This window comes from uncultured Sphaerotilus sp. (assembly GCF_963924895.1).
In the GTDB taxonomy this organism is placed as follows: domain Bacteria; phylum Pseudomonadota; class Gammaproteobacteria; order Burkholderiales; family Burkholderiaceae_C; genus Sphaerotilus.
Genome location: NZ_CAWURG010000052.1, coordinates 1 through 86,063 on the forward strand (window position 1 = coordinate 1; position 86,063 = coordinate 86,063).

Here is an 86,063-nt window from a genome sequence, read left to right on the forward strand (position 1 = left end):
TGGCCGCACAGGCCCACGCCGAGCACACCCTCGCCGCCGAGCGCGCCCGCCTCGACGCCCTCGCCAGCGAACTCGACGCCCAGCGCCTGGCCCACGCCGCCCAGCACGCCAGCCTCACCGAGCGCCTGCACGCCCTCGGCCTCCACGCCCAGGCCAGCGCCGACGCCCTCGCCGACGCCCGCCAGCGCCACGCCGCCGAACTCGCCGACGCCGCCCAGCGCGTCACCCACGCCGAGCGCCGCGCCAGCGCCGACATGGACCGCGAACGCCAGGCCCGCCTCCTCGCCGAGCAGTTCGCCCGCGACGCCCGCGCCGACTTCGACCGCGCCCTCGCCGACGAGCGCGCTCGCAGCCAGGCGCAGTTCCTCAGCCAGGTGCAGGCCGCCAGTCGGCTGGAGGCCCGCGCGCTTGCGCTGCAGGAGCGGCTGGATCGGGTCGAGGCGGAGCGGCTCAGGGTCAGGATCCGCGAGCGCCGCGGGGTGGCCTCGGGGGTGGGTTCCCGCTTTCGCGGGAATGACGGGAAGTAGCACCGTCATCCTCGCGAACGCGAGGACCCACCCGCTGAGCCCACATGGCGTGGGTGCGCGGCGTGGGTTCCCGCGTTCGCTGGAATGACGGGGGGGATGGTGGGCGCGGGAATGACCGGCGGTATCACCCCCCACTGATCTCCCCCCACAGATCCCGCCACCCCGGATTCCCCGCCTCGATCAACGCCACCTTCCACCCCCGCCGCCAGTGCTTGAGCGCCTTCTCCCGCGCGATCGCCGCCGGCATCGTCTCGTGCAGCTCGAACCAGACCAGCCGCTTCACCCCGTACCGCGCAGTGAACCCGTCCGCCAGCCCTTCCCGGTGCTGCCAGACGCGCTGCACGAGGTTCGACGTGACGCCGATGTACAGCGTGCCCAGACGCTGGCTGGCCAGGAGGTACACGGCGGGCTGGGCGTCTGCAGGCATGCCCTGCAGTGGAGCGCGGATCTCGGAAAAACGCTGTCCCGCTGAAGGGGGATACGGCGGGGGCCGAGGGCGACCGAATCAGCGAGCGGGCGGCAACTCCGGCTCGATCCGCAGCCATGGCCAGCGTGCACGGTAGGACGCAGCCTTGCGTTCGAACAGATCACGGTGCGGCGTCAGCGGGTTCATGGTCAGCAACCCGTCGTAGAGCAGCGCGAGGCCGTTGGGGGCGTAGCACTCGCCCGGTCGAACACCGACGCAAGTGGCCGGCACCAGAAACCGGTCGATGCCGTCCCGCGCGCTGCGCAGCTCCCTGTACAGCTGGCCGAAATACGACTCGTACCAGAGGTGGACACGCGCCTGGTTGGCCACCTCGATGACCACACCCAGGTCGCCCAGCACTGCGTCGACATGCGCCTGCCGGTCGCGTTCACCCGCCTCGCTGGTGTCCGTCGCGTCGAAATAGAACAGGTCGTAATCCTTGATGTCTGCGGCCGGGTCACGACCTGCCTGCAGGTTCCACACCGTCTGGAACAGGCAGCCCGCAACCAGCCAGCCGTCCGGAAGCGCCAATGCGCTCCAGCGGTCAAGGATCGCGCGGTTGTGGCGGTTCTGGAGAATGTCGGAGAGAAAGCGGTCCTGCATGGCGACATCATCTTTGCTGAGCGAGCAGGCCGCCGAGACGCTCTACCTGTCCAGCGTGACGCGAGATAATACGAGGCAGTCGGTTCGGACTGGTCTGAACAAATATCCTCGGGGGACATCATGCGGAAATGGACAGGGTCGATCCTGGTCGCGGCACTTGTTGGCTGCGCCGGCGTTCAAGAAGGCAGCTGGGAGCGTGGAGCGGGCCTGTTCGGGGACGGGACTGGGTATCAGCCGCTGGTCATGGTCACCATGCCGACGAGTACATGCGACCTTCCAGCATTCGTTCTGGGCTTCAAGGACTCGTATGTGCTGCACTGGAATCAGCAGGTCAGCACAAAGATCGCGCAACACTCCGCCGACATGCTGAAGCCCAGTCCAGAGGGGGCGGCCCAGAACAGTCCGTCCACTTATCAGGCGCTCCTGATCGGTGCTTCGCCCGCCGGAGGCCAGACGACATTCCCGAACCGATGCCGGTCGCAAAGTTACGTCAACGGGCAGGCCGCGGGGGTGAAGAAAGCCGAAGTGAACTTCAATCTCCTGCCGGCGCAACCAACGCGTTGAACAACGACGGCGCGCTCATGGAGCGCCGCCAGCCTCACTCCAGCAGCCACATCGCCCGCCGAAACCCGTCCGGCCAATGCCGCTTGTCCGGCGCCAGCCGCCCGCGCTGCTGCAACGCCTCCAGCGCCTGCAAGCCGCGCTCCAGCAGGGCACGCCGCTCGGACTTCGGCAGCACACGGCTGTCCAGCTGGGCCAGATTCCAGAACGCCGCCGCGGCCTCGGTCTGCAATTCGGCATTGTCCGGATCGTGCTCGGCCAGCACGCGGCAGATGTCCAGCGCTGCCTGCAAGCTCTTCAGCGCCCCGGCCACATCGCCCTGCAGGCTCTGCAATCCACCGATCTTGTTGAGGCTGACCGAGAGGTCCCGCTGCCACTCGGCATTGCCCGGATCGCGCCCGGCCAACGCCTGCGCGATCACCAGACCTGCCCGGTAGCTCTTTAGCGCTGCGCCCAACTCACCTTGCGCACGTTGCACGTCCCCGACCAGATCGTGGCTCACCGACAGTCCGCGCAACCAGGCCGAGTCCCCCGGTGCAACCAGCAACCGCGCCTGCACCACCCCCAGCGCCCGCTGGTAAACCTGTAGCGCCCGCGCCAGATTCCCCTCGGCCATCGCCGCTTCACCCAACTCGATCAGCCCTTCGTACACCTGCGCTGCCACCGCCTCGGGCGACGCCTGAGGGCGTTCGACCTGACCCTCAACCCGGTCAAGGGCGTGCGGCAACGCGTTCAGGACAGTCGCCTGCGCCACGAATGACAGACCGGCAACCGAAATGACCAGCATCCGTGGCAGGGTCAACCACACCCCGGATCTGGCTGCGCCGAAGCGCCGGGACAGTCCATGCAGTTCGGCTGTGACCATGTGTTACTCCATGAAGCCAACTTCTAATGTATAGCGATTTTCGGCGCGTGAAGGGGTGACAAATGTCCTGGTGACACCCCTGCAAAAGGCCCTCTCGGGCGCTGTCAACAGGCGGCAATCGACGTGCACGCGACCGTCTCCAGTGTGAGCGGCCAGGCATAGGAACATCGGTGTAATCACCATCCTCTGGGGCAGAGAGGAACCATCAGACCGTGCGACGACGCCTACCGGGGGCTTCGGTTTGGCCGCCGTCGCCAGCGGCTTGATCGCCGTGACGTTGCCCTGCGCACCACTGACTGCAGCGACCGCGAGCGGGCCCACGCCCGGGCTTCGCGCACGTTTGCGCGGCCTTCTCGGCCCAGCCCAGCAGGGCTTCACCCTGGTCGACTACGTGCTGACCGCCACAGGCCAGTCCGGCACCATCGCGTCCAGCATCTGGTCGGGCCTCAACTCGCGCAACACGCGGTGCACCTGCCGGGACTGCACGGCACCCGGCAGCAGCACCTTCACCTCGACCAGCACCGCCTGCCCGACCAACACCAAGGCATTCTGAATCAACCCAGCCCGAACAGCCGCGTCGCGTTGTCGCCCGTCACCCGAGCGACCTCCTCCACGTCGAGCCCCTTGATCCGCGCCAGCTCTGCGGCCACCAGCGGCACCAGGGCGGGCGTGTTCAGCTTGCCCCGGTGCGGCGCGGGCGCCAGATAGGGGCTGTCGGTCTCGATCAGGCAGCGCTCCAGCGGCACCTCGCGGGCCACCTCGCGCAGCTCCACCGCGTTCTTGAAGGTCAGGATGCCCGAGAACGAGATGTGGAAACCCATCGCCAGCGCACCACGCGCCACCTCCGCGGTCTCGGTGAAGCAGTGGAAGACACCGCCCACCGCATCCGCGCCCTCCTCGCGCAGCACGGCCAGCGTGTCCGCCGAGCTGCTGCGGGTGTGGATCACCAGCGGCTTGCCCAGCGCCCGCGCGGCACGCACATGCACGCGCAGCCGCTCGCGCTGCCACTCCATGTCGGCCACGGTGCGCTCGCCCAGGCGGTAGTAGTCCAGCCCGCACTCGCCCACGGCGACCACCTTGTCACGCTGGCCCAGTGCGACCAGTTCGGCCACGTCCGGCTCGTGGACGTCCTCGTTGTCCGGGTGGACACCCACGGTGCACCACAGCTGCGGGTGCGCGCTGGCCAGCGCATGGACGGTGTCGAACTCCTCGATCGTGGTGCAGATGGCGATGGCGCGTGTCACCTGGGCAGCGGCCATGTCCAGCTGGATCTGGGGCCAGCGGGCCTGCAGTTCGGGGAAGGTCAGGTGGCAGTGGGTGTCGATGTACATGCGGGCTTGGCGCTCGGGTTCAGATGGTCTGCGTCGGCTTGGACGACTGGATGGAGGTGCCCAGCAGCTCCTCGATGCGCACGCGCAGGATCCGCGTCTTCTCGTCCACCGGGAAGCGCACGCCCACACCTTGCGTGCGGCCGCCCGAGGCATTCGGCGGCGTGATCCAGGCCACGCGCCCGGGCACGGGGTAGCGCTGCGGGTCGTCCGGCAGCGTGAGCAGCAGGTAGATGTCGTCGCCGAGCCGGTATTCGCGGCTGGTCGGCACGAACAGTCCGCCCTCGGCGAACAGCGGGATGTAGGCAGCGTAGAGCGCGCCCTTTTCCTTGAAGACGAGCTGGATGACGCTGGGCCGCGGCGCGCCGGTGGTGGTCGGCTGGCCCGGAGCGGCCGCGCTGTTCAGCGGCATGGCGCCGGAGAGACCGGTGCGGGAGGTGGGACTGGATTCGCTCATGGCATGGAGGCGTGGTCGGTCGGGAGATCAGGGGCCGGGCATGAGCCGCGCACGGGTGCCCTGCACCAGGGCTTCGGTGGCGAGTGCGGCGCTCCAGGGGTGGTCGGCGTGGCGGGTCTGTGCGCGCAGCCAAGCGGCGGCTTCGGTCAATCGGTCCAGGCCCGCACCCAGGGCTGGTCGGCCAAGGTCGGCGAAGTAGCGGCCAGGTGCGCCCAGCGTGGCCAGCGCGTGGTCGTGGCAGAGCTTCTGCAGCGCGTCCAGCAGCACCGGCAGCGGCCAGCTGGCCACGGCGGCGCTGTCACCGCGGGCGATCCATTGCGGAAACTGGCGCCACGCCGCCGCGTCCAGCCCGGCGCGCTGCAGCTCCAGCGCCCGCAGGGGCTGGCCGCCGCAGGCGTCGAGCAGCGGCTCGGGCTCGGTCACGCCCTGCCCGCGCAGCCAGGCCAGCGCTTCGTCGCGCGCCGGGGCCACCAGCGCCACGGGCTGGCAGCGGCTGCGGATGGTGGGCAGCAGCGCCTGCGCATCGCCGCTGGCCAGCACGAAGCGCATCGCCCCGGGCGGCTCCTCCAGCGTCTTGAGCAGCGCATTGGCGGCGATCGGGTTGAGCGCCTCGGCCGGGTAGACGATGACGACCTTGTGCGCCCCGCGCGCGGCGGTGAGCGCGCTGAAGTCCAGCGCGGCGCGGATCTGGTCGATCAGGATCGCGCGGCTGGGCTTGCGGGTCTTCTTGCTGCCGCCGCCGCTGTCCTCGGTCGCGGCGCTGTCCTCGGGCAGGCCGGCCTCGGCGCGCTGCGCTTCGGGCACGATCAGGCGCAGGTCCGGGTGGCTGCGCTCGTCGACCAGGTGGCAGCTACGGCACTGCCCGCAGGCCAGACCACCCCGCTGCGCCGCCGGGTGTTCACACAGCCAGGCCCGCGCCAGCTCCAGCGCGAACACCAGTTGCCCGACCCCCGCCGGACCATGCACCAGCAGCGCATGGTGGGCCCGCGCATTGGCCAGCGTGCGCGCCAGCGGAGCCTCCAGCCAGGGCAGCGCGGCGCTCACCATCCGCGCGCCTGCAGCACGGCATCGATCTGCGCGGCCACGGCCTCCGGCGGCTGTTCCGCGTCCAGCTGCGCCACACGGGCGCCGGCCTGAGCGAAGCGCTGCGCGTAACCGGCACGAACGGCTTCGAAGAACGCCAGCTGCTCGGCCTCGAAGCGGTCAGGGGCGCGGGCACCCGCGCGTCGGCGAGCGGCTTCCTCCGGGCGCAGGTCGAACCACAGCGTCAGGTCTGGCTGGCGACCGGCTTGGACCCAGGTTTCGAGCTGGGCGAGCGTGGCCAGGTCAAAGCCGCGGCCACCGCCCTGGTAGGCGAAGGTCGCGTCCGTGTAGCGGTCACACAGCACCACGGCGCCGCGGGCCAGCGCCGGCTCGATCACCGTGCGCAGGTGGTCGCGCCGGGCGGCGAAGACCAGCAGTGCTTCGGTGAGCGGGTCCATGTCGCGCGACAGGAGCAACTCGCGCAGGGCTTCGGCCAGCGGTGTGCCGCCCGGTTCGCGGGTGCGCACGACTTCGTGGCCCGCCTCCCGCCAACGGGCGGCAATGCGGTCGATCTGGGTGGTCTTGCCCGCACCGTCGATGCCTTCGGTGGTGATGAAACAGCCGGCGGGACTGGGGAGATGGTGAACTTCGCTCAACGTGCGGCCTTGCGCTGGTATTTGTCGACCGCCCGATTATGGTCGGCCAGCGTCTCGCTGAACTGGCTGGTGCCATCCCCGCGCGCGACGAAGTACAAGGCCTTGCTGCTGGCGGGCCGGACTGCGGCCATCAGCGAATCACGTCCCGGCATCGCGATCGGCGTGGGCGGCAACCCGGCGCGGGTGTAGGTGTTGTAGGGCGTGTCCGCCAGCAGGTCCTTGCGGCGCAGGTTGCCGTCGAAGCGTTCACCCAGCCCGTAGATCACGGTCGGATCGGTCTGCAGCGGCATGCGCACGCGCAGCCGGTTGACGAACACGCTGGCCACCATCGGCCGGTCCTCGGCGCGGCCGGTTTCCTTCTCGACGATGGAGGCCAGTGTGAGCAGCTCGTCCGCGGACTTCAGCGGGCTGTCCGCCTCGCGCTGGCTCCAGGCGGCATCGACCCGCTTGCGCATCGCGGCGTGGGCACGGCGCAGCACGGCCAGATCGCTGCTGCCCTTGGCATAGGCGTAGGTATCCGGAAAGAAGCGCCCTTCCGGCAGCAGCCCGGGCGAGCCGATGGCCGCCATGAGTTCCGTGTCGGACAGGGTCGCGGACTCGGCCCGCAGGGTCGTCATGCGGGCCAGCTCCGCGCGGACCTGGCGGAAGGTCCAGCCTTCGATCAGGCGCAGGCGGGCGAGCGACTGGTCGCCGTCGACGAGCTTGCGCAGCAGTTGTGCCGGTGAGGTGCCGGGCTGGATCTCGTAGCTGCCGGCGCGGATCTGCCGCGACTGGCCGGACCAGCGGAACCACTGGTAGAGCATCCAAGGCGACACCGCCATGCCGGCGTCCGCAGTGGCCTGTGCCACCTGCCGGGCGGATTCGCCGGACTCCACCTCGAGATCCACTGACGTTTCGGGACCGCCCATCGGATGCTGGATCCACCAGTAGCAGCCCGCCAGCAGCGAGGCCAGCAGCAGCAGGCCAGTGCCCAGCCAGAGCGTGGCCCGACCTGGGGTGGAGCGACGACCCGAGGCCATCAGAGCGTGAAGTCACAAGAGTGCATGGTGCTGATGATAATGAGCGGATGGACACCACCACTGCATTTCCTGCTCAATCCGCGGAACTCCGTTCCAGCGGCGCCTGCGTATTGCCGGACTGGGGCGTCATTCGCGCCGTCGGGGCGGACGCAGCGACCTTCCTCCACGGACAGCTCAGCAACGACGTCAGCCGACTCGATCTGGCGCATGCCCGCCTGGGCGCCTACTGCACGCCGCAGGGCCGCATGCTCGCCAGCTTCGTCTACACCCGCGCGGGTGCCGAGGAGTACTGGCTGGCCTGCAGCGCCGACGTGCTGGCGCCCACGCTCAAGCGGCTGTCGATGTTCGTGATGCGCGCCAAGGCCCGCCTGTCGGATGCCAGCGCCGAGCTGACGGTGCTCGGTCTGGTCGGTGCACCGGCAGCGACCTGGCTCGGCGCGGACGCGCCGGCGCGCGCCTGGGACAAGCTGGACCGGGACGGCGCCGCCGTGGTCCGCCTGCCCGACAGCGGCCTGGGCGGCGCGACGATCGACCGCTGGCTGTGGATCGGCCCTGCCGCGCAAGCGCAAGCCGTGCTCGCCGCCCTGCCCGCGCTGGACGTGGCGCAGTGGCAGCGGCTGGAAGTGCGTTCGGGCGTGGTCCCGGTCGTGGCCGCGACCTCCGGCCAGTTCGTGCCGCAGATGCTCAACTACGAGCTGGTCGGTGGTGTCGATTTCAAGAAGGGCTGCTACCCGGGCCAGGAGATCGTCGCGCGCAGCCACTATCTGGGCAAGCTGAAGCGGCGGGCCTTCCTGCTGGCGGGCGATGCCGCCATGGCGCCCGCACAGGAAGTGTTCTGGAGCGAGGACCCGAGCCAGCCCGCCGGCGTACTGGCCCGCACCGCCGTGGATGGCGCGCGCCATCTGGCACTGGCCGAGCTGAAGATCGCCGTGACCCGCAGCGGCGAGTTGCACCTTGGTCAGCCGGACGGCCCGCTGCTCCAGGTGCTGCCGTTGCCCTACGCCCTGCCGCACGACGCCGAAGCCGCGTGACCATGGCTGAGTCCGGCGGCGAGCTGTACGTCTACTACCGCGTCCCGCGCGCGGACAGCGCGCAGGCGCAGACGGAAATGGCCGCCGTGCACGAGACGCTGCGACAGCGGTTTCCGGCGCTGGAGAGTCAATGGCTCCAGCGCCTGGAGAATCGTGATGAAATGCTCACCTGGATGGAAATCCATCGCCAGCCTGGGGGACTCGACGCGTCCACTGTGGCCCATATTTGTGAGACGTTGTTGCCGTGGCCGAGCGTGCGTGTGGGACCTCGGCATGTCGAAGTCTTTGCCTCGCTGCCTGCCCGCGGTGTCCTCTGATGTGCCTTGCAGCCCTTGCCCTCGATCACAGCCGCCGCTTCCCGCTGGTCCTCGCCGCCAACCGCGACGAGTTCTTCGAGCGGTCCACGGCGCGCCTGGGCTGGTGGACGCGCCCAGGCAGCGACACGGAAATCCTCTCCGGGCGTGACCTGAGCGCCGGAGGCACCTGGTTCGGTCTGACCGCCGCGGGCCGGCTCGGGCTGCTCACCAACATCCGTGATCCGTCGCGCATGGACCCGCAGGCCCCCACGCGCGGCGCCATCATCCCCGACTGGCTGACCACCACCGCCAGTCCCGACCGCTTCTGGGTGCGCACCGCGCTCACGGGCCACAACGGCTTCAACCTGATCGCCGCCGATTTTGCCCACGGCGACTGCTGGTGGCTCAGCAGCGCGCGGGCGTCACCCACCCGGCTGGAAAGCGGCGTGTTCGCACTCTCCAACGGGTACCTGGATGAACCCTGGCCCAAGGTCCGCCACCTGAAGCAGCAACTCAGCGACGCCGTCCTGCAAGCCACGGCGACCGCCACCGCAGCACCCGGCGCCGACGCCCTCGCCCAGACCCTGCTCAACGCCCTGACCGACACCACGCAGGCCCGCGACGAAGAACTGCCTTCGACCGGCGTGTCCCACGATCTGGAGCGCGTGCTCTCGCCCGCCTTCATCCGCACGCCGGATGGTCGCTACGGCACACGCTGCTCCACCGTGCTCATCACCGAGCGCATCGGCCGGCACCTGATCACCCAGGTCTACGAGCGCAGCTACCCCGCCGGACCCGGCCTGGCCCTGATGCGCCGGGCCACGCTGAAGGACTGGCCGCCGCGCTACCAGACCGAGCCGGTGCTGGCCAACGACCACCGCGGCCGCGTGTCGCTGGGCAGCGTGGCCTCGCCGGTGTCCGACATGGCGCTGGACGAGCACGACAGCGGCATCGACGCCGTCGGCACCTCGCCCCGCGTCATCCAGCCACGGGTGCGCAGCCTGCTCAAGCCGGCACGGCCGCGGGCGCCGAAGGGCTGAGCGCACGCACCATCTCGACGTGCCCGATGCCGGCTTCCTCGAAGTGCGGCCCGTGTTCGACGAAGCCGAAGCGCCGGTAGAAATTCGCCGCCGACAGCTGCGCATGCAGCACCACCGAGTGATCGCCCCGCGCAGCCGCCGCGTCCAGCAGCGCCTCCAGCACCCGCCGCCCGACCGAGCTGCCCCGCATCGGCGCGATCACCGCCATGCGGCCGAGCCGCGCGACGCCGGGTGCGTGATGAAGCAGCCGCCCGGTCGCCAGCGGCATGCCCATCCGGTTGAGCGCCAGGGCGTGCACGGCGCTGTGGTCGGCCTCGTCGAGTTCCAGGTCGAGCGGGATGCCCTGCTCCCGCACGAACACCTCCGCGCGCACGTCCTGCGCCGACACGCCCAGTTCGTCCCAGTGGCCGACCTGCACGTCCAGCATCTCCGCGCCGGCCTCGAAATCCAGCAACATCTCGCGCAGCTCGGCGGGTATCGGCCGGCTGGATTGCGTGGCGGGGTCCGCGAACACATAGACCAGCTCGCCCGTCACCAGCAGCTTCTCGGCGCGGAACACCGCGCAGCGCAGGCGCAGCGAGGTGTTGCCGATGTGCTCGCAGTGGATCGCCACGTCGATCAGGTCGTCGTAGCGAGCACTGCCCAGGTAGTCGAGCGTGGCCTTGCGCACATAGAGGTCGCCACCCAGCCGCGCCATCGTCGCCTGGTAGGGCAAGGCCAATGCACGCCAGTACTCCGAGACCGCGGTGTCGAAGTAGTTCAGGTAGTGCCCGTTGAAGACGATCTGCTGCAGATCGACCTCGGACCAGCGCACCCGGAGCCGGTGTGAAAAACGGTAATTGCGGCGCAGAGCCATGTCCTGATCCTTGTAGGTTTCACCGGAATCTCAGCCGACCTTAAGGATACAGCGCCGCGCGCAATGCATCGGCGATCGCCTGCTGCGCCAGTGCCGCTTCGGGAATCACCCGACCCAGCTTGATGAAGTCGTGGGTCACGCCCTTGTACAGCTCCAGCTCGACCGGCACACCCGCCATGCGCAGCGCATCGGCGTAGGCCACACCCTCGTCGACCAGCGGATCACATTCAGCCAACCCGATCCAGGCCGGCGCGAGCCCGGCGTGGTCGTCCGCCAGCAGCGGTGCGAAACGCCAGTCGGTGCGGTGGGCGTGGTCGATGTACTGGTCGAAGAACCAGTCGATGCCCGCTTTTTCCAGCAGGAACCCCTCGGCATAGCGAGCGTGCGATGCGGTATCGGCGTGTGCCGTGGTGCCGGGCGTGATGAGCACTTGCAGGGCGAGCGGCAGGGCTGCATCGCGGGCCATCAAGGCGATCACCGCTGCCAGCGTGCCACCGGCGCTGTCGCCACCGACGGCCATCCGGGCGCCATCGAGTCCGAGTACGTCCCCGTGGTTGGCCAGCCACTGCAAGGCCCCCCAGCAATCCTCGACCGCGGCAGGAAACCGGTGCTCCGGCGCCAGCCGGTAGTCGAGTGCCACCACGGCCACACCGCTGCGCAGCGCAAGCTGGCGACACAGGCTGTCGTGCGTCTCCAGGCTGCCGACCGTGAACCCGCCGCCGTGCAGGTACAGCAGCACCGGCAACACGCCGGCGTCGCCGGGCGGTGGTGCATAGAGCCGTGCGGGGCGCTCGATGCCCGGGCCGACCGGCAATGCCATCGTCTCGACACGCGGCAAAGGCGCGCGCGGTGGCTCCAGCACCTCTGCGGCCAATTCGTAAAGCCGCCGTGCCTCGACCGCGCCGAGCGTGTGCATCGGCGGACGATTCAACTTGCGGATGCGGTGCAGCAGATCGCGCATCGCTGGCGTGAGTCGATGGACGCCCATCAGGTGTTCTCCAGGGGGATGACCGGGTCGAGCGGGCAGCCATCCTGCAGCCACTGCGCGAATTCGTCCGCCAGACGCTGGCTCTCGGCGACCGCGCGGGTCCAGGCTTGCATGCGCCCGGCGTGGTCCTCGCCCCAGGACTTGAAGTCACCGCGGTCGGGGATCTTGCCGCGCGGCAGTGTGGCGATCCATGCCGGCGTCGGAGCCAACACGATCAGGTTGTCGAGCCACGGCGTCGGGCGGTGCCGGCGGCGCAGGCCCTTGTCGAGCCAGCCCGGCACCAGCCGCGGCTGGAAGTGGGGATAGAGCACCAGCCCGCCGGAGTCGGGCGTGGCCGCGATCTCGCGCCAGGGCCAGTGCAGGTGGTAGTCGGTGATGCCGCCGTCCCAGTAGGCGCCGCGCGGCGCGCCAGGAATGTCGTGCACGGCGTCGAGCCAGAACGGGATCGAGCCCGACCCGAGGATGCTCGGCAGCAGGTTGTCGGTCGTCAGCGCCACATGGCGGGTGGGCAGGTCGTCCAGCGACAGCGGCAGCGCCTCGCGGGCATCGGAAAACACCACCCGCTCCAGCCAGCCGCCCAGCAACCGCCGGCTGACCGCGTTGCTGAGGAAGGCGCCCAGGTAGCCCGGCGCGGTCGTCAAACGCCGCTCGCGGCGCAGGATGTGCCGGCCCCGGCTGGTCACGACGTGGAGCCGGAACCGCGGATGCGCCAGCACCTGCGCCTGCTGCCCGGCGATCTGCGCGTCCAGCAGCTCGGCAAAACGCCGGCTGATGTTGCGCGCCGACTGCCGCTCGCCGCGGGGCGGTGCGTAGCTTTCGGCGATGTAGTCGCTGGCCAGTTGCGCCAGCGCGGCGTCCGGGTCCGGCAGCGCGGCACACGCCATGCGCCACGCGCCGATGCTGGCGCCGACCAGATGCACGGGCAGACCGTCCCCGCGCAGCCAGTGGCCGAACAGGAAGCGGTCGATCGGCGTCAGCACCAGCCCCTTCGGGCCACCCGCCGCCGCCGCCACGGCCCGCACATCGGCCGGACGCAGCCCGTGCGCAGCCAGATGCGCGCGGGCGCGGGGGCCCGCGAGAATCTGCAGACTGCGCATCCGGTCAGCGTCCTTGGTGCGTCAGCGCTTGGTGGCCTCGATGACGCCGCAAGCGATGCGCGCGCCCGAGTTGCCGGTCGGCTGGGTCTTGAAGTCATCCGGACCCGCATGGACGATCAGCCCGCGACCCGCCAGATCGGTCGGGCCGCCATCCCCCAGCGTTACGCCGGTCAGGTGGAAGCGGGCCTCGGCCTTGCCCTCGACGTCGGCCTTCAGCGACGGCATGTCACCGGCGTGGTGGTCGGCGTCCTGCGCGCCGTGCGGCTTGCCGTTCGGATTGAAGTGGCCGCCGGTGCCCATGCCGTCGCCGCTGCTGCAGTCGCCCTTGTCGTGGACATGGAAACCGTGTTCACCGAACGGCTTCAGGCCGCTGAGGCGGGCGTGCACCATCACGTGGTCGCCATGCTGCTTGAAGGTGACGGTGCCGCTGGCCGCGTTGCCCGTGGTGGCTGCGAGCTTGGCCGAGGCACTGGGGCCGTCGCCCATCATGCGGTCATGCATGGAGCCCATGCCGTCCTTCATCGCGCCCATGCCGTCCTTCATGGAAGAACAGCCAGACAGCGCCAGAACAGCGGCCGACAGGGCCAGCAGGGTGCGAACGGGGGTCTTGGTCATCGTGGATCTCCTTGCACGCCGACATGGCGGTGTGTGCATTTTGTCCGAATCTGCGGGCTTCAACGCCCACCCTTCAGCTTGGCAAATGCTGCCGCCATCGCACTGCCACCGGCCGGTGCAGAAGCCGGTGCGCCGCGTGCGGGACGCTGTTCCCCGCGACCCGCCGGCCGGAAGCTGTTGTCCGCCTTGGCCGCGCCCTTCGCCTGCACCGGCGCGTCCAGCTTCATCGTCAGCGCGATCCGCTTGCGCGCCAGATCGACCTCCACCACGCGCACCTTGACGATGTCGCCGGTCTTGACGATCTCGCGGGCATCGGTGACGAACTTGTTGCTCAACTGGCTGACGTGGACCAGCCCGTCCTGATGCACGCCCAGATCAACGAAGGCGCCGAACTGCGCGACGTTGCTCACCGTGCCTTCGAGGACCATGCCTTCGACGAGGTCCTTGATGTCCTCGACGCCGTCGTTGAAGCGCGCGACCTTGAAGTCCGGCCGCGGATCGCGCCCCGGCTTTTCCAGCTCGACGAGGATGTCCTGGACCGTGATGGCGCCGAACTTCTCGTTGGCGAACAGCTCGGGCTTCAGCGCCTTCAGCACGTCGCTGCGGCCCATCAGCTCGGCAATCGGCCGCCCGGTCTTCGCGATCATCTGCTCGACCACCGGGTAGGTTTCCGGGTGGACGCCGGTGACATCGAGCGGGTTATCGCCGCCGCGGATGCGCAGGAAACCGGCCGCCTGCTCGAAGGTTTTCGGGCCGAGGCCGGTCACATCCAGCAACTGCTTGCGGGTGCGAAACGCGCCGTTCGCATCCCGCCAGCGCACGATGCTCGCCGCCACCGACGCGCTCAGCCCCGACACGCGCGACAGCAGCGGCGCCGACGCGGTGTTCAGGTCCACGCCGACCGCGTTCACGCAGTCCTCGACCACGGTGACCAGCGTGCGCGCGAGTTCGCTCTGGTTCACGTCGTGCTGGTACTGGCCGACGCCGATGCTCTTCGGGTCGATCTTGACCAGTTCGGCCAGCGGATCCTGCAAGCGCCGCGCGATCGACACCGCGCCGCGCAGGCTCACGTCCAGATCCGGCAGTTCCTTCGACGCGAACTCCGACGCCGAGTAGACGGAAGCGCCCGCCTCGGACACCACGACCTTGTCGATCTGGCGGTCGGGCGCGAGCTGCTGCAGGCGCTTGATCAGGTCGGCGGCGAGCTTGTCGGTCTCGCGGCTGGCGGTGCCGTTGCCGATGGCGATGAGGTTCACACCGTGGGCCGCGCAGAGCTTGGCCAGCGTGTGGAGAGAACCTTCCCAGTCGCGGCGCGGCTCGTGCGGGTAGACGGTGGACGTGTCCAGCACCTTGCCCGTGTCGCTCACCACCGCCACCTTCACGCCGGTGCGGATGCCGGGGTCCAGCCCCATCACGACGCGCTTGCCCGCAGGTGCCGCCAGCAGCAGGTCGCGCAGGTTCTCGCTGAACACCTTGATCGCCACGCCCTCGGCGCTCTCGCGCAGGCGGGTGAACAGGTCGCGCTCCAGGCTCAGGCTGAGCTTGACCTTCCACGTCCAGGCGATCGTCTTGCGGATCAGGTCGTCGCTCGGGCGCTTGGCGTGGCTCCAGCCGAGGTGGATGGCGATCTTGCCTTCGGCGAGCGACGGCTGGCCCGGCTGCGGCTCCTCCGCCAGCGCGAGCTTCACGTCCAGCATGTCGAGGCCACGACCGCGGAACACCGCCAGCGCCCGGTGCGAGGGCACGCGGCTGATCGGCTCGTCGTAGTCGAAGTAGTCGCGGAACTTGGAGACGTCCGGGTGGTGTTCGTCCTTGCCGTCCATGCGTTTGGACTTGAACAACCCTTCCGCCCACAGCCACTCGCGCAACTGCTTGACCAGCACGGCGTCCTCGGCCCAGCGCTCGCTCAGCAGGTCGCGCACGCCGTCCATCACCGCCAGCGCGTCGGCAAAACCGGCCTCGGGGTTGAGGAACGCGGCGGCTTCGGCCTTCGGGTCAAGCGACGGATCGGCGAACAGCTTGTCGGCCAGCGGCTCCAGCCCGGCCTCGCGGGCGATCAAGCCCTTGGTGCGCCGCTTGACCTTGTACGGCAGGTAGAGGTCTTCCAGCTCCTGCTTGGTCGGCGCGGCCTCGATGGCGCTGCGCAGCGCGGGCGTCAGCTTGCCCTGCTCGTCGATGCTCTTGAGGACGGCCTCGCGCCGGTCCTCCAGCTCGCGCAGGTAGCCGAGCCGGCTTTCGAGTTCGCGCAACTGGATGTCGTCCAGCCCGTCGGTGACTTCCTTGCGGTAGCGGGCGATGAAGGGCACCGTAGCGCCGCTGTCCAGCAGGTCGATCGCCGCCTTGACCTGGGCGGGGCGGACCTTCAGTTCGGCCGCGATCTGCTGGAGGATCTTGTGAGCGTGTTGTGCGTGTTCCAAACCGGTAAAAAGGGCAGTTGGAGAGGCGGCGGAGTTTGCCACAGGCCCTCCGCCTCAGCCGGCCACCGCCGCCGTCGCACTGCGCTCCACCTGCGTCAGCCGCCCGTCGTCGAGGTGGCAGACCGTGTCGAAGCCCGCGATCATCCGGTGGTCGTGGGTGACGGCGATCACGGCCGAGCGGCGCTCGCGGGCGATCTTGCGCAGCATGGCCATCACCTTGGTGCCGCGCTCGGTGTCGAGCGCCGCGGTGGGCTCGTCCGCCAGGATCAGCGCCGGCTCGTTGGCCAGCGCCCGCCCGATCGCCACGCGCTGCTGCTCGCCGCCCGACATCTGCGCCGGCAGCGAATCGGCGCGGTGCGCGATCTCTAGGTAGCCGAGCACCTCCATCGCCCGCCGGTTCGACTCGCGCCGGCCCACCCCGTTGAGCTGCAGCATCAGCGCGACGTTTTCCAGCGCGGTCAGGAAGGGGATCAGGTTGTGCTGCTGGAAGATGAAGCCGATCTTCTGCCGGCGGAAGGCCCGCACGTCGATGCCGGTCGGGCCATCGTCGTACAGCACCTGGCCGTCGATGGTGATGCGGCCGGTGGTCGGCGGCTGGATCAGGCTGATCGCCAGCAGCAGCGTGCTCTTGCCCGAACCACTGGGCCCGAGCAGCGCGACCAGTTCGCCCGCCTCGATGGACAGGCTGGTCGGCTTGAGCGCCTGCACCGCCAGCTCGCCGTGACCGAAGGTCTGCGACACGTTCTGGAGTTCGACGACGGCCATCTCAGCCTCCCAGGGCAAGTTGGGCCGGGGTGCGCAGCGCATGCCACACGGCCATCAGGCTGGCCAGCACCCCGCCAAGCAGCATCACCCCGAAGGTGACCGCCGTTTCCTGCCCGACAAAGGCCAGCGTGCGCGGAAACCCCGGTGCGATCAGGTCGCGCAGCAGGTAGGCCAGCGCAAAGCTCGCCAGCGTCAGCAGCATCGACTGCGTCATGATCAGCCGCACGATCAGGCCGTTCGGCGCACCGATCAGCTTGAGCGTGGCGATCGACTTGATCTTCTCGATCGTCAGCACGTAGACGATGAGCGCGATGATCACGATCGACACCAGGATCAGCAGCGTGCGGAACAGGCCCAGCACGGCCGACATCTTGCTCAGCTTGCCGTCCAGCATCAGGGTGCGTTCCTCGGTAGTGGTGTAGACGTTCAGATACAGCCAGTCGCGCAGGTGCTGTGCCACCGCCTCGCCATCCGCACCGGGCGCCAGCGTCACCAGCACCGCGTTGATGCTGCTGGTGCCGGAGGACAGCAGCGGCAGCAGCCGGCTGGCCTGCTCGCCGCTGTAGCCCGCACGCTCCAGCCGCTGCAGGTTGGCGGCCCGGGCGGCGTCGAGTGCCCGCTTGTCCTGTTCGAACTGCACCTTCTGCGCGTCGGCGAGTGCCATGTAGATCAGCGGACTGCCGCCCGAATCGACTGCGCCGCGCGTGACGCCGACGACCGTGTAGCGGTCGGTGCCCAGCGGCACGTGGTCGCCGAGCTGCAGGCCGAGCTTGCGGTCCACGACCATTTCGTAGTGTGGCGCGGTGATGGTGCGGCCCTGCACCAGCCCGTTCGGCCCCCCGGCGCCGCTGACGATGTCGTAGCCGACGAGGGTGAACTGCTGGTCACGGCCCAGGATCTCCCGCTGCGCCGAATACAGCACCAGCGGGCTGGCGCGCGCCACACCCGGCGTCGCGGCCACGCTCTTGTAGCTGTCCAGCGGGATGCGCGAAGCTTCGTTGAACGGACCGCCACGGCCGCGTTCCACCACCCACAGGTCCGTCCTGGTGTTGTCGATGAGCCAGACGCCGTCCTGGATGTTGCCCTGGTAGATGCCGTTCATCACCAGCACGATCGCCAGCAGCATCGCCACGCCCACGATGGTGGCGAGGAACTTGCCGAGGTGGCGGCGGATGTCCTTGAGTGCGAGTTCCATGGCCGGTCCTCAGCGCACCCGCACATTGGCGGTCAGCCCGGCGGCCGTGGCGGCGACCGTGTCTCCCGCCGCCAAGCCTTGGCGGATCAGCACCTGCTGGGCATCGGCGCCACCCGTCTCCACCGGCTGGAAGCGGGTACGGCCGTCCGAAATGACCAGCACGCCCTGCCGCCCGGTCTTGTCACGGGTCAGCGCGGCCAGCGGCACGAGCAGGCCGCGGTCGGCGCCCACGTCGATGCGCACCTCGGCCTCCTGGTCGATGGCGAAGCGCTCGGGCACGGTGTCGAAGGCGACATGCACCTCCAGTTCCCGCGTCGCCGCGTCGGACTGCCGGGCGATGCGCGCCACCTTGCCGGGCAGCACCTCGCCGCTGCGCAGCCGGATGCTGGCCACCTGCCCGGGCCGCACGCGACCGACCACCGCCTCGTCCACCCGGGTGGCGACCCACAGCGAGCGCGGGTCCACCAGCTTGAACAGGGCCGAGCCAGGCGCCGTGGTGCTGCCGACTTCGGCCATGCGCTGGACCACGACGGCGGCCATTGGTGCCGCGATGCGCGTGTTCGAGAGCACCACGTCCGAGTAGCGCGCCTCCTGCGACAGCGTGCGCGCATCGGCCTCGCGGGCGGCCAGCGTGGCGCGGGCGATGTCCACCCCGGCCGCCGCGCTGCCCAGCGCCGCATTCGACGCGTCCAGCACCGCCGCCGAGACATAGCCCTGGGCGAGCAGTTCGGCATCGCGACGCTGCTTGCTGCGGGCGAGGTCGAGATCGGCCTGCGCCTTGACCAGCGCGGCGCGGGCGCCTTCGGTGTTGCGCTGCAGTGACTCCTGCTGGCCGGTGACGACGCCGCGGCGGGCGCTCAGGTCACGGTCGTCCAGGCGGGCCAGCAGTTGCCCCGGCTGCACGGTGTCGCCGACATCGGCCAGCACCTGCACCACCGTCGAGCTGACCCGGGCGCTGACCGTGACAGGCACACGCGCCTGCACGGTGCCCGGCCCGACCACCCGGGCCGCCACCGAGCCCTGCGCGGCCACGGCCACCGGTATGTCGACTGCCCGGCCGAAGCGCCAGTACGCGGCGGCGCCGACGCCCAGCAGCGTCGCTGCAGCCAAAGCGGCAAGGAGATATCGTCTGGCAAGGCGCATGGTCGGGGAGATCCTCTGGTCGAACATACCCTAAAGGGTATAAATCCACCACCATTAAACTCCACCTCCCGGCGGTGTGCCCTGACCGCGCCCCGACCGACACACCGATTCACCCACCGATTGACGAATGTCAATCGAAGTTCTGACAACGCTTCGACGCCATGGACCATTCCAGCGACCCCCACGATCTGCCGAACCTCGACCCGGCCCTGTTCGACCGCCCGACCGGCGCACGCTTCCACGGCGCCGGCAGCTCGACCCACCCGCCGCGCTTCCTGCTGCTGTACGGCTCGCTGCGCGAACGCTCGTTCAGCAAGCTGCTGACGCTAGAAGCCGCCCGCCTGCTGCAGGCCATGGGCGCGGAAACCCGCGTCTTCGACCCGACCGGCCTGCCCCTGCCCGACGGTGCGCCCGACACCCACCCCAAGGTGGCTGAGCTGCGCGAAGCCGCCGCCTGGTCCGAAGGCATGGTCTGGACCTCGCCGGAACGCCACGGCGCCATGACCGGCATCCTGAAGGCGCAGATCGACTGGATTCCGCTGTCGGTCGGTGCCGTGCGCCCGACGCAGGGCAAGACGCTGGCGGTGATGGAGGTGTCGGGCGGCTCGCAGTCCTTCAACGCGGTCAACCAGATGCGCGTCCTGGGCCGCTGGATGCGCATGATCACCATCCCCAACCAGTCCTCGGTCGCCAAGGCCTTCATGGAGTTCGACGAGGCCGGGCGCATGAAGCCGTCCGCCTACTACGAGCGCGTCGTCGACGTGATGGAGGAGCTGGTCAAGTTCACGCTGCTGACCCGCGACGTGGCGACGTATCTGGTCGACCGCTACAGCGAGCGGCGCGAGAGCGCGGCCGAGCTGTCGAAGCGCGTGAACCAGCGCGCAATCTGACGCAGAGGCGCTGCACCTATGATCGGCCGCAGGAGAACCCGCGCATGAGTGCAGCCCATCACCACGACCATCCAGGTCCCCACCATGGACACGACCACGGTCATGGTCACGGTCATGGCCACAGCCACGCCCCAGCGAATTTCAACACCGCGTTCGCCATCGGCATCGGACTGAACATTGCCTTCGTGGCGATCGAAAGCTTTTACGGCTGGAAGATCAATTCGCTGGCGCTGCTGGCGGACGCCGGCCACAACCTGAGCGACGTCATCGGCCTGGTGCTGGCCTGGGTGGGCGCGCTGGCGGGTCGGCTCCAGCCAGACGCGCGCCACACCTACGGCTGGAAACGCGCCAGCATCCTCGCGGCCTTCGTCAACGCCGTGCTGCTGCTGGTGGCGATGGGCTCGCTGACCTGGGAAGCCGTGCTGCGGCTGCAGGCGCCAGAGGCCACCGAGGGACTCACCGTGATGGCCGTGGCCGGCGTCGGCATCGTCATCAACACGGCGACGGCGCTGCTCTTCATGCGCGGCCGGGACAGCGACCTCAACATCCGCGGCGCCTTCCTGCACATGGCCGCCGACGCGCTGGTGTCGGCCGGCGTGGTGGTGGCCGGCTGGCTGGCGCTGAACTACGGCTGGGTCTGGCTCGACCCGGTCGTCAGCCTGCTGATCGCGGCGGTGATCGTGGTCGGCACCTGGAGCCTGTTCCGGCAGTCGCTGCACCTGCTGTTCGACGGCGTGCCCGAGGGTATCGATCTGCATGCCGTGCACAGCCTGCTGGAAGAGCTGCCCGGCGTGGCGCGGGTCCACGACCTGCACGTCTGGGCGATGGGCACGTCCGAGATCGCCCTGACCGCCCACCTCGCCATGCCCGAGACCACGGCCGATGACGCCTTCCTGCAGCACGCCACCACGCTGCTGCACGACCGATTCGGGATCGAGCATGTGACCTTGCAGGCGATGCGAGTGCCGTTCACCCGGCCCTGTGGCGGTCCGGCCATGCAGCCCGCTGCCGATCACAGCCACGGTCACGCCCACACGGACCACGACCACGGTCATCAACATTGACGCAGGTCAATCGAAACAAGGCCCGGCAGCCTACGATCAAGACGTTCCTTCCCACCCTTCAGGAGTACGCCATGACCGCCATCCGCACCCTTCTTGCCGCTTGTGCTGCCGTGCTGCTCACCGCTTGCGCCAGCCCGGGCAGCAACACCGCCGACCCCCATGCCGCGCACCGGGCGGAAGCCGCTGCCGCCGCTGCACAGGACAGCACGCCCGATCCCCGGATGCAGGCCATGAAGGACATGCACCAGAAGATGATGGAGGCGAAAACGCCCGAGGAGCGCCAGGCGCTGATGGCCGAACACATGAAAGCCATGCAGGGCGGCATGGCGATGATGAAGGACAAGTCCGCCATGCCCGCCGACATGGCCGGGCGGCACCAGATGATGATGCAGCGCATGGACATGATGCAGTCCATGATGGAAATGATGATGCAGCGCATGCCGCCCGCCACCGCCAAGCCCTGACCGCGGAACGGCACCCGGAACTGTTCAGGCAGGAGGCATCAAGGTCGCCAGCCGGTCCCGGCAGCGTTCCTTCGTGCCCGTTGGCACCTTGCCGGTGATCGCCGCCGACACCGGCGCCGCCAACATGCGCTCGAACTGCAGGCGCACCGCGTCGGCGTCGATCGACGCGATCCGCTCCATCCACTCGCCCGAGGGACGCACGCGGCCGAACACGAACAGGTCCTGCGCCGCGCCTTCCAGCCGGCGCTGCGAACGCTCCCGGGCCCGCACGCTGCGCACCGCCAGCTGGTTGCGGGCACGCTCCAGATGCACCGGGTCGATGGACGTGGCGTGGGCACACAGCAGCGTGCTGACTTCCTCGAACAGCGCGTCGAGGTGCTCCGGTGTCGTGGACGCCTCGATGACAAACTGCCCGGCCAGATCCGACACGTCCGCCGAGCAGCCGGCGTAATAGACCAGCCCCAGCCGCTCGCGCACCCGGTCCAGCAGCGGCGAACTCATGCCCTCGCCGAACACGGTCGCGGCCATCACGGCCACCGGCATGTCGGGGTCGCACTGCGTCGGCACCGGAAACCCGAGCACGACATGGGTCTGGCTGGAGCCGCTCATGCGCTTCGTGCGCAGGCCGCCGAGGTAGGCCGGCGCAGCCACCAGGTTCGGCGCGCCAGCCGGCATGGCGCCGAAGACGGCCTCGGCCTGCGCCGCCATCGTCTGCGGATCCACGGGGCCGCAGACCGCCACGATGACGTTCGCGCCCGTGTACTGGCGCTGTACATAGCCCATCAGCTCGTCGCGGCTGAAGCGCTCGATGTTGCGGCGCTTGCCGATCACCGGCTGCGCCAGCGCGTGGCGGCCGTAGCAGGCTTCATCGAAGAGCTTGAACGCGGTGGACAGCGCGTCGTCCTCGTCTTCCAGGTACTCCTGCAGGATCACCTGCCGCTCGCGCTCCAGCTCCGACTCGGGGAACTGGCTCTCCAGCACGATGTCGCCAAGCATGCGGATGAACTGGCCTGCGTGCTGCGCCAGGCCGCGCAGGTGGTAGGCGGTGTGGTCCTTGTCGGTGTGGGCGTTGGCCTCGGCGCCGAGCTGTTCGGCGTCGAGGTTGATGCGCTGGCAGTCGCGGGTGCGGGTGCCCTTGAAGGCCATGTGCTCGACGACGTGGCTGATGCCGTTGAGCCGCGGGCTCTCGTGGCGGCTGCCAGTGCGCACATAGACGCTGACGCAGGCGCTTTCCAGGTGCGGCTGCACGATGGTCAGCACGCGCACGCCGTTGGCGAGGGTGTGGACGTGGGTGTCGGGGTCGGAGGGGCGTTCGGAACGAAATGCGGTCATGCGGCATTGTGACGGGGGACGGCCGTCCCCGCGTCCGTGCTCACCCGCGCAACGCCGCCCGCAGCTTGTCCCCCAGGTCCGGCCGGTCCTTGAACGGATCGGTCGGGTTGCGCCCCTGCAGCACATCCTCCAGCCGCGTGCCGACCAGCCCGATCGCCTTCGGGTGGCTGTAGATGTAGAACTGCCCGGCCAGCACCGCGTCCACCACCTTCTGCGCCACCTCGGCCGCAGTGACCTTGCCGCTGGTCACCGCCTTGTCGCCCATGGCCTTGCCGATGAGCTGGCTCTGCGTGGGCTGAACGGGGAGCAGATCGGCGGGCCGGTTGCGGTCGCTCTGGTGGATGCCGGTCGGCACGAAGTACGGGCACAGCACGCTGGCGCTGATCTGCGACGTGACCAGCGACAGGTCCTGGTACAGCGTTTCCGAGAGGCTGACGACCGCGTGCTTGGTGACGTTGTAGATGCCCATGTTCGGCGCGTTCAGCAGGCCGGCCATCGAGGCGGTGTTGACGATGTGGCCTTCCCAGTCCGGGTCGGCCTTCGCCGCGGCCAGCATCATCGGCGTGAAGACGCGCACGCCATGCGCCACGCCCATCAGATTCACGCCGACGACCCACTCCCAGTCCGCCAGCGAGTTCTCCCAGATCAAGCCGCCAGCGCCAACCCCGGCGTTGTTGAACACCAGATGCGGCGCGCCGAAACGCGCCAGCGTCGCCGCGCCCAGCGCCTCCACCTGGTCCGCCTTGGACACGTCGAGCCGGAACGCCAGCACCTCCGCGCCATTCGGTGCACCCAGCGCCGTGACCTCAGCAACGGCGCGGTCGAGCGCGTCCTGCTGCACATCGGCCATGACGATCTTCATGCCCTGCGCCGCACACAGCCGCGCCAGTTCCAGCCCGAAGCCGGAGGCCGCGCCCGTCAGCACGGCGGTCTTGCCTATCAGTGATCGCATTGCGCTGCCCTCCTCAGACCAGCTTGACAAGCTGCTTGCCGAAATTCTTGCCCTTCAGCAAACCAAGGAACGCTTCCGGTGCACTGGCAATGCCCTGCGCCACGGACTCGCGGAACTTGATCTGACCGGTCGCCACGCCCGCACCGAGTTCCTTCAGCGCCTGCGGCCAGACGTCCATGTGCTCGCTGACGATGAAGCCCTCGATCTTCATGCGGTTGACGAGGATCAGCGCCGGGTTGGCCATGACCATCGGTTCGCCGTTGTAGCCGGCGATCATTCCGCACATCGCGATGCGGCTGAAGGCATTGGCGCGCAGCATCACGGCGTCCAGGATCACGCCGCCGACGTTCTCGAAGTAGCCGTCGATGCCCTTCGGACACGCCGCCTTCAGCGCACCGGACAGTGACTTCAGGTCCGGAAACTGGCGGTAGTCGATGCAGGCGTCGAAGCCGAGTTCGTCCGTCACATAGGCGCACTTGTCAGGACCGCCCGCCAGACCGACGACACGGCAGCCGCGCGCCTTGGCAAGTTGGCCGACGACCGAGCCGACCGCGCCACTGGCGGCGCTGACCACGACCGTCTCGCCCTCCTTCGGATCGATGATCTTCACCAGCCCGTACCAGCCGGTGACGCCCGGCATCCCGACCGCGCCGAGATAGGCCGACAGCGGAATGTGGCGCGTGTCCACCTTCTGCAGCACGCCGCGCTGGGTCGCATCGACCACGGCGTATTCCTGCCAGCCACCCATGCCGACGACGTGGTCGCCGACGTTGAAGTTGCCGTTGCGCGAGGCGACCACCTCACCCACCGTGCCGCCGATCATCACCGCGTCCAGCGGCTGCGGCTGGGCGTAGCTCTTGCCATCGTTCATCCGGCCGCGCATGTACGGGTCGAGGCTCAGGAAGTGGTGGCGCACCAGCACCTGGCCGTCCGCCAGCTCGGGCACCGGCGTTTCGACGAGGCGGAAGTTGTCGGCGGTCGCCTCGCCCTGGGGGCGGGAGGCGAGGAGGATCTGGTGGTTGGTCAGGGACATGGGGACTGCCTTTCAGGGAGAATCCAGAGACACAAGGAGATCTGCATGGGACACGCCGTACGCCATACCGCCATGACACCTGACGAGTTCCTCGCCTGGGAGATCGCCCAGGCCGAGCGCCACGAGTTTGTCGATGGCGAGGTGTACGCGATGGCCGGCGGCGATGACCGCCATGCGCGGGTGACGCTCAATCTGGCCGGTGCGATGAACCTGCACCTGCGGGGTTCGGCCTGCCGGGTCTACAGCACGGACATGCGGCTCAACGTGGAGTCGCTCGGGAGCTACTTCTATCCCGATGTGATGGTCAGTTGCAGCCAGGCCGATCGGGCACGTCGTCAGGCCAAATCCGAACCCACGCTGGTCGTGGAAGTGCTCTCGCCCGGGACGTCCAGCTACGACCGCGGCGCCAAGAGCTTCCACTACCGCCAGATCCCGACGATGCGGGAGATCGTGCTGATCGACGCCAGCAGCCGCACCACCGAGGTCTACCGGCGCCATGACGAGTCGCACTGGACGCTGGCGCAACACGCCCCCGGCCAGAGCGTGACCTTCGAGAGCATCGGACTGACACTCGCCGCCGACGAGATGTTTGCGGACGTCGATGAAGATGAGGCGGAGAGCGCGTTCACGGCTCCACCTGACGCTGCAGCGCCTTGACCTCACGCCCCGCCGTGGGCAGACGCTTCACATACTTGAACGTCGCCGTCGCATGGGCGCAGAGCTGCCCGTCACCGCCGTAGACATGCCCCTCGGTGAAGGCCATCGTCACCGAGCGATGCAGCAGCTTGCCGACCGCCCGCAAGCGTCCTTCGCCTGGGCGGAAGAACGAGGTCTTCATCTCGATCGTCACGACGCCGCTCTCGTGCTGGACGCTGCGCGCGGCGTGCGCCATCACCACATCCAGCAGCGTCATCGACAGCCCGCCGTGCGCGACAAGGAAGGAGTTCAGCAGCTCGGGTTTCAGCTCGACCTGGATTTCGGCCTCGCCGCCTTCAAAGCGGATCAGCTCGAAACCAAGGAGTTCGACAAAGGGAATGGCAACGGGAAATTGCATGGGGCGAGGTGATCACAGGTCAGCCGCCGTGGACGGCACTGACGCCGCCGTCCACCGCCAGGATCTGCCCGGTGATGTGCTTGCCTGCCGCGCTGGCGAAGAGCACAGCGGCGCCCTTGAGGTCGTCATCATCGCCCAGCCGGTTCAGCGGCGCCTTCGCGGCCAGCGTCTCCTCGCCGAAATGGGCCAGCGTGCCACGGGTCATCTTGCTCGGGAAGAAGCCCGGCGCGAGCGCGTTGACCGTGATGCCGTGGCGGCCCCACTCGCCCGCCAGCGCCCGCGTGAAGTTAACCACCGCGCCCTTGCTGGTGTTGTAGGCGATGGTGGTCATGATTCCGCTGTTGCCCGACAGGCCCGCAATCGACGCCACGTTGATGATCCGCCCGGCGCGGCGCGGGATCATGCAGCGCTTGCCCACCGCCTGGCTGATCAGGAACACGGCGCGCACGTTCAGGTCCATCACCTTGTCCCACGCCTCGACCGGGTGATCCTCGGCCGGCGCACCCCAGGTGGCCCCCGCGTTGTTGACGAGGATGTCGATGTCGCCGAGGCGCTCGACCGTGTCGTCCACGATCTTGGCCACGCCGTCGACCGTGCTCGCATCGGCGGCGACCCAGCGGGCGTCGATGCCGCGCGCCTGCAACTGCGCGACGGCGGCTTCGAGTTCGCCGGCCTTGCGGGCGGTGAGCATGACCTTGGCGCCCGCGTCGCCGAGGGCTTCGGCGATCTGCAGGCCTAGCCCACGCGAACCGCCAGTGACCAGCGCGACGCGGCCCGTCAGGTCGAAGAGTTGCGAAATCGGGGTGCCCATGGGGTTTCCTTGCTCAGAACCAGTCGTCCTGCATCGTGCGGCAGGTGTCATCGCGTGTACGGACCACGGCTAGCCACGCATCAATGCGCGGCAGTTCGTGGCGGAAGAAATATCGGCCGGCAGCGAGGCGCCCTTGCCCAGCGGGCGTGGCCGGATCGACCGACAGCGCCACATCGAGCCAGATCCACGCCAGCACGACATGCCCGAAGGCCTGCAGATACGGCACGGCGTTCGCCAGCGCCTCCTCCGGCACGCCCGTAGACCACGCCGCCTTGGTCGCCGCGCCGATCTGCTGCAGCGCCGCGGCCAGCGCCGTCGCCTGCGGGTGCAAATCGGCGTGCTGCGAGGCGCGTTCGATGGTGCCGTTGATGCGCTGCGCCAAGGCGAGCAGGCCCGCCCCGCCGTCCATCACCACCTTGCGCCCCAGCAGGTCCAGCGCCTGGATGCCGTGCGTGCCCTCGTGGATCATGTTCAGGCGGTTGTCGCGCCAGTACTGCTCCACCGGGTAATCGCGGGTGTAGCCATAGCCGCCGTGGACCTGGATCGCCAGGCTGTTTGCCTCCAGACACCACTCGCTCGGCCAGCTCTTGGCGATCGGCGTGAGCATCTCCAGCAGCAGCGCGGCGTCCTTCGCGGACTGCGCATCGCCGGTGTGCTGCTCGTCGACCAGCCGCGCGCAATACAGCGCGAGCGCCAGTCCACCTTCGGCATAGCTCTTCTGCGCGAGCAGCATCCGCTTCACGTCAGCGTGGCGAATGATCGGGATCTGCGGCTGGCTCGGATCCTTGCCGCCGGGGCCGATCGGGCGCCCTTGCGGACGGCCGCGGGCGTAGTCGAGGCTGGCCTCGTAGCCGGCATAGCCAAGCATCACCGCGCCGAGGCCGACCGCGATCCGCGCCTCGTTCATCATGTGGAACATGCAGCGCAGGCCCTCGCCCGGCTTGCCCACCAGATAGCCGATGGCGCCGGCCGCGCCGCGCACCGGGTACTTGCCCTCGCCGAAGTTCAGCAGCGTGTTCGGAATGCCGCGGTAACCGAGCTTGTGGTTCAGCCCGGCCAACGCCACATCATTGCGCTCACCAGTCAAATCACCGTCAAGATCGACCAATCGTTTCGGAACAATGAACAGCGAGATGCCGCGGGCGCCGGGAACCAGCTTGCCGTCCGCGCCGGGGATCTTGGCCAGCACGAGGTGGACGATGTTCTCGGCCAGTTCATGCTCACCATTGCTGATCCACATCTTGTTGCCGCGCAGGCGGAAACGCGGGCCGAGCGGGTCGCTGGCGCTGTCGTCGCCGTCCGGCTCGGCGCGCGTCAGGATGTCTGAGAGGCTCGACCCCGCCTGCGGCTCGCTCAGGCACATGGTCCCAAAGAAGCGCCCGGCGAACTCCTGGTGCGCGAAGACCCGCTGCTGCGCCTCGGTGCCATGCGCCATCAGCAAGTTGGCGTTGCCGCTGGTCAGCATGTGGCCGCCGAGGCCGATGCCTGCTTTCGAGAAGAAGCTGTTCGCCGCCATCTCGATGACACAGGGAAGCTGCATCCCGCCGAGGTCGTAGTCCTGCGCCGCGGCCAGCATGCCGGAGTCGACGTAGGCGTCGCTGGCCTCCTTGGTGCTCGCTGGCAAGTGGACGCGCTCGCCGTCGAAGTGCGGCTCCTGGACATCGGCGGTGCGGTTGGCCGGCGCGAATTTTTCGCGGGCGATGCGCTCGCAGGTGTCGAACACGGCGGCGAAGGTCTCGCGGCTGTGGTCGGCGAAGCGCGGGCGCTGCGTCAGCGACTCGACGCCGAGCCAGTCGTGCAGCAGGAAATCAAGGGTCGGACGCAGCCCGCTCATCGCATCGTTCTCACAGCACTTCGAAGACGCCCGCCGCGCCCATGCCGCCGCCAATGCACATCGTCACGCAGACGTACTTGGCGCCGCGCCGCTTGCCTTCGATCAGCGCGTGGCCGGTCAGGCGCTGGCCGCTCATGCCGTAGGGATGGCCGACCGCGATGGCGCCGCCGTTGACGTTCAGCCGGTCCATCGGGATGCCGAGCTTGTCGGCGCAGTACAGCACCTGCACGGCAAAGGCCTCGTTCAGCTCCCACAGGCCGATGTCGTCCACCGTCAGGCCGAGCCGCGCCAGCACTTTCGGCACGGCATAGACCGGGCCGATGCCCATTTCGTCCGGCTCGCAGCCACCGACCGCGAAACCGAGGAAACGCCCCAGCGGCTTCAGGCCATGGCGCTCGGCGTAGCGCTCGTCCACCACCACGCAGGCACCCGCGCCGTCGCTGAACTGGCTGGCATTGCCGGCAGTGACCACACCGCCGGGCATGGCCGAGCGGATACCGCTGACGGAGGCATAGGTCGTGCCTTCGCGCAGGCCCTCGTCGGCGCTGACGGTGACCTGCTTCGTGCGCAGGCCCAGCACCTTGTCGGCCACACCCGCGGTCACGGTGATCGGCACGATCTCGTCGTCGAACTTGCCGGCGGCTTGTGCGGCACAGGCCTTCTGCTGGCTCTCGGCGCCGAACTGGTCCATGCGCTCGCGGCTCATGCCGTAGCGCTTGGCCACGTTCTCGGCGGTCTGCAGCATCGGCCAGTAGATCTCCGGCTTGTGCTCCTTCAGCCAGGAGTCGACGAACATGTGCTGGTTCATCTCCTGCTGCACGCAGGAAATGCTCTCCACGCCGCCGGCCACGTAGACCTCGCCCTCGCCCGCGATGATGCGCTGGGCGGCCAGCGCGATCGTCTGCAGGCCGCTGGAGCAGAAGCGGTTGACGGTCATGCCCGACACGCCGATGGGCAGGCCGGCGCGCAGGCCGATCTGGCGGGCGATGTTCCAGCCCGTGGCGCCTTCGGGGTTGGCACAGCCCATGATCACGTCCTCGATCACGCCGGGGTCGATGCCCGCGCGCTGGACGGCCGCCGCGACGGCGTGGCCGCCGAGCGTGGCGCCATGGGTCATGTTGAACGCGCCCTTCCAGCTCTTGGCCAGCGGGGTGCGTGCGGTGGAAACGATCACGGCATTGGTCATGGGGGCAGGCTCCTGGGTGCGTCAGTTCGCACGCAGTCTAGGTCGATCGCCCGATGGCGGCCTGTCGTTTCGGAGACAGGGAGGCAGGGGCACAATTGTCGGCATGACCAGCACCGACCTGCTCCCTCGCCGCAAGCTGCCGATCGGCATGCAGACCTTTGCCACGCTGCGTGGCGAGGCTTGTTACTACGTGGACAAGACCGGCATGGCGATCGATCTGATCGAGGCGGGCTCTGCGTATTTCCTGAGCCGCCCGCGTCGTTTCGGCAAGAGCTTGCTGGTCGACACGTTCAAGGAGCTGTTCGAGGGTAACCGGGCGCTGTTCGAAGGGCTGGCCGCCGAGACGCGCTGGGACTGGTCGCGGCCGTATCCGGTCATCCGCATCAGCTTTGCGGGTGGCGAGGTGCACAGCCGTGCGGAGCTAGACCAGCGCATTGACGAACTGGTCAATGAACACACGGAGCGGCTGGGAGTGACGCTGCGCAACCAGAGCACGAGCGGGCGTTTCGAGGAATTGATCCGCCGTGCGCATGTCCAGTCCGGCGAGCGCGTGGTGGTGCTGATCGACGAATACGACAAGCCGATTCTCGACAACATCACCGACCGGGACATGGCGGCCGCGATGCGCGAGGGACTGCGCGACCTGTATTCGGTGCTCAAGGGTGCGGACGAGCATCTGAAATTCGTCTTCCTGACGGGCGTTTCCAAATTCAGCAAGGTCAGCCTGTTCTCGGGGCTGAACCATTTGCGTGACCTGACACTGGACCCGCGATACAGCGCGCTGTGCGGCTACACCGACAAGGACGTGGACACGGTGTTCGCGCCCGAGCTGCCGGGGCTGGACCGGGAAGAAATCCGCCGCTGGTACAACGGCTACAACTGGCTCGGAACGGGCGTCTACAACCCCTTCGACCTGCTGCTGCTGTTCGACCGCCGGCAGTTCAAGCCGTACTGGTTCGAGACCGGCACGCCGACCTTCCTGGTCAAGCTGCTCGCCGAACAGCAGTTCTTCACGCCGGATCTCAGCAAGCTGCAGAGTGACGAAACACTGCTGTCGGTGTTCGACGTGGAGCACATCGGCGCGGAGGCGCTGCTGTTCCAGACAGGGTATCTGACGGTGCACGGCGTCGAGGAAGTGATGCTGGGCAACTGGGTCTACACGCTCGGCTATCCGAACCGGGAAGTGGAGTCGAGCCTGAACGCTGCGCTGCTGCCGGGTTACGGGGTGCCGGAGCGAGCGTCGCTCAACGCACGCTTGCGGCTGGTCCCGATGCTCAAGACCGGGGATCTGTCCGCGATGGAGGCGTCCTTGCGGGCGCTGTTCGCCAGCATTCCGCACGACTGGTACCGCAACAATCCGCTGGCGGGATTCGAGGGCCATTACGCCAGCGTGTTCTACAGCCACTTTGCGGCGCTGGGGCTGGACATCCGGGTGGAGGACGCGACGAACCACGGGCGCATCGACATGGTCGTGCTGGCCTATCAGCGGGTGTTTGTCTTCGAGTTCAAGGTGGTGGAGCAAGCACAAGCAGCCAAGGGCGAGGCGCTGCGGCAGATCAAGGCGCTCGGGTATGCCGAGAAGTATCGGGACCGGGGGGAGCCGGTTCACCTGATTGGGGTGGAGTTCAGCCGGGTGGATCGCAACATCGTCGGTTTCGAGGTCGAATCGGCCTGACTCACACCCCCAAAACACCCACCATGTCCGTCTTCCTGTTCGTCTACGGCACCCTGAATAGACGCCTTCGAGGAGGTCGGCCTGCCCACCGGCTACCTGCGTGTCGAGATCGAACTCGACGCTGGTCCCGGACACACCGCGCCTCTGCGCGCGCAGGCGTACATGAAGGCCGCTGACCAGCTGCCCACGTGCCTGAAACGCGAAGGGCCGTTTCCCACGTACACGCTGGCGCTGGCGGCCGGCTATTCCCTCGCGACAGCCGGCCAGCCCGCCCCATCGCCATGAGCGCACCCTCCACCTTCCGCGGCAACAAGGCCGCGCTGCCCAGCAAGCTCTGCGTGGCCTGTGGCCGCGTCATGACCTGGCGCCGCCACTGGGCCAAGAACTGGGCCGAGGTGAAGTACTGCAGCGACGCCTGCCGGCGCCAGAAGACGCCGGGTGGCTGAGCGGACGCTCAGCTAAAGGTGTTGCCTTCCGCCACCAGCCGCGCCAGCAGCGGCGCCGGCTGCCAGAACTCGGCGTCGTCGTGCGGATTGCGGGCGAAGCGCTTCATGTCCTCGACCACGTTGAACAGCCCCTGCGTGTCGGCGTAGCACATCGGCCCGCCGCGGTGCAGCGGGAAGCCGTAGCCGGTCAGGTAGACCATGTCGATGTCGCTGGCCTTGCTGGCGATGCCCTCTTCCAGGATCTTCGCCGCCTCGTTGACCAGCGAATACACCAGCCGGTGGACGATTTCCTCGTCGCTGATCTTGCGCGGCGTGATGCCCAGCGCGGTGCGGTGGTCGGCGATCATCTGCTCGACCAGCGCGCTCGGGATCGCGTTGCGCTGGCCCGGCACGTAGTCATACCAGCCCGCGCCCGTCTTCTGCCCGTAGCGGCCGAGTTCGCACAGCAGGTCGGCCGTCTTGCTGTAACGCATGTTCGGCTTCTCCTGGTAGCGGCGCTTGCGGATGAACCAGCCGATGTCGTTGCCGGCCAGATCGCCCATGCGGAACGGCCCCATCGCGAAGCCGAACTTCTCGACCGCCCGGTCCACCTGCTGCGGCGTGCAGCCCTCTTCCAGCAGGAAGCCGGCCTGGCGGCTGTACTGCTCGATCATCCGGTTGCCGATGAAGCCATCGCACACGCCCGAGACCACGCAGGTCTTCTTGATCTTCTTGCCCAGCGCCATCACGGTCGCCAGCACGTCCTTGGCCGTGGCCGCGCCGCGCACGACTTCGAGCAGCTTCATCACGTTGGCGGGGCTGAAGAAGTGCGTGCCGATCACGTCCTGCGGGCGCTTGGTGAAACTGGCGATCTTGTCCACGTCCAGCGTCGAGGTGTTGGACGCCAGGATCGCGCCCGGCTTCATTACCGCGTCGAGCTGCTCGAAGACAGCGCGCTTGACCTCGATGTCCTCGAACACCGCCTCGATCACCATGTCCGCGTCGCCGATCTCGGCGTAGTGCAGCGTGGTGGTCAGCAGGGCCATGCGCTGCTCGTACTTGTCCTGCTTCAACTTGCCCTTCTTGACCTGGGCCTCGTAGTTCTTGCGGATGGTGGCGACGCCGCGGTCCAGCGCCTCCTGCTTCATCTCCAGCATCACCACTGGGATGCCGGCGTTGAGGAAGTTCATGCTGATGCCGCCGCCCATCGTGCCGGCGCCGATCACGGCGATCTTCGCGATTGGCCGCTGCGGCGTGTTCTCGGGCACATCGGGGATCTTGCTGGCGGCGCGTTCGGCGAAGAAGGCGTGGCGCAGCGCCTTGCACTCGGGCGTCATCATCAGCGCGACGAAGGCTTCGCGCTCGTAGACCATGCCGGCGTCGAACTTGGCCTTGACCGCCTGCTCGACACAGTCGACACAGCGGGCGGGCGCGGGGAAGTTCTTCGCCATCGCCTTGGCGGTGTTGCGGGCGAACTGGAAGTAGGCGTCGGATTCGGGGTGGGTCGCCTTGAGGTTGCGCACCAGCGGCAGCGGGCGCACGGCGGCGACTTCCTCGGCGAAGGCCAGCGCGCCGGCCAGCAGGTCGCCGTCGATCATGCGGTCGATCAGCTTCTGCCCGGGCACCTGGGCCAGGACTTCGCTCTTCACCGGGTCGCCGGAGACGATCATGTTCAGCGCGGTTTCCACGCCGAGCGCACGCGGCAGGCGCTGCGTGCCGCCCGCGCCGGGGACGAGGCCGATCTTCACTTCCGGCAGCGCGATGCTGGCGCCCGGTGCGGCGACGCGGTAATGGCAGCCCAGCGACAGCTCCAGCCCGCCGCCCATGCAGACGCTGTGGATCGCAGCGACGACGGGCTTGGAGCAGCTCTCCAGCAGGCGGATCAGGCTGAGCAGGTTCGGCTCGGCGATGGCCTTCGGCGAGCCGAACTCCTTGATGTCGGCGCCGCCGGAAAACGCCTTGCCGGCGCCGGTGATGACGATGGCGGTGACGGCCGGATCGGCGTCCGCCGCCTGCACATGGGCGGCGAAGGCGCGGCGCGTGTCGTAGCCGAGGCCGTTGACGGGCGGGTTGTCCAGCGTGATGACGGCGACGGCGCCGTGGCGGGTGGATGTGGCAGTCATGGGGTTCGGATCTCCTGCGCTAGCGGGCGGCCCGACCGGGGGGAGCGAGTGCGCCGGGCCATGCGGCGCAGTCTAGGAGAGGCGGGAGGTGTGGTCCTGTCTTTTTGGAGACAAGCTGCGGGGAACTCCGTAGAGGGGGTTTGGTGTCGCCTGCAGGGTTGGGCGCCCTACACTTCGGCGCATATGCAGCACCCCACGCCGCCCCTGCCCCGCCGCCGTCTGCCGATCGGCATCCAGACCTTCGCCGATCTGCGCGACACGGGCTGCTATTACGTGGACAAGACGGGGCTGGCGATCGACCTGATCGAGTCGTCGGGCAAGGCGTTTTTCCTGAGCCGGCCGCGGCGCTTTGGCAAGAGCCTGCTGGTGGACACGTTCAAGGAGCTGTTCGAGGGCAACCGGGCGTTGTTCGACGGGCTGGCGGCCGAGACGCGCTGGGACTGGTCGAAGCGGCATCCGGTGATCCGCATCAGCTTCGGTGGCGGTGTGCTGCGCAAAGGGGGCGATCTGGACCAGCACATCGCCGAACTGATCGACGAGCACGCCAACCGGCTGGGTCTGACGCTGCACAACCAGAGCCTGAGCGGGCGCTTCAAGGATCTGATCCGACTCGCGCACGAGCAAGCAGGCGCCAGCGTCGTCGTGCTGGTCGATGAATACGACAAGCCGATCCTCGACAACCTGACCGAGCCGGCCATTGCCCGCGAGATGCGCGACGGGCTGCGCAACCTGTACTCGGTGCTCAAGGACATGGACGCGCACCTGCGGTTCGTGTTCCTCACCGGGGTGTCGAAGTTCAGCAAGGTCAGCCTGTTCTCCGGGCTGAACCACCTCGTGGACATCACGCTCGACCCGCCCTTCAGCGCGCTGTGCGGCTACACGGACGAGGACATGGACACGGTGTTTGCGCCGGAGTTGCCGGGGCTGGACCGGGAGGAAATCCGGCGCTGGTACAACGGCTACAACTGGGGCGGGACCAGCGTCTACAACCCGTTCGACGCGCTGCTGCTGTTCCGGAACCGGCGCTTCAAGCCGTACTGGTTCGAGACGGGCACCCCCACCTTCCTGGTCGATCTGCTGGCCGAGCGGCGCATGTTCACGCCGGACCTGGGGCGACTGGTGACGAGCGAAACGCTGCTGTCCACCTTCGACGTGGACGCGATGACGGCGGAGGCGCTGCTGTTCCAGACCGGCTACCTGACCATCGCCGAGACGCACGAGATTCCGGGGCGCACCGAGTACACGCTGAAATACCCGAACATGGAGGTGCAGGCGAGCCTGAACGACAGCCTGCTCAAGCGGTTTGTGGGCGATCTTTCGGCGCCGGAGCCGCAGATCAGCCGGTTATGGCGCGTGTTGCAGGCGGGTGATCCGCTGGCGCTGAAAGACCTGTTCCACGCCTTTTTTGCGAGCATCCCGAACGACTGGTACCGCAACAACCCGATCGCGCAGTTCGAGGGTTACTGGGCCAGCATCTTCTACAGCCACTTCGCCGCGCTCGGGCTGGACATCCGGGTCGAGGACACAACGAACAAGGGGCGCATCGACATGGCGGTGCTGGCCTGCGGGGTGGTGTGGCTGTTCGAGTTCAAGGTGGTGGAACTCGTGCCGCAGGGGCGGGCGTTGCAGCAACTGAAGGAGCGGGGGTATGGGGAGAAGTACGCGGGGCGGGGAGAGCCGGTGTATCTGATTGGGGTGGAGTTCAGTCGGGGGGACAGGAACATCGTCGGGTTCGAGGTCGAGACGTTCAAAGCTGAACGTTGACTGAGCATTGCATAAGTCCCATTTCGGGACTAGCATTCCGGCATGCGTGTCATCGCCATCAAGTCGCTGCGGGAATTCTGGATCAGGCACCCTGATGCGGAACAGTCGCTCAAAGCGTGGTTCGACGAAGCCACCAAGGCACGCTGGAAAACGCCTCAGGACATCAAGCGCAGGTTTGCCACGGCCAGCTTTCTGGCCAATCGTCGCGTGGTGTTCAACATCAAGGGCAACGATTACCGCCTCATCGTGTCGGTGGCCTACCAGTTCGAGGCGGTCTACATCAAATTCGTGGGCACACACGCCGAGTACGACGCGATCGACGCCACCACGGTCAGCCAGGAGTGAACCCGATCATGGACATCCATCCGATCCGCACGGAAAGCGACTACCTCGCCGCGCTGAAGACCGTCGAGCCCTACTTCGACACCGAGCCTGATCCTGCCAGTGAAGCGGGCGAGCATTTCGAGATCCTGCTGGCGCTGATTCAGGCTTACGAAGCGCGGCATCACCAGATTGATCCGCCCGATCCGATCGAAGCGATCAAATTCCGCATGGAGCAGCAGGGGCTGACGCCCAAGGATCTTGCGCCAATGATCGGCCGACCGAACCGGGTGTACGAAGTGCTATCACGGCGCCGGCCGCTGACGTTGGCGATGATCCGCAAACTGCACGCGCAGTTGGGGATTCCGGCTGAGAGCTTGATCGGTCCGACTGTGGCGAGTCGGCTAACCTGATCTGGCCTGCGAGGTGGTGTGGCTGTTCGAGTTCCAAGTGGCGGAACTCGTGCCGCAGGGGCGGGCGTTGCAGCAACTGAAGGAGCGGGGTATGGGGAGAAATACGCAGGAAGGGGGGAGCCGGTGTATCTGATTGGGGTGGAGTTCAGTCGGGAGGATCGGATCCTCGTCGGGTTCGAGATGGAACCGAAGTCGGCGTTAATTATTCACGCACAGGATTGAATTTTGAATTCATTTCTGCAATCTATTAGTAAAATGAAAATGACTTTATTCTTGCAATTGACAGTCAAAATAGGCAATATAAATGGCAAATGAAAGAGTAACACGAATTCTGAGATCAAAAAGCAAATTCTCTCCAGAGCAGATTTCTGAATTGTCAGACGCGCAAGGCTGGGATTGGATCTATGCAAATGCAAAACCAAGAAAGGAAAAACTAAGTCAAATTTGTTTTACAGGGTTCAGCATCACGGAAAAGGAAGAACTCTCAGTTCTTGCAAGATCAACCAACCTAGAAGTGGTTGGTTCAGTAACAAAGAGCCTGGCTTTTTTATGCGCAGGCGAAAATGCCGGTCCAGCAAAGTTAAAAAAAGCAATCGACCAAGGTAATTCAATACTCACGAAAAATCAGTTTATCCAATTAATCGAGACTGGAGAGATTCAAAAATGAAAGAACTAAATATTTTGAGATCAATGTTTGCCCCTCGCCCAAAAAGAACAACTGAATTAATCGTACCCAGAGTTACTTTTCACGCAGGAAAAGGCTCGTTAAATAACGAACATTGGGCTTTCTCGGTTCCTTATCATTTTACAGATGCCCTTGACATAAAATATGAAGAGCGACAAAAAGATAAACAAAAATACATGCTCTGGACTCAAGGGCCTAGCATAAATTTTCGGGCGCATGACGTAATTCACTCACGCGACAATAAAATAACGCTACAAGTCCGCTCCGCGAGTCCTGTTCGCTGGGATCCAAGCAAAAATGAAATGAATGAAGGCTATGTGACATTTATCCTCCACGAGGAAATCGGAGAAAGCTTGGATCTCAACCCTCGCATAGAAATAATTTACACACAGTTGGAATTTTTGAAACTACTGATTGACGGGTCAAATAAAACTACAGAGTCAACCAACAAGCATTAGAGCCACCTACATTTAAATACCCAGATCACCTTTCAATTTAAGGCAAACTCGAAACCACTGAATTTCGTCCTTCGCCGCGATCGAGCCAAGTCCGTATAGGAATTTGCCTTCATTTTCACGGACTCCCCCTAGAAAAAATTCGCCGGTGCCCCATCAGCGGGCAGCGCTGCGACATCTCCACTGCGATCGTTAATCAGCCGTCACAGATTGCCGAACGCAACCCCAAGTGCTCGACAAACGGCTCAAAATCCCGATCACTGAACAGCAACGCATAATCGCTTTCAATGCACCGCGTCGCAATCAGGGTGTCGATGGTTTTCCTGATCGTCACACCCCGCGCACGCAATGTCCGGAAATTGCGCGCCGCCTGAATGGCGATCTCCGGCCCGCCCAGCGTCACCACGTCCAGCGCCGTCAGCAGTTTTCGGGCTTGATTGAAATCCCGCTCACTGCTGAAGCCCTGCAAGACTTCCGCCAGGATCAGATCCCCCACGACTAGCAACTCGCTGCTCAGCAAGGCATCCAGCCGCTCCGTCTGTGGCGTGACCGTCCCGCGGAAGAAATCGATCCAGACGCTCGAATCGACCAGGATCACTTGTCGGTCCTCATCGCGTTCAGGTCACCTTCCCAGGCGAGCTTGCCCCGAAAACGCCGAATCTCTTCCTGCTGACGCAAGCGCAGCAACTGCCGCAAGCCCAGCTCGACCGCCTCCCGCTTGGTCTTGACGCCCGTCAGACGCAGAACGTCCTTCATCAACTGGTCGTCGATCTCGATGTTGGTGCGCATGGCATGTGTACCGAAAGTTTAATCTGTACACATTCTAGCGCCCGTCAAACCGCCAGGAGAAAGGCACAATTGCCCCATGATCCCGAACGACCTCCTGCTCCTGCTCCGCCAAGGCGAGAACTCCGGCGTCGAATTCAAGCGCGATGACCTGCGGGCCGAGCAACTGGCCCGCGAGGTGGTGGCACTCGCCAACTTCCAGGGCGGGCGCGTGATCGTCGGGGTCGAGGACGACGGCCAGATCAGCGGCATCCAGCGGCCCGACCTCGAACGCTGGGTCATGGACACCGTGTTCGGTCGATTCATCCACCCGCAACTGTTGCCCTACTACGAGGAAATCACGCTCGACACCGGCCAGCGCGTGGCCGTCATCACCGTGCTGACCGGCACCGCCAAGCCCTACGTGCTCCGCCACAACCAGCGCGAAGACATCTACGTGCGTGTCGGTAGCACCTCGCAACTGGCGACACGGGAACAGCAGGCCGCCCTGTTCGCTTCGGGCGGGTTGCTGCATGCCGAGGTGCTGCCCGTGTCCGGCTCCGGACTGGCCGATCTGGACCGGGCACGGCTGACGGACTACCTCGGCCGCGTGCTCGACGATGAGGTGCCCGCGACGGACGGCGACTGGCACAGCCGGCTCTGCGGTCTGGGGTTCATGACGGAACGGGCGGACGGCCCGCCGGTCTGCACCATCGCCGGCACGGTGCTGTTCGCGCACCGACCACGCCGGCTGCTGCGCCAGGCAGGGGTACGGTGGATGGCGTTCGCGGGGAACGACCTCGACTATCAGGCGCTTGATGACATCGTGCTGGATGGGCCGCTGGTCGGGCTGTGGTCTCGGTCGACACAGGGGCAGGTGTTCCGCGCACAGCACGGTCTGGTCGAGCAACTGCTGGAGCGCGCCACGCCGTTCCTGTCAACGGAGTCGGCTGAACTCGCTGAAAACCTGCGCCGGGAACGCCACTGGCACTACCCGCCCGACGCCCTGCGGGAGGCGCTGCTGAATGCCTTTGTCCACCGCGACTGGACGCGCCCCGGCGAGGTCGAACTGGTCCGCTTCGGCGACCGGCTGACCCTCACCAGCCCCGGCGCCATGCAGAACTCGATGACCGTGGCCAAGATGCTGGCGGGTCAGCGCTCAGCCCGAAACCCGATCCTGGTCGAGGTGATGCGCGACTACGGGTATGTCGAGGCCCGGGGCATGGGCGTGCGGCGCAAGATCGTGCCGCAGGTGCGGACGCTGGCTGGACGGGATGCTGAATTCGAGGCGACGCAGGACCATGTGCGCTTGACGCTGCCGGCGGCGGCACCTCGGTGAGCCAGGCCGGCGGGGCTCAAACCTCCAGCCACTCCTTGCGGATATAAGCATTCGCCTTCAGTTCCGCCGGCGTCCCCTCGAACACGATCTGCCCGTGCCCCATCAGCAGGCAGCGCTGCGACACCTCCAGCGCGATCGTCAGTTTCTGCTCCACCAGCAGCACGCTGATCCCCCGCCGCTGCAGTTCCCGCAGGTACTCGCCCACCAGTTCGACGATCTTCGGCGCGAGGCCTTCGGTCGGTTCGTCGATCATGATCAGGTCCGGGTCGCCCATCAGCGTGCGGCACAGCGTGAGCATCTGCTGTTCGCCGCCCGAGAGCACGCCGGCCTCGGTGTGCTGGCGTTCCTTGAGCCGCGGGAACATGCCGTACATGTCGTCGAAGGACCAGCGCCCCGACTTGCCCGCCACCTTCTGCCCCAGCATCAGGTTCTGGTGCACCGTGAGCTTGGGGAAGATGTCGCGGTTCTCGGGCACGTAGCCGATGCCGCGGTGGGCGATCTCGTAGGCCTTGCGCCCCAGGAGTTCCTCGCCCTTCCAGCGGATCGAGCCTTGCCCGTCCACCAGCCCCATGACCGTCTTGACCGTGGTCGAGCGGCCCGAGCCGTTGCGGCCGAGCAGCGCGACGATCTCGCCGGGTTCGATGCGCAGCGACACGCCGTGCAGGACGTGGCTCTTGCCGTAGTAGGCGTGGAGGTTGTCGAGTTCGAGCATCTTGTCTGTCGTCAATGTCCCTGGGCGAGCACGGAGCCGAGGTACGCCTCCTGCACCCGCGGATTGGCGCGCACCGCCTCCGGCGTGTCGAAGGCGATCACCTCGCCATACACCAGCACCGCGATCCGGTCCGCCAGCCCGAAGACCACGCCCATGTCGTGTTCCACCGTCAGCAGCGTGCGGCCCTCGGTCACCTCGCGGATGAGCTGGATGAAGCGCGTCGTCTCGCCGCGGCTCATGCCGGCGGTCGGCTCGTCCAGCAGCACCACCTGCGAGCCGCCGGCGATCGTCAGCCCGATCTCCAGCGCCCGCTGCTCCGCATAGGTCAGGTTCATCGCCAGCACGTCGCGGCGCTTGTCGAGGTGGAGCTGGTGCAGCAGCGCATCCGTGCGGTCGTTGGCGTCCTTCAGCTCGGACAGGAACTTCCAGAACGCATACCGGTAGCCCAGGCTCCACAGCACCGCGCAGCGGATGTTCTCGAACACGCTCAGCTTCGGGAACAGGTTACTGACCTGGAAACTGCGCGCCAGCCCCTTGCGGTTGATCTCGTAGGGCGCCTTGCCCTCGATGCGCTCTCCGAACAGGCGGATCTGGCCGCTGGTCGGGGCGAGCCGGCCGCTGATCAGGTTGAACAGCGTCGACTTGCCGGCGCCGTTCGGCCCGATGATCGCCACCCGCTCGCCCTGGCGGACCTGCAGCTGCGCGCCGCGGATGATCTGCGTCTTGCCGAAGGACTTGTGGACGTTGTCGAGTTCGACAGCAAAGGGTGCCGTAGCGGCAGCAGGGGTGGCGGTGCTCACAGGGCCTCCCGGCGTTTGATTTCCTTCTCGATCTCGCCCTGGGTGTCACCCCACTGGCGAGCGAACTCGCGCCGCGTCAGCTCGAACAGCCCGACGCCGACCAGCATCACGAACACCGCGCCCACCCAGGTGTTCACGCTCTCGGTGTTCAGCGTGGCGCCCAGGTAGCGCAGCTCGGGGCCGAGCGCGGCGTTGAGCTGGCGGTGGTAGACCATCTCCACCATCGCGCCGATGCCGACCAGCGCGGCAGCGCCCGTGCCGAACAGGCCGAGGTAGGCCGTCCACAGCCGGCGCAGCTTGCCAAACGCCGCCACCCGCAGGTTCATCATGATCAGGCTGGCCAGCCCGCCCGGCGCATACATCACCATGAACAGGAAGACCAGGCCCAGGTAGAGCAGCCACGCCGTCGTCAGCTCCGACAGCAACACCAGCGCGATCACCATCAGGATGGCGCCGAGGATGGGGCCGAAGAAGAAGGTCGCGCCGCCAAGGAAGACGAACAGCAGGTAGGCGCCCGAGCGGTGCGCGCCGACGACTTCCGCGGTCACAATCTCGAAGTTCAGCGCGCCCAGCCCGCCGCCGATGCCGGCGAAGAAGCCCGCGATCATGAAGGCGATGTAGCGGATGCGCTGCGTGCTGTAGCCGATGAACTCGACCCGCTCGGGGTTGTCGCGCACGGCGTTGAGCATCCGGCCCAGCGGCGTCCGCGTGAAGGCGTACATCAGCGCGGTGCAGACGAAGCAGTAGACCGCGATCAGATAGTAGAGCTGGACCTGCGGGCCGAAGGTGATGCCCAGCACTGGCTGGCCGACCACGCGGTTCGACGACACGCCGCCCTCACCGCCAAAGAACTCCGGCAGCATCAGCGACATCGACCAGACCAGCTCGCCGACGCCCATGGTGATCATCGCGAAGGTCGTGCCCGCCTTCTTGGTGGACACATAGCCCAGCAGCGCGGCAAACGCCAGCCCGCCCAGCCCGCCCACCAGCGGCACCAGGCTCACTGGCAGGCCCAGCGTGCCGGCGCCGACCTGGTTGAGCGTGTGGATCGCCAGGTAAGCGCCGAGACCGGCGTAGACCGCATGGCCGAAGCTGAGCATCCCGCCCTGCCCCAGCAGCATGTTGTAGGACAGGCAGATGATGATCGCCACGCCCATCTGCGACAGCATGGTCATCGCGAAGCCGGAGGTCCACAGTTTCGGCGCCAGCAGCAGGACCAGCGCGAAGCCGCCCCAGATGATCCAGCGCCCGATGTTCCATGGCTTGAAATGGAATTCGGAAGGTTTGGACTGGTTCGATGCCATGCTTCAGCCCTCCCGCGTGCCGAGCAGCCCCTTCGGGCGGAAGATGAGGATGAGCACAAGCAGCAGGTAAGGAAGGATGGGCGCGGCCTGCGCCATCGTGATGCGCAGCAGCGGCCAGCCCGGGGTGGATGGGCCGATGCCGGCGCCGAAGAGTTGATTGAGCAGGGTGGCGAGCGAGCCGTCCACCGTCAGCGGCAGCGTCTGCAGCAGCCCGACCAGGATCGAGCCGACAAAGGCCCCCGCCAGCGAGCCGATGCCGCCGACCACGACCACCACGAAGATGATCGAGCCGACCACCGCCGCCATCGACGGCTCGGTGATGAAGGTGATGCCGCCGATCACGCCCGCCAGCCCGGCCAGCGCGCAGCCGCTGCCGAACACCAGCATCAGCACCCGCGGCACGTTGTGGCCCAGCGCCTCGGCCATCTCGGGGTGGGTCAGCGCCGCCTGGATGACGAGGCCGATCCGGGTGCGCGTCAGCAAGGCCCACAGCGCCACCAGCATCAGCAGCGCCACACCCATCATGAACACCCGCGTCATCGGGAACCGCGAGCAGTTCAAGAGGACGCTGGCCGTGTTCTGGCACATCTCGGCCGGCGCCTGGCCCCAGACCAGCCGCATTCCCTCGACCGAGGACTGCACCAGCGTGAAGGCCGAGCCCTGCAGCTGCGTCGGCGGCGAGAACGGCACCGAGGTGCGGCCCCAGATGAGCTGCACCACTTCGAGCAGCACGTAGGACAGCCCGAAGGTGATCAGCAGCTCCGGCACATGGCCGAACTTGTGCACCCGCCGCAGCGCGCCGCGCTCGAACAGGGCGCCCAACGCGCCCACCACAAGCGGCGCGAGCACCAGCGCCGGCCAGAAGCCGACCACGCCGGTGAGCGCATAGCCGATGTAGGCGCCGACCATGTAGAAGCTGGCGTGCGCGAAGTTCAGAACGCCCATCATGCTGAAGATCAGCGTCAGGCCCGAACTGAGCATGAACAGCAGCAGCCCGGAGCTGAAACCGTTCAGGAGATTGATGATGAGCTGATCCACGGCCGACGCGTCCCCTGCTGCTGAACCGGACTCAGCCCGGACGCTTCATCTGACAGGACGTCGGCGTACTGGCGATATAGGCCTCGTACTGCGCCACCGGAGCGAGCGTGTAGCCGGTCTTCTCGATCGAGTACGGGTACTTCGCGTCCGCCTTCTGCCAGCGGGTGATGAACAGCATCTGCTGCAGCTGGTGGTCGGCCTTGCGCATCTCGACGTCGCCGTTGAAGCTCTTGAACTTCAGGCCTTCCAGCGCCGCGGCCACCTTGACCGGGTCGGTCGACTTGGCCTTGGCCATGGCCTCGCCCAGCCCGGAGTAGATGTGGATCACGCTGCCGGTGTAGAAGTCGGCATCGAACTTCTTGTTGAACTCGTCGCGCCACTTGGCGATCTGCCCGGGGATGTGGTAGTGGTTGTAGGACACCTGGAACACGCGGCCATCGCCTTGGGCGCCAAGCGCAGTGGGCGTGCCGGTGACGCCGGTGTAGTAGGTGAAGAACTTGGCGGTCAGGCCCGCTTCGTTGGCCGCTTTCAGCAGCAGCGAGAGGTCGGAGCCCCAGTTGCCGGTGATGACCGTGTCGGCGCCACTGGCCTTGATCTTGGCAATGTAGGGCGCGAAGTCGCGCACCTGGGCCAGCGGGTGCAGGTCCTCGCCGACGAACTGCACATCCGGCCGCTTGCGCGCCATGATCTCCTTGGCGAATTTGGCGACCTGGTGGCCGTGGGCGTAGTTCTGGTTCAGCAGGTAGACCTTCTGGACATCCTTCTGGTCCTTCATGAACGTGGTCAGCGCCTCCATCTTCATGGAGGTGTCGGCGTCCATGCGGAAGTGCCAGTAGCTGCACTTGCTGTTGGTCAGGTCCGGGTCCACCGCCGAGTGGTTCAGGTAGATGACTTCCTTGCCGGGATTGCGTTCGTTGTGCTTGTTGACCGCGTCGATCAGCGCGGCCGCAGCGCCCGAGCCGTTGCCCTGGGTGACGTAGCGGATGCCTTGGTCGATCGCTGCCTTCAGCGCCGTCAGCGATTCGGCCGGGCTGAGCTTGTTGTCGAAGGGGACGACCTCAAAATTGACGCCCGCCGGGTTGCCCGCGCCGCTGAACTTCTCGGCGAAGAAGCGGAAGCTGTTGACCTGGTTCTGGCCGACGGGGCCCATCAGGCCGGTCAGCGGGTCGATCCAGGCGATCTTGACCGTCTCGCCCTTCTGGGCGAGCGCGGCCGAAGCGAACATCGTCATCGCCGCCAGGGCGCCGGCCTTGAGTACCAGGCCCATCGGCTGAACACGGTTGTGAACGCGGGTCGTCATGTCGAAGTTTCCTTGCTGTTCGCCGGTGGATCCGGCTGGGTGGCGAGATAGTGCGGCAAGCCCATCGGCTCCGCGTCAGGGACTACCACTAACGCCTGTCGCGGTCGGGACAAGACCGCGACAGGTCGGGTCAGGGGCTCAGATCGTCGGCAGCACGTAATGCTTGAACAGTTCGCGCAGCTTGAGTTTCTGGATCTTGCCGGTGGCGGTGTGGGGCAGCTCGTCGACGAACACCACGTCGTCCGGGATCTGCCACTTGGCAATGCGGCCGTCGTAGAAGGCCAGCAGCTCGTCCCGCGTCACCGACTGCCCGGCCTTGCGCACGACCACCAGCAGCGGGCGCTCGTCCCACTTCGGGTGGTGGCAGGAGATCGCGGCGGCCTCCATCACCGCCGGGTGGGCCATGGCGACGTTCTCCAGATCGATCGAGCTGATCCACTCGCCGCCGGACTTGATGACGTCCTTGCTGCGGTCGGTGATCTGCATGAAGCCGTCGGCGTCGATGGAGGCGACGTCACCGGTGGGGAACCAGTCCTGGCCGTTGATCTGCTGCAACGGCGATTCCGGGCGCCCCATGTAGCCGTTGACGACCCACTGGCCACGCACCACCAGGTCGCCCGTGGTCTTGCCGTCCCAGGGCTGCTCGGTGCCGTCGTCGCCGACGATGGCCATGTCGATGCCGTAGATGACGCGGCCCTGCTTCTCCAGCAGGCGGTGCTGCGCCTCGGCGGGCAGGTTCTTGTGCTTGGCCTTGAGCTTGGAGAGCGTGCCCAGCGGCGACAGCTCGGTCATGCCCCAGGCGTGGATCACCTCCAGCCCGAAATCGTCTTCCAGCGTGCGCATCATCGACGGTGGGCAGGCGGAGCCACCGATGACCGTGCGCTTCAGGCTGGTGACCTTCAGGTTGTTGGCCTTCATGTAGTTGATCGCGCCCAGCCACACGGTCGGCACCCCCGCGCTGAAGGTGACCTGCTCGGACTCGAACAGCTCGTACAGCGACTTGCCATCCAGGTGCGGCCCCGGGAACACCAGCTTGGCACCCACCATCGCGGCGCTGTAGGGCAGGCCCCAGGCGTTGACGTGGAACATCGGCACGACAGGCAGGATCACGTCGCTGGAGGAGCAGTCCATCGCATCCGGCATGGTCGACGCGAAGGCGTGGAGGATGGTCGAGCGGTGGCTGTAGACGGCGCCCTTGGGGTTGCCGGTGGTGCCCGAGGTGTAGCAGATGCTGGACGCCGACATCTCGTCGAACACCGGCCAGGCGTAGTCACCGTTTTCGGCCTCGACCAGCTCCTCGTAGCACAGCAGGTTCGGGATGGCGGACTGCGCCGGCATGTGCGCACGGTCGGTCATCAGCACGAAATGCTGCACCGTCGGCATGTGCGCCGCCAGCTTTTCGACCAGCGGCAGGAAGGTCAGGTCGAAGCACAGCACGCGGTCCGCTGCATCGCTGACGATCCAGGCGATCTGCTCGGGGAACAGGCGCGGGTTGATGGTGTGACAGACCAGTTGCGAGCCGGAGACGCCGTAGTAGATCTCGAAGTGCCGGTAGCCGTTCCAGGCCAGCGTGCCGACGCGGTCGCCGACCACGCAGCCGAGCCGAGCCATCGCCTGCGCCACCTTGCGGCTGCGCAGTTCGGCCTCGCGGTAGGTGGTGCGGTGCAGATCGCCTTCGACGCGCTTGGAGACGATCTCGGTGTCGGCGGCATGCCGGGCGGCATGCACCAGCAGCGACGAGATCATCAGCGGCATCGTCATCATCTGGCCCATCAGGGTGCTCATGGTCGGGGTTCCTTGTTGTGGAGAGTCTGGTGAAGGTGCGAGGGTGCGACAGTGAGGACTGTAGGTCGATCCGTACGACTATAGAAAATCTACCCACGGCACGCGCTAGCGTTTAACCCTCGCCAAATGTCGCCCGGATGACTTCGGGGCAGGCTCAGGGAAGTCCCTGCCACGCTCGCCACCCGGGGCCGCTGGCTACACTGCCGCCATGAACGCTGCGCTGCCCCTGGAACGCCTCACCTTCGACCCCGCACACCTGCACTGGGTCAACCGCTATGCCCGGCTCGGCATGCCGTTTGCCCACCGCCAGCCGGGCCATGCGCTGCCTGCGCCGCGCTGGGTCGCCACCAGCGACGCCGCAGCCGCCGATCTGGGCTGGCCCGCCGACTGGTGGCAGCGCGAAGGCGCCCTCGCCGCCTTCAGCGCCGGCACGCCGTGGCCGGGCATGGAAACCGCCTCGACGGTCTACAGCGGCCACCAGTTCGGCGTCTGGGCCGGCCAGCTGGGCGACGGCCGTGCGCTGCTGCTCGGCGAGGTCGAGACCCCCGACGGTGCGCGCGAGCTGCAGCTCAAGGGCAGCGGCATGACGCCCTACTCCCGGCGCGCCGATGGCCGCGCGGTGCTGCGCTCGTCGATCCGCGAATTCCTGTGTTCCGAGGCCATGCACGCCCTCGGCATCCCCACGACCCGCGCGCTGGCGCTGACCGCGTCCGACCTGCCCGTGCGCCGTGAACGCGCCGAAACCGCGGCCGTGGTCACGCGGGTCGCGCCGAGCTTCCTGCGCTTCGGCCACTTCGAGCACTTCTGCCACCACGTGCGCGACGGTGACTACACCGCGCTGCGCCGTCTGACCGACTTCGTCATCGACCACCATTACCCGGCATGCCGAGACGTCGCACAGCCGGTGGCCGCCCTGCTGACCGAGGTCGCGCGCCGCACGGCGGGCATGGTCGCAGACTGGCAGGCGGTCGGCTTCTGCCACGGCGTGATGAACACGGACAACCTGTCCATCCTCGGCCTGACGATCGACTACGGCCCCTTCGGCTTCCTCGACGGCTTCGATCCGATGCACATCTGCAACCACTCGGACGAACAGGGCCGCTACGCCTACGCCCGCCAGCCGCAGGTCGCCTACTGGAACCTGCACGCGCTGGCGCAGGCGCTGGTGCCGCTGATCGAGGGCGACACCGAACAAGTCACCGCCCTCCTGACCGAAGCGCTCTCGCACTACCCCGACGAGTTCGCCCACCAGCTCGGCCAGCGCATGCGCGCCAAGCTTGGCCTGAGCACCGAGCAGGACGGCGACCAGGCGCTGGTCGACGACCTCATGCGCCTGATGGCCCGGCACCAGATCGACTACACGCTGACCTGGCGCCTGCTGGGCGACCACCGCGTCGGTGCCGTCGGCGCGCTGGCGCCAGAACCGGTGCGCGACCTGTTCCTGGACGCCGACGCGTTCGACGCCTGGACCGTCCGCTACGACGAGCGCCTGCGCGCCGAAAGTAGCGTGGACGCCGAGCGGCGCGCGCGCATGCACGCGGTCAACCCGCGCTACATCCTGCGCAACCACCTGGCCGAAACGGCGATCCGGCTGGCCGAGGCCGGTGATTACAGCGAGGTGCAGCGCCTGCACCTGGTCCTGAGCCGGCCGTTCGACGAGCAGCCGGAACACGCCGCCTACGCCGAGCTGCCGCCCGCCTGGGCCAGCTCGCTCGAAATCTCCTGCTCGTCCTGACGCCGCCCTGATTCCCGGAGACCTTCCATGACCTACCCGATTGCCAAGACCGATGCCGAATGGCGGGCGCAGCTCGACGCCACCCAGTTCGCCGTCACCCGCCAGTCCGCCACCGAGCGCGCCTTCAGCGGCAAGTACTGGAACCACTGGGCCGACGGCAGCTACCGCTGCGTCTGCTGCGACGCGCTGCTGTTCGACGCGGACACCAAGTTCGACGCTGGCTGCGGCTGGCCGAGCTTCAGCGCCGAGATCGAGAAAGGCCGGATCGAGCGCGTGGTGGACCAGAGCCACGGCATGGTGCGGGTGGAGGTCAGATGCCAACAATGTGGCGCCCACCTCGGTCATGTCTTCGATGATGGGCCCGAACCCTCAGGCGAGCGGTACTGCATCAATTCCGCTTCGATAGACTTCAGGCCCGACACACCCTGACCCTGGCGCTGTAGCTGCTGCTCCCGATGAAAATATTCCTCGACTTCCTGCCCATCGTCCTGTTCTTCCTGACCTACAACCAGGCAGAGAAACGGGCCGACGAGGCCGCCGCCCTCGCCACCGACTGGTTCGGTTTCATGGTCGCCGGTGGCGCGGTCGGGGCCAAGGAGGCGCCGGTGCTGCTGGCCACCGTGGTGGTGATCCTGGCCACCTTCGCCCAGGTGCTCTACCTCAAGCTGCGCGGCCAGAAGGTCGACACCATGCTGTGGATCAGCCTCGGTCTGGTGACGGTCATGGGTGGTGCCACCATCTACTTCCACAACGACACCTTCATCAAGTGGAAGCCGAGCGTGCTGTACTGGGTGATGGCCGCGTCCTTCTGGCTCAGTCCGATCCTGGCCAACAAGAACCTGCTCAAGCTCATGATGGGCGACCAGGTCGATCTGCCCGAGTTCGCGTGGCGCAACCTGAACCTGGCGTGGATCGCCTTCTTCAGCTTCATGGGCGTGCTCAATCTCTGGGTCGCCTACAACTACGACACCAGCACCTGGGTCTCCTTCAAGTCCTTCGGCGGCATGGGCCTGATGTTCGTGTTCATGGTCGCTCAAGGTTTCTACCTGACCCGCCACCTAAAGTCGCCGGACGGAGAGTGAGCATGAGCGCCAACCACACACCGGGCGTCTCGGCCCTCGCCATCGAGCAGGCGCTGCAGCAGCGTCTGAACCCCATCGGGCTGGAGGTGATCGACGAAAGTCACCTCCACGCCGGGCATGTCGGAGCGGCTTCCGGAAGGCATTTCCGGGTCCGTATCCGCTCGGACCGGTTCGCCGGTCTGACCCGGATTGCCCGGCATCGGCTTGTGTATGATGCCGTCGCCGAGTTGATTCCCCAGGGCATCCATGCGTTGGCCATCGAAGCCGAAATCGCCTGAATGTCTTCCCACTGACGCTAAAAGGTTCCTTAATCCATGAAGAAGCTCTCGTTCGCCGTGTCCGCCGTCGCCCTCGCGGCTGCTCTGCTGCCGGCGCTGGCCTCGGCCCAGAACATCGCCATCGTCAATGGCAAGGCGGTGCCCAAGGCGCGCTTCGAATCGTTCATGACCCAGGTCACCAAGCAGGGCAACCAGCCCCGCACGCCGGAGCTGGAGCAGCAGGTCAAGGACGAACTCGTGCTGCGCGAAATCTTCGTGCAGGAAGCCGAAGCCCGCGGTCTGCAGCGCGGCGAGGAATACCGCAGCCAGATGGACGTCGCGCGCCAGAGCCTGCTGATCCGCGAGCTGTTCAATGAGTACCAGAAGAAGAACGCCGTCAGCGACGCCGAAGTCAAGGCCGAGTACGACAAGCTCAAGGGCACCGGCGGCGGCACCGAATACCGCGCCCGCCACATCCTGGTCGAGAAGGAAGACGAGGCCAAGGCCCTGATCGCCCAGCTCAAGGCCGGCGCCAAGTTCGAGGACCTGGCCAAGGCCAACTCGAAGGACCCGGGTTCGGCACCGAACGGTGGCGATCTGGACTGGGCGGCTCCGGGCAACTTCGTCCCCGAGTTCTCGCAGGCCATGGTGAAGCTCGAAAAGGGCAAGTTCACCGAAACCGCGGTGAAGAGCCAGTTCGGCTACCACATCATCCAGCTCGAAGACTCGCGCGCCGCGACCTTCCCGAGCCTGGAAGAAGTCAAGCCGCAGCTCTCGCAGCGTCTGCAGCAGGCCAAGATGACCAAGTTCCGCGAGGACCTGAAGAACAAGGCCAAGACCGACTACAAGTTCGGCGCACAGTAAGTCCAGGCCAGCACCAGCCCGAGCAGCACCGGCTGGTGCACCATGTAGTAACTCAGCGACCACCGCCCGAGCCGCGCCAGCGGCTGCAGCACCGCCGGCAGGCGGCCCTGCAACACCCCCGGGCGGTGTGTCAGCAGCCACTGTCCGGCGCCCAGCCCGACGGCCACCACCCCCAGCCACGGCAGCAGCGGCACATAGTCCTCCGTGATCGGCTTGTGGGTGACCAGCCCGACCCAGTTGGTCCAGCGGGTATCGAACACCGGATGCGCGACACCGGACGCCAGCCCGATCGCCGCCACCCCCAGCAGCAGCCAGCCCCAACCCGGCAGACGCACGAAGCGCACCACCAGCAGCGACACCGCCACCGCGTGCAGCACGCCGAAGCTGATCCAGCTGTGCGGAAACATCAGCGCTGATCCGGCGCTCACCAGCAGCGCACACCCCGCCACCCGCAGCCAGCGTCGCCAGAAACGTTCCGTCGGCGTCCCCTGGGCCTGCGCCACCGCCTGCGAGAGACCGACACAGCCCAGGAACAGCGTGACGATGCACAGGCGCTGCCAGGTCCAGAACGGATCGGCGTAGAAATTCTGGCGCGGGATGAGCCGGAACTGGTTCAGGTCGAAGCTGAAATGGAACACGGTCATCCAGACCATGGCGAGGCCGCGCAGGGCGTCCAGCCGGTCATATCGAGCAGGGAGCGTCATGCACGTGACGATAGCGCAGACCCATGGCCCGCTACCATCCCGGGCACCATGCCGCACACCGCCCACCCCCACCAGCCTCCCCGCCGCCGCAGCGCCGAAGAACAAGCCCGCCTCCACCAGGCCATCACCGAACTCTGGGAACAGCGCATCACCTTCAACACCGTGCTCGGGCTGAAGGTCGAGTCGCTGGACCCCGCCTCCCCGCGCCTGCGCTTCGACATGCGACCGGAACTGGTTGGCCATTTCCTCTACGGACGGCTGCACGGCGGCGTGATCTCCGCCGCGCTGGACGCCATGGGCGGCTTCGCGCTCACCACCGCCATCGGCGAAAAACACCCCGACGAAACCGCCGACCAGGTCATGCACCGCTTCGGCCGCATGGGCACGATCGACCTGCGCATCGACTACCTGCGCCAAGGCATCGGCACGCATTTCATCGCCAGCGCCGAGGTGACGCGGCTGGGCGGCCGGGTCGGCTCCACCCAGATGCGCCTGCACAACGACGAGGGCGTGCTGATCGCCACCGGCGCCGCGGCCTACATCGTGAGCTGAAATGAAGAACATCTGCATCATCGGCGCCGGCTCGATCGGCGGCTTCATCGGCACGCGGCTCGCCGCCACCGGCCAGACCGCCGTGAGCGCTATCGCACGCGGCGCCACGCTGGACGCGCTGCGCACCCACGGCTGGCGGCTGCGTCAAGGCGACCAGTTGCTGCAGGCACCCGTCGCCGTGGCCTCGGCGCATGCCGCCGATCTGGGCGTGCAGGATCTGGTCATCGTCGCCGTCAAGGGACCGGCGCTGACGCAGGTCGCGCGCGACATCGCGCCACTGCTCGGCCCGCACACCGTGGTGCTGCCCGCCATGAATGGCGTGCCGTGGTGGTTCATCGAGGGCCGGTCTGGTCTGGGCGACGCGCCGCTGGACAGCGTGGATCCGGGTGGCTTCATCCGCGCCGCCATTCCGCTGCGCCACGTGCTGGGGTGTGTCGTGCACGCCAGCACCGCGTCGCCGGAGCCCGGGCTGGTGCAGCACCGCATGGGGCGAGGGCTGATCGTCGGCGAGCCGCTCGGCGGACAGTCAGAGCGGTCCGCACGGGTCGCGGCGCTGCTCGCGGCGGCCGGTTTCGAGGTCACGGACTCGGCCGACGTGCGGGCTGACATCTGGTACAAGCTCTGGGGCAATCTGACGATGAACCCCATCTCGGCCCTCACCGGCGCCACCATCGACCGCGTGTTGGCCGACCCGCTGACCCGCCAGTTCTGCACCGATGCCATGGCCGAAGCCGCGTTGATCGGTGAGCGCATCGGCTGCCACATCGCGCAGCGCCCCGAGGACCGGCACCTGGTCACCGCCAAGCTCGGCGCGTTCAAGACCTCGATGCTCCAGGACGTGGAGGCCGGCCGGCCGATCGAGCTGGACGCCATCGTCACCGCCGTGCGGGAAATCGGGCAGCGTGTCGGCCTGCCGACGCCGCAGATCGACGTGCTGCTCGGCCTGACCCGGCTGTTCGCACGCGTCCGCGGCCTGTATCCGGAGGCCGCCGGACCGACCTGACCCCCTTTGTTCAGGCGCCCGTGCTGCCCGAGACACGGGAGCAACATTCGCATGTCAAAACAGTATCCTTGTGTAACTACTGAGTTTGTATGCGAATCTCTATCCTCATCAACAACTTCAATTACGCCCGGTTCCTCGGCGACGCGATCGACAGCGCGCTCGCCCAGGCCGGTTCGGACGTGGAAGTGATCGTCTGCGACGACGCTTCCACGGACCACTCGTGGGAAGTGATCGAGGGATACGGCGCACGCATCCGGTCCTGGCGCAGCCCGCACAACCTCGGACAGGCCTCCGCCATGAACGCGGGGATGTCGATGAGTTCCGGCGAGTGGGTGCTCTTCCTGGACGCCGACGACCGGCTCGACCCGGATGCGCTGGCGGTCTGCCGGACGCTGATGGCCGAGGACGTCGCCAAGATCCAGTTCCAGCTCCAGTGCATCACCGAGGATGGCCGCCCCATGGGCCGCCAGATTCCCTACCTGCTGCACGAAGGCGACGTCCGGCCGCTGATCCAGCGCTTCGGCACCTACGGTGGACCGCCGTCGAGTGGCAATCTGTACCGGCGCTCGGCCATCGCGCGTTATTTCCCGCTCGAGGCCTCCGCCTGGCGCCGGGCTGCGGACACCCCGCCGTTCCTGCTGAGCGCCTTCAACGGGCGCGTCGTCAACGCGCCCCGCCCGCTCGGCTGCTACCGCATCCACTCGTCCGCCAACCGGGCGCGCGGCTGCTTCGGCAACATCTCTGCCCGCCACGGCGACATGCTGCGCATCGAGGCCCACCGGCGCAGCACCACGCTGGCGCTGCTGGCCCGCCACGACGGCATCGTGCTCGACGACCCGCCGTTGCACGCTCCGTGGAATCTGCGCAGCCGCGCGCTGTCCTTGCGCACAGAACCCGAACGCCACCCCTATCCAGAAGACACCCTGGGCTCGCTCATGCGGATGCAGGCGGAGTCCCTGGCCGCGTGTCCCGGCTACACCTGGTCCGAACGCCGCGCCGCGCAACTCTGGCTGCTGGTGGTGCTGCTGGCGCCGACGTCCTGGACGCCCCGCATCGCCATCTCCAACACCTCCGGCCGGATCCGGCGCTGGTTCCGGCAACTGCGCACCCACGTGGTCTGACCCGGCCAGCGCATGGCCCGCCCGCTCGCTGCACCGCTCCGGCACGCTGCGGCCCTGCTGCCGTCGCGGGCCCGCCATTTCCTGTCCCGTCTGCTCGGCATCCGCCGACCCGATCTGCTGCTGGCACGTCGCCTGGGCGCACTGCTGTCGGACCGGCACTACCTCGCCATCGGCTATCGGCTCTATTTCGGGGAATGGCCGGACTACGACCACCCGAGCACGATCAACGAGCACATCCACGCCTACATGCTGCGCTGCCGCTCGCCGCTGCTGCACATCGCTGCCGACAAGGCCCTGACGCGCGACCACGTCGCCCGCACCATCGGCCCGCAGTACCTCGTCCCGATGCTCGGACTCTGGCCGGACGCCGCCCGGGTCCCGATCGAGTCCCTGCCCCGTCCCTGCGTGCTCAAGCCAACGGTGGGCAGCGGTCAGGTGCTGTTCCTGCGTGCCGGTGAACCGCTCAACCTGTGCCAGACGCGCCTGACCCTGCAGCGCTGGCTGGACACCGAGTACAGCCGCATGAACCGCGAGTGGTGCTACGACCGCCTGCGCGGCCAGGTCATCGCCGAGGCCCTGCTCTCGGATGAACACGGTGACGTGCCGGCCGACTACAAGCTGTATGTGATCGGCGGCGCGGTGCGCTTCATCCAGGTCGACCGGGGCCGCTTCTGCCACCACACGCGCAACCTCTACGACACCGACTGGCAACTGCTAGCAGCGCGCCTGTCACTGGAGAACCACGCGCCCGATCCGCGGCCGGACTGTCTGGCCGAGATGATCGGCATCACGCTGCGGCTGGCGCAGTGCTTCGAGTTCCTGCGGGTGGACTGCTACGTCGTCGGCGGCCGGCTCTATGTGGGCGAGCTGACCAACTACCCCGGCGCCGGCTTCGAGCGCTTCATTCCCCACGCGTTCGCGCTGGAACTCGGCGCCCACTGGCAGCGGTAACGGTGCAGCCGTTCAGCCGTACCGGCGCTCAACGGCCGGAGGGCCGTGCAAACTCCGACTCGACCCACGCCAGCGCAGACACTCCGTTCAGCTTGAACGCCGGCGACACCCGCACCCGGGCCAGCTCGCCGCCATCGGCATCGAAGGCGCTGAGCGTGGCGTTCGGCTCGAACTCGTCCGGCACGATGTCCAGCGTCACCAGCACCCGACCGTGGTCCGTCGAGACATAGGCGCTCTTGTGCAGCTGGGCGTGGAGTTGCTGCTCGTGGCGGCGCAGCACCTCGGACGCGGTCTTCACCCAGGTGTTGAACGCCGCCATGTCCAGCGGCTTCGGGTTCTTCTTGTCGCGGCCCATGGTCCACGGGGCGACGAGCGCCGGCTCGGACTCGCCGTGGCGCGTCATCGACACCGCCCAGCCTTCGTCGCCTTCGTTCTTGATGACCTTGGCGGTCCAGACCTCGTCGCGCCACAGGCGCGGGGACTGGACCGGGGCAAACGGGTCTTCTTCGACTTCCGGAGCGTCGCTCATGCCTCAGACGCGCTCGGCGACCCAGCCGCGCACGCTGGCCAGCGCACCCGCCAGCTTGCTCGCGTCGGTGCCACCAGCCATCGCCATGTCCGGCTTGCCGCCGCCCTTGCCGCCGACCTGCTGCGCGACGAAGTTGACCAGCTCGCCGGCCTTGACCTTGCCAATCGAATCCGCCGTGACGCCGGCCGCGATCTGCACCTTCGTGCCATCGACCGCCGCCAGCACGATCGCCGCTGTCTTCAGCTTGTTCTTGAGCTGGTCCATGGTCGTGCGCAGCGTGGCCGCGTCCGCGCCTTCCAGCACGGCGGCCAGCACCTTCAGCCCGTTCAGGTCGATCGCCTGCGCGACCAGCGCGTCACCCTGGTTCGACGCCAGCTTGCCCTTGAGCGCGATGACTTCCTTCTCCAGCGCGCGCAGCTGCTCCTGCAGGCTGCCGATGCGGTGGGTGATCTCGGCGGGTGCCGCCTTGAGGGCGCCGGCCACGCCGTTCACCGTCGCTTCCAGCGATTGCAGATACGCCAGCGCGCCGTCGCCCGTCACCGCCTCGACGCGGCGGATGCCGGCCGCGACGCCCGACTCGGCCACGATCTTGAACACGCCGATGTCGCCCGTGCGGCGCACGTGGACACCACCGCAGAGTTCCTTGCTGGAGCCGATCGTCTGCACGCGCACGGTCTCGCCGTACTTCTCGCCGAACAGCATCATCGCGCCGGACTTCTGCGCGTCATCCAGCGCCATGACCTCGGCGTTCGCCGCGGCGTTGGCGAGGATTTCGGCGTTGACGAGCGCTTCGACCTGCCGGATTTCCGCGTCGGTCATCGGCGCGTTGTGCGCGAAGTCGAAGCGGGTGCGGTCGGCGGTGACCTGCGAGCCCTTCTGCTGGACGTGGGCGCCGAGCACTTCGCGCAGCGCCTTGTGCATCAGGTGGGTCGCGCTGTGGTTGCGCACGATCTTCACGCGCAGCTCGGCGTCCACCTTGGCCGCGAAGGTGTCGCCGACCTTGACCGCGCCTTCGGCGATGCGGCCGTGGTGGCCGAACACGTCGGCCTGGATCTTGAACGTGTCTTCGACGACGAAGCGGGTCGTGCCGTTGCGCAGCTCGCCGGTGTCGCCCGCCTGACCACCGCTTTCGGCGTAGAACGGGGTGTGATCGAGCACGATCACGGCGTCATCGCCGGCGTTGGCCTGTTCGACCTGGCTGCCGTCCACATAGACCGCGACCACCTTCGAGGTGTCGCAGTTCAGGTGCTCGTAGCCGTGGAACGCGGTCGGCACGCCGCTGTACGACAGGCCGGCCGCCATCTTGAACTTGCCGGCGGCACGGGCCTGGTCGCGCTGGCGGTTCATCGCGGCTTCGAAACCGGCCTGGTCCACCGTCACGCCACGCTCGCGGCACACGTCGGCGGTCAGGTCGACCGGGAAGCCGTAGGTGTCGTGCAGCTTGAACGCCGTGTCGCCGTCGATCTGCTTGGTGCCCGAGGCTTCCACCGCGGCCAGCGCGCTGTCCAGGATCTCCATGCCGTTGGCGATGGTCTGGAAGAAGCGCTCTTCCTCCTGCTTCAGCACGCTGAAGATGCGGTCGGCGTTCTGGCGCAGTTCTGGGTAGGCGTCGCCCATCTGCACGGCCAGCGGATGCACCAGCGTGTGGAAGAACGGCGCGCGCGCACCGAGCTTGTAGCCGTGGCGGATCGCGCGGCGGGCGATGCGGCGCAGCACGAAGCCGCGGCCAGCGTTGCCCGGAATCACGCCATCGGCCACCGTGAACGAGCAGGCGCGGATGTGGTCAGCGATGACCTTCAGGCTCGGGCTCGCGGCGTCGCAGCCGGCGCCACCATCGGTCACGCCCGCGGCGAAGTCCACCGCGTTCTTGGCCGCAGCCAGCAGCGCGACGAACAGGTCGATCTCGTAGTTCGAATGCACGTGCTGCAGCACCGCGGTGATGCGCTCCAGGCCCATGCCGGTGTCCACCGAGGGCTTGGGCAGCTTGTGCATCACACCGTCTTCGGTGCGGTTGTACTGCATGAAGACGTTGTTCCAGATCTCGATGTAGCGGTCACCGTCTTCGTTCGGGCTGCCCGGAGGACCACCCGCCACGTCTTCCCCGTGGTCAAAGAAGATCTCGGTGCAGGGGCCGCACGGGCCCGTGTCGCCCATCATCCAGAAGTTGTCGGACATGTAGCGTCCGCCCTTGTTGTCGCCGATGCGCACGATGCGCTCCGCAGGGACCCCAACGACCTTGTTCCAGATCTCGTAAGCCTCGTCGTCCTCGGAATACACCGTGACCCAGAGCTTGTCCTTGGGCAGCTTGAACTGCTCGGTCAGCAGCTCCCATGCGAAGCTGATCGCGTCGTGCTTGAAGTAGTCGCCGAAGCTGAAGTTGCCCAGCATCTCGAAGAACGTGTGGTGGCGCGCGGTGTAGCCGACGTTGTCGAGGTCGTTGTGCTTGCCGCCGGCGCGGATGCACTTCTGGCTGGTCGTGGCGCGGCTGTACGGGCGCTTGTCGAAGCCCAGGAACACGTCCTTGAACTGGTTCATGCCCGCGTTCGTGAACAGCAGTGTCGGATCGTCCCCGGGCACGACCGGCGACGAGGCCACGATCTGGTGCCCCTTGGACTCGAAGAAGTTCAGGAAGGTGGAGCGGATTTCTGAGGCTTTCATTCCGTGGCTTTCGACCCTGAGGGCTCTAAGTGCTTGATGTGGCAAAGCTTTTGATTATAGAAGCGTGCGGATGCGCTGATCGAGGAAGGCGAACAGCCGCTCGTCCCCGCAGTAGGCAACGTTGAAGCGCATCCACCCCGTCGGCGCCATGTCGGCGGTGAACAGGTGGCCGGGGCCGAGCATGATGTCGCTCTCTGCTGCCTGGTTGGACAGCTCGGCCGCGTCCGGCAGCGCCGGGTGGCGCGCCCACAGGAACATGCCCGCCTTGGGCTCGGTGAACAGCTCGAAACCGAGCTTGGCCAGCCGCCCCGCCACGCGCTGGTGCGCCTCGGCCAGCCGCTCGCGCAGGGCCTTCAGGTGCTTGCGCCAGCGGCCTTCGGTCAGGGCGCCGAAGACCAGGCGCTCGCTGAACTCCGACGAGGTCAGCCCGGAAATCATCTTGAGCTGCGCCAGGTCTTCGAGCAGGTCCGGGTGCGCGACAAGGTAGCCCACGCGCAGGTTCGGCGAGATCGTCTTGGAGTAGCTGCCGACATAGACCACCCGCGACAGCTGGTCGAGGCTGGCCAGCGAGGGGCGCGGCTCCGGGTCCAGATCGACGTAGAGGTCGTTCTCGACGACGAGGAAATCGTGTTTCTCGGCCAGTTGCAGCACGCGGTGCAGGTGGGCGAGCTGTGCGGTGGAGCCGGTCGGGCTTTGCAGGCGCGGCTGGGTGAAGAAGACCTTGGGCCGGTGCTCGATGATGAGCCGCTCCAGCGCCGGGAGGTCGTAGCCCTGCGGGGTGCGGGGCACGCCGACGAGCTGCGCGCCAGCAAAGCGCAGCGAGAACAGCAGGTTGGCGTAACCCGGATCGTCGACAAGCACCGCGTCGCCCGCGCGGATCAGGCGCCGTGCCACGAGGTCCAGCGCCTGGCTGGAGCCCTGCGTCAGCAGCACCTGCTCGGCGGCGATGGCGATTTCCTGCTCGGCCATCGCGTCACGGATGAACTCGCGCAGCGGCGGGAAGCCCTTCGGATCGCCATAGCCGCCCAGGTCGACGTGGTCCGCGGCCAGCGCCCGCAGCGAGCGGCGCACGCCGTCCTCGAACAGCCAGTCGCTGGGCAGCCAGCCGCAGCCAGCCTTCATCGTCAGGTGGCGGTTCTCGAAGATCTTGCGCAGGTACCAGGCCGAGTCGAAGCGGTAGCCAGCGCGGGCCGCGCCGGCCGGCTCGCGGTTCTCGACCGCTGCGCGCTTGCGCACGAAAAAGCCCGAATGCGGGCGCGACACGAGGTAGCCGAGTGCCACCAGCCGGTCGAAGGCTTCGACCACGGTGAAGACGCTGACCTCGTGGGCGTGGGCGAACTGGCGGATCGACGGTACCTTGGTTCCGGCGCGCAGGGCACCTTCGTCGATCAGGCGGCGCAGGCCCTCCACGATCTGCGTGACCAGTGGGACGGCGGACTGGGATTGGAGCGTGAGCATGTTGCGGCGAGTCTAGCGCCGGCCGCGCGCCGTCTGTACCGGGCAGCCGCCCTGCACAGTGCACCGAGGTGTTCCGTGCGCTGTACATGGTCGACACCGGGAGCGAGGCCTAGAGTCCGGCCATCCACAGCAGGAGCCCCGAATGCACCGCGAACCCCAGATCACCGAGACCACCAACGCGTCCCTGATGGCGCGCCGCCGCGCCGCCCTGCCCGTCGGGCTGGGCCAGTCGCACGAGATCTTCGTCGACCGCGCCGAAAACGCCGAGGTGTGGGACGTCGAGGGCCGCCGCCTGATCGACTTCGCCGGCGGCATCGCCGTGCTGAACACCGGTCACCGCCACCCGGCGCTGGTCAAGGCGGTGCAGGAACAGCTCGACCGCTACACGCACACCTGCTTCCAGGTACTGGCGTATGAGCCCTACATCGAAGTCGCCGAGCGCCTGAACGCCAAGGCGCCGGGCAACTTCCCGAAGAAGAGTTTCCTGCTGACCACGGGCGTCGAGGCGGTCGAAAACGCGATCAAGGTCGCGCGGGCCTACACCAAGCGCTCGGCCGTGATCGCCTTCGGTGGTGGCTTCCATGGCCGCACGATGATGGGCATGGCGCTGACCGGCAAGGTCGCGCCCTACAAGATCGGTTTCGGCCCCTTCCCTGCCGAGGTCTACCACGCCAAGTTCCCCTGCGCGCTGCACGGCGTGAGCGTGGAAGACGCGATGGCCTCGATCGAGGCGCTGTTCAAGTACGACGTCGAAGCCTCGCGGGTGGCGGCGATCATCATCGAGCCGGTGCAGGGCGAAGGCGGCTTCTATGTGGCGCCGATCGAGTTCGTGAAAGCACTGCGCGCGCTGTGCGACCAGCACGGCATCCTGCTGATCGTCGATGAAGTGCAGACCGGCGCCGGGCGCACGGGCACCTGGCTGGCGTGCGAACAGTGGTTCGAACAGGCGGGTGTGGCGCCGGACATCATCACGATGGCCAAGTCGCTGGCGGGTGGTTTTCCGCTGTCGGCGGTGATCGGGCGCGCCGAGGTGATGGACGCCGCGGCGCCAGGTGGACTCGGCGGCACCTATGCCGGCAGCCCGCTGGCCTGTGCGGCGGCGCTGGCGGTGATGGACATCTTCGAGAACGAAGGTCTGATGGCGCGTGGTCGTGAAGTCGGCGCGCGTCTGGTTGCTGGCCTGCAGGACATCGCCAGCCGCAACGCCTCGATTGGCGACGTGCGCGGTCTGGGTGCGATGGTGGCGATCGAGCTGTTCAAGAACGGTGACCTGCACCAGCCGGATGCGGACCGCGTCAAGCGCGTCGTCACGGAGGCGGCGCAGCGCGGGCTGGTGCTGCTGTCGTGCGGGGTGTATGGCAACGTGATCCGCATCCTGGTGCCGCTCACGGCATCGGACGCCCTGCTGGACGAAGGGCTGGCCATCCTGTCGGCCAGCTTCGACGCCACGGCCTGAGCTTCGCTTTGATTTGTTCTAGACCTCCGGCTCGCCGGGGGTCTGACTTGTGGAGGTTGTGTTGGGCTGGTGTGCGGGATAACTTACCGGGATCGGATCATCAATGCTTTGCCGTTAGTATCTAAAACAGGATCGAGCTGGATCTTGATCCAGCGCCAATGTCGGAAGTGGTACCGATGCAACATCGTGGCGCGCCGTCCAGGATTTCATCCGCGTGAAATCAGGCGCTCTGGCCGCTTCGGGCTGGCATGTTTCTTCACGCGCCGCGCCGAATGGCCCGTCGCGCCGGCTGGCAGGCGGTTTCTGCCTCGATTCGGCGCACGCGGCGCACCAGTCACAAACACAGCGCACCACACTTGAACAGAGGGTCTCTCTGTACATGGAAAGCCACCTGCACAGTGCACAAATGCACGCTAGTGTCTGTACATGTTGCCGCGGGTTGCCCCCTCCTACAGTCCGGGCGTCTTGCACCGCAAGCCCTTGCCAATCCTCGACATTCCCTGGACACACCGCACGATGAGCAGCCTCCCCCTGGTTCAATTCAAAGGCGTACAGAAGACCTACGACGGCCTGAGCCTGGTGGTGCGCGCGCTCGACCTGGACATCCAGCGCGGCGAGTTCCTGTCGCTGCTAGGCCCCTCCGGCTCCGGCAAGACGACCACGCTGATGATGCTGGCCGGCTTCGAGTCGCCGACCGCGGGCGAGATCCTGCTGGAGGGCAAGCCCATCACGCGCACCCCGCCGCACAAGCGCCACTTCGGCATGGTGTTCCAGAACTACGCGCTGTTCCCGCACATGACGGTCGGTGACAACGTGGCCTACCCGCTGACGGTGCGCAAGGTGCCCAAGGACGAGATCGCCCGCCGCACCGCCAAGGCGCTCGACATGGTGCAGCTCGGCGGCAAGGGCGACCGCTACCCCGCGCAGCTCTCCGGCGGCCAGCAGCAGCGCGTGGCGCTGGCCCGCGCCCTCGTGTTCGAGCCGCAGCTCGTGCTGATGGACGAGCCGCTGGGCGCGCTGGACAAGCAGCTGCGCGAGCACATGCAGCTGGAGCTGAAGGAGCTGCACCGCCAGCTCGGCATCACCTTCGTCTACGTGACCCACGACCAGGGCGAGGCGCTGACGATGAGCGACCGCGTCGCCGTGTTCAACGACGGCCTCATCCAGCAGATCGACGCCGTCGGCAAGCTCTACGAGACGCCGGCCAACCGCTTCGTCGCCGGCTTCGTGGGCGACAGCACGGTGCTGGACGGCACGCTCGGCGCCGACGACCACGGCCGCTGCGAGCTGGTGCTGCCGACCGGCGAGCGCCTGACCGGCCTGAACGTCAACCACGCCGTGCCGGGCGCCAAGGTGGCCGCCTCCGTGCGTCCGGAGCGCATCGAGGCCCATCTGACAGCGCCAGCAGCGCCAGCCGACCTTGGCAACGTGGTGCAGGCCGCCATCAATGACGTCATCTACTACGGCGACCACCTGCGCCTGCGCTGCGCCATCGCCGGCCAGGCCCAGGCCACCGTCAAGGTGCCGCTGGGCGCCGTGGCGCCGCAGGCCGGCCAGCCGGTGTGGCTGCGCTTTCCGCCCGAATTCCTGCGCGTCTATGCCTGATTTCCGCGCAGGCCCGAATCCCTTCCACCCCGCCGGCAACGGCTCTTCGCACTGGAGTTTCTCCACCATGAACATCGCTTCCGTCTCCCTGGCTGTGGCCGTTGCCGCCACGCTCGCCGCCGGCTCGGCCTTCGCCGAAGGCCAGCTCACCGTCGTGAACTTCGGCGGCGCCAATGGCAACGCGCAGAAGAAGGCCTATGTCGAGCCCTTCGAGAAGGCCACGGGCGCCAAGATCGTCGGCGTCGAATACAACGGCGAGCAGGCCAAGATCAAGGCCATGGTCGAGACCAAGAAGGTCACCTGGGACGTGGTGGAAGTGGAAAGCCCGGACGTGGCCCGCGGCTGCGACGAAGGGCTGTTCGAGAAGATCGACTGGGCCAAGGTCGCCCCGAAGGCCGACTTCCAGCCCGCCGCCGTGCACGAATGCGGCGTCGGCATCTTCATCTGGTCGACCGTGATGGCCTACAACGGCGACAAGATGAAGGACGGCCCCAAGACCTGGGCCGACTTCTGGGACACCAAGAAGACCCCCGGCAAGCGTGGCCTGCGCAAGGGCGCCCGCTACAACCTCGAATTCGCACTGATGGCCGATGGCGTCAAGAGCGGCGACGTCTACAAGGTGCTGGCCACCAAGGACGGCGCGGACCGCGCGTTCAAGAAGATGACCGAGCTGAAGCCGAGCATCCAGTGGTGGGAAGCCGGCGCGCAGCCGCCGCAGTTCCTGGTCGCCGGTGACGTGGTGATGGCCACCGCCTACAACGGCCGCATCGACGCCGCCCAGCGCGAAGGCAAGAACCTGAAGATCTCCTGGACCGGCGGCATCTATGACCTGGACTACTGGGTGATGCCCAAGGGCGGTGCCAACAAGGACCTGGCCATGAAGTTCATCGCCGCGGCCTCGCAGCCGGACGCGCAGGCCGAGTACGCCAAGCTGATCTCCTACGGCCCGACCAACAACAAGGCCCTGGCCAAGCTGGACGCCAAGACCCTGGGCCTGCTGCCGACCTCGCCGGCCAACAGCGCCGATGCGCTGAAGTTCAACATCACCTTCTGGGCCGACCAGGGGGAGGAACTGGAAAAGCGTTTCGCCGCCTGGGCCGCGCAGTAAGTCCATGAGCGCCGCCGCCATCGCCCCCATCGGCTCGGCCGATCTCGCCCGTTCGCTGCAACGCGCCGAACGACGCCGCAAGCAGATGGCGGTGGCGCTCACCCTGCCGCTGCTGGTGTTCCTGCTGCTGACCTTCCTGGTGCCGATCGGCGCGCTGCTCAAGCGCGCGGTCGAGAACCCGGAGGTCGCCGACGTGCTCGTCCACACCGGACAGGCGCTCGCCCAGTGGGACCGCCAGAGCGCGCCGCCAGCGCCAGCATTCGCCGCGCTTGCGCAGGACCTGGGCGCCCTGCCCGAGTCCGCGCAGGCCGGCACGCTGGCCCGGCGGCTCAACACCGAAGTGGCCGGCGCCCGCTCGCTGGTCATGGGCACCTACCGGGCGCTGCCGCTCGCTCCCGCCGGTGAACGCCTGACCCCGGAGCAGGTGCGCGAGAAGCTGCTCGCCGTCGATCCCCGCTGGTCCGAAACCAAGTACTGGCAGGCCATCGCCAAGAATTCGAGCCGCTGGACGCCCGACTACCTGCTCGCCTCGGTCGACCACCGCCGCAGCGCGGCCGGCGACATCGAGCCCATGCCCGCCGACCAGGCCGTGTTCGGCAAGATCCTGCTGCGCACCTTCAACATCAGCGCGGTCGTCACGCTGTGCTGTCTGCTGCTGGCCTATCCGCTGGCCTACTGGCTCTCGACCCTGTCGGCGCGCCACGCCAACGTGCTGATGATCCTGGTGCTGGTGCCGTTCTGGACCTCGATCCTCGTGCGCGTGGCCGCCTGGATCGTGCTGCTGCAGCGCGAGGGGCTGGTCAACACCGCGCTGATGGGCATCGGCCTGACCAGCGAGCCGATCGCGCTGCTGTTCAACCGCACCGGCGTCGTGATCGCGATGGTGCACATCCTGCTGCCCTTCATGATCCTGCCGCTCTACAGCGTGATGAAGTCGGTGCCGCCGACCTATCTGCGCGCGGCGATCAGCCTGGGCAGTGCGCCGCTGGCCGCCTTCTTCCGCGTCTACGTGCCGCAGACCTACCCGGGCATCGGCGCGGGCGCGCTGCTGGTGTTCATCCTGTGCATCGGCTATTACGTGACACCGGCGCTGCTGGGCGGCGCGGACGACCAGATGCTGTCCTACTACATCGCCCAGTACACCAACGTCGAGGTGAACTGGGGCATGGCCTGCGCGCTGGGCGCCGTGCTGCTGGCGGCGACGCTGGTGCTCTATGCGGTGTACCGCCGCATCGTCAAATCCGAACTGAGCCTGGGCTGAGGAACGCACCCGATGAACGCCATCCTGTCTGCCCTGCGCCCGCAGTTTCCCGCCTATGCGACGTTCACCGACAAGCTCGGCTGGTGGGCGCTGCGCGGCCTGTGCGTGGCGCTGCTGGTCTTCCTGCTGCTGCCGATCCTGGTGATCGTGCCGCTGTCGTTCTCGTCGAGTTCCTTCCTGGCGTATCCCATGCCGGGCTGGTCGATGCGGTGGTACGAGAACCTCTTCAACGCGCCCGAGTGGGGCCGCGCCGCGAAGAACAGTTTCATCGTCGCCCCGGCCGCGACGCTGCTGGCCACCGTGCTGGGCACCCTCGCCGCGGTGGGGCTGGCGCGGGCCGACTTTCCCGGCAAGGGCCTGCTGATGAGCATCCTGATCGCGCCGATGGTGGTGCCGATCGTGGTGGTGGGCGTGGCCTGCTACCTGTTCTTCGCGAAGATCGGGCTGGCTGACACCTACTTCGGCCTGATCGTCGTCCATGCGGCGCTCGGTGCCCCCTTCGTGCTGACCACCGTGCTGGCCACGCTGCAGGGCTTCAACCAGAACCTCGTGCGCGCCTCGCTGAGCCTGGGCGCCGGGCAGGTCGAGACCTTCTTCCGCGTCACGCTGCCGGTGATCGCGCCGGGGGTGATCTCGGGCGCGCTGTTCGCCTTCGCCACGTCCTTCGACGAGGTGGTGGTGACGCTGTTCATCGCCGGGCCGGACCAGGTGACGCTGCCGCGCCAGATGTTCACCGGCATCCGCGAGAACATCAGCCCGACGATTGCCGCCGTCGCCACGCTGCTGACGATCTTCACGACCGCGCTGATGCTCGCACTCGAATGGGTGCGGGGCCGTCGCCGCTGAGCAAGGCCAGCCATGAACCGCGTTCTGAACCAGCCGCTCGGCGGCAACACCATGCCGCGCTTCGGCGGCATCGCCACGATGATGCGGCTGCCGGTGGCCGGCAGCGCCGCCGGGCTGGACGCCGCCTTCATCGGCGTGCCGCTCGACATCGGCACCTCGCACCGGCCCGGCGCCCGCTTCGGCCCCCGCCAGATCCGGGCCGAGTCCGCGCTGATCCGGCCGTACAACATGGCCACCGGTGCGGCGCCGTTCGACGCGCTGCAGGTGGCCGATCTGGGCGATGTGCCGATCAACACCTACTCGCTGGAAAAGTCGCTGCCGATCATCACGGCCTTCTACCGCGAGGTGCTGTCACACGGCTGCCGGCCGCTGACGCTGGGCGGCGACCACACGATCGCGCTGCCCATCCTGCGGGCGCTGGCCGAGCGGCACGGGCCGGTGGCGATGGTGCATGTGGACGCCCATGCGGACGTCAACGACGACATGTTCGGCGAGCGCATCGCCCACGGCACGCCCTTCCGCCGTGCGGTGGAAGAAGGCCTGCTGCAAGGCGACAAGGTCTGGCAGATCGGCCTGCGCGGCACCGGCTACGCGGCCGACGACTTCGACTGGCCGCGCCAGCAGGGCTTCACCGTCATCCCGGCGCACGAGGTCTGGTGGCAGTCGCTGGCCCCGGTGATGGACCAGGTCCGCGCGGTCGTCGGGGACACGCCCTGCTACCTCAGCTTTGACATCGACGGCATCGACCCGTCCTACGCGGGCGGCACCGGCACGCCCGAGATCGGCGGGCTGACCGTGCCGCAGGCGCTGGAGATCATCCGCGGCTGCCGCGGGCTGAACCTCGTCGGCTGCGATCTGGTGGAGGTGTCGCCGCCCTATGACCCGTCGGGCAACACGGCGCTCTTGGGGGCGAATCTGCTGTACGAGATGCTGTGTGTGTTGCCGGGGGTGCCGGTGCGGTAGCCGCTGGAGCCTGCGTCGTACACTCGATTGCATGGACTCCCCGCCCACCCTGCCCCCGCGCCGCAAGCTGCCGATCGGCATCCAGAACCTGGCCAAGCTGCGCAGCGAAGGCTGCTACTACGTGGACAAGTCAGGTCTGGCGGCAGACATGGTCGCGACAGGCTCGTACTTCTTCCTGAGCCGCCCGCGCCGCTTCGGCAAGAGCCTGCTCGTGGACACGCTCAAGGAGTTGTTCGAGGGCAACCGCGCGCTGTTCACCGGGCTGGCGGCCGAGACACGCTGGGACTGGTCACGCCAACACCCGGTCATCCGGCTGAGTTTTTCCGGCGGCGTGGCGCGTGGCACGCAACTGGCGCAGCGCATCCGCGAGAACCTGCGCGTCAACCGCGAGGCGCTGGGGCTGCCGGCGCCGGTCGGGCTGGACGAGGCCGATCTGTCGGGCAATTTCGCCGACCTGATCCGGCAGGCGCACCTGAGCCGGGGCGAGCGGGCGGTGGTGCTGATCGACGAATACGACAAGCCGATGCTGGACAACCTGTCCGATCCGGTGGTCGCCACCGCGATGCGCGACGGGCTGCGCGATCTGTACGCGACGCTCAAGGACAGTGACGCGCACCTGCGCTTCGTCTTCCTCACGGGGGTGTCGAAGTTCAGCAAGGTGAGCCTGTTCTCGGGGCTGAACAACCTGCAGGACATCACGCTCGATGCGCGCTGGAGCAGCCTGTGCGGCTACACCGACGAGGACCTCGACACCGTGTTCGCGCCCGAGTTGCCGGGGCTGGACCGGGACGAGATCCGCCGCTGGTACAACGGCTACAACTGGGGCGGCACGGCGGTCTACAACCCGTTCGATGCGCTGCTGTTGTTTGATACGCGGGAGTTCCGGCCGTATTGGTTCGAGACGGGGACACCGACTTTTCTAGTGCGGCTATTGGCCGAGCGCGAGTTTTTTACGCCACGGCTGAGCCGCTTGCAGACCAGTCTGGCGCTGCTGTCGAGTTTCGATCTGGAGCGGATCGCGCCCGAGGCACTGTTGTTCCAGGCCGGTTATCTGACGATCCACGAGATCCGCCAGCCGGTGCCGGGCAAGTGGCTGTACACGCTGGGTTATCCGAACCGGGAGGTCGAGTCCAGTCTGAACGAGGCGCTGCTGCCGGAATATGGGGTGCCGGCGGAAGCGACGGTGCAGGTGCAGGACCGGCTGGGCGAGATCCTGCGCGCCGGGGATGTGGCCGCGCTGGAGCCGCTGTTCAGGGCGCTGTTTGCCAGCATCCCGAGCGACTGGTATCGGCGCAATCCGCTGGCGGGGTTCGAGGGGCATTACGCCAGCGTCTTCTACAGCCACTTCGCGGCGCTGGGACTGGACATCCGGGTCGAGGACGCGACGAACCACGGGCGCATCGACATGGCGGTGCTGTTCGCGCAGCAGGTGTTCGTGTTCGAGTTCAAGGTGGTCGAGCAGGCGGCGCGGGGCGAGGCGCTGCGGCAGATACGGGAGCGCGGTTATGCGGACAAGTATCGGGACCGCGGCGAGCCGGTTCATCTGATCGGGGTGGAATTCGGACGGGGCGAGAGAAATATCGTCGGGTTCGAATTCGAGATGGTGGGCTGAGTCAGCGCGGCGTGTAGCACAAATTACTTTCCCGCTCACAAGGAATTCCGTTCCCGGGGCCGCTGCCGCCACGGCTGCCGTCCATCTTGACACCCGGACAGTTCGCCAGAAAATACTTCGCCTCTTCGCATGAGGTCATCTGGGAACAGCGCGTGCGCCCGTCGCAATTGAATGACCTGCCGGGCACAGCGGCGGGCGCGGCATTGGGCGGACTACCCACCGGACTCGTGTACGGCATCTGCTGACCCGATGGCGCGGGCGCTTTTGCCGGACTTTCGCTGGCTTGACGCTCGCGCTTCAGTTTTTCTGCGGCGTTCAACTGATCGATTGTGGGCCGTTTACCGGACGGGCCGGATGGGCACGAGACGCTCTGGTAGGAAACTGTGCCGTTGATGGTGCATTTGAAGACTTGCGTCCCTGTTACTTTCGACATCAACCCCGTCAATACCAAGAAAACCATGAAAGAAGTAGAACGTCTGACCATGGAAAATTAATTCTGCGAAGCAATAATTTCACTATATTTATCAAACATAATGCGATCCAAATAACCGCCAGATATACCACAAGGGTCACAAACTTTTTTAATTATTTCCGACTCCAATGATTTGTACTTTACTTTATTTTCAGCAATATCAGGCGGAAGGTCAATTCCAACAAAACCAAGTACCCCCATGACCCTTAAATCAAAAGCAATGGCATTTTGAACAAGGCCAAGTCCAATCAGCAAATCTCGTGCACCTTTGTTCTTTATGTATGAAAGTTCATCGCCCACGACAGCAATCCTCCAAGCCTCGACTGGAATTTCTGAGACCGCCTGAAAATATTTTCGCGGACCTCCATAGGCCTGCAATAATTCAAAATTTAAAGCAGCAGCAGGCGTCTTTCTGCATCTACGCAAGTCAGCAGACACATAACGCACCCCAGATTTTCGCAGGCATTCATGTATTTTTTTCTGCCTCGCCTTTTGACTCATCGAAGTCAACCCAATATACCAAGATTGCTCTTGCCCTTCAAGTTGGCGGCTGAGAGATATACCTGACACCGCACTCCCGACAACAGCTATTTGACCCAGAACTGCAGCCCAAAGCTGCCCATCATCTTTTGTTTTCCAATTATCTTTAACAGGACTTTCAACTTCATTTTTATACCGATCAACTAAAGCGATTAGTTTTTTGACCGCAGCCGCACGAATCATCATATTTTCACCACCTCAAAATCAGCACAAATATTCCGTCAAATTACCAAAAAACTATACCGGGAGTGGTTTAATAATTTACCACCATCTTATCTGCACAGCATATCCGGGCGACTATTTTTCATTCGTGATTTTTTCACAAAAAATTGAGTTCAGCCAATTGAGCTACCACCTGTACCGGCCCACCCCCCTACACAGTACAGCCCCATCCTGTCCCAGATGTGCCTGTGCCACCCGCGCCCTCAAGCGTACAGTCAGCGCCAACCATTCCCGCCCCCATCCACCCGACCGACAACCGCCCATGACGACCACCCCGACCTCACCCCTCGCCCTGCTCGCCGACCCGTCGCTGCTCAAGACCGATGCCCTGCTCAATGGCGAGTGGGTCGCCGGCCGCGACCGCTTCGATGTGACCGACCCGGCCACGGGCGAGAAGCTGGTCGATGTCGCGCTGCTGGGCGCCGCCGAGGCGGAAGCCGCCATCGCCGCCGCGAACGCCGCCTGGCCCGCCTGGCGCAGCAAGACCGCCAAGGAGCGCGGCGCGATCCTGATGAAGTGGTACGCCCTGCTGGTCCAGCACGCCGACGACCTCGCCCGGATCATGACCGCCGAGCAGGGCAAGCCGCTGGCCGAAGCGCGCGGGGAAGTGGTCTACGGCGCGAGCTTCGTCGAGTGGTTCGCCGAGGAAGCCAAGCGCATCTACGGCGAGACCATCCCCTCGACCGACAACAACAAGCGCTTCGTCATCCTGAAGCAGCCCATCGGTGTCTGCGCCGCCATCACGCCGTGGAACTTCCCCATCGCGATGATCACGCGCAAGGTCGCCCCGGCCCTGGCCGCCGGCTGCACCGTCATCATCAAGCCGGCCGAGCAGACGCCGCTGTCCGCGCTGGCCTGCGCCGAACTCGCCCAGCGCGCCGGCATGCCGCCCGGCGTGCTCAACATCCTCACCGGCGACGCGGACTCGTCCATCGCCATCGGCAACGTGCTGTGCGCCTCCGACACCGTGCGCCACCTGAGCTTCACCGGATCGACCGAAGTCGGCCGCATCCTGATGAAGCAGTGCGCGCCGACCATCAAGAAGCTCTCGCTCGAACTCGGCGGCAACGCGCCCTTCATCGTGTTCGACGACGCCGACATCGACTCGGCCGTCGAGGGCGCGATGATCTCCAAGTACCGCAACGCCGGCCAGACCTGCGTCTGCGCGAACCGCATCTACGTGCAGGAAGGCGTGTACGACCAGTTCGTCCACAAGCTCGCGGCCAAGGCCGTGGCCATCAAGGTCGGCAACGGCTTCGAGGCCGGTGTGAACCAGGGCCCGATGATCGACGCGCAGGCCATCACCAAGGTCGAATCCCATGTGGCCGACGCGCTGGCCAAGGGCGCCCGCGTCGTGGTCGGCGGCACCCGCATCGGCGAGCGCTTCTACACCCCGACCGTGCTGGCCGATGTCACCAGCGACATGCTGTGCTCGCGCGAGGAAACCTTCGGCCCGGTCGCCCCGGTGTTCCGCTTCAAGACCGAAGCCGAGGTGGTCGAGCTGGCCAACGCCACCGAGTTCGGGCTGGCGAGCTACTTCTACAGCCGCGACATCGGCCGCATCTTCCGCGTCGGCGAGGCGCTGGAGTACGGCATGGTCGGCATCAACACCGGGCTGATCTCGGTGGCCGAGGTGCCCTTCGGCGGGGTGAAGCAGTCGGGCCTGGGGCGTGAAGGATCGCACCAGGGCATCGAGGACTACGTCGAGACGAAGTACCTCTGCATCGGCGACATCCTGCGCTGAACGCGCGACAGAACCCAGTTCGAGCGATCGCGGGCGCATGCGGCGTTTAGACTGCCGCATGCGCAGAAATTTCCTCTCCTGGATGGGTGGCTCCACCCTCGGTGCCCTGCTGGGCGGCGGTCTCGCGGCCCCCGCCCATGCACAAAAGGCCGTTCGCACGCTGACCTTCGGCATCGTGCCGCAGCAGTCCGCCAGCGAACTGGCGCGGGTGTGGATCCCGGTGCTCGGCGCGCTAAGCGAACGCGCGGGCCTGTCGCTGCGTTTCGCGACAGCGCCGGACATCCCGGCCTTCGAGAAACGCCTGGCCGCCGGCGCCTACGACGTGGCCTACATGAACCCCTACCACTACAGCGTCTTCGCCCAGAAGCCGGGGTATGTGGCCTTCGCCAAGGAAAAGGGCCGCCGCCTGCGCGGCCTGGTCGTCGTGCGCAAGGATTCGACGCTCAAGGACATGAAGGAACTCGCCGGCCAGCAGATCGCCTTCCCGGCACCAGCCGCGTTTGCCGCCACCGTGCTGGTGCGCGCTGAATTCGAGCGCATGGGCGTGCCGATCACGCCGGTGTTCGTGAAGTCGCACGAGTCGGTCTACCTCAACGTCGCGCAGCGCCAGATCGAGGCCGGTGGCGGCATCACGCGCACCCTGCAGACCATGGACGCCCCCGTCCGCGACGAGCTGCGCGTGCTGTGGCAGACCAAGGACTACACGCCGCATGCCTTCGCCGCCCACCCGCGGGTACCGGCGGCCGACCTGCAGGCCCTGCGCGCCGCCATGCTGACGGCGGACAGCGACCCCAAGCTGCGCTCGGCGCTGGAAGGCATCGGCTTCAAGGGCTTCGACGCCGCGCAGGACGCCGAATGGAACGATGTGCGCGCACTGGGCATCAGCACGCTGGCCGCGCTGCTCAAGGAATGAGCTGGAGTTTTCGAGTCAAGACCATCGTCGGTGTGGCGCTCATCGAGGCGGTGCTGCTGGCGATCCTGGTGGTTTCGGGCGTTCGCTACCTCTCGGACACCGCCGAATCGGAGTTCGAACAGCGCTCGCAGGCGACGATCAAGGCCTTCTCGGTGGTCGCCAAGGAAGCGCTGATCTCCAGCGATCTGGCGGCCCTGAACGCGCTCACCCGGGAAATGCTCACCTACCCCGGCGTCACCTACGCCCGCGTGCGCGACGAGAACCGGCAGGTGCTGGCCCAGGCCGGTGAAGCGCAGAAGCTGCTGATGCCATCGGACACGCAGGCCCGACTGGCAGATGTCACGGACGGCATCTACCGCGTCACCCACGACGTGAAGGTGGACGGCCAGTCGTTCGGGCGGGTCGAGATCGGACTCTCGGCGACCCAGGTGCAGCATCTGAAATCGACGGCCACCCGCTTCGGTCTCGGACTGGCCGGACTCGAGATGCTGCTGGTCGCCCTGTTCTCGTGGGCACTGGGCGCCTACCTAACGCGGCAGCTGGGCGACCTGTCCGACGCTGCCAAGCAGATCGCAGACGGTGATCTCGGCTACCAGGTCAAGGTCCGCGGACAGGACGAGCTGGCCGAGACCGCGCAGGCCTTCAACCGCATGTCGCTGCGCCTCAGCGAGGGCTATACCGAACTGCAGCGCAGCGAGCAGGGCCTGCGCCGCGTGCTGGAAAACATCCTCGACGGCATCCTGACGCTGGACCGCAATCTGCGCGTGCTGTCGATGAGCCCTGCCGCCGAGCGCATCCTGCAGCGCCACTCGTCGCAGGCGGCGAACCGCTCGCTGGCCGAATGTTTCACCCCCCCCGCCTGGTCGCAGCTGTGCGACACGCTGTCGCTGGAGGATCCCAGCCTGCTCGGTGAGCCCCTGGTCATCGACGGCGTGCTGCCCGATGGCCGGCTGGTGCCGCTGGAAGTCCGCCTGACCCGCATCGAAGCCACCGGCCCCGCGACGCTGCTGGTGGTGGTGCGCGACGTGAGCGAGCGGCTGGAGGCCGAGCGGGCATTGCGCCTGCGGGGACGCATCATCGACTCGATCGGCGTGGGCGTGGTCATCGCCGACGCCCGCAAGGCGGACCAGCCGATCATCTACACCAACGTGGCCTTCGAACGCATGACGGGCTGGCGCTTCGACGAGGTGGTGGGCCAGAACTGCCGCTTCCTGCAGGGCGCGGGCACCGACCGCACGGAAATCGACCGGCTGCGCCGCGCCATCAGCGAGGGCCGTGACATCGAGGTCCTGCTGCTGAACTACACCAAGACCGGCCAGCCCTTCTGGAACGAGCTGCGGGTCATGGCGATCCACAACGCGGAGGGCCGCCTGACGCACTACGTCGCGCTGCAGAACGATGTGACCGCCCGGAACGAGACCCAGCAGCAGATCGCGCGCAGCGAGGAGCAACTGCGCCGCGTGCTGAACGCGACCCACGACGGCATCGTCGTGATCGACGAGACCGGCAGCATCGAGACCTTCAACGTCGGTGCCGAGAAGATGTTCGGCTACAGCGCGGACGAGGTCATCGGCCGCAATGTGTCGGTGATCGTGCCGGAGCTGCACCGCAGCCAGCACGACGGCTACATCGCCCGCTACCTGTCCAGCGGGCAGAGCGGCATCATGGGCAACGAGCGCGAGTTCGAGGCCCGGCGCAAGGACGGCGAGGTGGTCTGGATCGCCCTGCGCGTCGGACTGCTCGACGAGACCGGCACCGCACCGGCACCGGCCCCGGCCGACGGCCGCCGCCGCTTCATCGGCGTCATCCACGACATCACCGACCGCAAGCGCGCCGAGATCGAGCTGCGCCACGCCAAGGAAGCCGCCGAGGACGCCGCGAGCGCCAAGTCCGAGTTCCTCGCCAACATGAGCCACGAGATCCGCACGCCGATGCACGGCGTGCTCGGGGCGATCGAGATGCTGCAGGACACGCCCATGAGCGGCCAGCAGGAGCGCTTCCTGAACACGGCCCGCACCTCGGCCTCGCTGCTGCTGGGCGTGATCGACGAGATCCTGGACTTCTCGCGCCTGGAGGCCGGCAAGCTGCGCATCGAGGCGCTGGACTTCGACCTGCGCCGCACGGTGGAAGACGTCACCGCGATGCTGGCGCAGCGGGCACATGCCAAGAAGCTGGAGCTGGCCTGCTACATCGCCCCCGGTGTGCCGGAGATGGTGCGCAGCGACCCGATCCGCGTGCGCCAGGTGCTGGTGAACCTCGTCGGCAACGCCATCAAGTTCACCGAGCGCGGCGAAGTCGTCGTCAGCGTGGGACTGGTGGCGGGCGAAGGCGGCGTGTCGATGCTGCGCTTCGAGGTGCGCGACACCGGCATCGGCATTGCCCGCGACAAGCAGAGCACGCTGTTCCAGCCCTTCACCCAGGCCGACAGTTCGACCAGCCGGCGTTTCGGCGGCAGCGGCCTCGGGCTGAGCATCGCCAAGCGGCTGGTGGAGCTGATGAACGGCCACATCGACATCGACAGCCAGGAGGGCCAGGGCTCGCGCTTCTGGTTCACGCTGCCGATGATGATGTCCGGCCAGGCCCTGCACCGGAACCCGAACCGCAACTTCCCCGGCACCCGCGTGCTGGTGGTGGACGACAACGCCACCAACCGCATCATCCTGCACCGCTACCTGACCTCGTGGAGCAGCCAGTCCAGCAGCGCATCCAGTGGCGACGAAGCCCTGGCCAAGCTGCAGGACGCGGCCATTTCCGGCCGGCCCTACGAGGTGGCCCTGCTCGACCTGAACATGCCCGGCATGGACGGCTACGCGCTGGTGCGCCAGATCCAGTCCGACCCGGCGCTGGCGGCGATGCCGCTGATCATGCTCAGCTCCGCCGCGCAGGACCCCGTGCGCATGAAGGGCCTGCGGGTCGACATCTGGCTCGACAAGCCCGTGCGCCAGTCGGACCTGCACGACGCGATCTCGACGGTGCTGCACCGGCACATCCCGGCCCCGGAAGCGCCGACGCGGCGGGCGGGCGCCCATTTCAGCGGCGAGCAGGTGCTGCTGGTCGAGGACAACCCGATCACGCGCGAGGTCGGCGCGCAGATGCTGCGCAAGCGCGGTCTGGAGGTGTCGCTGGCCGAGGATGGGCTCCAGGCCGTGCGGGCGATCCAGGAGCATGCCTATGACATCGTGCTGATGGACATCCAGATGCCGGGCCTGGACGGCTATGACGCCACGCGGGCGGTGCGGGAGTGGGAGCTGACGAGCGGGCGCGAGCGGGTGCCGATCATCGCGCTGACCGCGCACGCCCTGCCCGCGGACCGCCAGAAGTGTCTGGCCGCCGGCATGGACGACTACGTCGTCAAGCCCTACAGCACCGAAACCGTGAGCACCGTCATCGCCCGCTGGCTCATGCCGCCGGGCAAGGCGGCACCGGCCGGCCAGGTGGTGGAGATCATCGAGGAGCCGGCAACGGCCGTGATCGACCTCGACCGCTATGAACAGGTGCGCGCCATCATGGGCGATGCCATGGGACCGCTGCTCGAGAAGGTGCTGGAGACGCTGGACAGTGAGATCATGCAGATGCAGGCGGCCGCGGCAGAAGGTCGACTCGACACCATGCGCGAACTGCTGCACCGACTCAAGAACACAGCTGGCGACATTGGCGCGATGCGACTGCACGAACTGGCTGCACAATTCGAACGAGACATCACAAGGGAGAACGCATCCATGCCGGACATCGGCCCGTTGGAACTGGCCTGCACCGCCGCGCTGGCGGCCGTGCGCCAGTTGATCCTTGAACTACCGTCGCCCCGCAGTCCATGAGCTTTCCCTTTCCCGCGCACACCGCCGTCCCCGGCGCCAGTGGCACCAGTGGCGCCCGCATCCTCATCGTCGATGACGAGGGCGTGACGCGGATGATGATCCGCCGCGTGCTGGAGGATTACGGCTACCGCGTGCTCGAAGCCCAGGACGGCCAGACCGCCACCCGCCTGTGCGACAGCGAATCCCCGGACCTCGTGCTGATGGACGTGCGCATGCCGGTGATGAACGGCTTCGACGCCTGCCGGAACATCCGCCGCTCCCTGCGCAGCGGCCACACGCCCGTGCTGATGCTGACCGCGCTCGACGACGTCATGGCCGTGACGCTCGCCTTCGAGGCGGGCGCCACCGACTTCGTCACCAAGCCCATCAACTGGGCCCTGCTGGCGCAACGTGTCCGATACGCCCTGCGCACCAGCCTGACCGAGCGGGAGCTGCGCGAGAGCCAGCTGGCACTCGCTCGGGCGCAGAAGATCGCGCGCCTCGGCCAGTGGCGCCTCGATTTCGACACCGGCCAGATCCACTGCTCGCGCGAGTTGCGCGACATGCTGGGCCTGGCGGTGCCGGAGGCACTGTCGGTGCAGGACATCCTCGACAACGTCTCGCCGGAGGACCGCGCGCGGCTGCTTCGCTTCACGCGCGATCTGCGGCGGACGCAGCGCGAGCGCGAGGTCGAGATCCGCGTGATCGGCCCGAACGCGCCGGCGAAGTACCTGTTCCTGTCGGGCGACGTGATGCTCGACGAGTCGGGCAAGTCCTGCGCGATCTTCGGGGTGGCCCAGGACGTGTCCGAGCGCCGCCATGCCGAGGCACGCCTGAGCTACTACGCCCACTTCGACGAGCTGACCGGGCTGCCCAACCGGGTCCTGTTCCGCGACCGGGTGAGCACCGCCGTGACCGCTGCGCAGCGGGGTGGCCGCTCGTTTGCCGTGATGAACATCGAGGTCGACCTGCTGCAACGCACGCAGGCCTCGGTGGGTCAGGCGGCGAGCGACCGCATCCTCAAGGCCGTCGCGCAGCGCCTGGCCTCGGTGCTGCGCGACCGGGACACGCTGTGCCGGCTGGAGGCGGACAGCTTCGCGCTGCTCGTCACCGACGTGGAAGGGGAACTCGAGGTCGCCGTCAGCGCCAAGCGCCTGACCGACGCCTTCGCGGTGCCGCTGCCGGTCGATGACTGGGAGCTGCTGGCGGCGGTGCATGTCGGCGTGGCCATCTACCCGTCCGACGGGCAGGAGGTCGACACGCTGCTGCAGCACTCGGGTGCCGCGCGGGCCCGTGCCCGCGAGGCCACCGGGTCGAGCTACCACTTCTACACCGCCGACATGCACGACCGCGTGCTCGACCGGCTGAACACCGAAGTGGCGCTCTACCGGGGACTGGAGCGGGGCGAGTTCGAGCTGCACTACCAGCCCAAGGTCGATCTGCGCACCGGACAGGTGATGGGGGTCGAGGCGCTGCTGCGCTGGAACCGCCCGGGCATGGGGCTGCAGATGCCGGACCAGTTCATCGACATCCTGGAGCAGACCGGGCTGATCATGGACGCGGGCGACTGGGTGTTGCGGGAAGCGTGCGCGGCCATCCGGTCGATGCCGCTGTCGCTGGCCGTCAACATCTCGCCGCGCCAGTTCATGCACCCGAACCTGGCCGACCGGCTGATGCGCATGCTCGACGACATCCAGTTCCCGGCCGACCGGCTGGAGCTGGAGATCACCGAGCAGATCGTCGTCGAGGACGAGGAACGGGCCGTGGCCACGCTGCACGACCTCGCCAGCCGGGGCATCCGGGTGGCGCTGGACGACTACGGCACCGGCTTCTCCTCGCTGCAGCGCCTCAAGCGCCTGCCGCTGCACACGCTCAAGATCGACAAGTACTTTGTCATCTCGCTGGTCACCAGCAAGGCGGATGCGGCGATCGTGCGTTCGACCATCGACCTCTGCCACCAGCTCGACATCAATGTCGTCGCCGAGGGCGTGGAGGACGAGGTCGTGATGGAGATGCTGCGCGGCTACGGCTGCGACGTGGCGCAGGGCTACGGCATCTGCCGTCCGCTGTCGATGACCCGGCTCACCGAGTGGATGGCCAGCTCGACGGTGGCTTCACTGTCCGGCCGGCACACCTTCCGACCGGTCCGCTGACACCGGCCACCCGGGGCGCTGCCTCAGTCGTCATTGGCGACTGACGCGGCGCCTCTTTCCTTGCGGTCCGCAAAACCCTGCCGGCCCAGACCGCGCCGGGCCGCGGCGGCCGACAGCGCCGTCTTGAGCATCTCCTCGGGCTGGCGGCCATCAGACGGATAGACAGCCAGGCCAGTCGAGACCGTGACCACCGCCGTCTGTGCGCTCACCATGAACGGCTCGCGCAGCATCTGGGACAGCTTCAGCGCCACGCGATCGCCATCTTCCGGCGCTTCCAGCCGGGTCAGCACCACCGCGAAGGCATCCGGCGCCAGCGCGGACACGACGTCACTCGCCCGCAAGCCGCTGCGCAGCCGCACCGCGAGCTTGCGCCGCAGCGCCTGCGCAGCCGCCACACCGAGGCGGGCTTCGGTCGTCGCCAGCCCCTCCACGCGAATCACCAGCAAGGCCATCGGCGCCGGCTCCCGCTCGCGCAGCGCGCAGAGCTGGTGCAGCAGCTCCATCAGCTGGACCCGGTTCGGCAAGCCGGTGGCCAGATCGATCGACCACGCGCGGCGCAGCTCCTGCTCCTGCCGCTTGCGCTCGATCGCCAGACACAGGCTGCGCCCGATCGACTCGTCATCCGACTGCTCGGACGGCAGCACGTCCTGCACGCCGGCCCGCAGCAGGTTCAGCATCAGCTCACGCGTGGGCTTCGGCGTGCGCACGACCACCGCCGCCGCCAGCACCGCCTGCGTCCAGGCCGCCCAGTAAGGCAGCGTCTTCGCTTCGGCTTCGTCCACGCACGAGATCAGGATCGCCTCCGGCGTGGACTCGGCCAGCGCCGCCTGTGCCGCTTCCAGCGTCGGACACAAGCGCCAGACGCAGCGCCCGAAACGGGAGTCGGACGCTTGCGGTGCGTCGGCACCAACGTGGAGAACGGAAATGGACGCGGTCATGAATCGCTCTGAAGTGGTGCCGGAATCATGCAATAAACGCACATGTACCATCGTTTGAATTGGCATGAATAGCCCGTGCAATACCGCACAGACCCTGCGGTAATCAGGGGAATTCACGGTGGGGCCGACGTAGATAGTTCACACACCACGCGCTTGTGTCATATGCCCCCGGGGGTGTCTTGCCGAGTCGGCACAAGGTCGGTAGGATCCGCACTTCCTACTTGATCCAAGACCACATGACAATCGACTGGACCCATTTCACCCCCGGCGCAGCGCTCGCCGGGGGCGCCCTCATCGGCCTGGCTTCCGCGCTGTTCCTCCTGGGTAGCGGACGGATTGCCGGCATTGCCGGCATCGTGGGTGAGCCGCTGCGGGCGCTGCTGCGGGGTCAGTCGCTGGCGCCGCAGGCCACGCGGCTGCTGTTCCTGCTGGGCCTTCTGCTGTCGCCGTGGCTGTGGCAGTTGGGCGCGGCCTTGCCGGTGCGGCAGGCGGGCGCCTCCACGGGTGGCCTGATCGTCGCCGGCCTGCTGGTGGGCTTCGGCTCGCGGCTGGGCAATGGCTGCACCAGCGGCCACGGCGTGTGCGGGCTGAGCCGGCTGTCGCTGCGCTCGCTGGTCAATGTGCTGGTGTTCATGGGGGCGGGCTTCGCCACCGTGGCCGTCACGCGCCACCTGCTGGGATGAACACCATGAACAACGCTTCGATGCGCGCACTGATCGCGCTGGTATCGGGTCTGGTCTTCGGGCTGGGCCTGATCGCCGGCGGCATGACCCAGCCGCTCAAGGTCCAGGGCTTTCTGGACCTCGGCGGCGCCTGGGACCCCAGCCTTGCGCTGGTGATGGGCGGCGCCGTGTGTGTCGGGCTGGTGGCCTTCGCGTGGGCCCGCAAGCGCGGCAAGACCTGGGACGGTGAATCCATCGACTGGCCCCGCTCCACCCAGATCGACGGCCCGCTGGTGCTCGGCGGCCTGCTGTTCGGCATCGGCTGGGGGATTGCCGGCTTCTGCCCGGGGCCCGCCATCGTGGCGCTCGGCAGCGGCTGGGGCGACGCGGGCATCTTCGTGGCCGCCATGCTCGTCGGCATGGCGGCACACGACCGCCTGAAGCGCTGACGGTCAGGCGCTGACGGGCTGCGCGGCCGGCGCCTGAATCCGGTCCAGCGCCGCATCCAGCGCAGCGACGCTGCGGTCGATGTGGTGCAGCTTCTCCAGCCCGAACAGGCCGATGCGGAAGCTGCGGAAATCCGCCGGCTCGTCGCACTGCAGCGGCACACCCGAGGCCGTCTGCAAACCCAGCGCGATGAACTTCTTCGCCGACTGGATCTCCGGATCGGTCGTGTAGCTCACCACCACGCCCGGCGCCTGGAAACCCTCGGCAGCCACGCTGGGGAAGCCGCGGCGCACCATCATCTCGCGCACGCGCCGGCCGAGTTCGACCTGCTGCGCCTTGAGGTAGGCAAAACCACCCGCGCGGGTTTCTTCCATCGCCTCCAGGCACTTGGTCAGCGCGTCGGTCGGCATGGTGGTGTGGTAGATGTGGCCGCCGCCCTCGTAGGTCTCCATGATCTGCAGCCACTTCTTCAGGTCGCAGGCGAAGCTGGTGCTGGTGGTGGCGTCGATGCGCGCCCGTGCCAGCTCGCTCAGCATCACGAAGGCGCAGCACGGCGAGCCGCTCCAGCCCTTCTGCGGCGCGCTGATCAGCACGTCCACGCCGGTGGCCGCCATGTCCACCCACATCGCGCCCGAGGCGATGCAGTCGAGCACGAACAGGCCGCCGACCGCGTGGACCGCGTCCGCCACCGCCTTCAGGTAGTCGTCGGGCAGGATCATGCCGCTGGCGGTTTCCACGTGCGGCGCGAAGACGACGCCGGGGCGGTACTCGGCGATCGTGGCGACCACCTCGTCGATCGGCGCCGGGGCGAACGGTGCTTGGCTACCGGATGCGACTTGGCGCGCTTTGAGCACGCGGGTCTCGGACGGGATGCCACCCATGTCGAAGATCTGCGACCAGCGGAAGCTGAACCAGCCGTTGCGCAGCACCAGCACGCGCTGCTGCGTGGCGAACTGACGGGCGACGGCCTCCATGCCGAAGGAGCCACTGCCGGGCACGACGATGGCCGAGCGGGCGCTGTAGGCTTCCTTGAGCACGCCGGAGATGCCGCGCATGACGCCCTGGAAGCGCTGCGACATGTGGTTGAGGGCGCGGTCGGTGTAGACGACCGAGTATTCGAGCAGACCGTCGGGATCGACGTGGGGCAACAGGCCAGGCATGGGACGGCTCCGTGGGATTTGAAATGCTTTTCTGAGCGAACAGGCATTCAACCACAGCGGTGCCGGCCTGCCTCTCGGCAATGACCCCGAAGTCAGTTCGAGAGGCTGGCTGCGATGTGCGCCAGATAGACGAGCAGCAGCAAGACGCCGCGCCCACGGGGAATGCGCCCCCGGAAAGGCAGCATCAGCAACACGGACAACACCCCGACGCCCAGAACGCCAGACAGGGTCGCGAACGGGATCCGGATCGGATGGATCACGGCCGCCGTGCCGACGATGACCAGCCCGTTGAACAGATTGCTGCCCAGCAGGGTGCCGAGGCCAACGTCGTCCTCGCCGCGCCAGCGGGACAGGAGCGTCGTCACCAGTTCTGGCAATGAGGTGCCAAGGGCCACCAGGGTCACGCCGATCACATAGCCCGGCATCCCGAGTGCCGCGGCCAGCCCGCTGGCACCGGACACGAACAATCGACCCGCCAGCAGCAGCCCGACCAGCCCGACCAGCAGCCAGGACCAGAACCGGGCTGGCGGCATCGCAGGCACCGCGGCGTCGGAGATCGGTTGGCTCTGACGGTGCCGGGAGGCCTGTCGGGCCACCAGCACCAGCCAGCCCGCGAACAGGCCGAGCAGGAGCGCGCCATCCAGCCGCGACAGTTCGCCATCCAGCGCCAGCCATCCGGTCAGAAGCGGTACCGCCAGCACGAGCAGGCCATCGCGCCGCAACGGCCCCCACGCTGCCGGCACATCGCCGAACAGCAGGGCCAGACCCAGAATCAGGGCGATGTTGGTCACATTGCTGCCCAGCGCATCCCCGAGGCCGATGGCCGGCTGCCCCTCCAGCGCGGCCAGCGTCGTGACCGTCAGTTCCGGACTGGAGGTGGCAAAGGCCGCCAGCGTCGTGGCGACCAGCATCGTCGGCAGGCGCCACCAGGCCGCCAGACCGAGCACGCCCCGCAAAAAGGCCTCGCCGCCAGCGGCCGCCAGCACCACTGCCGCCAACAGCGCAGCCAGATCAAGCAGCATCGATCGGCGTCACAACAAGCGCAAGGCCAGCGCAGCCACCACCGTCGGCCCGATCGCGGCGGCCAGCAGGCCCAGCGGGTTGACCGCCCCATCGTCGAAATGCCCGCGCAGGATCGAGATGCCCGCCGGATTGGGCGCATTGGCGATCACCGTCAGTCCGCCGCCCGTGACGGCACCCGCCACCAGCGCGACCTTGAATTCGTCCGACAGCCCCTCCACCAGCGAGCCGAGGTAGGTCAGCGCCGCGTTGTCGGTGAAGGCGGTCAGCGCCGTCGCGCCGAAGAAGACCGCGTCGCTGCTCATGCTCAGCAGCACGGGCTTGAGCCACCACTGCTGCTGCCCGCCCAGCACGACCAGCCCGGCCAGGAAAAACGCCACCAGCAGGCCCTCGCGCAGGATGAGCCGGTCCTGGTGGTGTTCGTAGGCGTGCGACACCCCGAGGAAGAACAGGAACAGGCCCATGAACACCGCCGGATGGTGGGCAAACACGACCACGCCGACCAGGAAGGCGAGGTGGACGATCACCAGCGCGGGCGGCACGGGCACACCCGCATTCCCGCCGGTGGCCAGCGGCAAGGCGGCGAGTTCCTTCCGGAACAGCAGCGCCACCCCCAGTGCATTGACGGTGACCGCCACCGCCGCCTTCCAGCCGAAGGTGGACAGCATGAAGGCCATGTCCCAGCCCCAGGTGCCGGCCACCATCAGCACCGGCGGCGCGGCAAACGGCGTCAGCGTGCCGCCGATGGAGATGTTGACGAACAGCGTGCCGAGCGTGGCGTACTTCAGCCGCAGGGAAATGGGCTGCGAGAAGAAGCGGTCGGCCAGGATCAGTGCGGCCAGCGTCATCGCCGCAGGCTCGGTGATGAACGAGCCCAGCAGGGGCACCGCGACCATGACCAGCAGGAAGTAGCCCAGACTGCCCGGCAGCGGCAACACCTCGGCCAGCCACTGCACGGCGGCCATGGCGGTCCGCAGGATCGGCCGGGTCGCGGCGATCACCATGATCGCGAAGACAAACAGGGGTTCGGTGAAGTTGCGCGAATCGACATAGGCGGTGGCGGCGCCTGAGCCCTCGACGGCGAACATGCTCACCACCAGCACCATCGCCCAGAAACCGAACACCACCTCGACCTCGCCCAGCAGGTGCAGGAGACCGGCGTGGCGGGGATGGGTGTGGGCCAGTCGCTCGAAGAACTTGGTGGCGAAGGTGTGCGCAATGGCCACAGCAAACAGTACCGCGCCGATCAGCTCGATCAAGGTGTAGGTCACCGGATTCCTTTCATTGAGTCCCCACGCAGACTCCGGAAGAGCTGGAGTCCATGGCGTCGATTGGAACAGGGTCCGCTACCATGCACCCAGCTTATCCCGCCGCGCCACCCTGGAGCCACCCGATGGGACATCCCGCCAGCCCCCCGACGATGACCGCCACCGACTACCTCGCCTGGGAAGCCACCCAGACCGAGCGCCATGAGTTCCTCGATGGCGAGGTCTGGGCAATGGCCGGTGCCGACGATCGGCACGTATCCGTCGCACTCAACATCGCGATGGCGCTGAAGCAGCACCTGCGTGGTAGCCCCTGCCGCACCTTCATGAGCGACATGAAGCTGCACGCCGCCAGCGCCAACAGCTACTTCTACCCGGACGTGTTCGTCACCTGCAGCGAGGCCGACCGGGCGCGACCCCTGATCAAGCAGGAGCCGACGCTGGTGGTCGAGGTGCTCTCCCCCGGCACCGCCGCCTACGACCGCGGCACCAAGTTCGCCCACTACCGCCAGATGCCGACGTTGCGCGAGATCGCGCTGATCGACCCGGACGCGCGCAGCGCGGATGTGTACCGCTGCGGCGCGGATGGGCTGTGGGTGTTGCACCCCTTCGATCCGGGGCAAGGGGTGGCGTTTGCCAGCGTTGATCTGCGGATCGCGGAGGATGTGCTGTATGCGGATGTCGATTGACGGACCGTTAGCCGAGTTGAGGGGCGTTTGCTAGGATGGCCCAACCCTCGAAGGAATGCACCATGGCCACCCTGACCATCCGCCATCTCGACGATCCGATCAAGCAGTTGCTGCGTGAGCGAGCAGCGGCAAGCCACCATTCGATGGAAGAGGAGGCGCGGCAAATTCTGCGCAATGCCCTGCTGCCAACTGAACCTGCACAAGATCTGGCCAGCCGCATCCGCGCCCGCTTCGCTGGGCTGGGCTGGGGGATGTGGTGCTCGACATCCCGGCGCGGGAGGCTGTACGGGAGCCGCCGGCACTGGATGCCGTGGCGTCTGATGACGGTGCGCGATGACAAGGCTGCTCGACACAAATGTGCTGTCGGAGCTGATCCGCAGCAAGCCTGCACCCGAAGTCATCGCTTGGCTGGCTTCGCAGCCGCCGGATTCGGTGTTCGTCAGCGCCGTCACACAAGCCGAGATGCTGATGGGGGCTCGCATCCTGCCGGCCGGACAGCGACGCAGTCATCTGGAAGCAATGCTGGTGCTGATGTTCGAGGAAAACTTTGCGCAGCGTGTCCTGCCGTTTGATCGGCTGGCGGCCACCGCGTATGCGGACATCGTGGCGGCGCGGCGTGGTTTGGGACGGCCGATTTCGCAGTTCGATGCGCAGATCGCGGCCATTGCACGGGTTCGGGGATGCGCCGTCGTGACGCGGAATGTCCCGGACTTTGAGCATTGCGGGGTGGGTTTGATCAATCCTCGGGGCTGAACCTCACCACTGCGCCAGCCGCATACCGAAGCGCATCTTCTCCAGCCCCAGGTTCGCGGCGCGCAGGTGCTGCTGGCGCTCGCAGCTGTAGATGGCGTCGATCAAATGGTCAAACACCACCAGCTTCGGTCTGAAGCCTGTCACCGATCACAAAGTACCCCCAGTAGCAGAACCTGTGTCGCCACCCACACCACTGGAATCAGGAACACTGGAACTACGAAAATTAATTTCACGAACCAATCGAAAACCAGTATAGTCATCTCTCAAATTTAATGAGTCACCATTTCGATTTGCAGACCTAATATTTTTTGGAGTGTCACCCCATCCACCTCCTCGTATAACACGGCGATCCCCTTCACATGATCCACGCCAAACAGCGCCATCCTTTGGGGCGCCGACATAATCACCATGCCAACAATCTTCCACCCACTCCCACACATTCCCAAGCATGTCATGCAACCCAAATAGATTAGGCGAACCGAATGACTTAATTGGCGCGGTATTTAAATATCCATCCACACAATCCGAGAAAGTCCATCCAAGATATTTACCTCTAATAGAGAGGTCAGCCGAATTAGCATAATTGCAAATATCAGAATCAAAATCACCAAAATAAAATTTAGTACGCTTCCTTGAATTTGCTCTGGCAGAGTACTCCCACTCTGACTCCGACAGGAGTCGATAATAATTCCCAGTCTTCGCACTTAGCCACTTTGCATACGCCTGCGCGTCAATCCAACTAACACAAACCACTGGATGTTCATCAGTTTGCTCATACCCTGGATTTTTCCAATTACGATCTAACGCAAGCTCATATTTATCACCTCGCCAAACATGGCAACCATTTTTTATAATATCATATCCATTATCCCTAACGAAAGCAGAAAACTGACCACGATTTAATTCAGCTTCCATAAGCAATTTCAAATAAGTTAAATACTTAAAATTCAAACTTATATTTTTTGCCAAATCCATCGAGAATTTCAGCGACATCCTGTTCAAGAACCACTTTATCCCGACGCTTTGCTTTCATCCAAGTGTATTTCATCTTGTG

The 86,063-nt window shown here is 66.9% G+C and carries 84 protein-coding genes and 1 pseudogene; 41 read left to right on the forward strand and 44 right to left on the reverse strand.

The features are described from left to right. Positions 1 to 527, forward strand: a pseudogene (locus tag AABN02_RS18555) (hypothetical protein); the annotation flags it as partial. A 124-nt stretch (positions 528 to 651) separates the two neighbouring features. Here the strand turns inward: AABN02_RS18555 and AABN02_RS18560 are convergent. Then, positions 652 to 954, reverse strand: coding sequence for a GIY-YIG nuclease family protein (locus tag AABN02_RS18560; protein WP_338416397.1), 303 nt, complete (start codon positions 952 to 954; stop codon positions 652 to 654). A 78-nt stretch (positions 955 to 1,032) separates the two neighbouring features. Beyond that, positions 1,033 to 1,596 carry a nucleotidyltransferase family protein gene (locus AABN02_RS18565; RefSeq protein WP_338416398.1) on the reverse strand — a complete coding sequence of 188 codons (564 nt, stop codon included), beginning with the start codon at positions 1,594 to 1,596 and terminating at the stop codon, positions 1,033 to 1,035. Positions 1,597 to 1,839: 243 nt separating this feature from the next. Between AABN02_RS18565 and AABN02_RS18570 the strand changes: the two genes are divergently transcribed. Beyond that, positions 1,840 to 2,160, forward strand: coding sequence for a hypothetical protein (locus AABN02_RS18570; protein ID WP_338416399.1), 321 nt, complete (start codon positions 1,840 to 1,842; stop codon positions 2,158 to 2,160). A 34-nt stretch (positions 2,161 to 2,194) separates the two neighbouring features. Here AABN02_RS18570 and AABN02_RS18575 read toward each other — a convergent pair whose 3' ends face one another. From AABN02_RS18575 to mltG, 7 genes are all read right to left on the reverse strand, one after another. Continuing rightward, complete coding sequence (locus tag AABN02_RS18575) at positions 2,195 to 3,022, reverse strand: hypothetical protein (protein ID WP_338416400.1); 828 nt, start codon at positions 3,020 to 3,022, stop codon at positions 2,195 to 2,197. 387 nt (positions 3,023 to 3,409) lie between these two features. Further along, positions 3,410 to 3,562, reverse strand: a complete 153-nt coding sequence (locus AABN02_RS18580; protein ID WP_338416401.1) for a hypothetical protein — start codon at positions 3,560 to 3,562, stop codon at positions 3,410 to 3,412. Between the two features lie 14 nt (positions 3,563 to 3,576). Then, positions 3,577 to 4,353, reverse strand: coding sequence for a TatD family hydrolase (locus AABN02_RS18585; protein ID WP_338416402.1), 777 nt, complete (start codon positions 4,351 to 4,353; stop codon positions 3,577 to 3,579). A gap of 19 nt (positions 4,354 to 4,372) precedes the next feature. Continuing rightward, complete coding sequence (locus AABN02_RS18590) at positions 4,373 to 4,762, reverse strand: PilZ domain-containing protein (RefSeq protein WP_338416477.1); 390 nt, start codon at positions 4,760 to 4,762, stop codon at positions 4,373 to 4,375. 72 nt (positions 4,763 to 4,834) lie between these two features. After that, complete coding sequence (gene holB / locus AABN02_RS18595; RefSeq protein WP_338416403.1) at positions 4,835 to 5,854, reverse strand: DNA polymerase III subunit delta'; 1,020 nt, start codon at positions 5,852 to 5,854, stop codon at positions 4,835 to 4,837. Next, positions 5,848 to 6,486, reverse strand: coding sequence for a dTMP kinase (tmk, locus tag AABN02_RS18600; RefSeq protein WP_338416404.1), 639 nt, complete (start codon positions 6,484 to 6,486; stop codon positions 5,848 to 5,850). The genes holB and tmk overlap by 7 nt, the downstream gene beginning before the upstream one ends. Next, positions 6,483 to 7,505, reverse strand: a complete 1,023-nt coding sequence (gene mltG, locus AABN02_RS18605; RefSeq protein WP_338416405.1) for an endolytic transglycosylase MltG — start codon at positions 7,503 to 7,505, stop codon at positions 6,483 to 6,485. Before mltG ends, tmk begins: the two co-directional genes overlap by 4 nt. A gap of 47 nt (positions 7,506 to 7,552) precedes the next feature. On the opposite strand from mltG, the gene AABN02_RS18610 reads away from it, so the two are divergent. Genes AABN02_RS18610 through AABN02_RS18620 form a run of 3 tightly spaced genes read left to right on the forward strand, consistent with a single transcriptional unit; the run spans position 7,553 to position 9,872 of the window. Next, positions 7,553 to 8,536, forward strand: coding sequence for a folate-binding protein (locus AABN02_RS18610; protein WP_338416406.1), 984 nt, complete (start codon positions 7,553 to 7,555; stop codon positions 8,534 to 8,536). A gap of 2 nt (positions 8,537 to 8,538) precedes the next feature. Continuing rightward, positions 8,539 to 8,853, forward strand: a complete 315-nt coding sequence (locus tag AABN02_RS18615) for a DUF4936 family protein (RefSeq protein WP_338416407.1) — start codon at positions 8,539 to 8,541, stop codon at positions 8,851 to 8,853. Continuing rightward, the gene (locus AABN02_RS18620; protein ID WP_338416408.1) at positions 8,853 to 9,872 is read left to right on the forward strand and encodes an NRDE family protein; all 1,020 of its coding nucleotides are present in this window, start codon (positions 8,853 to 8,855) and stop codon (positions 9,870 to 9,872) included. The genes AABN02_RS18615 and AABN02_RS18620 overlap by 1 nt, the downstream gene beginning before the upstream one ends. On the opposite strand, the gene AABN02_RS18625 is transcribed toward AABN02_RS18620, so the two are convergent. The 8 genes from AABN02_RS18625 to AABN02_RS18660 all read right to left on the reverse strand — a co-directional run bounded on the left by AABN02_RS18625 (position 9,838) and on the right by AABN02_RS18660 (position 18,948). Beyond that, the gene (locus AABN02_RS18625; protein WP_338416409.1) at positions 9,838 to 10,728 is read right to left on the reverse strand and encodes a YbgC/FadM family acyl-CoA thioesterase; all 891 of its coding nucleotides are present in this window, start codon (positions 10,726 to 10,728) and stop codon (positions 9,838 to 9,840) included. The two genes, AABN02_RS18620 and AABN02_RS18625, sit on opposite strands and share 35 nt — an antisense overlap. Positions 10,729 to 10,768: 40 nt before the next feature. Beyond that, positions 10,769 to 11,716 (reverse strand): alpha/beta hydrolase, encoded by a 948-nt coding sequence (locus tag AABN02_RS18630; RefSeq protein WP_338416410.1) that lies wholly within the window; start codon positions 11,714 to 11,716, stop codon positions 10,769 to 10,771. Next, the gene (locus AABN02_RS18635) at positions 11,716 to 12,813 is read right to left on the reverse strand and encodes a phospholipase (RefSeq protein ID WP_338416411.1); all 1,098 of its coding nucleotides are present in this window, start codon (positions 12,811 to 12,813) and stop codon (positions 11,716 to 11,718) included. The genes AABN02_RS18630 and AABN02_RS18635 overlap by 1 nt, the downstream gene beginning before the upstream one ends. A 21-nt stretch (positions 12,814 to 12,834) precedes the next feature. After that, positions 12,835 to 13,344, reverse strand: a complete 510-nt coding sequence (locus AABN02_RS18640) for a superoxide dismutase family protein (RefSeq protein ID WP_338416478.1) — start codon at positions 13,342 to 13,344, stop codon at positions 12,835 to 12,837. A 143-nt stretch (positions 13,345 to 13,487) separates the two neighbouring features. Continuing rightward, complete coding sequence (locus AABN02_RS18645; RefSeq protein ID WP_338416412.1) at positions 13,488 to 15,845, reverse strand: Tex family protein; 2,358 nt, start codon at positions 15,843 to 15,845, stop codon at positions 13,488 to 13,490. A 54-nt stretch (positions 15,846 to 15,899) separates the two neighbouring features. Beyond that, positions 15,900 to 16,610 carry an ABC transporter ATP-binding protein gene (locus tag AABN02_RS18650; protein WP_338416413.1) on the reverse strand — a complete coding sequence of 237 codons (711 nt, stop codon included), beginning with the start codon at positions 16,608 to 16,610 and terminating at the stop codon, positions 15,900 to 15,902. A gap of 1 nt (position 16,611) precedes the next feature. Then, on the reverse strand, positions 16,612 to 17,805 hold the full coding sequence (locus AABN02_RS18655; RefSeq protein ID WP_338416414.1) for an ABC transporter permease: 1,194 nt from the start codon (positions 17,803 to 17,805) through the stop codon (positions 16,612 to 16,614). Positions 17,806 to 17,814: 9 nt separating this feature from the next. Then, the gene (locus tag AABN02_RS18660) at positions 17,815 to 18,948 is read right to left on the reverse strand and encodes an efflux RND transporter periplasmic adaptor subunit (protein WP_338416415.1); all 1,134 of its coding nucleotides are present in this window, start codon (positions 18,946 to 18,948) and stop codon (positions 17,815 to 17,817) included. A gap of 161 nt (positions 18,949 to 19,109) precedes the next feature. On the opposite strand from AABN02_RS18660, the gene arsH reads away from it, so the two are divergent. The 3 genes from arsH to AABN02_RS18675 all read left to right on the forward strand — a co-directional run bounded on the left by arsH (position 19,110) and on the right by AABN02_RS18675 (position 21,366). Continuing rightward, on the forward strand, positions 19,110 to 19,838 hold the full coding sequence (arsH, locus tag AABN02_RS18665) for an arsenical resistance protein ArsH (protein ID WP_338416416.1): 729 nt from the start codon (positions 19,110 to 19,112) through the stop codon (positions 19,836 to 19,838). Between the two features lie 44 nt (positions 19,839 to 19,882). Continuing rightward, complete coding sequence (locus AABN02_RS18670) at positions 19,883 to 20,902, forward strand: cation diffusion facilitator family transporter (protein ID WP_338416417.1); 1,020 nt, start codon at positions 19,883 to 19,885, stop codon at positions 20,900 to 20,902. Positions 20,903 to 20,973: 71 nt separating this feature from the next. Further along, positions 20,974 to 21,366: a hypothetical protein gene (locus AABN02_RS18675; protein WP_338416418.1), complete on the forward strand. Its 393-nt coding sequence runs from the start codon at positions 20,974 to 20,976 to the stop codon at positions 21,364 to 21,366. 24 nt (positions 21,367 to 21,390) lie between these two features. Here AABN02_RS18675 and AABN02_RS18680 read toward each other — a convergent pair whose 3' ends face one another. From AABN02_RS18680 to AABN02_RS18690, 3 genes are read right to left on the reverse strand one after another with little or no spacing between them, the layout of a single operon-like run. Continuing rightward, positions 21,391 to 22,698, reverse strand: coding sequence for a pitrilysin family protein (locus tag AABN02_RS18680; protein ID WP_338416419.1), 1,308 nt, complete (start codon positions 22,696 to 22,698; stop codon positions 21,391 to 21,393). A 40-nt stretch (positions 22,699 to 22,738) separates the two neighbouring features. Continuing rightward, the gene (locus tag AABN02_RS18685) at positions 22,739 to 23,650 is read right to left on the reverse strand and encodes an SDR family oxidoreductase (RefSeq protein ID WP_338416420.1); all 912 of its coding nucleotides are present in this window, start codon (positions 23,648 to 23,650) and stop codon (positions 22,739 to 22,741) included. Positions 23,651 to 23,663: 13 nt separating this feature from the next. Beyond that, positions 23,664 to 24,683 (reverse strand): NADP-dependent oxidoreductase, encoded by a 1,020-nt coding sequence (locus AABN02_RS18690; RefSeq protein WP_338416421.1) that lies wholly within the window; start codon positions 24,681 to 24,683, stop codon positions 23,664 to 23,666. Between the two features lie 45 nt (positions 24,684 to 24,728). Here AABN02_RS18690 and AABN02_RS18695 point away from each other — a divergent pair, with 45 nt between their 5' ends. Beyond that, positions 24,729 to 25,340 carry a Uma2 family endonuclease gene (locus AABN02_RS18695; RefSeq protein WP_338416422.1) on the forward strand — a complete coding sequence of 204 codons (612 nt, stop codon included), beginning with the start codon at positions 24,729 to 24,731 and terminating at the stop codon, positions 25,338 to 25,340. Here the strand turns inward: AABN02_RS18695 and AABN02_RS18700 are convergent. The 4 genes from AABN02_RS18700 to AABN02_RS18715 are packed head-to-tail and all read right to left on the reverse strand — an operon-like array spanning position 25,309 to position 29,568. Continuing rightward, positions 25,309 to 25,737, reverse strand: coding sequence for a PaaI family thioesterase (locus tag AABN02_RS18700; RefSeq protein WP_338416423.1), 429 nt, complete (start codon positions 25,735 to 25,737; stop codon positions 25,309 to 25,311). The genes AABN02_RS18695 and AABN02_RS18700 overlap by 32 nt on opposite strands. Before the next feature lie 19 nt (positions 25,738 to 25,756). Beyond that, the gene (locus AABN02_RS18705; protein WP_338416424.1) at positions 25,757 to 26,548 is read right to left on the reverse strand and encodes an SDR family oxidoreductase; all 792 of its coding nucleotides are present in this window, start codon (positions 26,546 to 26,548) and stop codon (positions 25,757 to 25,759) included. A gap of 13 nt (positions 26,549 to 26,561) precedes the next feature. Further along, positions 26,562 to 28,382 (reverse strand): acyl-CoA dehydrogenase, encoded by a 1,821-nt coding sequence (locus tag AABN02_RS18710; RefSeq protein ID WP_338416425.1) that lies wholly within the window; start codon positions 28,380 to 28,382, stop codon positions 26,562 to 26,564. Positions 28,383 to 28,392: 10 nt separating this feature from the next. Beyond that, positions 28,393 to 29,568, reverse strand: a complete 1,176-nt coding sequence (locus AABN02_RS18715) for an acetyl-CoA C-acyltransferase (RefSeq protein WP_338416426.1) — start codon at positions 29,566 to 29,568, stop codon at positions 28,393 to 28,395. 103 nt (positions 29,569 to 29,671) lie between these two features. Between AABN02_RS18715 and AABN02_RS18720 the strand changes: the two genes are divergently transcribed. Together AABN02_RS18720 and AABN02_RS18725 are read left to right on the forward strand one after the other, a co-directional pair. Beyond that, positions 29,672 to 31,243 carry an ATP-binding protein gene (locus AABN02_RS18720; protein ID WP_338416427.1) on the forward strand — a complete coding sequence of 524 codons (1,572 nt, stop codon included), beginning with the start codon at positions 29,672 to 29,674 and terminating at the stop codon, positions 31,241 to 31,243. A 281-nt stretch (positions 31,244 to 31,524) separates the two neighbouring features. Next, positions 31,525 to 31,689, forward strand: coding sequence for a DUF2256 domain-containing protein (locus AABN02_RS18725; protein WP_338416428.1), 165 nt, complete (start codon positions 31,525 to 31,527; stop codon positions 31,687 to 31,689). 8 nt (positions 31,690 to 31,697) lie between these two features. Here AABN02_RS18725 and AABN02_RS18730 read toward each other — a convergent pair whose 3' ends face one another. After that, positions 31,698 to 33,791 (reverse strand): 3-hydroxyacyl-CoA dehydrogenase NAD-binding domain-containing protein, encoded by a 2,094-nt coding sequence (locus tag AABN02_RS18730; RefSeq protein WP_338416429.1) that lies wholly within the window; start codon positions 33,789 to 33,791, stop codon positions 31,698 to 31,700. A gap of 183 nt (positions 33,792 to 33,974) precedes the next feature. Between AABN02_RS18730 and AABN02_RS18735 the strand changes: the two genes are divergently transcribed. The 5 genes from AABN02_RS18735 (at position 33,975) to AABN02_RS18755 (ending at position 37,432) form a co-directional block, all read left to right on the forward strand. Further along, positions 33,975 to 35,555: an ATP-binding protein gene (locus tag AABN02_RS18735; protein WP_338416430.1), complete on the forward strand. Its 1,581-nt coding sequence runs from the start codon at positions 33,975 to 33,977 to the stop codon at positions 35,553 to 35,555. Positions 35,556 to 35,597: 42 nt separating this feature from the next. Next, the gene (locus AABN02_RS18740) at positions 35,598 to 35,900 is read left to right on the forward strand and encodes a type II toxin-antitoxin system HigB family toxin (RefSeq protein WP_338416431.1); all 303 of its coding nucleotides are present in this window, start codon (positions 35,598 to 35,600) and stop codon (positions 35,898 to 35,900) included. An 8-nt stretch (positions 35,901 to 35,908) separates the two neighbouring features. Continuing rightward, positions 35,909 to 36,289 carry a transcriptional regulator gene (locus AABN02_RS18745; protein WP_338416432.1) on the forward strand — a complete coding sequence of 127 codons (381 nt, stop codon included), beginning with the start codon at positions 35,909 to 35,911 and terminating at the stop codon, positions 36,287 to 36,289. Between the two features lie 304 nt (positions 36,290 to 36,593). After that, positions 36,594 to 36,956: a BRCT domain-containing protein gene (locus AABN02_RS18750; protein WP_338416433.1), complete on the forward strand. Its 363-nt coding sequence runs from the start codon at positions 36,594 to 36,596 to the stop codon at positions 36,954 to 36,956. Further along, complete coding sequence (locus tag AABN02_RS18755; protein WP_338416434.1) at positions 36,953 to 37,432, forward strand: hypothetical protein; 480 nt, start codon at positions 36,953 to 36,955, stop codon at positions 37,430 to 37,432. The genes AABN02_RS18750 and AABN02_RS18755 overlap by 4 nt, the downstream gene beginning before the upstream one ends. Positions 37,433 to 37,625: 193 nt before the next feature. On the opposite strand, the gene AABN02_RS18760 is transcribed toward AABN02_RS18755, so the two are convergent. Both AABN02_RS18760 and AABN02_RS18765 read right to left on the reverse strand, forming a co-directional pair. Further along, the gene (locus AABN02_RS18760; protein WP_338416435.1) at positions 37,626 to 38,027 is read right to left on the reverse strand and encodes a PIN domain nuclease; all 402 of its coding nucleotides are present in this window, start codon (positions 38,025 to 38,027) and stop codon (positions 37,626 to 37,628) included. Continuing rightward, a complete protein-coding gene (locus tag AABN02_RS18765; protein ID WP_338416436.1) occupies positions 38,024 to 38,218 on the reverse strand; it encodes a type II toxin-antitoxin system VapB family antitoxin in 195 nt (64 codons plus the stop codon). Before AABN02_RS18765 ends, AABN02_RS18760 begins: the two co-directional genes overlap by 4 nt. A 76-nt stretch (positions 38,219 to 38,294) precedes the next feature. On the opposite strand from AABN02_RS18765, the gene AABN02_RS18770 reads away from it, so the two are divergent. Beyond that, positions 38,295 to 39,533: an RNA-binding domain-containing protein gene (locus AABN02_RS18770; protein WP_338416437.1), complete on the forward strand. Its 1,239-nt coding sequence runs from the start codon at positions 38,295 to 38,297 to the stop codon at positions 39,531 to 39,533. 16 nt (positions 39,534 to 39,549) lie between these two features. On the opposite strand, the gene AABN02_RS18775 is transcribed toward AABN02_RS18770, so the two are convergent. The 6 genes from AABN02_RS18775 to AABN02_RS18800 form a co-directional block, all read right to left on the reverse strand. Continuing rightward, positions 39,550 to 40,245, reverse strand: a complete 696-nt coding sequence (locus tag AABN02_RS18775; RefSeq protein WP_338416438.1) for an ABC transporter ATP-binding protein — start codon at positions 40,243 to 40,245, stop codon at positions 39,550 to 39,552. Between the two features lie 11 nt (positions 40,246 to 40,256). Further along, positions 40,257 to 41,045: an ABC transporter ATP-binding protein gene (locus tag AABN02_RS18780; protein WP_338416439.1), complete on the reverse strand. Its 789-nt coding sequence runs from the start codon at positions 41,043 to 41,045 to the stop codon at positions 40,257 to 40,259. Beyond that, entirely contained in the window at positions 41,042 to 42,349 is a 1,308-nt protein-coding gene (locus tag AABN02_RS18785; protein WP_338416440.1) for a branched-chain amino acid ABC transporter permease, read from the reverse strand. Before AABN02_RS18785 ends, AABN02_RS18780 begins: the two co-directional genes overlap by 4 nt. 3 nt (positions 42,350 to 42,352) lie before the next feature. Further along, positions 42,353 to 43,387 (reverse strand): branched-chain amino acid ABC transporter permease, encoded by a 1,035-nt coding sequence (locus tag AABN02_RS18790; protein ID WP_338416441.1) that lies wholly within the window; start codon positions 43,385 to 43,387, stop codon positions 42,353 to 42,355. Between the two features lie 31 nt (positions 43,388 to 43,418). Beyond that, entirely contained in the window at positions 43,419 to 44,618 is a 1,200-nt protein-coding gene (locus AABN02_RS18795; protein WP_338416479.1) for a branched-chain amino acid ABC transporter substrate-binding protein, read from the reverse strand. A gap of 207 nt (positions 44,619 to 44,825) precedes the next feature. Continuing rightward, positions 44,826 to 46,472, reverse strand: a complete 1,647-nt coding sequence (locus tag AABN02_RS18800; protein ID WP_338416442.1) for a 3-(methylthio)propionyl-CoA ligase — start codon at positions 46,470 to 46,472, stop codon at positions 44,826 to 44,828. 208 nt (positions 46,473 to 46,680) lie between these two features. On the opposite strand from AABN02_RS18800, the gene AABN02_RS18805 reads away from it, so the two are divergent. The 5 genes from AABN02_RS18805 to AABN02_RS18825 are packed head-to-tail and all read left to right on the forward strand — an operon-like array spanning position 46,681 to position 50,410. Further along, complete coding sequence (locus AABN02_RS18805; RefSeq protein WP_338416443.1) at positions 46,681 to 48,207, forward strand: YdiU family protein; 1,527 nt, start codon at positions 46,681 to 46,683, stop codon at positions 48,205 to 48,207. 27 nt (positions 48,208 to 48,234) lie between these two features. Beyond that, on the forward strand, positions 48,235 to 48,636 hold the full coding sequence (gene msrB / locus AABN02_RS18810; protein ID WP_338416444.1) for a peptide-methionine (R)-S-oxide reductase MsrB: 402 nt from the start codon (positions 48,235 to 48,237) through the stop codon (positions 48,634 to 48,636). 26 nt (positions 48,637 to 48,662) lie between these two features. Continuing rightward, complete coding sequence (locus AABN02_RS18815) at positions 48,663 to 49,289, forward strand: septation protein A (protein ID WP_338416445.1); 627 nt, start codon at positions 48,663 to 48,665, stop codon at positions 49,287 to 49,289. Between the two features lie 2 nt (positions 49,290 to 49,291). Continuing rightward, complete coding sequence (locus AABN02_RS18820; RefSeq protein ID WP_338416446.1) at positions 49,292 to 49,567, forward strand: BolA family protein; 276 nt, start codon at positions 49,292 to 49,294, stop codon at positions 49,565 to 49,567. A 36-nt stretch (positions 49,568 to 49,603) separates the two neighbouring features. After that, the gene (locus AABN02_RS18825) at positions 49,604 to 50,410 is read left to right on the forward strand and encodes a peptidylprolyl isomerase (RefSeq protein ID WP_338416447.1); all 807 of its coding nucleotides are present in this window, start codon (positions 49,604 to 49,606) and stop codon (positions 50,408 to 50,410) included. Here AABN02_RS18825 and AABN02_RS18830 read toward each other — a convergent pair. Further along, positions 50,389 to 51,114: a heparan-alpha-glucosaminide N-acetyltransferase gene (locus AABN02_RS18830; RefSeq protein WP_338416448.1), complete on the reverse strand. Its 726-nt coding sequence runs from the start codon at positions 51,112 to 51,114 to the stop codon at positions 50,389 to 50,391. The genes AABN02_RS18825 and AABN02_RS18830 overlap by 22 nt on opposite strands. Positions 51,115 to 51,162: 48 nt before the next feature. Between AABN02_RS18830 and AABN02_RS18835 the strand changes: the two genes are divergently transcribed. The 4 genes from AABN02_RS18835 (at position 51,163) to AABN02_RS18850 (ending at position 54,741) form a co-directional block, all read left to right on the forward strand. Next, positions 51,163 to 51,666 (forward strand): thioesterase family protein, encoded by a 504-nt coding sequence (locus AABN02_RS18835; protein WP_338416449.1) that lies wholly within the window; start codon positions 51,163 to 51,165, stop codon positions 51,664 to 51,666. A gap of 1 nt (position 51,667) precedes the next feature. Beyond that, positions 51,668 to 52,669: a 2-dehydropantoate 2-reductase gene (locus AABN02_RS18840; protein WP_338416450.1), complete on the forward strand. Its 1,002-nt coding sequence runs from the start codon at positions 51,668 to 51,670 to the stop codon at positions 52,667 to 52,669. Between the two features lie 89 nt (positions 52,670 to 52,758). Next, positions 52,759 to 53,790 carry a glycosyltransferase gene (locus AABN02_RS18845; RefSeq protein ID WP_338416451.1) on the forward strand — a complete coding sequence of 344 codons (1,032 nt, stop codon included), beginning with the start codon at positions 52,759 to 52,761 and terminating at the stop codon, positions 53,788 to 53,790. Between the two features lie 12 nt (positions 53,791 to 53,802). After that, positions 53,803 to 54,741, forward strand: a complete 939-nt coding sequence (locus AABN02_RS18850; RefSeq protein ID WP_338416452.1) for an ATP-grasp fold amidoligase family protein — start codon at positions 53,803 to 53,805, stop codon at positions 54,739 to 54,741. 28 nt (positions 54,742 to 54,769) lie between these two features. Here the strand turns inward: AABN02_RS18850 and AABN02_RS18855 are convergent, their stop codons facing one another. The 3 genes from AABN02_RS18855 to AABN02_RS18865 are packed head-to-tail and all read right to left on the reverse strand — an operon-like array spanning position 54,770 to position 59,386. After that, a complete protein-coding gene (locus AABN02_RS18855; RefSeq protein WP_338416453.1) occupies positions 54,770 to 55,270 on the reverse strand; it encodes a hypothetical protein in 501 nt (166 codons plus the stop codon). A gap of 3 nt (positions 55,271 to 55,273) precedes the next feature. Next, positions 55,274 to 57,928, reverse strand: coding sequence for an alanine--tRNA ligase (gene alaS / locus AABN02_RS18860; protein ID WP_338416454.1), 2,655 nt, complete (start codon positions 57,926 to 57,928; stop codon positions 55,274 to 55,276). 54 nt (positions 57,929 to 57,982) lie between these two features. Next, positions 57,983 to 59,386, reverse strand: coding sequence for a PLP-dependent aminotransferase family protein (locus tag AABN02_RS18865; RefSeq protein WP_338416455.1), 1,404 nt, complete (start codon positions 59,384 to 59,386; stop codon positions 57,983 to 57,985). A 142-nt stretch (positions 59,387 to 59,528) separates the two neighbouring features. Here AABN02_RS18865 and gabT point away from each other — a divergent pair, with 142 nt between their 5' ends. The 7 genes from gabT to AABN02_RS18900 all read left to right on the forward strand — a co-directional run bounded on the left by gabT (position 59,529) and on the right by AABN02_RS18900 (position 68,237). Continuing rightward, on the forward strand, positions 59,529 to 60,842 hold the full coding sequence (gabT, locus tag AABN02_RS18870; protein ID WP_338416456.1) for a 4-aminobutyrate--2-oxoglutarate transaminase: 1,314 nt from the start codon (positions 59,529 to 59,531) through the stop codon (positions 60,840 to 60,842). A 516-nt stretch (positions 60,843 to 61,358) separates the two neighbouring features. Then, entirely contained in the window at positions 61,359 to 62,447 is a 1,089-nt protein-coding gene (locus tag AABN02_RS18875; RefSeq protein ID WP_338416457.1) for an ABC transporter ATP-binding protein, read from the forward strand. 67 nt (positions 62,448 to 62,514) lie between these two features. Continuing rightward, complete coding sequence (locus tag AABN02_RS18880; protein WP_338416458.1) at positions 62,515 to 63,555, forward strand: ABC transporter substrate-binding protein; 1,041 nt, start codon at positions 62,515 to 62,517, stop codon at positions 63,553 to 63,555. A gap of 4 nt (positions 63,556 to 63,559) precedes the next feature. Then, positions 63,560 to 64,816, forward strand: a complete 1,257-nt coding sequence (locus AABN02_RS18885) for an ABC transporter permease (RefSeq protein ID WP_338416459.1) — start codon at positions 63,560 to 63,562, stop codon at positions 64,814 to 64,816. Between the two features lie 12 nt (positions 64,817 to 64,828). Then, positions 64,829 to 65,662 carry an ABC transporter permease gene (locus AABN02_RS18890; RefSeq protein ID WP_338416460.1) on the forward strand — a complete coding sequence of 278 codons (834 nt, stop codon included), beginning with the start codon at positions 64,829 to 64,831 and terminating at the stop codon, positions 65,660 to 65,662. A 12-nt stretch (positions 65,663 to 65,674) separates the two neighbouring features. Further along, a complete protein-coding gene (speB, locus tag AABN02_RS18895) occupies positions 65,675 to 66,625 on the forward strand; it encodes an agmatinase (RefSeq protein WP_338416461.1) in 951 nt (316 codons plus the stop codon). A 31-nt stretch (positions 66,626 to 66,656) separates the two neighbouring features. Next, positions 66,657 to 68,237 (forward strand): ATP-binding protein, encoded by a 1,581-nt coding sequence (locus AABN02_RS18900; RefSeq protein WP_338416462.1) that lies wholly within the window; start codon positions 66,657 to 66,659, stop codon positions 68,235 to 68,237. 1 nt (position 68,238) lies between these two features. Here the strand turns inward: AABN02_RS18900 and AABN02_RS18905 are convergent, their stop codons facing one another. Together AABN02_RS18905 and AABN02_RS18910 are read right to left on the reverse strand one after the other, a co-directional pair. Beyond that, positions 68,239 to 68,721 (reverse strand): calcium-binding protein, encoded by a 483-nt coding sequence (locus AABN02_RS18905; protein ID WP_338416463.1) that lies wholly within the window; start codon positions 68,719 to 68,721, stop codon positions 68,239 to 68,241. 6 nt (positions 68,722 to 68,727) lie between these two features. Continuing rightward, the gene (locus AABN02_RS18910) at positions 68,728 to 69,435 is read right to left on the reverse strand and encodes a hypothetical protein (RefSeq protein ID WP_338416464.1); all 708 of its coding nucleotides are present in this window, start codon (positions 69,433 to 69,435) and stop codon (positions 68,728 to 68,730) included. A 298-nt stretch (positions 69,436 to 69,733) separates the two neighbouring features. Here AABN02_RS18910 and AABN02_RS18915 point away from each other — a divergent pair, with 298 nt between their 5' ends. The 4 genes from AABN02_RS18915 to AABN02_RS18930 are packed head-to-tail and all read left to right on the forward strand — an operon-like array spanning position 69,734 to position 78,075. After that, on the forward strand, positions 69,734 to 71,215 hold the full coding sequence (locus AABN02_RS18915) for an NAD-dependent succinate-semialdehyde dehydrogenase (RefSeq protein WP_338416465.1): 1,482 nt from the start codon (positions 69,734 to 69,736) through the stop codon (positions 71,213 to 71,215). A 58-nt stretch (positions 71,216 to 71,273) separates the two neighbouring features. Beyond that, a complete protein-coding gene (locus AABN02_RS18920) occupies positions 71,274 to 72,128 on the forward strand; it encodes a phosphate/phosphite/phosphonate ABC transporter substrate-binding protein (protein ID WP_338416466.1) in 855 nt (284 codons plus the stop codon). Next, positions 72,125 to 75,943: a PAS domain S-box protein gene (locus tag AABN02_RS18925; RefSeq protein ID WP_338416467.1), complete on the forward strand. Its 3,819-nt coding sequence runs from the start codon at positions 72,125 to 72,127 to the stop codon at positions 75,941 to 75,943. The genes AABN02_RS18920 and AABN02_RS18925 overlap by 4 nt, the downstream gene beginning before the upstream one ends. Next, positions 75,940 to 78,075, forward strand: coding sequence for an EAL domain-containing protein (locus AABN02_RS18930; protein WP_338416468.1), 2,136 nt, complete (start codon positions 75,940 to 75,942; stop codon positions 78,073 to 78,075). The genes AABN02_RS18925 and AABN02_RS18930 overlap by 4 nt, the downstream gene beginning before the upstream one ends. A gap of 23 nt (positions 78,076 to 78,098) precedes the next feature. On the opposite strand, the gene AABN02_RS18935 is transcribed toward AABN02_RS18930, so the two are convergent. Further along, entirely contained in the window at positions 78,099 to 79,013 is a 915-nt protein-coding gene (locus tag AABN02_RS18935; protein ID WP_338416469.1) for a GGDEF domain-containing protein, read from the reverse strand. 236 nt (positions 79,014 to 79,249) lie between these two features. On the opposite strand from AABN02_RS18935, the gene AABN02_RS18940 reads away from it, so the two are divergent. Both AABN02_RS18940 and AABN02_RS18945 read left to right on the forward strand, forming a co-directional pair. Next, entirely contained in the window at positions 79,250 to 79,696 is a 447-nt protein-coding gene (locus AABN02_RS18940; protein ID WP_338416470.1) for a YeeE/YedE thiosulfate transporter family protein, read from the forward strand. A 20-nt stretch (positions 79,697 to 79,716) separates the two neighbouring features. Further along, positions 79,717 to 80,124, forward strand: a complete 408-nt coding sequence (locus AABN02_RS18945) for a DUF6691 family protein (protein ID WP_338416480.1) — start codon at positions 79,717 to 79,719, stop codon at positions 80,122 to 80,124. Positions 80,125 to 80,127: 3 nt separating this feature from the next. Here AABN02_RS18945 and AABN02_RS18950 read toward each other — a convergent pair whose 3' ends face one another. The 3 genes from AABN02_RS18950 to AABN02_RS18960 form a co-directional block, all read right to left on the reverse strand. Next, positions 80,128 to 81,282: an alanine--glyoxylate aminotransferase family protein gene (locus tag AABN02_RS18950; protein WP_338416471.1), complete on the reverse strand. Its 1,155-nt coding sequence runs from the start codon at positions 81,280 to 81,282 to the stop codon at positions 80,128 to 80,130. Positions 81,283 to 81,374: 92 nt separating this feature from the next. After that, positions 81,375 to 82,304 (reverse strand): calcium/sodium antiporter, encoded by a 930-nt coding sequence (locus AABN02_RS18955; RefSeq protein ID WP_338416472.1) that lies wholly within the window; start codon positions 82,302 to 82,304, stop codon positions 81,375 to 81,377. A gap of 9 nt (positions 82,305 to 82,313) precedes the next feature. Continuing rightward, positions 82,314 to 83,573: a putative Na+/H+ antiporter gene (locus AABN02_RS18960; RefSeq protein ID WP_338416473.1), complete on the reverse strand. Its 1,260-nt coding sequence runs from the start codon at positions 83,571 to 83,573 to the stop codon at positions 82,314 to 82,316. A 122-nt stretch (positions 83,574 to 83,695) separates the two neighbouring features. On the opposite strand from AABN02_RS18960, the gene AABN02_RS18965 reads away from it, so the two are divergent. Both AABN02_RS18965 and AABN02_RS18970 read left to right on the forward strand, forming a co-directional pair. Continuing rightward, positions 83,696 to 84,256 (forward strand): Uma2 family endonuclease, encoded by a 561-nt coding sequence (locus AABN02_RS18965; RefSeq protein ID WP_338416474.1) that lies wholly within the window; start codon positions 83,696 to 83,698, stop codon positions 84,254 to 84,256. 333 nt (positions 84,257 to 84,589) lie between these two features. Then, complete coding sequence (locus tag AABN02_RS18970) at positions 84,590 to 85,009, forward strand: type II toxin-antitoxin system VapC family toxin (RefSeq protein WP_338416475.1); 420 nt, start codon at positions 84,590 to 84,592, stop codon at positions 85,007 to 85,009. Positions 85,010 to 85,156: 147 nt separating this feature from the next. On the opposite strand, the gene AABN02_RS18975 is transcribed toward AABN02_RS18970, so the two are convergent. Then, entirely contained in the window at positions 85,157 to 85,984 is an 828-nt protein-coding gene (locus tag AABN02_RS18975) for a formylglycine-generating enzyme family protein (protein WP_338416476.1), read from the reverse strand. Between the last annotated feature and the right edge of the window lie 79 nt (positions 85,985 to 86,063).

Bases quoted from the DNA above. Each gene is read 5' to 3' on its own strand.
- AABN02_RS18840 (WP_338416450.1), top strand. From the start codon at position 51,668: ATGAAGAACATCTGCATCATCGGCGCCGGCTCGATCGGCGGCTTCATC.
- AABN02_RS18855 (WP_338416453.1), bottom strand. From the start codon at position 55,270: ATGAGCGACGCTCCGGAAGTCGAAGAAGACCCGTTTGCCCCGGTCCAG.
- AABN02_RS18700 (WP_338416423.1), bottom strand. From the start codon at position 25,737: ATGCAATTTCCCGTTGCCATTCCCTTTGTCGAACTCCTTGGTTTCGAG.
- AABN02_RS18905 (WP_338416463.1), bottom strand. From the start codon at position 68,721: ATGGTCAGACGTTCTACTTCTTTCATGGTTTTCTTGGTATTGACGGGG.
- AABN02_RS18825 (WP_338416447.1), top strand. From the start codon at position 49,604: ATGAAGAAGCTCTCGTTCGCCGTGTCCGCCGTCGCCCTCGCGGCTGCT.
- AABN02_RS18865 (WP_338416455.1), bottom strand. From the start codon at position 59,386: ATGCTCACGCTCCAATCCCAGTCCGCCGTCCCACTGGTCACGCAGATC.
- AABN02_RS18750 (WP_338416433.1), top strand. From the start codon at position 36,594: ATGGCAAATGAAAGAGTAACACGAATTCTGAGATCAAAAAGCAAATTC.
- AABN02_RS18680 (WP_338416419.1), bottom strand. From the start codon at position 22,698: ATGACCGCATTTCGTTCCGAACGCCCCTCCGACCCCGACACCCACGTC.
- AABN02_RS18720 (WP_338416427.1), top strand. From the start codon at position 29,672: ATGACCAGCACCGACCTGCTCCCTCGCCGCAAGCTGCCGATCGGCATG.
- AABN02_RS18575 (WP_338416400.1), bottom strand. From the start codon at position 3,022: ATGGTCACAGCCGAACTGCATGGACTGTCCCGGCGCTTCGGCGCAGCC.
- AABN02_RS18715 (WP_338416426.1), bottom strand. From the start codon at position 29,568: ATGACCAATGCCGTGATCGTTTCCACCGCACGCACCCCGCTGGCCAAG.
- AABN02_RS18890 (WP_338416460.1), top strand. From the start codon at position 64,829: ATGAACGCCATCCTGTCTGCCCTGCGCCCGCAGTTTCCCGCCTATGCG.
- AABN02_RS18940 (WP_338416470.1), top strand. From the start codon at position 79,250: ATGACAATCGACTGGACCCATTTCACCCCCGGCGCAGCGCTCGCCGGG.
- AABN02_RS18830 (WP_338416448.1), bottom strand. From the start codon at position 51,114: ATGACGCTCCCTGCTCGATATGACCGGCTGGACGCCCTGCGCGGCCTC.
- alaS (WP_338416454.1), bottom strand. From the start codon at position 57,928: ATGAAAGCCTCAGAAATCCGCTCCACCTTCCTGAACTTCTTCGAGTCC.
- AABN02_RS18850 (WP_338416452.1), top strand. From the start codon at position 53,803: ATGGCCCGCCCGCTCGCTGCACCGCTCCGGCACGCTGCGGCCCTGCTG.
- AABN02_RS18585 (WP_338416402.1), bottom strand. From the start codon at position 4,353: ATGTACATCGACACCCACTGCCACCTGACCTTCCCCGAACTGCAGGCC.
- AABN02_RS18695 (WP_338416422.1), top strand. From the start codon at position 24,729: ATGGGACACGCCGTACGCCATACCGCCATGACACCTGACGAGTTCCTC.
- AABN02_RS18880 (WP_338416458.1), top strand. From the start codon at position 62,515: ATGAACATCGCTTCCGTCTCCCTGGCTGTGGCCGTTGCCGCCACGCTC.
- AABN02_RS18930 (WP_338416468.1), top strand. From the start codon at position 75,940: ATGAGCTTTCCCTTTCCCGCGCACACCGCCGTCCCCGGCGCCAGTGGC.
- AABN02_RS18975 (WP_338416476.1), bottom strand. From the start codon at position 85,984: ATGGATTTGGCAAAAAATATAAGTTTGAATTTTAAGTATTTAACTTAT.
- AABN02_RS18725 (WP_338416428.1), top strand. From the start codon at position 31,525: ATGAGCGCACCCTCCACCTTCCGCGGCAACAAGGCCGCGCTGCCCAGC.
- AABN02_RS18815 (WP_338416445.1), top strand. From the start codon at position 48,663: ATGAAAATATTCCTCGACTTCCTGCCCATCGTCCTGTTCTTCCTGACC.
- AABN02_RS18950 (WP_338416471.1), bottom strand. From the start codon at position 81,282: ATGCCTGGCCTGTTGCCCCACGTCGATCCCGACGGTCTGCTCGAATAC.
- AABN02_RS18565 (WP_338416398.1), bottom strand. From the start codon at position 1,596: ATGCAGGACCGCTTTCTCTCCGACATTCTCCAGAACCGCCACAACCGC.
- AABN02_RS18935 (WP_338416469.1), bottom strand. From the start codon at position 79,013: ATGACCGCGTCCATTTCCGTTCTCCACGTTGGTGCCGACGCACCGCAA.
- AABN02_RS18915 (WP_338416465.1), top strand. From the start codon at position 69,734: ATGACGACCACCCCGACCTCACCCCTCGCCCTGCTCGCCGACCCGTCG.
- AABN02_RS18835 (WP_338416449.1), top strand. From the start codon at position 51,163: ATGCCGCACACCGCCCACCCCCACCAGCCTCCCCGCCGCCGCAGCGCC.
- AABN02_RS18965 (WP_338416474.1), top strand. From the start codon at position 83,696: ATGGGACATCCCGCCAGCCCCCCGACGATGACCGCCACCGACTACCTC.
- AABN02_RS18800 (WP_338416442.1), bottom strand. From the start codon at position 46,472: ATGAGCACCCTGATGGGCCAGATGATGACGATGCCGCTGATGATCTCG.
- AABN02_RS18920 (WP_338416466.1), top strand. From the start codon at position 71,274: ATGCGCAGAAATTTCCTCTCCTGGATGGGTGGCTCCACCCTCGGTGCC.
- AABN02_RS18635 (WP_338416411.1), bottom strand. From the start codon at position 12,813: ATGCGCAGTCTGCAGATTCTCGCGGGCCCCCGCGCCCGCGCGCATCTG.
- AABN02_RS18590 (WP_338416477.1), bottom strand. From the start codon at position 4,762: ATGCCGCTGAACAGCGCGGCCGCTCCGGGCCAGCCGACCACCACCGGC.
- AABN02_RS18805 (WP_338416443.1), top strand. From the start codon at position 46,681: ATGAACGCTGCGCTGCCCCTGGAACGCCTCACCTTCGACCCCGCACAC.
- AABN02_RS18770 (WP_338416437.1), top strand. From the start codon at position 38,295: ATGATCCCGAACGACCTCCTGCTCCTGCTCCGCCAAGGCGAGAACTCC.
- AABN02_RS18610 (WP_338416406.1), top strand. From the start codon at position 7,553: ATGGACACCACCACTGCATTTCCTGCTCAATCCGCGGAACTCCGTTCC.
- AABN02_RS18745 (WP_338416432.1), top strand. From the start codon at position 35,909: ATGGACATCCATCCGATCCGCACGGAAAGCGACTACCTCGCCGCGCTG.
- AABN02_RS18795 (WP_338416479.1), bottom strand. From the start codon at position 44,618: ATGACGATGTTCGCTTCGGCCGCGCTCGCCCAGAAGGGCGAGACGGTC.
- AABN02_RS18885 (WP_338416459.1), top strand. From the start codon at position 63,560: ATGAGCGCCGCCGCCATCGCCCCCATCGGCTCGGCCGATCTCGCCCGT.
- AABN02_RS18755 (WP_338416434.1), top strand. From the start codon at position 36,953: ATGAAAGAACTAAATATTTTGAGATCAATGTTTGCCCCTCGCCCAAAA.
- AABN02_RS18900 (WP_338416462.1), top strand. From the start codon at position 66,657: ATGGACTCCCCGCCCACCCTGCCCCCGCGCCGCAAGCTGCCGATCGGC.
- gabT (WP_338416456.1), top strand. From the start codon at position 59,529: ATGCACCGCGAACCCCAGATCACCGAGACCACCAACGCGTCCCTGATG.
- AABN02_RS18710 (WP_338416425.1), bottom strand. From the start codon at position 28,382: ATGAGCGGGCTGCGTCCGACCCTTGATTTCCTGCTGCACGACTGGCTC.
- AABN02_RS18685 (WP_338416420.1), bottom strand. From the start codon at position 23,650: ATGCGATCACTGATAGGCAAGACCGCCGTGCTGACGGGCGCGGCCTCC.
- AABN02_RS18620 (WP_338416408.1), top strand. From the start codon at position 8,853: ATGTGCCTTGCAGCCCTTGCCCTCGATCACAGCCGCCGCTTCCCGCTG.
- AABN02_RS18845 (WP_338416451.1), top strand. From the start codon at position 52,759: ATGCGAATCTCTATCCTCATCAACAACTTCAATTACGCCCGGTTCCTC.
- AABN02_RS18560 (WP_338416397.1), bottom strand. From the start codon at position 954: ATGCCTGCAGACGCCCAGCCCGCCGTGTACCTCCTGGCCAGCCAGCGT.
- arsH (WP_338416416.1), top strand. From the start codon at position 19,110: ATGGACCATTCCAGCGACCCCCACGATCTGCCGAACCTCGACCCGGCC.
- AABN02_RS18640 (WP_338416478.1), bottom strand. From the start codon at position 13,344: ATGGGCGCGATGAAGGACGGCATGGGCTCCATGCATGACCGCATGATG.
- AABN02_RS18785 (WP_338416440.1), bottom strand. From the start codon at position 42,349: ATGGCATCGAACCAGTCCAAACCTTCCGAATTCCATTTCAAGCCATGG.
- AABN02_RS18730 (WP_338416429.1), bottom strand. From the start codon at position 33,791: ATGACTGCCACATCCACCCGCCACGGCGCCGTCGCCGTCATCACGCTG.
- AABN02_RS18910 (WP_338416464.1), bottom strand. From the start codon at position 69,435: ATGATGATTCGTGCGGCTGCGGTCAAAAAACTAATCGCTTTAGTTGAT.
- AABN02_RS18675 (WP_338416418.1), top strand. From the start codon at position 20,974: ATGACCGCCATCCGCACCCTTCTTGCCGCTTGTGCTGCCGTGCTGCTC.
- AABN02_RS18630 (WP_338416410.1), bottom strand. From the start codon at position 11,716: ATGGGCGTCCATCGACTCACGCCAGCGATGCGCGATCTGCTGCACCGC.
- speB (WP_338416461.1), top strand. From the start codon at position 65,675: ATGAACCGCGTTCTGAACCAGCCGCTCGGCGGCAACACCATGCCGCGC.
- AABN02_RS18570 (WP_338416399.1), top strand. From the start codon at position 1,840: ATGGTCACCATGCCGACGAGTACATGCGACCTTCCAGCATTCGTTCTG.
- AABN02_RS18925 (WP_338416467.1), top strand. From the start codon at position 72,125: ATGAGCTGGAGTTTTCGAGTCAAGACCATCGTCGGTGTGGCGCTCATC.
- AABN02_RS18740 (WP_338416431.1), top strand. From the start codon at position 35,598: ATGCGTGTCATCGCCATCAAGTCGCTGCGGGAATTCTGGATCAGGCAC.
- holB (WP_338416403.1), bottom strand. From the start codon at position 5,854: ATGGTGAGCGCCGCGCTGCCCTGGCTGGAGGCTCCGCTGGCGCGCACG.
- AABN02_RS18735 (WP_338416430.1), top strand. From the start codon at position 33,975: ATGCAGCACCCCACGCCGCCCCTGCCCCGCCGCCGTCTGCCGATCGGC.
- AABN02_RS18650 (WP_338416413.1), bottom strand. From the start codon at position 16,610: ATGGCCGTCGTCGAACTCCAGAACGTGTCGCAGACCTTCGGTCACGGC.
- AABN02_RS18660 (WP_338416415.1), bottom strand. From the start codon at position 18,948: ATGCGCCTTGCCAGACGATATCTCCTTGCCGCTTTGGCTGCAGCGACG.
- AABN02_RS18705 (WP_338416424.1), bottom strand. From the start codon at position 26,548: ATGGGCACCCCGATTTCGCAACTCTTCGACCTGACGGGCCGCGTCGCG.
- AABN02_RS18655 (WP_338416414.1), bottom strand. From the start codon at position 17,805: ATGGAACTCGCACTCAAGGACATCCGCCGCCACCTCGGCAAGTTCCTC.
- AABN02_RS18670 (WP_338416417.1), top strand. From the start codon at position 19,883: ATGAGTGCAGCCCATCACCACGACCATCCAGGTCCCCACCATGGACAC.
- AABN02_RS18615 (WP_338416407.1), top strand. From the start codon at position 8,539: ATGGCTGAGTCCGGCGGCGAGCTGTACGTCTACTACCGCGTCCCGCGC.
- AABN02_RS18970 (WP_338416475.1), top strand. From the start codon at position 84,590: ATGACAAGGCTGCTCGACACAAATGTGCTGTCGGAGCTGATCCGCAGC.
- AABN02_RS18875 (WP_338416457.1), top strand. From the start codon at position 61,359: ATGAGCAGCCTCCCCCTGGTTCAATTCAAAGGCGTACAGAAGACCTAC.
- mltG (WP_338416405.1), bottom strand. From the start codon at position 7,505: ATGGCCTCGGGTCGTCGCTCCACCCCAGGTCGGGCCACGCTCTGGCTG.
- AABN02_RS18625 (WP_338416409.1), bottom strand. From the start codon at position 10,728: ATGGCTCTGCGCCGCAATTACCGTTTTTCACACCGGCTCCGGGTGCGC.
- AABN02_RS18945 (WP_338416480.1), top strand. From the start codon at position 79,717: ATGCGCGCACTGATCGCGCTGGTATCGGGTCTGGTCTTCGGGCTGGGC.
- msrB (WP_338416444.1), top strand. From the start codon at position 48,235: ATGACCTACCCGATTGCCAAGACCGATGCCGAATGGCGGGCGCAGCTC.
- AABN02_RS18820 (WP_338416446.1), top strand. From the start codon at position 49,292: ATGAGCGCCAACCACACACCGGGCGTCTCGGCCCTCGCCATCGAGCAG.
- AABN02_RS18775 (WP_338416438.1), bottom strand. From the start codon at position 40,245: ATGCTCGAACTCGACAACCTCCACGCCTACTACGGCAAGAGCCACGTC.
- AABN02_RS18765 (WP_338416436.1), bottom strand. From the start codon at position 38,218: ATGCGCACCAACATCGAGATCGACGACCAGTTGATGAAGGACGTTCTG.
- AABN02_RS18955 (WP_338416472.1), bottom strand. From the start codon at position 82,304: ATGCTGCTTGATCTGGCTGCGCTGTTGGCGGCAGTGGTGCTGGCGGCC.
- AABN02_RS18690 (WP_338416421.1), bottom strand. From the start codon at position 24,683: ATGTCCCTGACCAACCACCAGATCCTCCTCGCCTCCCGCCCCCAGGGC.